General features: G+C 59.0%; 56 protein-coding genes and 2 pseudogenes (1 of these 58 cut by a window edge). 36 read left to right on the forward strand and 22 right to left on the reverse strand.

What is annotated here, in order from left to right:
* Positions 1-319 carry the 5' end (the start) of a type IV toxin-antitoxin system AbiEi family antitoxin domain-containing protein gene (locus YUU_RS0108795; protein WP_027522044.1) on the reverse strand. It extends 329 nt beyond the left edge of the window, so only the first 319 of its 648 coding nucleotides appear in the window; its start codon is at positions 317-319; the stop codon falls past the left edge of the window.
* A 598-nt stretch (positions 320-917) separates the two neighbouring features.
* Here YUU_RS0108795 and YUU_RS0108805 point away from each other — a divergent pair.
* Positions 918-1,427, forward strand: a complete 510-nt coding sequence (locus tag YUU_RS0108805; RefSeq protein WP_027522045.1) for a hypothetical protein — start codon at positions 918-920, stop codon at positions 1,425-1,427.
* A gap of 424 nt (positions 1,428-1,851) precedes the next feature.
* Here the strand turns inward: YUU_RS0108805 and YUU_RS0108810 are convergent, their stop codons facing one another.
* The 6 genes from YUU_RS0108810 to YUU_RS0108835 all read right to left on the reverse strand — a co-directional run bounded on the left by YUU_RS0108810 (position 1,852) and on the right by YUU_RS0108835 (position 10,516).
* A complete protein-coding gene (locus YUU_RS0108810) occupies positions 1,852-3,219 on the reverse strand; it encodes a condensation domain-containing protein (RefSeq protein WP_035661670.1) in 1,368 nt (455 codons plus the stop codon).
* A 28-nt stretch (positions 3,220-3,247) separates the two neighbouring features.
* On the reverse strand, positions 3,248-4,495 hold the full coding sequence (locus YUU_RS0108815) for an MFS transporter (protein ID WP_084801376.1): 1,248 nt from the start codon (positions 4,493-4,495) through the stop codon (positions 3,248-3,250).
* Positions 4,492-5,433 carry a sulfotransferase gene (locus tag YUU_RS0108820; protein WP_027522048.1) on the reverse strand — a complete coding sequence of 314 codons (942 nt, stop codon included), beginning with the start codon at positions 5,431-5,433 and terminating at the stop codon, positions 4,492-4,494. The genes YUU_RS0108815 and YUU_RS0108820 overlap by 4 nt, the downstream gene beginning before the upstream one ends.
* Positions 5,434-5,462: 29 nt before the next feature.
* Entirely contained in the window at positions 5,463-6,773 is a 1,311-nt protein-coding gene (locus YUU_RS54995; RefSeq protein ID WP_051389670.1) for an aminotransferase class III-fold pyridoxal phosphate-dependent enzyme, read from the reverse strand.
* Positions 6,774-6,800: 27 nt separating this feature from the next.
* Positions 6,801-8,315 carry a GMC oxidoreductase gene (locus YUU_RS0108830; RefSeq protein ID WP_035661674.1) on the reverse strand — a complete coding sequence of 505 codons (1,515 nt, stop codon included), beginning with the start codon at positions 8,313-8,315 and terminating at the stop codon, positions 6,801-6,803.
* A 1,334-nt stretch (positions 8,316-9,649) separates the two neighbouring features.
* The gene (locus tag YUU_RS0108835) at positions 9,650-10,516 is read right to left on the reverse strand and encodes a radical SAM/SPASM domain-containing protein (protein WP_027522050.1); all 867 of its coding nucleotides are present in this window, start codon (positions 10,514-10,516) and stop codon (positions 9,650-9,652) included.
* Positions 10,517-11,947: 1,431 nt separating this feature from the next.
* Here YUU_RS0108835 and YUU_RS50430 point away from each other — a divergent pair.
* Positions 11,948-12,562 (forward strand): YopT-type cysteine protease domain-containing protein, encoded by a 615-nt coding sequence (locus YUU_RS50430; protein ID WP_051389676.1) that lies wholly within the window; start codon positions 11,948-11,950, stop codon positions 12,560-12,562.
* 496 nt (positions 12,563-13,058) lie between these two features.
* Here the strand turns inward: YUU_RS50430 and YUU_RS0108845 are convergent, their stop codons facing one another.
* The 3 genes from YUU_RS0108845 to YUU_RS50435 all read right to left on the reverse strand — a co-directional run bounded on the left by YUU_RS0108845 (position 13,059) and on the right by YUU_RS50435 (position 15,589).
* Positions 13,059-13,274 (reverse strand): hypothetical protein, encoded by a 216-nt coding sequence (locus tag YUU_RS0108845; protein ID WP_027522052.1) that lies wholly within the window; start codon positions 13,272-13,274, stop codon positions 13,059-13,061.
* Positions 13,275-13,639: 365 nt separating this feature from the next.
* Complete coding sequence (locus YUU_RS0108850; protein WP_245287975.1) at positions 13,640-14,497, reverse strand: host specificity protein; 858 nt, start codon at positions 14,495-14,497, stop codon at positions 13,640-13,642.
* 729 nt (positions 14,498-15,226) lie between these two features.
* Positions 15,227-15,589 (reverse strand): GNAT family N-acetyltransferase, encoded by a 363-nt coding sequence (locus YUU_RS50435; protein WP_371260477.1) that lies wholly within the window; start codon positions 15,587-15,589, stop codon positions 15,227-15,229.
* Positions 15,590-16,242: 653 nt separating this feature from the next.
* On the opposite strand from YUU_RS50435, the gene YUU_RS56205 reads away from it, so the two are divergent.
* Both YUU_RS56205 and YUU_RS0108860 read left to right on the forward strand, forming a co-directional pair.
* Positions 16,243-16,362, forward strand: coding sequence for a hypothetical protein (locus YUU_RS56205; protein ID WP_245287981.1), 120 nt, complete (start codon positions 16,243-16,245; stop codon positions 16,360-16,362).
* A gap of 447 nt (positions 16,363-16,809) precedes the next feature.
* Complete coding sequence (locus YUU_RS0108860) at positions 16,810-19,431, forward strand: PAS domain S-box protein (protein WP_371260478.1); 2,622 nt, start codon at positions 16,810-16,812, stop codon at positions 19,429-19,431.
* Between the two features lie 171 nt (positions 19,432-19,602).
* Here the strand turns inward: YUU_RS0108860 and YUU_RS0108865 are convergent, their stop codons facing one another.
* On the reverse strand, positions 19,603-21,390 hold the full coding sequence (locus YUU_RS0108865; RefSeq protein WP_027522055.1) for an HrpF/NolX family T3SS translocon protein: 1,788 nt from the start codon (positions 21,388-21,390) through the stop codon (positions 19,603-19,605).
* Between the two features lie 248 nt (positions 21,391-21,638).
* On the opposite strand from YUU_RS0108865, the gene YUU_RS62310 reads away from it, so the two are divergent.
* The 10 genes from YUU_RS62310 to YUU_RS0108920 all read left to right on the forward strand — a co-directional run bounded on the left by YUU_RS62310 (position 21,639) and on the right by YUU_RS0108920 (position 32,193).
* Positions 21,639-21,770, forward strand: a complete 132-nt coding sequence (locus tag YUU_RS62310) for a hypothetical protein (protein ID WP_256375271.1) — start codon at positions 21,639-21,641, stop codon at positions 21,768-21,770.
* Between the two features lie 276 nt (positions 21,771-22,046).
* Entirely contained in the window at positions 22,047-22,238 is a 192-nt protein-coding gene (locus tag YUU_RS58480) for a hypothetical protein (RefSeq protein ID WP_156944175.1), read from the forward strand.
* Positions 22,239-22,308: 70 nt separating this feature from the next.
* Complete coding sequence (locus YUU_RS58485; protein ID WP_156944176.1) at positions 22,309-22,605, forward strand: hypothetical protein; 297 nt, start codon at positions 22,309-22,311, stop codon at positions 22,603-22,605.
* A 125-nt stretch (positions 22,606-22,730) separates the two neighbouring features.
* Entirely contained in the window at positions 22,731-23,624 is an 894-nt protein-coding gene (locus YUU_RS0108880) for a hypothetical protein (RefSeq protein WP_027522056.1), read from the forward strand.
* 37 nt (positions 23,625-23,661) lie between these two features.
* Positions 23,662-24,201: a hypothetical protein gene (locus tag YUU_RS0108885; protein ID WP_027522057.1), complete on the forward strand. Its 540-nt coding sequence runs from the start codon at positions 23,662-23,664 to the stop codon at positions 24,199-24,201.
* A 2-nt stretch (positions 24,202-24,203) separates the two neighbouring features.
* Positions 24,204-24,647, forward strand: a complete 444-nt coding sequence (locus YUU_RS56210) for a M48 family metallopeptidase (protein WP_084801380.1) — start codon at positions 24,204-24,206, stop codon at positions 24,645-24,647.
* On the forward strand, positions 24,628-26,748 hold the full coding sequence (gene sctV / locus YUU_RS50445) for a type III secretion system export apparatus subunit SctV (RefSeq protein ID WP_035661682.1): 2,121 nt from the start codon (positions 24,628-24,630) through the stop codon (positions 26,746-26,748). Before YUU_RS56210 ends, sctV begins: the two co-directional genes overlap by 20 nt.
* A gap of 1,992 nt (positions 26,749-28,740) precedes the next feature.
* The gene (locus tag YUU_RS0108905; protein WP_245287976.1) at positions 28,741-29,493 is read left to right on the forward strand and encodes a glycosyl hydrolase; all 753 of its coding nucleotides are present in this window, start codon (positions 28,741-28,743) and stop codon (positions 29,491-29,493) included.
* A 92-nt stretch (positions 29,494-29,585) separates the two neighbouring features.
* Positions 29,586-29,834 carry a recombinase family protein gene (locus YUU_RS62650; RefSeq protein ID WP_084801381.1) on the forward strand — a complete coding sequence of 83 codons (249 nt, stop codon included), beginning with the start codon at positions 29,586-29,588 and terminating at the stop codon, positions 29,832-29,834.
* A gap of 799 nt (positions 29,835-30,633) precedes the next feature.
* Entirely contained in the window at positions 30,634-32,193 is a 1,560-nt protein-coding gene (locus tag YUU_RS0108920; protein WP_027522061.1) for a S10 family peptidase, read from the forward strand.
* Between the two features lie 410 nt (positions 32,194-32,603).
* Here the strand turns inward: YUU_RS0108920 and YUU_RS0108925 are convergent, their stop codons facing one another.
* The 4 genes from YUU_RS0108925 to YUU_RS0108945 form a co-directional block, all read right to left on the reverse strand.
* The gene (locus YUU_RS0108925; protein ID WP_027522062.1) at positions 32,604-34,754 is read right to left on the reverse strand and encodes a prolyl oligopeptidase family protein; all 2,151 of its coding nucleotides are present in this window, start codon (positions 34,752-34,754) and stop codon (positions 32,604-32,606) included.
* A 1,301-nt stretch (positions 34,755-36,055) separates the two neighbouring features.
* Entirely contained in the window at positions 36,056-36,379 is a 324-nt protein-coding gene (locus YUU_RS58490) for a hypothetical protein (protein ID WP_156944177.1), read from the reverse strand.
* Positions 36,380-36,502: 123 nt separating this feature from the next.
* Entirely contained in the window at positions 36,503-36,886 is a 384-nt protein-coding gene (locus tag YUU_RS58495) for a hypothetical protein (RefSeq protein ID WP_156944178.1), read from the reverse strand.
* A gap of 29 nt (positions 36,887-36,915) precedes the next feature.
* On the reverse strand, positions 36,916-39,369 hold the full coding sequence (locus YUU_RS0108945; RefSeq protein WP_027522064.1) for an NEL-type E3 ubiquitin ligase domain-containing protein: 2,454 nt from the start codon (positions 39,367-39,369) through the stop codon (positions 36,916-36,918).
* 640 nt (positions 39,370-40,009) lie between these two features.
* Between YUU_RS0108945 and YUU_RS0108955 the strand changes: the two genes are divergently transcribed.
* On the forward strand, positions 40,010-40,834 hold the full coding sequence (locus tag YUU_RS0108955; protein WP_027522065.1) for a hypothetical protein: 825 nt from the start codon (positions 40,010-40,012) through the stop codon (positions 40,832-40,834).
* 863 nt (positions 40,835-41,697) lie between these two features.
* Here YUU_RS0108955 and YUU_RS0108960 read toward each other — a convergent pair.
* Positions 41,698-42,393, reverse strand: coding sequence for a secretin N-terminal domain-containing protein (locus YUU_RS0108960; protein WP_198031722.1), 696 nt, complete (start codon positions 42,391-42,393; stop codon positions 41,698-41,700).
* A 206-nt stretch (positions 42,394-42,599) separates the two neighbouring features.
* On the opposite strand from YUU_RS0108960, the gene YUU_RS56220 reads away from it, so the two are divergent.
* The 11 genes from YUU_RS56220 (at position 42,600) to YUU_RS0109015 (ending at position 51,030) form a co-directional block, all read left to right on the forward strand.
* On the forward strand, positions 42,600-43,097 hold the full coding sequence (locus YUU_RS56220) for a nodulation protein NolB (protein WP_245287977.1): 498 nt from the start codon (positions 42,600-42,602) through the stop codon (positions 43,095-43,097).
* A gap of 9 nt (positions 43,098-43,106) precedes the next feature.
* Positions 43,107-43,976 (forward strand): type III secretion system inner membrane ring lipoprotein SctJ, encoded by an 870-nt coding sequence (sctJ, locus tag YUU_RS0108970; RefSeq protein ID WP_027522068.1) that lies wholly within the window; start codon positions 43,107-43,109, stop codon positions 43,974-43,976.
* Positions 43,966-44,622, forward strand: a complete 657-nt coding sequence (locus tag YUU_RS56225; protein ID WP_084801382.1) for a nodulation protein NolU — start codon at positions 43,966-43,968, stop codon at positions 44,620-44,622. Before sctJ ends, YUU_RS56225 begins: the two co-directional genes overlap by 11 nt.
* A complete protein-coding gene (sctL, locus tag YUU_RS0108980; RefSeq protein ID WP_027522069.1) occupies positions 44,619-45,242 on the forward strand; it encodes a type III secretion system stator protein SctL in 624 nt (207 codons plus the stop codon). Before YUU_RS56225 ends, sctL begins: the two co-directional genes overlap by 4 nt.
* A gap of 65 nt (positions 45,243-45,307) precedes the next feature.
* A complete protein-coding gene (gene sctN, locus YUU_RS0108985; protein ID WP_198031723.1) occupies positions 45,308-46,597 on the forward strand; it encodes a type III secretion system ATPase SctN in 1,290 nt (429 codons plus the stop codon).
* Complete coding sequence (locus YUU_RS0108990; RefSeq protein ID WP_027522094.1) at positions 46,573-47,106, forward strand: hypothetical protein; 534 nt, start codon at positions 46,573-46,575, stop codon at positions 47,104-47,106. The genes sctN and YUU_RS0108990 overlap by 25 nt, the downstream gene beginning before the upstream one ends.
* Before the next feature lie 236 nt (positions 47,107-47,342).
* The gene (gene sctQ, locus YUU_RS0108995; RefSeq protein ID WP_371260479.1) at positions 47,343-48,227 is read left to right on the forward strand and encodes a type III secretion system cytoplasmic ring protein SctQ; all 885 of its coding nucleotides are present in this window, start codon (positions 47,343-47,345) and stop codon (positions 48,225-48,227) included.
* Positions 48,220-48,885 (forward strand): type III secretion system export apparatus subunit SctR, encoded by a 666-nt coding sequence (sctR, locus tag YUU_RS0109000; protein ID WP_027522072.1) that lies wholly within the window; start codon positions 48,220-48,222, stop codon positions 48,883-48,885. Before sctQ ends, sctR begins: the two co-directional genes overlap by 8 nt.
* Before the next feature lie 2 nt (positions 48,886-48,887).
* A complete protein-coding gene (locus tag YUU_RS0109005; RefSeq protein ID WP_027522073.1) occupies positions 48,888-49,163 on the forward strand; it encodes an EscS/YscS/HrcS family type III secretion system export apparatus protein in 276 nt (91 codons plus the stop codon).
* A gap of 11 nt (positions 49,164-49,174) precedes the next feature.
* Positions 49,175-49,996 carry a type III secretion system export apparatus subunit SctT gene (gene sctT / locus YUU_RS0109010; protein WP_027522074.1) on the forward strand — a complete coding sequence of 274 codons (822 nt, stop codon included), beginning with the start codon at positions 49,175-49,177 and terminating at the stop codon, positions 49,994-49,996.
* Positions 49,993-51,030 carry an EscU/YscU/HrcU family type III secretion system export apparatus switch protein gene (locus tag YUU_RS0109015; RefSeq protein WP_027522075.1) on the forward strand — a complete coding sequence of 346 codons (1,038 nt, stop codon included), beginning with the start codon at positions 49,993-49,995 and terminating at the stop codon, positions 51,028-51,030. Before sctT ends, YUU_RS0109015 begins: the two co-directional genes overlap by 4 nt.
* 45 nt (positions 51,031-51,075) lie before the next feature.
* Here the strand turns inward: YUU_RS0109015 and YUU_RS0109020 are convergent, their stop codons facing one another.
* Genes YUU_RS0109020 through YUU_RS0109030 form a run of 3 tightly spaced genes read right to left on the reverse strand, consistent with a single transcriptional unit; the run spans position 51,076 to position 53,933 of the window.
* Positions 51,076-51,738, reverse strand: coding sequence for a CpaD family pilus assembly lipoprotein (locus tag YUU_RS0109020; protein WP_027522076.1), 663 nt, complete (start codon positions 51,736-51,738; stop codon positions 51,076-51,078).
* Between the two features lie 10 nt (positions 51,739-51,748).
* On the reverse strand, positions 51,749-53,215 hold the full coding sequence (locus tag YUU_RS0109025; protein WP_027522077.1) for a pilus assembly protein N-terminal domain-containing protein: 1,467 nt from the start codon (positions 53,213-53,215) through the stop codon (positions 51,749-51,751).
* A 28-nt stretch (positions 53,216-53,243) separates the two neighbouring features.
* Positions 53,244-53,933 carry a response regulator transcription factor gene (locus YUU_RS0109030; protein ID WP_027522078.1) on the reverse strand — a complete coding sequence of 230 codons (690 nt, stop codon included), beginning with the start codon at positions 53,931-53,933 and terminating at the stop codon, positions 53,244-53,246.
* 3,571 nt (positions 53,934-57,504) lie between these two features.
* Between YUU_RS0109030 and xopAD the strand changes: the two genes are divergently transcribed.
* The 5 genes and pseudogenes from xopAD to YUU_RS62320 all read left to right on the forward strand — a co-directional run bounded on the left by xopAD (position 57,505) and on the right by YUU_RS62320 (position 70,933).
* Positions 57,505-64,626 carry a XopAD/skwp family type III secretion system effector gene (gene xopAD, locus YUU_RS50465; protein ID WP_245287978.1) on the forward strand — a complete coding sequence of 2,374 codons (7,122 nt, stop codon included), beginning with the start codon at positions 57,505-57,507 and terminating at the stop codon, positions 64,624-64,626.
* Between the two features lie 2,158 nt (positions 64,627-66,784).
* Complete coding sequence (locus tag YUU_RS0109050; RefSeq protein ID WP_027522080.1) at positions 66,785-68,269, forward strand: coproporphyrinogen-III oxidase family protein; 1,485 nt, start codon at positions 66,785-66,787, stop codon at positions 68,267-68,269.
* Positions 68,270-68,683: 414 nt separating this feature from the next.
* The gene (locus YUU_RS62315) at positions 68,684-69,106 is read left to right on the forward strand and encodes a transposase (RefSeq protein ID WP_051389671.1); all 423 of its coding nucleotides are present in this window, start codon (positions 68,684-68,686) and stop codon (positions 69,104-69,106) included.
* Positions 69,103-69,456, forward strand: a pseudogene (gene tnpB / locus YUU_RS50470) (IS66 family insertion sequence element accessory protein TnpB). Before YUU_RS62315 ends, tnpB begins: the two are co-directional and overlap by 4 nt.
* A gap of 247 nt (positions 69,457-69,703) precedes the next feature.
* A complete protein-coding gene (locus tag YUU_RS62320; RefSeq protein ID WP_084801384.1) occupies positions 69,704-70,933 on the forward strand; it encodes a Ulp1 family isopeptidase in 1,230 nt (409 codons plus the stop codon).
* 865 nt (positions 70,934-71,798) lie between these two features.
* Here the strand turns inward: YUU_RS62320 and YUU_RS0109085 are convergent.
* Positions 71,799-73,181 carry an FAD/NAD(P)-binding protein gene (locus YUU_RS0109085; RefSeq protein ID WP_027522086.1) on the reverse strand — a complete coding sequence of 461 codons (1,383 nt, stop codon included), beginning with the start codon at positions 73,179-73,181 and terminating at the stop codon, positions 71,799-71,801.
* Positions 73,182-74,035: 854 nt separating this feature from the next.
* On the opposite strand from YUU_RS0109085, the gene YUU_RS0109090 reads away from it, so the two are divergent.
* Positions 74,036-74,683 (forward strand): DUF938 domain-containing protein, encoded by a 648-nt coding sequence (locus tag YUU_RS0109090; RefSeq protein ID WP_027522087.1) that lies wholly within the window; start codon positions 74,036-74,038, stop codon positions 74,681-74,683.
* 59 nt (positions 74,684-74,742) lie between these two features.
* On the opposite strand, the gene cysN is transcribed toward YUU_RS0109090, so the two are convergent.
* Both cysN and cysD read right to left on the reverse strand, forming a co-directional pair.
* Positions 74,743-76,632, reverse strand: a complete 1,890-nt coding sequence (gene cysN, locus YUU_RS0109095; RefSeq protein ID WP_035661696.1) for a sulfate adenylyltransferase subunit CysN — start codon at positions 76,630-76,632, stop codon at positions 74,743-74,745.
* Positions 76,632-77,567 carry a sulfate adenylyltransferase subunit CysD gene (gene cysD, locus YUU_RS0109100; protein ID WP_051389679.1) on the reverse strand — a complete coding sequence of 312 codons (936 nt, stop codon included), beginning with the start codon at positions 77,565-77,567 and terminating at the stop codon, positions 76,632-76,634. Before cysD ends, cysN begins: the two co-directional genes overlap by 1 nt.
* 1,544 nt (positions 77,568-79,111) lie before the next feature.
* On the opposite strand from cysD, the gene YUU_RS0109105 reads away from it, so the two are divergent.
* The 4 genes and pseudogenes from YUU_RS0109105 to YUU_RS0109125 all read left to right on the forward strand — a co-directional run.
* Complete coding sequence (locus YUU_RS0109105) at positions 79,112-80,914, forward strand: ABC transporter ATP-binding protein (protein WP_027522090.1); 1,803 nt, start codon at positions 79,112-79,114, stop codon at positions 80,912-80,914.
* 929 nt (positions 80,915-81,843) lie between these two features.
* Positions 81,844-83,214 carry a hypothetical protein gene (locus tag YUU_RS0109110; protein WP_027522091.1) on the forward strand — a complete coding sequence of 457 codons (1,371 nt, stop codon included), beginning with the start codon at positions 81,844-81,846 and terminating at the stop codon, positions 83,212-83,214.
* Entirely contained in the window at positions 83,214-84,170 is a 957-nt protein-coding gene (locus YUU_RS50480) for a DNA adenine methylase (protein ID WP_051389672.1), read from the forward strand. The genes YUU_RS0109110 and YUU_RS50480 overlap by 1 nt, the downstream gene beginning before the upstream one ends.
* 237 nt (positions 84,171-84,407) lie before the next feature.
* A pseudogene (locus YUU_RS0109125) lies at positions 84,408-85,318 on the forward strand (IS3 family transposase); the annotation flags it as partial.

Consider the following 85,318-nt stretch of genomic DNA (forward strand, 5'->3'; position numbering starts at 1 on the left):
ATTCGCGCGGGCCGATTGCGACCCAGACATAGGGAGAAATACGGTCCGTGAGTTCGTAAAAGGCGAGGGCGGAATCGTAGCAAATGACTCCGTTTGGCACGAGCTTGGCGGCCACCGCCAGCGAATGATGGACATCGAGCGGAGCATCGGGAAGCTGGTAGAGGCCGCGGCTCAGTTGATTGAGGAGGCCCTTCTGCTCCATTCGCGAGATCGTGGTGGCGGTGATGCCTTCTTTGATGAATTCGGACAGGCGCATCATCCCCCGTTCCTGAAGGAGCGAGGCCGCGCGATCTTCCTGCCGCGTGGGTACCGTTTCCATAAGAGGAGCTGATAGAAACCCTTGCAATTGTCAATATATTTCGCGATGAAATGTATCTAGCAAATAGATTAAGCCATTGAAATGTATCGTAAATTAGTGGATTGGCCGAGGATCGAATAGCTCCGCAATCATCGCCGTAATCGTCGCAAGGGGCGCCCACTCAATCTCGCCGGAGATCAGTCCCTGTGCTTTGGCCGCCTCGAGCAATTCAGGAAGCATGACCGGCGGTCTCGGTTTTCCCTTTCGATCGACGCGCCCTATAAATTGATGACCAATACGGACACGCAGCGCGAATTCCAGGCAGGGAAAGGTCTGGCTGTATGATTTCCTCATAAGCCCGCCAACCCAAGGTAAATGCACCGCTTTTATAAATCGCGACGCAACCGCAAGAGATCCTCGTTCTTCCAGTGCGACGCGGGATGCGGGAGGCGTATCGGCGGCTTCGACCGCGAACCCGAGAACGAAGGGACTCGATATTCTTACGCTTCCACAAATGCAGCTCTGGGTCGCCCTAACGTATCCCACCCGAGAGCTTGAATCGGTCGTAGCGTCAAGTTGTACGTATCGAGCGAAGGGTATCCCACGAAGGCATAAGCGGATGAAGACATCCTTTCTCGCGATCGTGCTATGTTCCGCTTTGGGTTTGCTCGGGCTGAGCGGGGGAGCGCGTGCGGACACGATCCGGCGCTATGACTGCTCGACAGACGGGGTTGATCGAGAGCCAATGGGCGATCGGGATGAGCACGTCATCATCAGCCTTCAATATACCTGTCACTTGGCCGACGGGCCATTGAGAGATGCCACGATCACGGCGATTTCGGTCAGCGAGTTGGATGGTCAGAAAGGGACGTCTTTAGCGTCTCTCGATATTCACCACGCGATCGACGGATTTGCAGTTGGACAGCTTCTGGAGGGGATCGCCTTCCTAGTCATGCGGGATAAGAGACCTCTTGGCATAGCAGCATCCGGTAAGATGGTCTTTAAGTTCGCATCCGGCTCATTAGCGGCGCTGTCAGGAAAGGCAGTCAACTTTACGACCAAGCCGGCTGGATTTGGTCGGTTCGAGATGGAGTTCTCAGATTGGCCTGAAGCCGCTCAACCGAAGTGAGCCAGCCTCGCGCGCCCGGCTGGCTATCTGGAATCAGTCAAACTGCATGTGGATTGGCGGGTCGAACGTCTCTTTTGCTGTCGACTGTGGGAATCTGGGCAACGTTTTGATGAGCCCGCGACAGAATGGTCGCTAGAAAAAAGAAGACATCAATCTGGGCTGCATCGCTAAGCGCGGTGGCCGCGCTGCATGCCTAACCTTTACGCCGAGGGAGGCGCGGACCGGACACCGGCCAATGTCATAGGAGCGGCACCGTGACATCGCCGCTCACAAGGCTTCCATGATCGTGGATGTCTCGCTGAGCGATCGTGCTGAACGGTCTCTTCGCGACGGCGCACATCACTCCAACGCAGCTACGGTTGGACGTCCCTGGGACACCTTTCGATCGGCAAACGTGAGAGTTTTTTGTACGCCGGTAGCCAAGTCAGTCGTCCATCACGATTGGCCGCGATAATGCACCGCTGATCTCGTTGGCTAGCCTCGCGACTTCGGCGAAATAGCGGTCCACTGCGGTGCGGGCGGTTGGCGTGCCGGGGTGACGGAAATTCAAGCAGATTCCATCGTGCGACCGGCTGACCCACACATAGACCTCCTGCGGGTCGATGCTGCGGCTTATCAGAAATCTCGTTCGCCGGCGCGCCCAGCAATCCGATCCGGGAACCACCCGATCGTCCATATAGGAGACCATAAAGCGATCCCGCAATGCAGCGCCTAGTACGTCCATCGCCTTGGAAAAAGGCACCTGCGCGGTTTCATTGGCCCGCTTCAGTTCGAGCCTAACGGAGCGCAGTAGATCTGGGAACGTGTCGGACACCGGGAAGCTTACCGGGCTCATCCCGACATACCACCCAACCGAGTTCTTCCATCGCGTTGCGTTTCGCGTGTGAAAGGGAGCGACGGAGTGGAATTTCTTTTGGTTGCCCAGCGCTTTCCCCGCCAAGGCCAGGCACGCAAACATGCCTGCCATTGTATGTCCGCCTTGGGCGCGGCACGCCCGATCGAACCTCACTGCGCTTTCCGCGTCAAATAGCCAGATCCGTCTGGTTTGCTGCAAGGCGGCGCCGCCGCCCAGTGCACCGAGTGACACCGGAAAATCGGGCAGTTGACCGCCGGTGGCCGCAATCAGCTCGCGCCAGTGTCCGATCACCGGATCCCCGTCGGTCAGATCGCTCACACGGGCGCGCTCGGAGACGGCGTACTCCAGATAGCTGTGCGCCGGAGCCAGTCGCGGGGCCACGCCCTGAATCGCCGCGGAGTAGAGTTCCCTGATCTCGTAGGGTACCGAGGCCATGGAGTAGGCGTCCGTCACCGAGTGGTCGGAGGCGATGACGAGAGTGGTGCATTCGGGCCGGCTGATTGTTGCGAAGACATACGGTGGCCAGCTCAGCGGTTTCGTCTCGGTGTCGAACACTTCTTCTAGCGTCCGGGCCAATTCGTCCGGATCGGCATAGTCACCGAGTTCGACCAGATCGAGTGCTGCCGCCCCTGGGCCGACCGTCGCAAGGTGGATCGCGGTGCCGTCCTTGTCGAAGCGGCAGCGTAGTGCCTCGTGCCGGTCGACCCAGCCAAGGATCGCGCAGCTCAGTGCTGCCGTATCGACCTCGCCCGACCATTCAAACGCGACGCCCAGCCAGGCTGGCCGGCCATTCTCGAAACAGCGAAGGTGTTCCTCCTGAACATAGGACGGGCGACGCGGGTCCGGGCGCCATCTGGCCGTGCCGGGCACGCTGATGCGCCACAAGGTCAGCCGGCCCGGCCACAACTCGAGGTCCCCGAGCTCGTTGATCTCCATGCGCAGTCCTGCCAGCCAGTCCGTGGTATCAGAGATGCAAGCTGTGGGTGCGGCGCAGGGGCGATCGCCAGATCCACAGCATGGAGGCCGCACCCAGCGCGCTGCTGGCCACTAGCGCAGTCCGTAGACCTGGTCCGGCGCCGACCGCACCGCCAAGCAGCGCGCCTAGCGGCGCAAGCCCCCACACCAGGCTGCGGATGCTCGCGTTGACGCGGCCCAGCACCCGAGGCGGAGACAGCGCGTATCGAACGGAGACCTGGTGTACGTTGTAGATCTCTTGACCAAACGACAGCACGAACTGGGACAGCGCAACGCAAATGACTGCCGCCGGCCGCGGCTGCGTGAGCAGTGCTGCCAGGGTCATGCCGGCGCCGCTAAGCGCCAAGGTAACCATTAACACAGGCCCAACGCCGATCGCGCGGCCGGCCCATGCTGCGGTGGCCGCGCCCCCAATACCACCCAGTGCGCCGATGCTGAGAACCACGCCCGTGGTCCAACCGTCCAAACCAAGATGTTGGGTCAGATAAAGCAGAAAGACCGCAGAGTAAGCGTTGTAGCAGAAGATGAAACTGCCGGTCGCAAACGTAACCGCCCGCAGAATCGGGTTGCCAAACACGGTCGTCAGTCCTTCCGCGATCTGACTGATGACCGAGCTCGATCCAGTTGCCAGCGGTTCGGCCGTGCGTGTCGGCACCAGCGGCAGCAAGACGGTGGCCAGCACGAACGAGGCCGAGTCGGCGAGAATCGCGGTTGGCGCGGAGAACGCGCTGACCAGCCAGCCTGCCAGAAACGGACCGACGGTCACCACGCAAGATCTGCTAAGTTGCCAGGAGCTCTGCGCTCTGACGAGTCGAGCACGATCAACGACGGTTGGCACGCACGCCAAATAGGCGACTTCACCGATCACCGCAGCCGTCCCGACAAGCGTGGTTGCCGCACACAGTTGGACCATTCCGAGCCAGCCAAGACTGGCGAGCAGCGGAATGGTTGCGAGCGTTACTGCCATCACTAAATTGGCAGTCAACAGGATGCATCGGTGTGGCAGGCGGTCCACGATCACCCCGGCAAGCAGGCCAATGACGAGGTTCGGCGCCCGGCCGCAGGCAAGCAACAACCCGGTCTGCGCCGGGCCCGCTCCCAGCAGAGTGATCGCCGTCAGCGGTAGCGCCAGCACCGTCACTTCGGATCCCAATTCCGACACAGTGCGCCCGACGAGCAGCCCTAAGTAGCCGCGCGGTAATCCGCGAGATGAGGGGGAGATCTCGGTGGGATTCATGCGTCGATGGCCGGGCTCGAGGTCGACAGATAACCCAACCGGGCCAATTCGCCGCCGGCGATCCGCTCGAATTCCGCGACTTCCGTGAGTGTCAGATCCTGCCTGTACCGACCAAGGCGGCCTGCGTGCAGCGGTTTGCCCGCGGACTCGGCTGCCGGATGGCCGTGCGGCCTTTCGAACAGCGCGTGCTTATGTTCGGCGTGCCGCAGCACGGCTTCATCCCAGGGTAGCTGCAGGTGATCCAAGATCTGCATGAGGCTGGGACGAGGGCGAGTCACCAAATCCTCATAGCGCACCTCGAGATAGCGTGCCGGCGGCGCGAGGAGATGCGGCCGAGATACGACTTCAAGCCAGCCGTGCGCGGCCTCTGCCACAGTTCGGTATCCCCAGTCTGGCACGGTTTTCAAATGCGAGGCGGCAAGGTCCCGACCATCCCGGACGATGTGCACGAAGTGCGCATCGGGCCATAGCTGTGCGAAGACGTCGATTTGGGTGATCTTGCGTTGGAGCTTCAGTCCCCAGCGCCTTGCCCCTGTTCGTACCTTACGGAACTCACCGATCTCGTTGATCAGCCTGCATCTGTCGGCGAACGAAATGATATCGCCCGCCGTATCGTCCATCACCTTGGTAACAAGCTTGCGCACATCATCGAAGTTCAGGCCGAACCGCTGGCATTGCACCACGAAATGCGCGCCGTCATACCAGAACGCGTCGATCGCGCTCTTGGTGGTGCCGCTGACCCGGGAATCGTTAGCTGCGAGCATGTCGGTCGCTCCTAGAATGTGCGGCCCGAGGTTCGGCGGTTCTAGGAAGTCGATCTCCGGCCCGACCACCAGATCGGCATGGGAGTCCAGCACGACGCTCAACAAGGTGGTGCCGGATCGATTCTCGCCACCGAGCAGCACCGGCGAGGTGGAGAACAGGTCGGTCTTGGGCATGGGAGTGTCCGCTGCTCGACTGCTGGTATTCATGGATGGCTCGCAGCGGTGACCCACCGCCGGACGGTGTCCGGCGTTGCGATGAAGTGATCACCGGCAAACCGCACCGCAGCGGCGATCGGATCCGGATTGTCGCCAGTAGCGTCTACCCGGGCCAGTGCCGCCGTCAGAGCCTGTCCGGCGGCATCAATCGCACCTTGCACGTCGGCATCGGAGAGCGCGGCGGACGGCATGAAACGGCCGCCGTACTGCATGAGGAAGCCGCGCGACCACATCTCCTGAAAGAATGTGTGACCGAGCTCGGCATTGGCAAACACGACGTCGAACATGGTCGGCCATGCGAACGCGCTCGCCTGAACCTGATGGCGGGCGAAGACCTCGTTGAGGCCATTGATGAGGTCCTCGCCAACCTGGTGCATCCGGGCGAGCGCGGTGCCGTCGCTCAGCGCGTCGAGGGTGCTCAGGGCGGCAGCGAACGGGGTGATCTCGCGTTGATAGGTGTTGCCCATGTATGTCTTTTCGGCGGCGCCAATCACGTCTGCCCGACCAGCTACCGCCGATAGCGCCATGCCGTTGGCCAGTCCCTTGCTGAGTGTGATCAGGTCGGGCGCAAGCCCGATCGCGGTGTGATAGCCGCCGAGGCCATAGCGGAATCCCGTCATCACCTCGTCCAGGATGAGCAGGGCACCGTATTGGTGCACGAGATTTTGCAATTCCCGGTGATATTCGAGCGGAAAGAAGTTGACCTCGGGAGTGATGATCACAGCAGCGACGCGCTGCGCTCTGGTCAGTCTCTTGAGCAGGTCAAGGTCGTAATGGAAGTCGATACTGTCCAGGTCCCGGTCAGGTAAACCCATCTCCGGACGGTCCTGCAAGTGCCAGTCGTGCCAACCGTGATATCCGCTGGTAAGCACCAGGTTCACACCGGTATGTGAACGAGCAAGGCGGACTGCGGCGGTCGTGGCGCAGGAGCCAGTGCGGAAAAATATCGAGCGCTGCGCGAGCGGGAATATCTCCGCTAGCCGCTCGGCCACCTCGATCCGATGCACGGACAACGTCCCGGGCAGGATGCCGCCGGTGCGGCGCAATTCTGCAGTCACATGATCGACGACCGGTTGATATCCAGCTCCAAGTGGCGCAGCTCCGCTACAGGAGGTGAGATCCACGTATTGCCTTCCATCGACATCAAAGACATGCGCACCGCAGGCATGGCTCATGACGAGGGGAAAACGCCGATTGAGATCCCATTTCTCCGACGCAGTGATCCGCAACGCGCGGCGCAGTGCGGATTTGTGCGTATCCGTTGCGGCCAACGTGCCGTGGGGTGTGCTGGTGAACATCAACAATTCTCCGGTCGTCGCGGCCTGTCAGGCCAGCTGCCTGAGGATTCGCCGAGCGATCCGCAGCGCGTTGGCCTGAATGGTGAAGGTCGGGTTGACGCCGCCGGGATATGGGAAGAACCCGCCGTCCGCGACATAGAGATTGTCGATATCGTGCACGCGACCCCAGCGGTCGACTACGGATTCCTTTGGATCAACCCCCGCTCGACAGCCGCCATGCAGATGGCCGCTACCGAACTGATAGTTGGAATCCTCGTAATCGATCTCTTTCACGCCTGCCTCGGTCAGCACGTCCGATGCGCGTTGGGACAAATAGCCGAGACGGCGCTTGTCGAGCGGATGGGTGCGGTATTCAAGAATGATGTTGGGCAGACCGAGCCGATCGCGACTGTTGGCCAGTCGAACGGCGTTGCTGCGCATGGGCTGATCGGCCGCCAGGAAATGCACTCTTAGCGGCACCTGTCGCTCGCCGGCCGCCCGATCTGCTGGACTGGCTTCGTAAATAAGTCCGCCGAGGCCAGAGGGCGCATCACTGTCGAGATAGTGATCGGTCATCGCAACAGTGGAGAGCGGTCCGCCGGACGAATGTAAAGGCAGCCGATTCATTGTGATGGTCCCAGAGACGTAGCCGCTGATCTTGAAACAGATGCCCCTGCCGACCATGCCCGTGGTGTTGCCGATGCCGTTGGGGGCCGCTCGCTGCACTGAGCGTAGCAGCAAGGCGGCAGATTGAATCGCGTTGCCAGCGAGCACCATGCAGCGGGCATGGATCCGTGCGCGTTGCCGGGTGACGGTGTCCAACCATTCGACCGTATCGGCGCGGCTGACGCTGCCAAGTTCGATATGCACAGCTTTGCTGCCCGAGCTGACCGACAGGGCGCCGGGTGGCAGGCAAACGTCGGTGAATGGTGCGTGCGCATCGGCACGCGCGCCGCTTGGACACGGGTGTTCGTTGCACGGGCCGCAGCGGTCACAGGCCGGCCGGCCGCGGTAGGGGACCGAGTTGATCGCCAGCGGGGTCGGGAACGGCTGCCGGCCCAGGCGTCCGCCCGCCGTAGCGATCAATCCGCCCTGCAAGCTATATCTGTGCGGTGGCAGCACGGCGGGATCACTGGGCGGTTCGAGTGGATCCGCGCCAGCCAACCTAGCGACCCCCATCCGATGTTCGAGCTCCTCGTAATAGGGGCGCAGTTCGCCGTAGTCGATGGGCCAGACCGGGTCGAGCGCGTCGGGGGCGACATGCGTTCGTGCGTCGAAATCAACCTTGCGATATCGGAAAGCGATGCCGGCGTAGAGTGTCATTCCACCACCGAGCGTCGACACGGTCCACGGCCAGCCGATCGGCCTCAATGTACCGGTCGGGGAGCGCACCAGGGCGGCGTCAATACCATTTTGGACCGTCGCCAGTGAGGCGCCAGTGGGAAGCTTCAAGCCCGCTTCGAGGACGTGTACCCGGAATCCGTTTCTGGCGATCTCGTGGGCGACGATCGAGCCGCTGGCACCACTGCCGACTACACAAACGTCAACGGCGTTGGACGTCATTGCCCCACCTATGGCAAGGGACATCGGCCATGCCTCATGGCAACGTGCCCATAAAGGACAGGTCAAGACGGCTAATGAGAGCTGTCAGCGCCAGCGTCGAACGTACGCCTAGTCAGACCGTCGCGACCTACTTTGAAAATCCTACAATATGACGTTCCGTGCGATTCAAGTCCCTTGAGCGCGCGCCCGCGTGAGCATGTTCAAATCCACCGAAGCAGCGAGCTAAGAACTTTGAATTTGAAAAAGAACGGTACCGCCAACCCTAAAGCACTTGGTCAATAGGGCGGGCGGCCAGCGGCGCTGAACGGCATCTCATTGTCGCTGGAATGGAAGCTCAACGAGAGTTGAGCACGGCCTTTGACACCTTCAGTACGGACGATCACGCAAGAGGTAGGCGGTAGGCGGTAGGCGGGGATATTGCACTGATTTGGGGCCGGTCCCCCGATCGCGGCTTATGTCAATCGATGAGGCTCAGCGCCTCAGCGCGATGTGTCCGGTCGCGATTGCCGTTGGCGCAAGCCCCGTCGCGAGGTGCCATCATAACCCTTATTCGTCCTTGCCAATGCTGGTTCGTCCTTGCCAATGCTGGCCACGTATGACCCCGGCAAGCCGACCTTCCGCGCGATCGCCCGCAGGTCAGCTACGTAGCCCGGATCGGTCGTCCTGTCGTCCGGGATCGTTGGAAGATTGAAGCAAAGCGCCAGCTCTGCCGTGCCGTCGGCAAGTCGGGCGAGGACAGGCCCGGGTCGATAGGCTGCGACGCTCGGCTCTGAATAGAGCCGATCTAGTTCGGCATGGGTAAGAGTAGCGATTGTGCCGTAAAACCCGCCCCTTATGATAGGCCACCAACGTTGCACGGTTTGATAGCCTCAGCGCAAACCGCTCGAGATAGGCCCTTCTGAAATCGGCCGGACGAAGACCTTTTGCCATCAAGCCTTCCGGGTCCATGAACAGGCCATAGAAGAAAACCGTCACTCGCTTTGCCATCGAGAGATTCTACCCGTTCCGAAAACCGATCGGCGCATTTGGCTCGTCCCGGACGCCCTTGTGGAAACTCGGTCATTGCCTGGCTGTTAGAGTGCCCGTGCTGAAAAGTCCGCATGCCGAATGCATGCGCGTCGATTAGCCTCAAAAGATTGGGTGAGCGCTTGCAGAGTAAAAATCTTTCGCCCACGAACGTCGTGACCGATGACCTGATGAATTTGGCCTCAGCTGTTGACACGCACGAGCCAGAACGGTCCAAACAGAGCAGCTTCGTCGGGCGGAATCTCGCCTTGAGCGACGCGCTTTCGCGGCAGTTGTGCGCCAGGGCAGGGCGTCGATCCCCTCACAAATCAGCATGCCGATGCCGTTGGCTTAGCGAATTCACATATCCGGCAGAGAAGAAAACCGTCCTCCCCGTTCATGCGATCGACAATCTTGCGAAAAGTCGGTCCTTTGAAGAGATCTTGATATTCATCGCGGAGGAGATTGCCCAGGATGTGGCGTCGCTCAAAATCCATGCAGCAGAGGGTGACGTCGCCGTTTGGGAGAAGAACATTACGATGTTCTCGTTCGTCGACACATGTTAGTGCCCCGGCGATCGGCTGTCGTGCCTCAACGATCTTTGGATCGACGCTTCCGCCCCTGCTGCTCAGCGGACGCGAACGAACCAGCGCTTCCTCGGGGATTATGTCGACAAGCTCGGGATGAACCTCACCCATGACTATGAACAGCATCGATGGAATGTCTGCGTCGACCAGTTGACGCATCAAATCGACATACTTGCGCCTGACCAGGCGACTGTTCATGTAGGTGCCGTCATCAAACACGTGCACCAGGAAAACTCGGAATTGCAGCGCTTGCAAGCGTCGTAGATTCCGTTCGTTCATTCCTGCGAGTGTCGTGAAAATCCGGATGCCATGGCCAGCTGCGTAGGCATGCTCAACCATTTCGGTGCAAGCCGGATTGAGCCAGGGCTCTGAGTACCCGGCAAAGCTGATGTCGACAGCTGCCGGTACGTGCGAAAGGCACCTCTTGAAATCTTCGAGACGAAGATGCTTTGCGCGGGACACGGCTCTTTGCCGTTCGGCGAACTTGTCCTGAGGACAATAAGAACATCCGACGACGCAGCCCGTTGTCGTCGTTATCTCCAAGACCCTGCCGCCAAGAGGGATTGCAGCGCGCAGGTCCTGTATATTCTCCGGGTATGATTCAACCATTTGCAGGGTTCTCCGGAATGGCCGGAACAAAGAGCGTTCCGACGCAGGACCGCCGATTTGCGTTCTTCATGTTTACTCATGCATGTTCTCGGTCGTGCATGTTCTCGGATGACTGGGCGATAAAGGCGACACAGCTCACGACGAAATGATGGTTGGATCGAGATATCCCACCTCGTGCGGCTTTCCTCCCGCCCATCCAGTTGAAGTCCCGGCAGGGGCACGGATCTGCCGGAGCAAGCGCGCCGAGCCCGGGACCAACTCAATGTCGATATTTCTGCGAGTTCGGTAACCGCCGGCGCAAAATCCACCCCCCAATACGCCGGCATTGGTCATTGTTCTCTCAGGTCTCTCACCTCTTGCGAAAGAAGTTGGCCATACCATTGAAGCTCGCACCAGTGGGCAGTCAATCGGCTGAATTGTCACAACCAGTGTTGGTCCGGGTTCATGCGATTAAGATCGTACAATGTAACGTCACGTACGATTCAAGCTCTCTCGAAAGGAGCGGAATCGAACGAGCACTCGATCCATTAAACCTGACTACTTAGCCGTTGGTATGGCGCTCGACAACGATGAATGGACCCTGGTGGGCCTGATTGCATCTTCTGGACTGAACCTTAATCCGGTGATGAGACGACCCTTGCAGGTGTGAGACTTCATGCACCTATCAGCGTGCGCAATTGCGAGACTTCGCGCGCATCAACAGGCCCTTCGTCATTCTTCCGGCTCCCGCTAGCTTGCTCGCCGAAGAAACAGCGGACGATCCGCTTCAAATCGACACGAAAAGACAGTGCTTTCTTTCTATCTACGATCCATCGCGAACCTGTTTTGCCATCGCTTGACTGCAAGCACCTATCGAGATCCCAGGGATCGTCTGCCTGACATGGACCGCCATCACCGCGGGTCGCGCTCGCCGCCTGAATACGCTGCTGTCCCCGTCCAAGCTCCGTCGGATGCCCGGTCGCGCGACGATACCCTGCTTCATGCTCTGTCTTCGTCATGCTCTGTTAAGCTGAGCAACGCCTGCCCGTCAGCTTGGGATCAGCTTGTCTGAGTATCATCCGCAGCCGGACCTAAGCAGCCTGAGTTCTCTGCAAAGAGACTTGACGCCGAAGGGAAGCGAAAATCGCCATGCACAATCGAATCAGTGGCCCATCCACATTCCTCAACCATGCTCACGAGCTGGCTCCGTCGATGGACAGCGACCGCTTTCGGCAAACATTGGCGGGCATGTCGTCCCGATCGGTGCCAGATCCCCATGCAACTTTGTCTTCGGCGCCAACACGGCCGTATTCGCTCGTTTCCCAACCTCCTGTCATGGAATTCGAAAGGCTACCATTTGGCAGAAACAGGCAAAATCTCACCTCGCGGAGGAGGCTGCCACCTGGGGAGTTGCCCGACAAAATGGGGTGCTGCGTCAGCACGCCACAGGCCATGGATCCACATGATCCCGGTTCATCCTCTACGGCGAGGCCGATCACCCCCCTGTTTGACTACAGAACGGCCGAATTGCACGAGGCAAATGTAGACGGCATCTGCGTCGGGTTGACTGCGGAGTGGTTCCGCAATCTCCACAACAGCCCATCAACTCGAATGAGTGCGCTAGCACCCGGATCGCAAACGCACTATTCAGCGGCTGAGCGGCAGGAGGAGTATCAAGACGGCAAGGACCAGTTGCGACTCGAGGGATTAGGAGAGTCTCAGGCAGACTTAGAGGCACAAAACAGCATGTTTCGGCGAGCAGGTCTGAAACCATCCGGAAAGGAGAAGGTCTACCAATTCGGCGAGCATTCGAGCGTCTCGCGCATGCTTGGGAAGATCACCAACGACGGATCGGAGTATTTGCTCACTTTGTATTTCGCCGAAGGAGGTTCACACACAGTTGCAACAGCGGCGCAGGGTGGAAGAACCACACTCTTTGATCCTAACTATGGAGAATTTACTGTTCAGTCAGAGGAGATGGAGGATTTGTTCCAAAGCCTCGCCAATCGTTACAGGGACCCCAACGGGCGGCATTTGTCGTCAATCACCACACAGAAGATGGAGTGAGTCTGGCCTGCAAGCTTGTGGCATGTTCCGCGCGGTGGCAACCACGGCACAGCCTCGTTCCGCCAAAAATGCGGCAGTCGACTACGTGCGTACATCACGGCTGCCGGTTGCGGAAGGCCGAAGCCTAGGCGTTGGGTGAGAGGCGGCGCTGGCTGCGAGCTTGAGCGGTGCGATTGGGGATAGCCGGTACGGGCGATTATGAGTGTGCGCGGGTGACCTCGTGGCAGAGGACACGTCGGCTGTCATTGTTGCCCGGCGCCTTTGTGCCCTGCCGAGCTGAGGCGCCCACGCGTGGGGTCCTTTCCACGCGTGGGTTCCTTTTGGGCGTCGTTACTTTCCATTGGGCAGTGAAGTGCTCAGCTGGCTCGGCCTAGAAAGCGATCAACATCTCGTCGTCGCGCAGCCCGGAGGTTGTAAGCGTATTGCGGCTATGCGTCGGCTACCCTTCTGTTGCGGATGTCCGGACTGCAATTCCATGGCGGGGTCATGTGGCCGATCACGGCTCGATGGGCTGAGCGGCGCCTGAGCTCGCGCTTGCCCTCGTCGGACAAGTGGAGAGGTGCTTGAGCAGCAGCCCGATGACGAACCGTCTCTCGATCCCCCGGCCGGCCCTTCTGGCCGTAGACGGTGCGATCTCGCGATCGACCCAGTCCCAGTCGGTCTTGCCGCCAAGCTGCGCCGGCACACGCTTGATATCGATAGTCTGATGCAACCTGCCCCGACCGCCTTCCAATCGTCTTCGGTTGCTTCGGTCGCATCACTTCCGTTGCGACGACGGAATCACGATTGCTGATTCGAGGCTATCTTGAGAATGGACTCGCAGGCTTTCGAGGCGTCAACTCTCGAAAGCCCGCAATCTCAAACCCACCAGCGTGCCAAAAACCGAATCCCGCTCAGCGGTTTGCGCACTTTTCCACGGACGACACATTATGCGAAGCCAAATCGATGCGCGGGATCTTGCATCGTCACGAGTGATAGTACCTGCCACTCGCCGGGGGCTCGCACCACCGCCGCTTAAACGACGAGATAGTAATCACGTTCAGGTGCGACCTCGTCGTTGCGACCCACGGGCAATACTCAGCCCAAAGTAAGAGCGCGCTCAAGATACCAAGAAGGGTCATCGCCAGACGAGTCTGTCTCTATGCTTGCTTCACTCGAATTCGCCTCGACACCCGCTTCAGTATCGCTATCACCGCCTTCAGCCTTTGAAAGATACAGTGCAGGTTTGTCTGACCGCTGCCATTCATCGTCAGCGTTCTTCGTCCACTTTTCGGGATGCTGGGTCGGATCAAGCACCCAGTGATTGCCACCCATATGAACAAACCCCATCTCCGCTAGACGGGGTTCCACGCCTGGCAAGGCAGGACGTGACATGACCAACGGCTGATCGCCGTCTTGCCGAAGTTGATGTTCCAGCAAAATATCACCTGCGTTCTCGACAAGCGGATGGCTAAGCCGAAGATCTACAACGGACGTGAACTCATTGCGTCCGAATTGTCGCTGAAGCCGGTCCCCTCTAACGCGAACCCGGCCTCCTGCTCTTAGAAGCCCAACAGTTGTGTCCCCCAATCGATAGCGGAAAAAGTGCGCCTCCCTCTTAGGATTCTCTTGCGTGCTGGCGTAACCTCTCGCGACCATTGCCGCGCGCTCAGCTTTTGTGGATACAAAATCCGAGTACTCTTGTGGATTATCGGCGATGTGTTTGATGTCGTCGCTGAAAAATTCCCTCACTTCTCTGTCGAAGGTATCTCTTTCGATCTCCTCAATGGGTGGGGTGGAAACGAGAGAGTATGGCCGCGTGTTAGCCGACGACGAGCTGCCTGGCTCCATGCCTGCAAGGGTTCCCTCAAAGCGCTGGCTATCGCCTGACTCCTCTGATTCATCAGTCCGGCTAGCGCCTGCGGATTGGCTGGTTGAAATGCTGTGGCCATACATCAGATTCTCGCTCCTATTGGCAGATTTGTTACTACGGAGCTCTTGGGAGCTCATGCCGTTCAAGCTTCGTGGACCACATACAACCTCCAGCTGACTGTAATCTGACACACGCAGACGTCACGCATCTGTCCCCGCAGTTGGCGGACCAGGCTATCGCGATCGTGGCAACACGCCCGACTCGAGCATCTCCCGTCATCAGCGAGTGTAAGATCGCCAAGAACGCGATGATGATATCATCACCGGCAATACGAGTAGGCTTGGACGCAATCGAGTTTTTGACGTCACGCCCGTCCCAATCACGCAAGCGTACCGTTGCTTGTTCGTTACGCTCGAGTCTGAGCGGAGGGTGTGTCGCATGGCAGCCGATGAACCAGCCCGACCGACCGCCCAACGACGTAGATCTGCTCCATCAGATCTGCGTTACTTATTGAGCCGTCGTTCCGAACCGCCCCGTTGACCAAGACAGCACATGTCCAGGTTGACGTTTGGCGAACCTCAGGGGCCATCCGCTGCATGACAGAGCTGAACAGTTGGCCGCCTGGTCCAGCAGGATTGCGCATCCATCCATGCCCTCAGGGCTCTCGGCTCTGGATTCTGAGATGTTCGACGTTCCAAGCCGATCAATGCCGGTCAATCTGCGCGCCGGCTCGAAACCTCTGACGGAGTGACAGGTGCATCAACTGGCGATTGCCGCGCACGATCGGCGGCTTGAACAGTACCCGCTGCAGATCATGTTAGTTCAAGGACCATATACTTTGCCCGTGCATCATAGCTTGCGAGCTTCTGGTTCAAATCCGCGTCATCGAGCGTCCGGAACCCGTGCCTCTCCCAGAACTTCGCTGAATTGCTGACAGCGACCAGCGAGAGGTTGGGAAAGCCGGCCTTTGTCGCGTATCTGACCAGCTTAAGCACGACCTCGGACGCCGCACCGTTGCCGCGCGCTTCCGGCAACAACGCGATGTCGTGAATATAATAGGTCGATGCAGGCTCGGGCACGGCGCCCACAAGCACATTCAGCGCGGGAGGCTTCTTGAAGTGCCAAGGATGGCTGACGATATAGCCGGCCAGGCCGCCCCGCGGGCGCTCAAGCACAAAACATCCCTCAGCGTACAGCTCCAGCCGCTCGGAGAAAACGACCTCATCCTCGAGAAAACGACCTCATCCTCTGGGTAGTTTAGGTGGACGCGATCTGCGATGGCGCGAACTTCAGGAAGATGGTCGGGCTCCATCGCTCGCCACGGCATGCAAAAGTACTTTCAATGAACCTTCCAATCTTTAGACAACCACTAGCACCAAATTCCTGTCCAGGACAGACCGGGTCCGGCGCTAAGCTACTCAAACCGTGTAGCAACTGTGTTCTCTTCTCGCGCGATTGGGGCCGCGTCGAACTGGCCGTGGCGGAATTGGTAGAGGCATCGGACTTAGCCAATGAGTGCCCTAGGGCAAGCCCCAGGTGCAGAACTGCTCAACGTCGGGGAAACCTTCACGGGCAATCCCGAGCCAAGCCCTCCCAGGGGCAAGGTGTAGAGACTAGCTACATTCGCAGTAGATTCGCGTCGCTGTGCCAAGGATGGAGGCAAGCAGCGACGGAGTCCCCAATGGCGGTCCAGCAACTTGCCCTCTGGTATTGAGCGACGACGAGCGCGCCGGACTGACGTCGTTGACGATGCGGCGGAACGGCGCAGGTGCGGGCTCTAAGAGTCCGGATCGTGCTGACCTGTGCGGAAGGTGGTCAGAACACGGAAGTGGCGGCCAAGCTGGGGCTGGACCGGCTGACCGTAGGCAAGTGGCGGCGGCGTTTTATGGAGCAGCGCGTGGCCGGTACTGCACGACGAGCCGCGCTCCGGCGCGCCGCGCACGATTGATGATGCCCGCATCGAGGCCGTGATCGTGAGAACGTTGGAGAGTTGGCCTGAGAGCGCTACTCATTGGAGCTCTCGCGACATGGCGAAGACCAGCGGCCATCCATCGGATCAACCGCGATTGGATTCGACCCTTCTGCCGGCTCCGAGGCAATCCGGCTGCAGCATGGGGCTTTTACCATCGAGGAGAAAGGCGAACAGCGTGAATACCAAGACTTAATGTCCTATGAGAGCGTTCGATATTAATAGGTTTAAGAGAACTATACGAAGGTTTGTAATACGCCTTCCTTCGGCTGTGCTGTTCAGTCGCCGATCTCGAAACTGCTCAGGAGCACCTATCGGGGTCGAAATGAATTGCTGTATTTTTGCTCAATTGTTAACCTCTCCCGCTCGAAAGGCCGGACCGCTACAAGCATGTGTAACCAGCTCACCACGTTCGGACGTTCAGCGATGCAGCTGGTTTTCGGAAGCGTTACGCTAGCGGCGGTGACGCTCATGTCCTTGTATATTCACAGCCCTTTCGCAGCGACGGCGTTCGCCTATCTCGTTGTGATATTGCTGTTTTCGCTGATGGGCGGCTTCATCGCATCGTCAGTGCTTTCTGTCGGCGCCGTCGCTGCGTTAGCCTACTTGTTTAATTCCCCAACGTTCAGTCTCCGGATCGATGACCCTCAGGACCTTTTGGTGATTGTCACCTTCCTCACCGCCTCAATTGTCGGAACGCACCTGATTGGAAAAGTCCGCCACGAAAGGGAGGCCGCGCGTGAGGCCCTAGCCAAGCTACGGCACAGAGCGGCCGATCTGCATGACCGCGAGAAACGCTGGCGCGCAATCTTTGAACATAATCCAGTCATGTACTTCATGGTCGATGAAGCCGGAACGGTCCTCAACGTCAATACTTTCGGCGCGACTCAACTCGGCTATGCTCCTGCGCAGCTAGTCGGCCTATCCGTGCTGAATGTCTTTCTGAAAGAAGATCGTGAGGTCGTTCGCAAACGTATCGGGCAGTGTCTTACAAATATCGGCCAATCGCACACCTGGGACATCCAGAAGATCAGGAAGGACGGTTCGGTGCTGTGGGTGCGCGAGAACGCCAAAGCCATGCTGTGGGCCGATGACAAGCCCATCGTCCTCATTGCCTGCGAAGATATCACCGAGCAGAAGCGGACTGAACTTGCTCTGCAGCGGAGTGAAGCCTATTTGGCCCAGGCGCAGGAATTGAGCCATACTGGCAGCTTCGGCTGGAACGTCGCCACCGGCGAGGTCTTTTGGTCTAAGGAGGTTTTTCGGATTTTCCAATACGATCCGGAGACGAAAGTGACATCGCAACACGTCCTTAACCGCGTCCACCCAGAAGATAAGGGTGCCGTCCAAGAGACGCTAGATCGAGCGTTTCAAGGCCAGGATTTCGAGCATGAATACCGACTGCAGATGCCCGACGGGTCGGTAAAGCACATTCACACGCTGGCACGGGCCACGAGAACCGCGTCTGGCGATATCGAGTTCGTCGGGGCGGCGACGGACATCACGGCAGCCAAGCAGACGGAACAGCAGCTGCGCCGTAGCGAGGCCTATCTGGCCGACGCGCAGCAGCTCAGTCGCACGGGCACTTGGTCCTGGGACTGCCGTCGTCACTGTTTTGCGTATCGCTCCGCCGAAGTCAGTCGTCTGTTTGGCTTCGATCCGGACGAGCCTGTATCGCTTGAGGCCATCCGGTCGCGTATTCATCCAGATGACTTGGCGCCGCAGCAGGAAGTGCAACGTCGGGCTATCGAACAGAAGGCAGGTAACTTCGAGTATGATTTCCGAATCCGTCTTCCCGATGGCACGATAAGGCACATACACTCTGTTGCGCACGCTGTGTTGGGAAGCGATGGCGACACCGTCGAACTCATCGGAACGCATATGGATGTCACCGAGCAACACGCAGCCAGGGAACGGTTGGAAAACACCCTTGCCGCGCTGCGTGAGAGCGAGCAGCGCTTTCGTGACTACGCCGAAACTGCTTCCGACTGGCTCTGGGAGACCGGGCCGGACCACTTGGTCACCCACTTATCGGAGCACGCCAGCGCTACGGGCATCATGGCCACACGGCTCATCGGCTTGCCTCGCTGGGAAATTGCGTGCGACGTCGAAGAAGACCCCGAGAAGTGGCGGCAGCATCGGGCGACGCTAGACGCACATCTGCCATTTCGCGATCTGGTCTATCGCGCGGTCAATAGGACCGGGACTCCGATCTACGTCCGGACCAGCGGCAAGCCGTTTTTTGATGTAAGCGGCAACTTTCTCGGCTACCGAGGCGTCAGCACCGACATCACCGCGAAGATCCGCGCAGATCAGGCCGAACAAGAGCTGCGGAAGGCACAGGCGGATCTTGCTCATGTATCGCGCGTGACGACGCTGGGGGAACTAACAGCCTCCATCGCCCACGAAGTAAACCAGCCGCTCTCCGCCATTGTCAGCAACGCCGATGCGTGCCTCGCTTGGATGGGGCACGAAATTCCTGAGCTTTCCGCCGCGCGCAGATCGGTGGAGTGGATCGTCAAGGACGCGATCCGGGCAAGCGAGGTGATCCGCAGGGTCCGTGCACTTGCGAAGAAAGGTGAGATCGAGATGGTATCGCTCGATATCAATGACGTCGTCAAGGAGGCCATCACGTTGGTGACACGTGAGCTGGTCAATCAACAAGTGACCTTGCGAACCGAGTTGACCCCAATGCTTCCCACGATTCTTGGTGACCGGATTCAGCTGCAACAGGTGATCATCAATCTGGTGACGAACGGGATCGAGGCCATGCAAGCGGTTGACGATCGAGCGCGCGGACTGGTGATCAGATCATCCAGGGACGGTGAGGGGCGCGTGCAGCTCTCCGTGACTGACTGCGGCGCCGGGATCGCTGAGGAAGATAGGGATCGCATCTTAGATCCGTTCTTCACCACCAAAACGAGCGGCCTTGGAATGGGTCTCTCGATCTGCCGTTCGATCGTGGAAGCTCACGGAGGGCGCCTGTCAATCGTCCGCAACCAAGGGCCGGGCGCGACCTTCCAATTTGCCCTGCCGATCGTGTCGTGACGCTTTGACGCGCTCGCGAAAGCAGGAAGGCCGATGGGTCGACAAGTGCGATCTTCTTCATGGTCGGGGAGACGCCTCGATGCGTCATTCGAATGTTGGAGGAGTTGATGCAAGGTCATGGCTGGTTTCGGTGTGTTGGCGACGATGTGGTCATTCAAGGCCGACAGTGGCTTACGTCGGCTCGGTTTCAAGCCTCGTCTTCAGGTCGTCCAAATAGTTGTCCGCATAGGATTGCGCTTGCGAGACCGTCAGGTCGATTCCGGTCGTTGCGGCCCCTTCCATCACTGTCTTCATTAGCCCTTCGCGCATCGCGAATTTGACCTCGGGCCCAGAGATGCAGCCAACGGCCTGCGCCGCGACGTTGAGGCCAGCTTCTTCGAGCGCTTGCTTCATATTGCCCCCGCTAATGGCGGTGTGCAAAAGGTTCGCTGCTTGCGACTCGCACTCGATCACCATTGATGCTGCATCGGCCAGTTCGCCCAGCCCCGGAATGAAACCGAGCAAACCGACCGCCGTGGCGGTCCAATCAAGCACCTTCGAGCCCACTTTGGCCACGCCGTCGAGCGCATGCATGAAGGCCCCGCCGTTCTTCTTCTGAGACTTGATGTCGGGCTGGTCGGCCACGCCTGCCATCATGTCCGCGACAGCGCTCTGATCGGCAACGGTCTTGGGGAGGTGGGTCTTTGTCTGCTGGACGGTGTGGTTCGCAGCCGACATGTTGCTGTAGAAGTGCGTAAAGTCGTTGCTGCTGATATTACCGGAATCGACCGTATGCCCGCCGCCGAAGTCGAAGAACTTGTGATGGGTCTTGTAGCCCGTAATCGAATTGTTTAGCAGGCCGAACAGCACGGGATCCGAGAGCAGCTGTGACGCCGCTTGTCGTACCTTCGGGTCGAGAGTTTTGTCGCCCACCATGCTCGCCAACTTCTCTCGTGTCAGGACGCCGCCCCCGAAGAAGGCATCCTGATTCTTGTTGATCGTGCCGAGCGTGTCCAGCTCGCTTTGCGAGAGGTTCATCGACGACGAGGCGACTTGCAGGAAGTCTTCCTTGTGGACCTTATCAATCGCGCCACCGTACAACTGCTTCCAGCTGTCCGGATGGTCGAGGAAGTATTGGGCCGCCGCGATCACCTGGGGCGGACACTTGCCGGTTTTGGCGTTGCCGTCGACGATCCCCTTGAAATCGTCCAGGCTCAAATTCTTGGGCAGATAGTCAGAATACTTGTACAGCTCGCGCAATGCATCACACAAGGTCATGACCGACGGTTGTCCATTCCCGGTGCCGTCGGATGGAATATAGTTCTGCTCGTAGCTGTGCGCCTGCTGCTCCTGGAATGTAGCAACCTGCGAGTGGCTGTCGGAAAACTCTGACAGATCCTTGTCCTTGATCTTGCCTCCGCAGCGGCCGTCGCCTTGGGAGCCAATCGCGTAGAAGAGCTCTGGGTCGCGCCGCAATCCGTTGATCGCCTCCTTCAGATCCGGGGGCGTCGACGGATCGTTGACCTTGTCTGCCAGCGAGTCCCAGCTGAGGGGGCATTGGTCCTTGTGCCGGTTCAGCACTGCCACGATCTGCAACTCGGCATTGGTCAGCGTGCCGCCATTCCACGTGATCCTCGAGCTTGGCACAGGAGCGGTCGGAAGATCAGCTGCAGGCTCAGCCGTTGCCGATGTGCCGCTTGAGGAGGGAAGGGGCTCGCCCCGCTCCATTGCCTCGATCGCCGCCCTCACATGCGCGGGCAGATGGTCCAGCGGATCCTCCGGCATAGGCAGCTTTGGGTTCAGTAGGTCCGGTGACGGGGGGGGCGCGTCGGCTTGGTCGTCCCGCGCGCAAACGGACACCATTGCCTCGAATGTCGAAGGTTCCCCTTGCCGAATTTGGTCGGGCGTGTGCGCGGAAGGTCCCAACGCCGACAGAGCTGGATTCGCACTGGCTGGTAGCAAAGAGTTATTGAGCTGCATCTGAGTTTATTTCCATTGCGGTCAACCGGCGGGATCGGCGGTTAGAGATCGAGGCTACGTGATAGGCACACAAGCTTTCGACAAGCTGACGAGTCTCAGAATCAAAGAAGGCTTGCACAGAGCCGCCCGACCATCTTGATTTCTCCAGGCGGCGCTGAGTGTTCGTCTCCGGCCCAGCACATGCGGCACGACGCTCGCCTGATGTGGCATGCTGGAAGAATAAGGCCGCTCCGGTCGTCCAGTTGCGAATGACCATCGTCGAGGAGCCGCAAACAACATCACCACAGAGCCTCGCGTCGGCATTTCCGACTGCGCGTGGCTGCGTCTGCGCCTCGCCATTCACCATCGAGCGCGCGATTCGCAAATATGACGATGTGTGAGCATGGCAATGTGTGAGTGGATCGAGCGAAGTCTGTCGGGCGCTCGTCGGAGATGTTGTAGAGCCTAAAAGGCGCGGCCGAGAACGCGTGCGGTGGCGGATCCCGCATGTACCCGCGAATCCGTCCTCTCATCTCGGCGGTGAGGTTGAATGAGATAGTTTCCCGATCCGTCCTTCGACGTCAGCTTCTCGACAGCTAATCCCGTTAGCGTAAGCAACGTGGATCGCTCGGTAGGTGATACCACCTTTCTGATGGAACTAAATTGAGAGGCACCAGATGGCCGGCGCAATCGAAAGCGTGACTCATGCCAATTCTGATAGCGACAGCTCGCTGTCTGCAGCTGATCGTCAAAACTTAGAATCGGCTTTTGGTTCGGTTCTTAACATGGTCGCGATCCAGTCTGTGGAGCGAAACATGTCAAAGTTTCACGAGACTGTGGCTGAAACAGAAGAGGAAGAGGATTCTTGATGTCGAAGTGTCCGACGTCAAGGGTGCGTCGCCATTCGTGGCGGCAGATTCAAACAGAAGGTGAAACGATATGACGAAAGTAACTGCTCCTAGCTCTGGAGCTAGCCACGACATCAACAATGAGAGCAAGGTCGCAAACAAGCCCGGAGGTTCCGGTAGCAATGTCAACGCGCCTGGCATCGGATCGGCTGCATCGGGTGCCGGGGCTGTGCTTGATAGTGTTGGTAGCGCGGCAACCTTCGAAGCGCTGATCGCGCAGTTGAAGGCTGTCAATCAGCAAGCCATGGTCCAGGACATGCGGTTGCGTGCGCTGTCGACTGAGCTATCGAGCGAGAAGAAAGCGGCGAGCGAGCGGGCCAGCGGGTGAGCCTGGAAAGCGGGGCGAGTGCTCGCTCCGCTTTTTCCGCCGTGGCGACGATGTTAAGTCGTGCGGCCTGGAAATGAGTCGTGCCGTAATCGCCTGCACGTGCTCCTTGTTTCGGAGGATTGTCTGTGAATGAGGCTGCTGCCTCCCTGCATTTCGAGGTGCTATCGGGGCTTTATGCCGGACTAAGTGGGAAGGCGGCTGCTGGAACGAGCCTAATCGGTAGTGGCCTCGACGCAGATATGGTCTTCGTCGAACAAGGGCTTGAGCCGCATCACCTTCGCTTCACGCTTGTTGGGAATTCAATCGAGATTGAGGCTCTCGCAGCCATAGGCGCCCCGGAGGGCGAAGAGGATATCGCCGCAGGTGGGCGCGTTGTCCTTTCTCTTCCCGCCGTCGTTCGCGCGGGTGCGATGTCTATTCGCTGGTCGATCCAGAACACGGTCGAGGCGCGTTCGATCAGCCTATCGCGTGCTTCGATCTTAGCGCTCGCCATCGCGCTGCTCGCCTTTCTTGGTCTAGGCGCTCTCTCGACCATATTCTTCAAGGCCAACGGAAGTGCACCGAGCACCATTGCGTCGCCTGCCGCCGAGGTTGTACCCAAAGTGGGCTTGAACAGACCTGATGATCGGCGAGCTCAGGCCGCAGCCGAAGTGCTGAAACAGGAAGTTGATAAGGCCGGCTTGCTCGATATCAGGGTCGGTTCTGGGCCGGGTTTTGTGAGCGCTGAGGGAACAGTAACGCCTGCAGCGGTTGCGAAATGGCAGGAGCTCCAGCAATGGTTTGATGGTCGTACAAACGGCGCGGTGGCACTGGTGAACGGAGTCGTGGTCAAGGAGGACAAGCAGCCATCCTCAATCGCTGTCGAAGCTGTTTGGCACGGAACCCAGCCCTATCTCCTTATCGGTGGACAGAAGTATTTCGTCGGCGCTCTGTTGGCCGACGGATGGGCGGTCAATCGAATCGAGGAGGGGCGTGTGCTGCTAAGCCGCAATGGCCGTTTTGCTGCCATCCCCTATTAGACTTTCCGGACTCAAAGGAAAGATTAAGGAGAGCGTCATGTCAAAGCTGTCCCACTACGATGTCGGGCCTAGCAGTGTTTCGCAGCGGCCAAACGAGGACCATCATGCGCCGGTCATCGGGCCGACCATTTTCCAACCCAACAAGATTGAGATCGACGGTGCTTGCACTGGTGGTGAGAAGGAGCCGGCGCCGATCTGGCGCGAGCTGAACGCATCGTATAAACCGCCGGATGTAGCAATAAAAGCCATAGGGGAGGCCAAAGATATTGATGCAGTCGGGCGCGTCAGTCTCAACGAGATACGCACTCGCAATTATGAGATCGAGCCGCCCGCGGTGGCGGCGTCGCTCTATGGGCGCGATATCGCGCATGATCTGCTCTCCTTCGTCACGCCAAGGCTGCGTCATCCGGACATGCTGCGGGCAGAGCGGTATGGCATTCTTCTGGAACGTCTCGCCCATAAGCTGGCGGCCGCGCCTGCGGATTCGATGGCGCACGAAGGTGTCGTCGTCCTGCAGCAGGGACTGCAGTGGTTGGCGCTGCTTCGGCAAAACCGGAACAGCTTGATCGAAGTCTAATAATGTCCAACTCCGATGGAGCGCAACGGACGACAGACGTTTCCAAATCCGATAACGTCTCGCTGAGTGCCGGACAGGAACGCGATTTGCTTTGTGCCCTTTCCTATCTGTATCTTGCATGTGGGCAGAGCGCAGAATGCCTGGCTCTCTTGCGGCTCATCGTCCGCGACGACTCTCAAGATGTCGATCTGCTGCGGATTCTCGCCTACGCCCTCATCTCGGAAGGCCTCGGCGATGAAGCGCTGCCGATCCTGGATAGGCTGGACGCACTTGATGATGAATCGTCTTCGCGCGCCTCTTTGATGCTCTTGCGTAGCCATGCGCTGCGGCGGGCCGGCCTCATAGACGAGGCACGCGCGGTTTTCAAAAACTATGTTTCGTTGCGTGACAGCAACGGCCCTATCAACCAACGATCGGAAGGTCCCCATGGCCAGCGTCCTGCGTAACATCATTGCGGGCGCGTCGGCCAGCTCCGATTTGATGGTTGCGTTGGCGCTGCTTCTGACGGTCAGCATGATGATCATGCCGATCCCGATAGTGGCGATCGATACTCTTATCGGCTTCAATCTGGGCTTCGCCATATTGCTGCTGATGGTTGCTCTCTATATCAGCACTCCGCTTGATTTCTCGTCCTTGCCGGGCGTCATCCTGATTTCCACGGTATTCCGCCTGGCGCTCACCATCTCGACGACGCGGCTGATCTTGGCTGAGGGGGATGCCGGCAGCATCATTCACACGTTCGGTGATTTCGTCATATCGGGAAATATCGTCGTCGGCATTGTCATATTTTTAGTCGTGACCATGGTGCAGTTCATCGTCGTCGCCAAGGGCGCTGAGCGCGTGGCGGAGGTGGCGGCGCGCTTCACGCTCGATGCTCTGCCAGGCAAGCAGATGGGGATCGATGCGGAGCTGCGCAACGGCCATATCGATCAGAACGAAGCCCGCAGCCGGCGCGCAACGTTGGAGAAAGAAAGCCAGCTTTATGGGGCTATGGATGGCGCCATGAAGTTCGTAAAGGGCGATGCCATCGCAGGGTTGGTGGTCATCTGCATCAACATGCTGGGCGGGATCACCATCGGCCTGCTCTCCAAGGGCATGTCTTTTGAGGCGGCGCTGCATCAATATACCCTGCTGACGATAGGCGATGCGTTAATCTCACAGATTCCCTCGCTGCTGCTCTCGATTACAGCCGGGACGATCATCACTCGTGTCAATGGGGTTGTAAGGCTCAACCTTGGTACCGACATCGTTAACCAGCTCACGGCCAATCCGCACGCATTGCGGCTATCTGCCTGCGTCCTGGTCGTAATGGGGGCCATTCCGGGTTTCCCGCTCCCTGTCTTTCTCCTCTTGGCCGCAGTCTTTGCGGCAGCGAGCTTTGCCGACGGCGTGATCCAAAGCGCCAAGAAAAGCGCCGATGTCTCTCGCCCGGCTCCCGAACAGTCTAACAAGCAAACCGTGCCTGCGGGAGCACTTCCGGTCGCGGTGTTCCTTGCGCCCAGTCTGACACGGGCGATCGACAAGGACGAATTGCAACAGCATATTGAGCGCGTTTCGGGACTTGTCTCAGCTGATCTTGGCATCACGATTCCGCGCATCCCCATCGAGGTCGACGAGCGCTTGCCGGAGTTGCAGTTCAGGGTGGATGTCGAGGGCGTCCCGGTCGATCAGGGTTTAATTGATCCAACACAGCTCGCACTCCGCGACGATCCGGCGAACATTGAATTGAGCGGGATCCCGTTTCGGCGCGAGGCGGAGACGGATCAAATCTGGATTGAACAGAGCAACGCACCAGCTCTCAAGGCAGCCGGCATCGGCCATCACCGTCCCATCGAAATCCTGGCCTTGCGCGTCCATTCGGCGTTGACCCGCCATGCACAGTGCTTGGTGGGTATCCAGGAGACGCGCCAATTGCTGGCCCGGATGGAGACGGAATATTCGGATCTTGTGAAGGAGGTATTACGGACGACGCCGATCCCTAAGGTCGCCGACGTCTTACGGCGCCTCCTGGAAGAGGGTATTCCGATCCGGAACACGCGGCTGGTCTTGGAAGCATTGGCCGAATGGAGCGGACGTGAACAAAACGTCGTCTTGCTGACGGAATACGTTCGCTCCGGCCTGAGACGGCAGATCTGCCACCGCTATGCCAACGCACACCGTGTCGTGCCGGTCTTCATCATCGAACGTCAAACCGAGGATATTGTTCGCAGCGCGGTGCGTGACACTCCCAAAGGGCCCTACCTGGTTTTGACGGACGGGCAAAGCGAGGCGCTGCTGTCAAAAATGCGTCAGATCCATTCGAACGCAGTCCGAGGTCAGATCCAGCCCGTTATCCTTGCTTCGATGGATATAAGGCGCTTTGTCCGCGGTTTTCTCACCCGCAATGGGATCGATCTTGCTGTTCTATCCTATCAAGACCTTGCCTCGGACTTCACAATTCAGCCGGTTGGATCCATCACACTCGCAGCTGCGAAGGACAAGGCTCCGTCGGAGGAGCTTAGCAACATGCTCGTTGCGGACGATTCACAGGCGCAGCAGTCGATATAAGATGGACCGAATGAATTCACGTCAGAAAGCAGTCCGGTGGCGCTTGGGCTCATTTTGTCTGCTCTCATTCTCAGCTCTCCTTTCCATTCTAGGACTCGGCGGTTGCGCTAGCTGGGATAGACCAGCTCTTCAGGTGCAGGAGACGTCGCCGCCAAAATTGCTTGGCGCAAAAGATATCGATCAAGCCATGCGCGAACGCATTGAGTGCGCCGTCGGCCAGAATCCAGACCAGGAGCTTTGCGCGACGCGCTGAAGCAGAAAAAGCGCGGGTCTGTTGGACTGCTGGAACATCCCTTCAAGTTGATCTAATTGTCGCGGTGTCGCGCTTCGGCGTTACCGTTAGGGTGATGGCGGCCGGACGACATCTCGCTTCAATGATAAGGAGCGCTTCAGACGATCAGACATCGACGGCCGCCCCATCGCCGATACAGCAACGCCATGAAATAGGAAGTTGCCTATCTCTCACCTTGCCCAAGAGCCTAATCTAAATCCTGCCGAGATATGGGGCGAACGGAAGAGCGCCCGGCGAGCGTGTGTGTGTAGGTATTGGGCCGCGTGTCACAGCGAGGGCCCGCCATCGTGCCAGCAGCATAGCGGCGGCTGAAACAGGCCTTTTCTTCGATGTGATGAAAATAATAGGCAGCATTGCCCGAAATACGATGCTGCTGTCTCGGTATCCGCTGGAACTGGACCCCCCAGGTCGAACTTGATGCTACCGACGAAATCGGGCGACGACGAAGGTTGACTTTCGATCAGCACGTGGGCGTGTTTCCGTTCAATGCCAATCGCGATGGCACGCGTAGTTGCTCTAAGTCGCTACGCCGCGAGCAAGGTATGGCAGCTGTCTAAACAGGACCGGCTCAGGTCTTTTCGGTAAGCGTGGCGGATTAATTGCAGACATCACTGTGGCGCAAGCGCTCGTCACGGTAGCTGATCAACGCGCCTTGCCCGTGTTCGACGCGGACGAGATGATGGAATGATGACCGCCGACCGGTAGGGCGCCCGAGTTGTACGAAATCGCCCGCCAGCGTCTGCAATCTGACACGACACGCGATTACCAGTGCCGGCAGACACTGCACTTTTCGAGCCGGCACGCCGTTTGCTCTGTTCGCGGCACCATCACCAAACCAACGCTCCAGCGGTGATGTTAGGGGGCGGGCGCCAAGGCCATCGGCGTCCCGCCCCTGACTTAGCCGTAAGTCGCACCTCGAGCAAACTTTCGATGCCATTTCGGAGCAGTCCAGCTCCAACCTCCGAAAGAGCCGCGACTACCCGAGAGGAACCGATTTAGCACGTGACGGTGTCGATCTCGGTCTCGGTCATTGGCATTTTTCACCCGCCTTGCGCGATTCTGGCCGCGGGTTTGCCAACGGAAGTAGGTCAGCAGCGCAACTGCAATTTCATGAACCACAGACGTGAGGCTTTTTTTTTTTGTCGGGCCGACGACACGTGATCGAAAATCGCCGGGAACGCGCCTTCGGACTGCTGGCATCGAATTCTGCACGTCACAAACTGTCAATCGACGTGCAAGACTTATAGCACCCCCCGTCTGGATCGCGCCTTCCAGCCGCGCTTCGTATGCTGCAAAGCTCTCATTGTGCATTATTGTTCGTTCCTGCGGAGAGAGCGCTGCTGGGGCACGAGGGCACAACAACCCAATGATGTGCCAGGTGCCAGCGGAGGAGGCCGGGCGCTCCGAAACCCCGGCCATCTCCGCACCCGGCCTCCTCCTCAACCCAAGCCGGGAGCAAATAAATGAGGCAACCGATCGCACTCGGGAGCATCGATCTGTGAGGCAATACGCAGTCCACCTTTCTCCTTGCACGGGTCAGCTTCTCGAAAGCCAAGCTTCGTAGAATTCGAACCTGCCTTCAGATGAGGCCACCTAAGACTGAACTGCTCACCCATTCCAGGATACCCCGCTGGCAGAAAGAGGAAGAGAGCACTATGGATTTTAATCGGATAAACGGTGCCGGCTCGCCAGAGTCCCCAATGGGCTACGTTTACTCACAGGAGGAACATGATCTTTTTAGCCAGGCTGTGAATAATGTCAGGTCATCGGCGACCGCCCCGATGCCGGCACAGAATCTGATTTGGAGGTCGAGCGATCCATACGGGCACTTTTCACGCGATGGCAATACCTGGAACAACGACGTGTGGGGCAGTGGTGCAGGGCCTCAGACCATTTCGGTGCATGAAGCGAACCGATGGAGCGTGTGGTCGAACCAGCCTGGAACTGGTGGCATCAAGAGCTATCCGCACGAGGCTGTCCATATCGGAAAGCCGCTCAGTGCAATCAACACTTTGACCTCGACCTTCAATCAGCACGTTCCTAAAAGCGGGGCTTGGGACACTGCCTATGATATTTGGGACAGCTCAAACCAGCAAGAGATCATGATCTGGACAAACTACACCGGAAACTCGGACGGTAGCGGCAACGTTAAGCCCATTTCGTATAAATACGCCCCTTCCGGGGCGTCGATCCCGGTCTATCGCAATGTCGCTGTAGGAGGGACGACCTGGAACGTGTTTGAAGGGAATAATGGTCACAACGTCATCTCGCTCGTGCCCATTTCGAAGAGCAATAGCGGGACAGTGGATATCAAAGGCATCCTAGAGTGGATCAAGTCGAAGGGTTACTTCGGCGACATAAACGTCGGTAGCGTCCAATACGGCGTCGAGATCACCTCATCGCCAGGCGGAATGAACTTCAACTTCGACAATATGACCGTGACCTCGAAGTGAAGATTCGTGGGACGGGGCGATCTGTGCTCATTGTAAGCCACGCCGGCTAACGGTCTCAGCCTGCGGCTTACGACGTCTGAGACCGGCGTGTCATTCGGCCTGCAAATGATTGCCCCCTAAGCCAGAAGACCGGCGTCCCCCTCCGATGGGGCGCCCCCACTTACACAAAGATCCACCAGGTCCTCACCAACCCGTTCTATGCCGGCGTTTATGTGTATGGCCGCACCCAGCAGAGCTATCTCGATACGGGCGTCGAATCCGAAAGCGCATCAAACGACGCGGCCGCGAGCAGTGACCGGTCTTTAAGAGGGCGGATTCAATCGGTCGTCGCAACGCTCTGAAGTTGGAGGTTGCGATGAGCATTCGAACGCGGCGATCGGCACGATCTGGACGAGCTCCATTGCCATCGCCAGGACATGCCGCCTGTGGCGGGGCGTGATGAACAGAGCGGATTCTGGCGGGGGATTGCCGCGGTGACGGTGTCGATCTCGGTCTCGGCCATTGGCATGTTTTAACCCGCCTCGCGCTATTCTGGCCGCGGTTTTGCCAACGGAAGCAGGTCAGCAGCGCAACTGCAATTTGATGAACTACAGACGTGAGGCCTATTGTCGGGTCGACGACACGTGATCGAAAATCGCCGGGAACGCGCCTCGGGACTGCTCGAATTCTGCACGTCAAAACAGTCAATCGACGTTCAAAACTTATAACCCCCCGTCTGGATCGCGCCTTCTAGCCGCGCTTCGTATGCTGCAAAGTTCTCAATGTACGTTTCTCTCATGAGCGCGCGTAGCCGCGCCGGCGGGTCTATACATGTTGACTCGCTCCAGGTTTGTCCCACAAGCCGGCGCCCAAGGGCTATGAGGCCATCCATGAACCACATCTGGGCGGCGAGATGCGGGTTTTCTCGATGCAATTCGTGCGCCAGGAGCTCCTAATCCGTGTGGATGTGCTCGTCGGCAAGCGATCGCCATCTGCAAGCACAGGCCCGCTGCTCTGGCGCTGCCGCCGACAGGCGGGACCCAAGGATAGCGAATACTACCGAACTTAGTAGGCCTGTAATTTCTCGACTATCAGCTAAGTGAGTAGGGCTGGGAGACACGCCTCGTGCACGCAAAGAGCGGCCGGAAGCGGAGAAACTCGATGCAGTTTGATTTGACCGCGCTGCGCCGCGCCTGTCTTGTGCTGGCCATGTTTGCCTGCGGCGTGATGGGGAGCGCTTGGGCCGACGATCCGCCGCAGCGTTCCGATGCCGCGACGCCTGCCGGCCAGAAAGGCGGTCCCGGCGCACCGGCCGGCCAAACGCAGTCTATGGCCGAGCCGCATCGTCTGCCGCCGGACTCCACCACCCGCCAGACGCTCGAGTTGCCTGGACGGACGCTCACCTTCACCGCGACCGCAGGCTCCATCCGCCTGTTCGACGACAAGGGCGAGCCGCAGGCCGAGATCGCCTATACCTCTTATCAGCTCGACGGCACCGACCGCGCCACGCGCCCGGTGACGTTCTTCTTCAATGGCGGGCCGGGCGCATCGTCGGCCTGGCTGCAACTTGGTAACGCCGGTCCGTGGCGGCTGCCGATCAACGCCGACGAGGTCACGCCATCGACTTCCTCTGAGGTGAAGCCCAATGCGGAGACCTGGCTCGATTTCACCGACCTCGTCTTCATCGACCCCGTCGGGACCGGCTATAGTCGTTTCGTTGCGACCGGTGAGGATGTCCGCAGGCGGTTCTATTCCGTGGACGGCGATGTCAGTGCGCTCGCGCTGGTGATCCGCCGCTGGCTCGAGAAGCACGACCGGCTGCTATCGCCAAAATATGTCGCGGGCGAAAGCTATGGCGGCATTCGCGGGCCGAAGGTCGTAGCCCAGTTGCAGATGCAGCAGGGCGTCGGCGTCAAGGGGCTGATCATGATCTCGCCCTTGTTCGACTACCGCGAGTTCTCAGGTACGAGCCTTCTGCGATATGTCGCAACGCTGCCGAGCTATGTCGCGACCGTGCGCGAAGCCAAGGGACCGGTGAAGCGGGCCGATCTCGCCGACGTGGAAGCTTATGCGCGCGGCGAGTTCCTGGCCGACCTCGTCAAAGGCGAGGCGGACAGGGAGGCGGCCACGCGTCTGGCCGACAAGGTCGCCACGCTGACCGGCATCGACCAGGCGGTGAGCCGCAGGCTCTCGGGCCGCTTCGACATCGGTGAATTCCGCCGCGAGCTCGACCGCAAGAATGGCAAGGTGACCGGCCGCTACGATGCCTCTGTGCGCGGCTTCGACCCCTATCCGGATTCCAGCGCCTCCCGTTTCGGCGATCCCTCGGGCGACACGCTTCAGGCGCCGCTGACCAGTGCCGCCGTCGATCTGCTCACGCGCAAGCTGAACTGGCGGCCGGACGGCTCCTATGAGGTGCTGAACGGCGCGGTTTGGCGGGGGTGGGATTTTGGCGGCAGACCTCCCGAGTCGCTGTCGGAGCTGCGCCAGATGCTTGCGACGGACGCGAAGATGAACGTGCTGGTCGGGCACGGCCTGTTCGATCTTGCCACGCCTTATTTTGCCTCGAAGATGTTGCTCGACCAGTTGCCGGCCTTTGCCTCAGTGCCGCGGGTCAAGCTCGTGGTCTTTCCGGGCGGCCACATGTTCTACTCGCGCGAAGGCTCACGGCAGGCGTTTCGCGCAGAGGTCGAAGCGATGATCAGGCCGGCAGCGAACTAGGTCACAAGCAAGTTCGGGTTCGCGCGCGTATCGTAGATCAGCGCTTCTTAGCGCGAAACCGCAATGATTGCTTCTGAGAGTCCCGGCTACGACCGATCTTGCTCGCGGCCCGCAGGCTTGCGGAGAACGCCAACTCCGCGCGCTCCGGGAACAGCCAGCTGCACCTCACCTACGAATTCCTGCGCGCCGTTGGTCGTATTCCGGCCGGTGCCGTGATGCTGAGGGCTCGACCTATGTCGCGAAATGCGCAATCGCCGCTTGAGGGAACAAGATGCGGTCACGGGCAAGCTTTCGAGAAGCTGACGAGGCCCACCTTCCCCGAAGGCGTAGGCGTGGCGTCGCTCGCGCGAAAGCGCCAGTGCACTGGAGCGGTCTCAGCGGTTCAGGCAATTGCCGCATGCACTTGTCGCTTAACGACCTTTCTTTTCGACCTCACTCAATCCAAGCCGCCCAGATGCATATGTATATTCCAGGGCCGCCCGCCGTGCGTCTTCGATGAGATTGGCGGCGGCACTATGTCCCCCGTCAAGATTCTCATAGTAGAAATAGGGCTGGCCTAGCTCAGCGAGCCTTGCGGCTGCCTTGCGGCCATGTGCCGGATGAACGCGGTCGTCCTTGGTGGAGGTGAGAATGAAGGGGGCCGGGTAGGTCTGGCCCGGCACTAACTTCTGATAGGGCGAGTAGGCCTGGATCCATTCGCGCTGCTCAGGCAAGGCGGGATCGCCATACTCGGCGGTCCAGGAGGCGCCGGCGGCCAGCTTGGTGAACCGAAGCATGTCGAACAGCGGCACCTGCACGATGGCGGCATTGAAGAGGTCAGGTCGTTGGGTGATTGCGGTCCCCACCAGCAGGCCTCCTTGGCTGCCGCCGACTACGCCCAGCCGGCGCGGAGACGTGATCTTGCGGCGGATCAGGTCCTCAGCAACGGCTATAAAATCATCCCATGTGCGCTGCTTCGTTGCCCCTTGGGCAGCCTCGTGCCATCGCGGCCCGAATTCGCCGCCGCCGCGCAGGTTCGCGACGACATATGCATAGCCCTGCTCGAGCCAGAGCCGTCCCATAAGCCCCGCATAAGACGGCAGGAGCGGAATCTGAAATCCCCCATAGCCATAAAGAAGGGTTGGAGTCGATCCGTCACACCTTGCGCTCTTGGGTTGCACCAGAAAGTAGGGAATGCCGGCGCCGTCGCGCGACGTCGCCTCGAACTGCTCCACGACATATTTAGACGCATTGAACCTAGAAGGTGTCGTCTTCAGTGTCTCGAGGCGTTCGGTTGCAGCGTCGAAGTACCAGAGCGACGTCGGCCGGAGAAAACTGGAGACGGTGAACATCACCTCGTCCGTTTCATTTGATGCGGCAGAAAGACCGACACTCGCATTCTCTGGAAGTGGGATCGGCGTGACTAGCCAGGTGCCCTGATCGTACTTGTAGACGAACGCCTTGCTCTGAACATTGTCGAGGATCGTCAGGATCAATAGGTTCCTGGTGGCTTTGAACCCGCTGAGAGCCTGCCGAGGCCCTGACTGGAAGACGAGCGTGGGTCTGGCGCGCAGCGGATCCTGCTTCCATTCGGCCAGGTCATACGAGATGATCGAGCCGGCTGCGAACCGGGCGTCGCCGGACGGCGGCGTCCAGTCTTCGTTTAGCGTCACGAGCAGGCGGCCACTGGCAATGCCGCCGATGTTCGCCTTTCTCGGCAGATTGAGCTTGATCGGCCGCTCAGGCCCGAAGAGGACATGCTCATTCTCGAACGAGCTGATGGCGCGCACGGCGCCGGTCGCATGGACGGTGCCGTCACTGTCGCGCAGCACGAATGGCGTGGTCCCGACATCGGTCAGCTCGCCGCGAAAGACCTCGCGCGCTTGAGCGAGCGGCTGAGCACGCTTGAGCTCCTTCACGACGAACGGGTAGCCGGCCTTCGTCATGGTCCCGTCGCCCCAATCTCGTGCAACCAGGATCGTATTGTTATCTACCCAGCTGACGTTCTGCTTTCCCTCCGGAAGATCAAAGCCGGTCATGACGAAAGTCTCGGCGTCGCCGTCGAACTCGCGCACGAACACGGCGTCCTTGCCGCCATTGGAAAGTCTGAGCAGGCACAGGCGCTCTTCCGGCGGCAGGCAGCTGCCGCCTTTAAAGACCCAGTTCTTCTTCTCCGCGACAGCCAGCGCGTCCATGTCGAGGATGGTGTCCCAGCGCGGGTCTTGGGCGCGATAGCTCTCAAACGTTGTACGCCGCCAGATGCCGCGCACGTGGTTCTCGTCCTGCCAGAAATTGTCGAGACCGCGCCGTCCGAAAGAAACGTACGGAATTCGGTCCTTGGCCTGGAGAATGTTGAGCGCCTCCTCGTAGAAGCGTTGATAGCGGAAATCTGATTGGAGCACACGGAGCGTCTTGTCGTTTTCGGCGCGAGCCCATGCCAATGCGCGCGGCCCTTCGATCTCCTCGAGCCAAAGAAAAGGATCGTTCGCCTCCGTCGCGGCCGGCAGCGTCTGGGGGAGTGCCGCAGACATCAAACAGATCATGGATAGCGACGCTGCGAGGAGGCGGAGCGACTTTTTCATGGGAAATGTCCCGAACAGGGGCGCTAGCCTCACTCGCGTGTGTTGCGAGGTGGGCGGAAGCAGACGGAAGATGTGCATTCGGTTTCGAAGAGCGGACATGCAGAGAGAACCGCGTCCGCCGGCGCCCGAACGATGCAATCAACGTGCCGCTTGAAATTGGAGGTTCTGACCGGTCGCTTCGCACTGCATGCCGGCGTCAAGTTCTGGACAATGGTTCCAAAGCTGACGATCACGCTGTTCGGCCGAAGGAGCAGAGGTCGAATGACGACGATTTCGCAAACACGAATCACCTGCTCCCTCTTCCGCACCCCGATGGATCTGCAGCGCGCACGATTTATCTGCCGAGCCGCGTTACCTTCATGGGCGCTCGGCCTCCGCCGGCATGGGATACGCTGCAGCCGTAGGTGTGCTCATGACCGAGATGCATTTTGAGAACCTTGCGCGGCATACGAGGCGCGGTCGGGAAGGCGCGATGCAGACGGACGGCGCGCGACCGCGCATTGCGTTACCTCGGCTAGATGCGTGCTCAGGACGCAGATTGAAAACCTGCCGCGATCCCTCCCGCCGGATGATTTCGAAGTGGCTTGGGCGAGGAGTTCGATCCCCTTTCGTGCTGCTGGCGGGCACCAATTCCTGTGTCCCTGACGAGTGGCGTGTCAATCAGCCCTGGAACGAATCCTTGCGGGATCCAAAAGCTCCATGCCCGACAACCTACAGGAGGCGCTCGCAGAGCATGCCAAACTCAAGCAACCTAGCGTTCAAGATCGCGATCTATATCGTTCCGCATCAAAGGCGAATGCTGAATCTGGCACACGCGAGCTCAATGCTCGAACTGATGGGCAAGAAAAAAGGGCCGCTTGATTGACAAGCGGCCCAAGTCTAGGGAGGAAACGCCCAAGGAGGGCAGCGGCAGCGCGAGACGCTACCGCACCGCAATAATACGCGACCGCACTGCACACGCAAGTCTTTTTCGCCAAGTGTTTTTCGCCAAGTATTTTTCGCGAAGCCTGTGCGAGGCACCATCCACGCCGGTCGCCTCGATCACCTGCGCTCGATGACTAACGCCATGTCGAAAAACCGATCCGTTCAGCGTCTCGCCGGCAAGTGTTTTGCAACTCTGAGCTCGCGTCCGAGCCGTTCAAGTCCGAGCGACCCATAGAGGGCTTTCCTACCGGCACGCTTGTGATGGGGCATGTGGTGCTCACTGTCGAGGACGTCGAAGCATTGCTGGCATCGCGACCTGCTGGGCGTCAAGGTGCGGGACATCGGCTTGAGTCCGTATGGACTGTACCTGTCCCACGTCAATGTCCGCAAATCATAGCTTTGCAATCGTCGGCTCGGAAAAGAAGGCCCTTCATCATTTCATGGTCGAGGGCGATAGCCTTGACGACGTCGGCTAAGGCTGCAGATTTCGCCAGATCGAGCAACGATGCATGACAACACTCTAAGGCACCAGCGCGATCCTCGCGCGAATGACGCCGCACCGAGGCTTGATCTGGAGCTGCGCAGTCCTGGCCTTCGGTTTTGGAGCGCTTGCGATTATTGATGGCTATGTTGACGTTCGTGTGAGCGCCGTCGCGAGCGTTGGGATCGTGTTCGCGGCACTTGCAGTCCAGCATATTCACGAACTGGTTTCTGGCTCGCCCGGCCGGGCAACGCGGCACAGATGTCGCGTTCCTGACTTCGGTGATGTCGGCGTTCGCGTTGGTGGGCTTCGCAGCGAGTGGGTTTATCGCAGCGAGATTCGGCTACGGGGTCACGCTGATATTGCCGGGCCTCGGCCATGCTTTCTCGGCCTTGCTCGCTGCGGCATTGCTTCGCCAATCTGACACCGCGGTGCCTGGCGAGGGACTGATGCTCGGGCGCACGCAGTAGAGCGGATTTGCGACCAGAAGCGTTTTGGATTCCCCAATCAGGCCGGTTCTGATCCAAGCTTCCTGCTGGCGAAGGAAGCCCGCAGGCATAGCCGACATCACGTCTCTGCCGACCATGGCAGGTTCGATGCGGGTCCACCCCATTTGCGCCGGGCCGAGATCCGCGGCCATGACAAGGGGGCCGCACATGGCGGCCACGACATCCTGAGAGCCTTCGTGGAGCGGTAGAAATCGGTCCAATCGGCAAAAAAACAGCATGGACAGCCCCTCGCAATTGGACGGCCGCTTCACAGCTCAAGCCCGTGGTCCGCGAGCACCTGACGCGTCAGCGTGCCCTTGATCTCGCGGGCGATCTCGTCACGGATCTGCGCTCCGAACTGACGCTCGGCATCTCTGTTGCCGATCAGGTCATGATCGGCAAGCCGTTGCTGGAGGCGGCTGTCGAACTCCTCGCCCATTGCCTCGACGAGCCGATCCTGCATCTGTGCATGGGCTTCGGGGGCGATCCGGCTCACCACCGTCTCCCAGGGCTGCCACCGGGTTGCCAGATAGTCGGCGAACCCCGTCGCCTCCTCGTCGCGCACCCGCGTCTCGGCCGTGCTGAGATCGTCGTCGGTAACCCATGAGACGCCGAAGAAGCGCATGTCCGGGGCGATGTGCCGTAGCTCCAGCTTCTCGCGCAGCTTGACCTGATAGGCGAGATAGACCTCGATCTCGTCGACGAAGCGGAGCGAGTTGACCTTCTCCCGGGCGATTCCCTCGAGCGCGCCTAGGCGGAACAGAACGCGGCCCTGTTCGACGAGATCACCGAGCCGATGGTCATAGGCGCCGCCCTCGACGTCAGCGCTCAGACGTGCGCTCTGCATGCCGTTCCAGGTCAAAGTGATGCGATCCTCGCAGCTCTCGCTCGCCCCGAAGGCCTGCTGAAAGTACTGCTGGCGCAATTGCGGCCTCGTCGCCGCCTGCTGCAGATCTTCGATCACGGCCTGCCGGAACTGGGGATTGCCAGAATTCACGGTGTCCCGCAGCCTATCGAGAAAGCTTGCGTATTCGGGAGCACCCGCCTCGTCGGCGAAGTTCTGCCAGGCGGCCAATGACTCGGGCGCCTCGTCGAGCCAGTCCGCCACCACTTCGGGCAGCGGCCGCGCCTGAGTTTCCGCGATTGCCTCGTCCATCGAAAAGAAGACCCGAGGACCGACATAGCCTGGCGCATTCAGGGCTGCTGCCAGATTCGTCCGCACCCGCTCGGATAGCGGATTATTCTCCAGATAAGCCATACACCCAGAGCCCAGCTGCGTTAGCAGGGACTCCGGCAGGCTAGCCAGCCGGTTGTCGCGCGCCTCGAGCACCTGGAGCTCGGCCGGGAGGGTCTCGGGCAGACTCGTCAGCCTATTGCCGCTGGCATGAAGCCTCTGGAGCTCAGGCGGGAGAGTATCGGGCAGGCTAGGCAACTGGTTGTCGCGGACGAAAAGCAACTGGAGCTCGGAGGGGAGGCTCTCGGGCAGGCTGGTCAGCCGGTTGCCGTCGGCTTCGAGCTCCTGAAGTTCGACCGGGAGGGTATCGGGCAGGCTAGTCAGCCGGTTGCCGCCGACGGCAAGTAACTGAAGTCCAGCCGGGAGAGTCTCAGGCAGGCTGGTCAGCCGATTGCCGCGGACATCGAGGTCCTGGAGCTCGGCCGGCAGGGTTTCTGGTAGGCTGGTCAGGTGGTTGCTGCCGACGGCGAGTGTCTGAAGACCCTCCGGAAGTGTTACGGGCAGGCTGGTCAGCTGGTTGCCAGCGATGGCGAGTGACTGAAGTGCCGCCGGCAGGATGTCAGGCAGACTGATCAGACGATTGTTGCCGACCTCGAGCGTGCGGAGTTCGGTCGGAAGGGTGTCGGGCAGGTGCATCAACTCGTTGTCGCTGACGTTGAGCATCTGCAGATCGGAAGGGAAAGCGGCGGGCAAGGTCGTCAGGCGTAGATATGATAGCTCCAGCCGCGCATAGACGTCGCCAGCCTCTCCCCAGGCTTTGATTCGTCTTACCGCTTCTTGCCGGTCCTCGTCTTCTGTCTGCCCCTCCTCGCCAGCCCAACTGTTCAGGATATGGTCAAGCTGCGATTGCCGGAGGATGGGGTTATCAACGTTCTTCGGTTCGCCGATCGCACCGGCGGGAGAGGCCCGCCCGTCGCTCAAGGCTTCGACCCGCTGCGCCGTTGCCGGGGTGAGCCAGTGCCCTTCATCTGAAGTATTGCCATCGCCCGACCGAGGCTGTCGGTCGAGGCTCGATGCCTCGAGATTATGGTCCCAAGGAGCTTTGGGGGTCGTTGGCCACTCATCATCGGCCTGCGCCCACGAATACTCCTCCTGATCGATACTATGCATGGGCAAGTGGACCGCTGAATCCATGCCGTGCCAATATTCGGTCAGACTGAAACTGCTGGCTGGCAACTGGCCACCGCGATTGGCGGCCACAAAAACCACATGCTGATTGCCCCCCTGTTCAGAGGAGGCGGGCGGATTCGAGGGCAACCGCGAGGTGCCTTCCCCAACGTGGTCTAGCCAGTCCGCATCTCGGTTCGACACAACATAAGGATGCTCGCCGCGACGATTTGGATTGCGCGGCGGGCGCTCGCGCAGGTGCAACTCGTTCACGTGCTGCTGAAACCCCGTTTGGTCCACTCGAGACTGTTGCAGCTCGTCGTGGTCCGTCCCGGCGAAATCCGGGGCCTCGAATGGGTTGACATTGTTGAGCGGATCCATCCCATTCTCCACTGGCAGATCCGAACAGTTAACGCTGGACCCAGATCGACACCTTCTCGCTAAGAGGCTTAGCTTTCGAGAAGCTGACGAGGAATCAGAATGACAGCTACTGTCCTTTCGGCGTCCCCGCCGGACCGTTACCGCTTAACTGCCCGCGCTGCAGCTCGACATACCTTTGCAGGACAGTGGCGGCGTTTCGAGAAGCCGATTTCTATAGCCTCTCTCAAGAACGTCCGCGCTTGTGTGCGCCGGCGACGTTCATGTTGGGAAATCGCGATTTCGGTAACATCAGCCAACCGGACATCGCCGGCTAAATCGAGCGCCACTCCCGCGAGGTGATGGTATGACGAGGTGCAGGTGCAAGTAAGCCTCTCGCGGCAGCGCCAGGGAATCAGAGATTGCGCAAAGTTGCAATCTGTCACTCCCGTTCGATAGCCAGCACCGTGAACCCTGTCCTGCAACCCATGACACGCGAGCCGCGTGCATCGCCGTGGTCGAATGCCCGCCACCTAGAAGCCGATGCAGATGCTCACCTAGCGCGTCAGCTAGGCGTCAGCTGGCGCGACTATCAATCTCCGCCCACCTGAGCTGCAGCCTGAACGCGCTGCCACGCAACTTCACCGACACGAGGCAAATTTCCATGTATGGCCGAATCCATGGCTCATCCAGCCAGTTCAGCAACGATAGCCACGCTGATGAGGCGGGATATTCGGCAGATAGCCACAGCTTCTTGCAAGCGCTTGAAAACATCCACTTGGAATCGAACTCACACGCTGGTTCGTCTTCGTCGCGGGCGTACTCCCTGCTCGACCGCCCCCCTGTCGTGGAGCTCTCAAAGCGCTCATTTGCTGAACAGGCAAAGGCTTACCATGGCGATGAGATCAAGCATATTGCCGCGAACCCACAAGAGTACTCGCCTCACATATCCGACAAGGCCAAGCGCACAAAAAAGGTCGCTAAGAAATACGGAACCACGCAGTACGATACCGCGAACGCGCGCTATTTCAGCTATCAGCTCGGCAACAAGAGTGTCGGTCTTCTGAGAACGGAGGGCGGATTTGCGATGCGCGACGTGTTCGCAGGAGAACAGTGGCGGAAATCGTTCCCCGGACGAAACGAAGTCACGTCCACTGTAGATCTTCAGATTGTTCATCCGCTCGTCGATAACGCGGGCGATATCCTGCTGGAACATCAGCTTCGGCTCGACGGCGATAACGCGCTGCTCCATTCTCGTCCTGCTAATCGAGAAGCGAGAGCCCGCTCGCTGCAGTTGGGCTTTGTTGATGTGGATGACGATAACATGGTGCTTGATCCCACCCAGCATCCCGAAAAGTGGATCAAAAATCGGGACGATGAATGGCAGCGGGCGGACAAGCCGGGCCTATACTTATCCAAAGCCGAGGACAGTGTTAGCCAGAGCGAAGCACCGCGCGTCCAGTCCGAGGATGAGCATGACTTTATGTAGGGATCGCTTTAGGATTCCTGGTAGACCAGTCGCGATGGCGAGGACCGGACCGTCAAACTTGCCGGTTGCTGCTTGAAGGCGGCTTGTTAAACGGTCGTTCGACGGTATCGGCACCATTCGGCGCTCGGTTGCCGTCGCCCGGTTTTGCCCACCATGGCGGCGAGGCGTGAGCCTCTCTTTTCGGTAGAAGAGATCAGATAGCTCTTCCGCTTGAGCAGAACGTGCAGGCCTCGCTAGCCAAACCGGCGCCTGCGCGATCATCCTTAGATGTTCGCGCGGGCCACATCATCTGGGACCCCGCGAAATTCCACTTCTGCTTGTCTCACGCGGCTTTGGAAGGCTTGAGTGCGGTCGGCCTTGGGAAATATTGGTCGAGTTCGCTGTTCCGGTGGCGTGTGACGATCCTCATCGAAAATAGGCTGATTTGGCGATGAGAAAAATCTTAAGGTGCCAATCTCACTGCATCACCTCGTGGATTGTGAGCGGTTGCGGCGAGGCCTGTCATCCAAAGGGCGCAACGGGTCGGTCGGCGCCGACGGCGTGACGTGACGAACGTCCCGGCGAACTTGCAAGGCCGATCCTGACAATTTCTTGGCTTGGACCAAATCCGGCCGGAGCATCGCGCCGCCGGTGCAACGGCACTTCAGCCCTGGCGGATGGTGCCGAACGGCGACCGGCCATCCCGAGAATGCAAGACAAGGTGGCGCAGCGGCAATTCGCCTGTCTAGAGCCGGTTTATGAGACGCAACGCCTTGCCATCCTTGTACGGTGTCTGACCGGGACGATCGGTCCAAGCTCCCCCAGCGTAACGGGCTCATTGAGGGGGCGGCTGACAGGAATTCGGCAACAAGCGCGCCTCAATATCATCTTTGGCCCGCCGTGTGCGCGGGCAAGGCGCCGTCCTGGCGCGGGGTATCTGAAGAAGAGGGGCTTTCAGCTCGCCCATCTCGAACAACCGTCGCTGAGGAGCCGCGATATAGCATCAGCACAGAGTCCCGCGACGGCATCTGGGCGGAGCGTGGTCGCGCCTGCGCCTCCGCCACAAGACCATTGAGCGTCTGTTCCACGAGTGCGATGAAGCGTGGCGGACCGGAGGCAAGGACGAGGCCATTTCCCGGTGCCGGTCTCAAGATGTAGCGCTCGTCAGAAATGTTGAGCGTATCCAGGGTCGCCTTGAGCGCGTCAAAGCTGATTGAAGTTAGAAGAAGCAGACGAGTTTGCGCTTCCTTCGCGGTAGACACGTAAAGCATGAGCCCATCGTAATACCATTGAAGATTGTAGAGCTGCGTCAGATGATCGAGGAACTCGCGCGGTGGCAGATCCGGCATGTGCCCGCGAATCCGTCCCTTCACCTCGGCGCTGATGGTGACTCTGATATTGAGGTTGTTGCCGAACTCCTGCAGCGCGGCAGAAAGCTCCTGATCCAGAACCGTATAGCGATAAGCGGTCGAGGGTAGCGACAGGGAAGCGCCGAGCGCCATCTGTGTTCCGGTTGAAACGAAAACGCCGAAACAGAGGACTCCGTTCAAAACGTAACGGATTATGAATCGAACGAGCATTCACGGTTCTCTTTGACTTAAACCAACAGGAGTAACGTTGCGTAAACGTGAACGCGAAACGTGATCTTTAGATGACCATGAACGGGCGAGCTCGTCAGCTTGTCGTCAGCTGGCCTCTCTAGGACGTTGAGCCGCTAATGGGCTTGAGCGGCTGGTCGCATCACATCTCGAAGAGAGCGAGGTCGAAAAGAGAGCGAGGTCTTTCCATGATGATGTTAGGTGCTGCGCCGATGTCTCACACTCTAACCGAAGGCCTGTCCAAGACCTGTTCGGCAACAGCGGTCGACGAACAGGCCCAATTTCAACAGAGTCTTTTGCAAGCGGCTTCAGTTCAAGGCACTGCGCCTCCAGTGGCAGGGCCTCCAGTGACAGAAGTGGCGACAGTTCCGCCGACATCCGAGGTATCACGTACAGCAACGCAGGCGAGCCCGCTCGGCGATCGCATCCTCCAGAATCTTTCGTCGATGTATCGGATCAACGCAGTTCCAAAGGGTGTGGAGCCTGGGCCGGCGTCGGAGCCCCTTTTGCTGAAGCCGGGCGCGCCAGAAGCACGTGAGCCGGTCGCCCCCCATGGCGCAGGTGATTTCGAGGCGATGATGGCGAATCTGAAGGATGTCTCTGACGGCGTCATTCAGGTTACGCTCATTTCAAATGGTATCGGCAGCCTCGGTTCATCTCTGAACAAGCTGATGTCGGCCGGCTGAGTGGGGCGAATGATTGGTTCAATCCGTTGTCGCCAAAGCGGCCAGGCTCGTCCATCCAGCAAGCGATTGCGCGTTGTGGCCCTGCTACCGCTCCTGCTTCTCCTTATCGGTTGCAAGGCCGATCTCTACACCAAGGTTCAGGAGCGTGAGGCGAACGAGATGCTTGCGGTCCTCCTCAAGAACGGGATCGATGCGGTCCGCGTTGCTGCTAAGGACGGGACCAGCACGATCCAGGTCGAGCAGAATCAGATTGCCTCCTCAATCGACCTGCTGAATGGAGAAGGGTTGCCGCGCCATGCTTTCAAGAGTCTGGGCGAAGTGTTCAACGCGGCGGGCCTGATTGCTTCGCCGACCGAGGAACGCGCCCGTTACGTCTACGCGCTGAGCGAGGAATTGTCGCGCACGATCAGCGATATCGATGGTGTCCTCTCGGCACGCGTCCATGTTGTTCTACCGAAGAATGACCTGCTCCGACGTGACACCACGCCATCTTCGGCGTCGGTTTTCATCCGGCATGACTCGAGGGCAAATCTCTCAATTCTGCTGCCGCAGATCAAGATGCTCGTCGCCAACAGCATCGAGGGCCTATCCTATGACAAGGTGGCTGTGGTTTTCGTGTCGGTCGAACGGCCTGCACTGGAACCGCGGCCGGCGCCTGCAGCCGGTTTCGCCCAAGCATCAGGATTGATTTCAACGCCATTGCTTGCGGTCGGCATGGGTCTCGGCGGCTCTGCATTCGGTGTACTATCCTACGTCTTGCTGAGCGCTCGTATGCGTCAGCGCAGGCAATCATCTCACAAAGTGGGCACGGGTGGAGGGCGTTCGGGTGTGTCCGCCATCGAGGCCGTGCGCAAAGCGATCAACCCTAATGCAGCGTAGTGTGGTTTCCGATAAGGCGAGACCGAAGCCATCCGCCGAGCGGCATCGTCCGCTCAAATTGCCCTCTGTAGGTGTTCGTGAGCTTGCCGCCTCGATTCATCCGACCCGCCTTGCCGCACGTCTTGACGCGAACCTCTCGGCTGCGACGTTGCTACGGCTGCAGAAGAGTCCCAGGCTGCAAATAAGATTGCCAGGGTTGCTGCTCGACAATGAAATGGACTTGAACGGAAGTGACTTCGGGCCAGACCTTCTCTTCGGACGTGATCCGAGCAGGGCTGCTCGGCTCGCTGGCGGTATCTGGCATGCCCGTTCGCTGACAAGGCTGATTTCAAAGCACGATGTCACTATTCTGATCGGGCGCGTCGGCACCGAGGTGCAAGCTTTCGGAATCCGACATGCAGCGCATGCGGTTTCTACCGGAGTTATTGCCGATCCAGAGCAACTTGCGCAAGAGATTGAGGACGATGGACATGCCTGTCTCGGCGCTTGGCTCGATGAAGTTTCAGCGCTTGATCGCCGCCGCGTGCTTCTACGCCTGGCTGTCGGAACGGCTGCGGACAATCCTGCCACTGAACACCGCGATGCCGCAGGCCGATTGTTTTCCCTGGTGTTGGCCCAATTGGCGACGGAGGCCCCAGCAGGATGACGGCCGACGACTCCGCGCCGCCCACCACTCCGCACATCCGCCCGCTTGGGCCACTGGTAGCGGCAAGCGATCTTGAGATCTGGCAGAACGCCGTCGAGGCGTGTGCCGCAGCAGAGCGGCATCTAGCGCGGGTTCGCACCTGGGCGCGCAGAGCTTATCAGAAGGAGCGAGCGCGCGGTCATGCAGAGGGGGTGAAGGCCGGCACCGAGGAAATGGCACAACTGATCGCTCAGGCCGCCTCGGAACTGGCACGACGAAAAGCCGTTCTGGAGGAGGAATTGTCAGCGCTCGTGATGGACATCGTAACCGACCTATTGGGCTCGTTCGACCCCGGCGAGATGCTGGTGAGGACGGTTCGTCACACGATCTTGCAAAAATATGGAGGGGCGGAACTTTCTCTTCATGTGTCACCCATGGATGCAGATGCGCTTACGCGCGAATTTGCTGCGTGCGACGGCCGGGAAGGCCGGCCGGCGGTTCGAATCGTTCGGGACCCGGCGCTGCTTCCGCGCGAATGCGTGCTCTGGAGCGAATTTGGCAATATCAATCTCGGACTTGACGCGCAGCTGCGCGCCCTGCGCTCGGGCTTTGGGTTAGATCATGAGGCAGGCGAACAGTGACGGCGCCGGGAAGAAACCATGCCGGCCCTGATGGAGAGGAGACTCTCCAAGCGGCGCTTGCGCGTCTGCGATCTGCAGCAGGGCATGTGGACACGCGTGCCGTGCGCGGACGGATCACGCGGGCGATCGGCACGCTCATCCATGCGGTCTTGCCGGATGCTCGTATTGGAGAGCTGTGTGTCCTTAAGGATCCGCGCACCGGATCCTCGCTTCAGGCCGAGGTGATCGGTCTGTTGCACGATGGCGTGTTGCTGACGCCCATTGGTGACCTGCAAGGCATGTCCAGCCGCGCAGAAGTCGTTGCCACTGGACGGATGCACGAAGTGCCTGTCGGCCCCGACTTGCTTGGCCGGGTGATCGACAGCTTCGGCCGTCCGCTCGATGGCAAGGGCGCAGTCAAAGCCACGGAAACTCGTCCCCTGCGCGGCAAAGCGCCAAACCCGATGACGAGACGTATCATCGAGCACCCCCTGCCACTCGGCGTTCGCGCCATGGATGGTCTTCTGACATGCGGCGAGGGCCAGCGGATCGGCATTTATGGAGAGCCTGGTGGCGGCAAGTCGACGTTATTGTCGCAGATCGTAAAAGGCGCGGCCGCTGACGTCACCGTGGTTGCGTTGATAGGCGAGCGTGGACGCGAAGTGCGTGAGTTCATCGAGCGGCATCTTGGGGAGGCGGCGCTTCGCCGCACGGTCGTCGTCGTTGAGACCTCCGATCGCTCGGCGATGGAGCGGGCGCAATGTGCTTATACCGCAACCGCGCTCGCCGAATATTTTCGCGAACAAGGCCTGCGCGTCGTTCTGATGATGGATTCATTGACGCGATTTAGCCGCGCCATGCGCGAAATTGGTCTGGCTGCCGGAGAGCCACCGACCCGCCGGGGCTTTCCTCCCTCTGTCTTTGCCATGCTGCCAGGCTTGCTGGAACGCGCTGGCATGGGGGAGCACGGCTCAATTACGGCTTTCTATACCGTGCTTGTAGAAGGTGACGGCGCGGGCGATCCAATCGCCGAGGAAACGCGCGGCATTCTCGATGGTCATATCGTTCTCTCACGATCTCTCGCGGCACGGGGGCATTTCCCCGCCATCGATGTGCTGTCGAGCCGCAGCCGCATCATGGATGCCGTCGTATCTGCGCCGCATCGCCAGGCAGCATCCTTGTTCCGTGATCTGCTCTCCCGCCATGCAGAGGCGGAATTCTTGATCAAGGTTGGCGAATACAAGCAAGGCAGCGATTTGCTGACGGACCGAGCTATCGCCTCGATCGATGATCTGCGCGATTTTTTGCGCCAGGGTGAAGACGATGCGTCCACTTTTGAGGAAACCGTTACATGGATGTGCCGTCTGACCGCATGAGTTGCATTCACGCTTCGAGATTGCGGCACGTGAAGGATATGCGTGAGCGTAGCGCTCGCAATGAGTTGTCCAATATGGAAGCCAAACGTCATATCGCGACCTTGGCCGCGGAGCACGCATGGCAGGAACTTGCAATTGCCGAACAGCACCACACACAGGCGGAGGCCGAAGTTTATCAGCAGTTGACATCGCTCGGTACCTTGTCCGTCGTTGAGCTGGATCGTTGCGAGCTCACCCTTGAGAGGCTCGCAATTGAGATCACGTCGAAACGCCAGGCGCTTGAAGAGGCGCGTATCGCTCAAGAGCAGGCCGAGACAGCGGCATCGGAGAAGCGGGCGCACTGGGCCAAACGTTCCGCCGCGACTCATAAATGGCGACAAATCGAGACCGACGTCCGGCGTGCGGCCGATACCCATTCGGAAGCGACAGCTGAGCTAGAGGCCGATGATGAAGTCTTGCTTCGCTATGGGAGCGGCTTGCTCACGGCGGTGGCGGAAAGTTCAATTTGATGACAACAGCTAGTCCTGTTGGGCTGCAAGGGTGCTGTCCTGTAGACCCAGCTCCTGCAAGTCGTGCGGACGAGTACGCCAAGTACGAGCCGTCTCAGAGTCTGCCCCATACTCTCGTCTCGTGGCTCAATAGAATCGCGGGGCTGCGCACGTCTTTGCGGAGTAACCTTGGCGATAAGCCGCTATCGCTGCGCGTGGGGCGACTTGTGTGGCAGCAGGAGCCTTCGGCTACCTCGATGCTCGACTGCGTTTGGGGCGTCGGAGATGATGCGATCGTCTGGTCGATACCATATGCGCTAGCCGAGGCGTTGATCTCGACAGTGCAGAGTGGCGGTAGCCTAGCTCAATTTTCCGAGCCAAGTCGTTCGCTCGTTCTTGAACTTGCACTCGAACCGTTACTCGCTCGTCTGGAGACTGAGACACAGCAGAAACTGCAACTTCTCCATGTCGGAAAGGCCGAGACGAAAGGGCCTTATATCGAATTTGACATCGTCTACGGCCCGGTCAAGGGCAAAGGTCGCCTGTTTCTTTTCTCCCCTCTTGATGGACCGATACCGCCGGCGTTCCGCGCCTTAGGTGAGCTGCTCGCCAAGTTGCCGCCAGAGATGCGCAAGCTTTCCACAGAGCTACCCATCATCGTTGCAGGAGAGATCGGCGCGCTCCGCGCTTCAGCCTCGCTTCTTCGCAAGACAAGTGCAGGCGATGCCTTGTTGCCAGAGGTCATGCCATTCGCTCATGGCCAGATCATCCTCACCGCGGGCCGGTTATGGACCGCGGCAGATGTCGCCGGCAACCGCCTGATCCTGTGCGGACCATTTCATTCGCGACCGCGCCCCCTGGAGTATGCGCATATGACGACACAACCCGGTCAACTGCAGCCGCCCTCGGAAGCCGATCTCGAGGATATCGAGATCTCGCTTGTCTTCGAATGCGGCCGCTGGCCGATCACGCTGGGAGCACTGAGGAGCATCGGCGAAGGACATGTGTTCGAACTTGGCCGGCCGGTCGACGGCCCGGTCGATATCCTTGCAAACGGGGTGCGCATCGGACGTGGCGACATAGTACGTATTGGGGAAGAGCTCGGCATCAGACTGCGTGGCGGGTTGGCGGGCAATGACTGACATTCAACCAGCAATCCTGGCGCTTCTTGCGATCACGGCCGGGCTCGGCCTCCTGGTCTTCGCGGTCGTCACGACCACGGCGTTCATAAAGGTATCTGTCGTTCTCTTCCTCGTTCGCAATGCACTTGGGACCCAATCAATACCTCCGAACATCGTGCTATACGGCGCCGCATTGATCCTCACCGCCTTCACGAGCGCCCCCATCTTTGAGCAGAGCTACAATAAAATCGCCGATCTGCAGCTGCGCTATCAGACGCTCGAGGATTTTGTAACCGCTGCGAAGGAGGGGCAGGAGCCGCTGCGAGGCTATCTCAAGAAGTTCACCAATGAAGAACAGCGAGAGTTTTTCCTGTCCTCGACCGAACGTGTCTGGCCAGAGGAGATGCGCGGCAAAGCCACAGCCGATGATTTCGCTATTCTTGTCCCATCTTTTCTAATCTCAGAACTCAAGCGTGCCTTCGAAATCGGATTTCTACTCTATCTTCCCTTTATCACGATCGATCTGATCGTAACGACCATTCTGATGGCCCTGGGCATGTCAATGGTGTCTCCGACAGTGATATCTGTTCCTTTCAAGCTCTTTCTATTCGTGGCCATTGATGGCTGGTCGCGTCTCATGCACGGGCTCGTGCTGAGCTATACAACACCTGGAGGTTGAGCATGGATGAGACCACTATTCTCACTCATATGAGCAGATCTCTGGTGCTTTTCATGATCTGGGTTCTGCCTCCACTCATTGCAGCGGCGGTCGCCGAAACCGTCATCGGCATCATCCAGGCGGCAACGCAGATCCAGGACCAGACATTGCCACTCACCGTGAAGCTTCTGGTCATTGTTGGGATTATCGGTTTGTTTTCTCCGGTCCTGAGCGCCCCGCTTATCGAGCAAGCCAAGCAGATTTTCACTGACTTTCCCGCGCTCACGACGGGCTACTAGCAGCCGTCGCCATGTATGATTTGTCAACCGCCGAGATTCAAAGTCTGATCCAGGCGGCCATTGAACTCGTCGTTGCAGCCGGCCTTGGTGCGGCCCGCCCTGCGGGCATTATGCTGGTGCTGCCCGTATTTACGCGTCCGCAGATCGGCCGGCTGATCCGCGGCTGCCTAGCGGTTGCGATCGAACTACCATATTTGACGCAAGTCGCCGATGGCCTGAAGGCGCTAGATCCGGACACACGTCTGCTCAAGATCACACTACTCGGTCTTAAGGAGGCTTGTGTCGGACTGATGATCGGCGCCCTGCTCAGCATTCCACTCTGGAGCCTTCAGGCCGTCGGCGAGATTATTGACACGCAACGAGGCATCAGCAGCGTGGTCACGCCCGCCGATCCCGCGACGCGCAGTCAAGCTTCGGCGACGGGACTATTTATCGGTATCACCGCGATCACGATCTTCGTCGTATCAGGGGGGCTGCACACCATGATCAGCGGGCTTTACGGCAGCTATCTGATCTGGCCGGTTTATCAGTTAGGACCCACGCTGAGCATGCAGAGAACAATGGAGCTGTGGGGCGTACTCGACAGCATCATACGTACCACCCTCCTGGTCTCTGGGCCTGTGGTGGCTTTCCTGTTGCTGGTCGACATATCAGCGCTCTTGCTCGAGCGCTTTGCGCCGCAATTGAACCCGAAGGATCTGACTTTGACGATCAAGAATATCGGCTTTGCGATCATCATGGTCACTTACGCGGTATATCTCATCGAATACATGCAATCGGAAATCACGCAGTCGGGCCGCGAGCTGAAGAGGCTTGAAAGGCAACTGAAATGAGCGACACGAGCGAAGAGAAAACGCATGCCGCCAGCGACAAGAAGCTAAAAGATGCGCGCAAGAAAGGAACGGTTCCGCACAGTGCCGATCTCGTCAAAGCCGTCAGCGCTTGCGCCGGTCTCGGCTATCTCTGGGTGGAAGCGAGCTCCATCCAGGGCAAGTGCCGTGAAGCGCTCATGCTGACTGACAAGCTGCTGAATCAGCCGTTCAATATTGCGGTCGATCTGGCGCTCGGTGTCTTGCCCGAGCTTGCCTTCCGAATTGTTGGCCCGCTGCTTGGGAGTGTTGTCATCTGCGCAATTCTGACGGCAGTCCTGGCCAATGGTGGACCAGTGTTCTCCACGGAGCCGATGACGCCGAAATTCGAAAATATTGATCCCATCAAAGGGTTGAAGCGCATCGCTTCCTTGCGTTCCCTCGTCGAGCTTGGCAAGAGCTTGTTCAAGCTCGTCTGCCTCGGTGCGATCTTTCTCCTCGTCGTTGTCGGCGCGTGGAAGACACTGGTTTATCTGCCGGTTTGCGGCATGGGCTGCTTCGACTTCCTCTTCATCGAAGTGAAACTGTTGATCGGAATTGCCTGCGGCGCGTTTCTGATCGTCGGATTGATCGATCTCCTCCTCCAGCGCTGGTTATTTTTGCGCAACATGCGCATGACTGAGAGCGAGATGAAGCGCGAGCACAAGGAGCAGCAAGGTAATCCGGAGCTGAAACGGGAACACCGTCGTCTCCGGCGGGAGCAGGCGAATGAGCCCCCGCTCGGCTTGCATCGCGCAACATTGATCTTGACTGGGGGAAAGATGCTGGTCGGGCTGCGCTACGTCCGTGGCGAAACCGGCGTGCCGGTCCTGGTTTGCCGCGGTGAGGGCGAAGCGGCTTCACGGCTCTCGGATGAGGCGCGAGCCCTTCGTCTCAGTATTGTCGATGACCACGGCCTGGTCCGTGAGCTTATCCGCACCACCAAGCTTGGTAGCCCCATTCCCATGCAGTATTTCGAATCTGTCGCAAGAGCACTCCTTGCCACCGGCCAAGTCTAGTTCGTGTTGCGAAAGACGTCGCATGACGAGTGGGGACGTTGATCGCTACCGAGACGGCTGTGCGGCCTGGGTTCCGCTTGAGGTGGGATCTGATGACGCCTTGTTGTTAGCTGTGCCCAAGTTGCTGCTATTGCCTGTCGCGAAGCTTTTGTATGTGGCAACGGGAATGGCCGCACGATTGCCATCACTCGGCATAACGGCCTGATTGTCGAGCAAGTCGTGCGGATCGTTGACCATTCCGGCCAGATTGTTGCGGATCGAGCAGCCAAGCGTCGGGTCGAAAGAATTGTCGTTCACTGAAGGGCCGACGATCGACATCGACGGACAGACCGGAGGGTGTGCCTCATACGTAATCGCCTCGATTCGCGCGGCAGAGCCAACGCGCCGGTCGATGGATGGGCCCAAGAAGCGGATATTGTAAGGGTCGACGCCCATTGCGCGGGCCTCACTGGCTATCTGCGCTCCGAGTCGAGGTGAGCCGGTGATATCGAGATGGAGCGCGTCACGCCGACCGCGACTGGTACTGGCTATGAAATACCGCAGGCGCTGCCGCTCAGTCCCTCGAAGGCTCTGCAACAGCAAAACGTTCGTCTCCGGTTGCACCAGGATCGCTTGCGCAGTCGGCTCGAAATAGGTCGGTGTGGTGCTTGTGCAGCCACCTAGGCTGGCCGTCAGAGCGATCAGGGTGGGCACGATTCGAAATGTCATTGGTCGATCCTCATTCGATGATGTGGCCGCCACCCCGTGTCGTGCTTGGTACGCTGGTCGGGGGAGCACCGCGACCAGGCGGGCGAGTTGCCAACGTGTTCGTCAGACTTCGCCCGAGGTCTGAGGGCGGTGCGATGCGGTCGGTGGGGGCACTCATCGGTCTCGTGTTCGATCGTGGCCGCACGACGTAGGGCGTGACGATAATCACGAGTTCCGTCTCCTCCTGTTGAAATGAGGATGAGCGAAACAGCGCACCAAGAATCGGCACGTCGCCGAGCCAAGGGAAAGTCGTAATATCAGTGTTGAAGTTGCGCCGGATGAGCCCACCGATTGCAAAGCTTTGGCCGCTGGCGAGCTCGACGACCGTGTTGGCGCGCCGGGTGGAGAGAGCCGGCACGGAGATGCCGTTGATGGTGACCGCGCCTTGTGTCGATAGTTCGCTGACTTCGGGCTTCACGCGGATGTTGATCTGATTGTTACTGAGAACGGTCGGCACGAACTCCAGGCTGACGCCGAAGTGACGAAACTCGACGGAGACCTGCCGATTGTCCTGCAAGACTGGAATGGGAAATTCGCCGCCGGCCAGGAAGCTGGCGGATTCGCCGGACATTGCGGTGAGGTTCGGTTCAGCAAGTACGGACGCGAGGTGCTCGTGGGCCATTGCATCGAGTACGGCGCTGACGTTGACGTTGCCAGTATTGACTCCGATCCTTGCCGTACCGCCGCCCTGCGCCGCGCCGTTACCGCCGCCACTGCCACTGACCAAGCCGAGAGTGAAAGGGCCAGCTTGACCGGAAGCGGAGAGGTTGACGCCGAGCTCCTTCATGGCGCTCCGGGAGACCTCCGCCACGCGCACGCTCAGATTGACCTGCAATGACCCAGCCACCTGGATCTTGTTGACGACGAGCGCGCCGGCGCCGAGAAACTGCTCAGTCACTTTCACTGCGCTATCGACGATCTCCGCATTGGGCGCCGTACCGCTAAGGATCGCGCCGCGCGGGGTATAACTGACCTGGATCGGATAGTCGCCGACCTGTGCTTTCAGCGTGGCACGCAGATCCTCGATCGGCTGCGTGACGACAACACGCAGTTCAGCCAGAGCCTCCCCGTTCTCGTTCAGTGCGAACAAGCTGGTCCGTCCCGATTTCTTGCCAAAAACAAAGATGGTATTGTTCGACGGCGCCTGATAGTCCGCGATCGTAGGATCGGCGACAAAGATGCTCGCAGCTGGCGCGGGCAGATGAATTGTCTTACCGAGCGAAGAGGAAAGGGTCAGTGTCCCGCTAATGCCGTCAGGAGCGGTGCGCGGCGGCCCCCCTCCATCATTCCGCTTGATCTGAGCTGCGGCAGCGAGCGGGGATAGCAGAACGACCACGCACAAAAGATGCGAAAGACAAGGAAGAAAGGTGGATAAAAGGGCGTTGGCAGCGATCGATACTCGACTGACGCCCGCATGCTTATCAAAATCGATGTTCAAGACAGTCTTTTCTTTCAAGTTCGATTGACTAGGCGGCCGACGCCGCGCCTTTTAATTCAAGGACGTAGCCGATCCCGCGCGCGGTTTTGATCCGTAGCGTTGCGCCGGACTGACTCAAATGACCGCGTAAACGATAGATTCCGACCTCAAGCGCATTGGTCGAAACCTCGTTGTCAAACGCATAGAGGCCATCCTCCAATGACGCGCGCACCACGGTGCGGCCTGCGCGGCTGAGCAGATGCTCAAGAATGCACACTTCGCGGCGCGCAATCTTCAGCGGCCGACCATTAACGGAGGCCTGCCGACCGATCGGATCGAATCTTAGATTGCCAAAAGTAACGACGGGGGCCGTCATTTGCGTTGATCGGCGCAGAGTGGCGCGCATCCGTGCGATGAGTTCATCAGTAGACACGGGCTTGGGCAGGAAGTCGTCCGCACCTCCATTGAAAATCGCGATCCGCCTGCCGAGCTCGTTAAGGCTGCTCATCATCACGGCAGGCATCGAATACCCGTCGCGCCTCAACTGCTTCAGCCACTCCAAGCCGTCTCCATCCGGTAGAAGTAACTCGAGTAGAAGGATGTCATAGCGGGCACAACCAAAGGCGGCGGCGGCCTCATCGAGCGTGCGCGTTACGTCAACGGCAAAACCGCAGTCCGAGAGCGCTTCGTGTACAACGCGGGCTGGGGCCGTCTCATGATCAACCAGTAGCGTTCGCATGTCATCACCTCTTACCAAGTCATGCCAAAAAACTTAGCACGTCATGTTCGAACATGACTTCGAGCGAAATTGAGCAGTTCGGCTTTCGCGCAAGCGTTTGCAGCCGGAATGGACGAAGAAGAACGGTACTAACCAGTCGCGCACTTGATCCGATCCAGTGTCAGCTCGGCTCGCATTTTCGACGGCCTCATATGGCTCGCATGCATCTTGGTGGACCTCCAGTCTGGCCTTGCCTCAGAGGCATCGACCGCAATCAATCAAACGCATCGACAGGCTTGGCAGAACCCTCGCTCATCGCCGCGACAATTTTGACAATTGTCAACGACATCAGGGGGGCAATATGATTGCGAGAACACGTGATGGTGAAATCGATTGTTTGGATGAAATACATTCACATTCCGGATCGGTGATGGTGTTTCCGGGAGGCTGGATCTAAATCTCCTCATCGCGATCGATGCCTTGAGCGGCGCAGCCTCACGGCAGCAGGTTTGATAGTTGATGAGCGGTAATTTCGGCGTTTTGCATCGTTGCGCTCCCAATTTGGCGCTCCCAATTTGCGAAGCCTCTCGCGCCGGTAGACTTTCCGTGCGGGACCTGTGGACTCACCATTCGGCCACGCGAGCCCGTGAGCGGCTAGCTTCTGCTACATCAAAGTCTCGATCGCCGCGTGGGCGACCTGTCGTCGGGTTTGCAGGCCGCTAGCTTGCTCGGTCTTTATCGCTTCGAGCCAATCTCTCTCGCTGCAAAGGACAGCCCCTCGATGGGGCCGAACCTCGCCAGCCCCGACATTCAGTCACGTCCAATACGCTGGCGGCGATGCACCCGTCGGGCGCCGGACCATTGGCGAGCGCATTTCTTATCTTTCGTTGTGACGCATGCCGCCTAGGCGGTTGAGTTGCCTACGTTCCACTGATTCTGGCCAACGGGTACGAAGGTCAGATATCGGACTTTGATTGACCTGCCTTCCCAATTCGAGACGCAACTTCAAGCCAGTTGGCGCGCCGGCGGACCGCTCGTCCGGTTTGGGCTGCAAGTGGAGCGGAGCTGATACGGCGTCAAGGTCGCATAGGCCATGCCGGCAGTAAGGGCTTGGGTGGCGTGGCCAAGAAGCTTGAGGGATGAGAGGGAGGCGAGCTTGGAACATTTGAGACATTCTATCTGTCGTGAAGTTGCGAGGGCCGGAGACCGCCGCGACCCGGCTGGATACGTACTGTACTTGTTTCGAATCGTACAATCTGACGCTCCGTCCGATTCAAGCCCCTATGAGAGCTCGTAGCTTGGCTCTATCAAACGCGCATGCCTCCAGATGGAGTGACGATACTGGAATCTGAAAATGCGCAGCTGCTCCGAAAGGCGTCTTGTCCGAACCGAGCAATTTTTTCCTGGCTATGAGCATCGTGGTTCCATCGCCTCTCGATGGGAAGACGGTGCTCGTCAAGCACGCAACGTCTTCTGCCCAGGACGGCAAGCTTACCTGAAGACGTAGATTCCGCCTGCTCGTTCGATGCGTCTAAAGCAGCGAATCCTTTGGCCGTCGTCGGTCCGCGGCCGCGCAACCAGTGATATCGTTCACGGGGCGCCTGACCCGCGACGACGAACTAAGTGGTCTTCTTCTCGACAAGATCGGGTTTGAGAGGACGGCCAAAGACTTCGTCGCTTTTTCGCGTCTGCAATAACATGGCATGGTTCAGCCGAGTGGTTGTACAAGAGTTTTCGTCACGAAGGCAGGTCCTCCAGCGCCGCGCATAGAGGCGGGGGGCGAACCGTTAAATCGCATAAAGGAGGATTTCAGAACCGGTCATGTGGCTGGACACGTTGCTCAATGGAAACAAACTAGCTTGAGAGGCTTCCTTTCGGCTTGGTCTTGCCGACAGACGGTCGTTCTGGTGCCATGGCCCGCGGAGTCGCGCTTGGGCCGCTAGCTGGGTGTCCGCAGCGAATTCGTCAGCTTCTCGTCAGCTCGCCCCTTTAGCTGTGCGCCGCCTTCAATAGACAGCTAGGATCATCCATTTTGCAGTGAGAATTCCCCAGCCTATGGCCCTCCAACCGATATGCTCCAACGCGTCGTCGCGGAGGGTATTGGCGGGCATCACCAAACTCAGCAGGGTCTTTCGCGCGAAATTGTTCGAGCCGAGATCATTGAGTGAGAAGTTCTGATCCGTCGTTCGACGTTCATCAGCTGACACCAAAAATCAACTTCACGGAATGCTGCAAGCCCGGCACAGCTAGTCGCGCTGCCGGGCGGCAATGAGCGTCGAATCCAGCTTACCTCGAACATCGAAGCGGGCGAGCAAATGTATCTGTCCTTGCGACAGATGCACCCTTGGCGATGAACGACGGTGCTCGCTTCCGCTGCTCGAAACACCCTTATCCAGCCGTCCGTTGTGTGTGCAGCAGCGTTAGCATCGTCATTTCGCGCTCCTGCCCTCTTGGAGGAGTCGCCACGACGGATCGGTCCAGCACGCAGCTAGGGCGATAAGCATTATCGCCCGCGCATTCGCATCCTCTTGGGAGACACGGCATGAGAGACGTCACCAGACGTAGGAACGCACGGATTTCGGACTTCGAAACGGGCAGCACCGCTCGGGATGATGAATCTCAATTCGCGTCTCGGCGCGGCGATGGGGCTAGCGGAACGTTCGGAGCTGTGCTTGGGCGGATGCGCTCTGAGCCTCAAGATGCTGAGGCTCCCTCAACACGCGCCCCGTCCGTGCCTGGCGATGATCGTTGCGATACTTTTGCCGATCCTAGCCCTGACGCACATAGAACCGGAGCGGGTGCGCCGTACGCAGCCTATGGCGGGCGCGAGCGGTCTGCGGGACACAAGCGTGGCGCCCAAACTCGGAAGCCAGGCTCCTCTCGTTCCGGTATCGACCCCTTCGAAGCCGATCTGCGGCCGGAAAGCTCGCAAACAGGTACGCTGCAACTGCGCCAAGGCGTGTCGGGACGGGACGCGGAATCGGGAACGCATCGTGGCGGCGAAGAAGGAGGTCATAGCGCCCACGATTGGCGTCATACCACTTATCGCGACGCCCAAGACCGGGAAGGCGGCTTAACCCATTCTCGCCTTGCGGTTCGGCAAGATAACCTAGCCACCGAAAGTTCGCGAACGGGCACACTTGCGCCGCACGCGCAATCGGCCTCGCTGCTTCCCTCCAGGGCAGGTAAGCGCCGCTTCGACGAACTGGCTGGGCACCGCCCGCATGCCGCGACATCGGAGCGGTATGGACGTGCAGAGCTCGAGAGTGGAAAAGTCCGCGCAGCGATCGAGACCATTGATCGGGCTTGTCGCGCGCATGACTTCAATCAATTCTCTCGAACCGTGGTCGACCATACACAACAGAATAATCCGAAGCAGTTGAAGATGCCTGGGCTAGCGGCGTTTCTGCAAAGGGCCGCGACTCTTTTCAAGACTGAATTCGTCCCGCTATGGGAAGACAACCTCCGCTACCAGCAATCGTGGGGCTACGCTACGACCTGCAATGCAGTGAGCCGGGAGGCCGGAGGTCAAGAGGGGATAGACGCTTGCAAGGCCATGGCAGCGCGACTGTCAGGACTTGATGACTCCCTCATGAGGAAAGTCGACCTCAAGGCTTTTTCGCTTTTTGCGGCGTCTTTCGGACGGCACACACAATCGAGTAGGTGCCGCAATGGAGCAATCAGGATCGCCGAGTTCTTTCGCGATGATCATGAAGCACTTCAGGAGCTGAACGAACAGAGTCTCTCGTTGCTCGCGAACGGATTAAGCAAGTGGCCGGAACGGGCGGAGTGTCGGCAAGCCACGGTCGCGATTGCGAGCGAAGTCTCTCGCCGCGCCCGCGGTGCGGGGTTCTCCCATGCCACTCAGCAGCAACTGTCCAACCTGGCAAACGCCTTCTGCAAGTGGCCCGACGAGGCGAAGTGCTGCCGGGCGACCGTCCTGATTGCCGATGAGGTGTCTGGTCGCGCACAACTTTCCGATTTCAATCCGCAGGCACTTACGAACCTGGCAAATGCGTTCTGCAAGTGGCCGGACCGAACGAACTGTAAGCGCGCGACGATCGCCATCGCCAGGGAGGTTGCCGGGCGCCGGCTGGGTGATTTTGAGCCGCAGGGCCTAGCGAACCTGGTGAACGGCTTCGACAAGTGGCCGGACGAGCGGCCTACCCGGCGAGCGGCCGTCGCAATTGCCGGTGAAATCTGCCGCCGGGACATCTCTGCGTTTACTCATCAGAACCTGTCCCTCCTTGCAAACGGCTTCAGCAAATGGCCGGACGAGGAGAACTGTCGCGCGGCCATAGTGGCAATTGCCGGGGAGGTCCTTCGCCGCGGGCTCGGCCATTTCACGCCACAGGCATTGGTGAACCTCGTGAGCGGTTTCAGCAAGCGGCCCGAGGAAGCGGATTGTCGCGCGGCCACAGCGGCAATTGCCGGAGCGGTCCTGGGCGGGCGACTGCGTGGTCTCACTCCGCAGGGCCAGACCGTCCTGGTCAACGGCTTCAGCAAATGGCCGGAAGATCCGACCTGTCGTGCGGGCACCGTGGTCATAGCCTCTGAGGTTTTTGAGCTCGCCCGCCGAACCGACGGTCTTTCTGACTTTCCTGTACAAGACCTCGCGCTGGCGGCGAATGGTTTCAGCAAGTGGCCGCATGAGAGGGGCTGTCGTCAGGCAACCGTCGCGATTGCCGACGAGATCCTCAGGCTTCCTGGCCGCCTTTCTAATTGTACGGCGCAGGAACTGGCCAATCTGGCAAACGGTTTCAGCAAGTGGCAGGCAGAGCCGGCCTGCGGCGAAGCCACAGGCGAGGTCGCCCGAGAGATCCTTGGACGTGCCGACCGCGACAGCCGGCTCGCTGGCTTTAGTGAGCAGTCGCTTTCGAACCTGGCGAATGCTTTCAGCAAATGGCCGGACCAGACGATTGTGCGTCAAGCCACGATCGCAATCGCCGGTGAGGTGCTCAGCCGCTCCGATCGGCTTTCGGCTTTTACCCGCCAGCAGTCCGCGAACCTGGTGAACGGCTTTTGCAAGTGGCCGGCAGAGGAGAGCTGTTGCCGCGCAACAGCCGCGATCGCCCGCGAGCTATGCGACCGCAACAGGCTATCCGGCTCTAATAGCCAGGGGCTGTCGAACCTGTTGAACGGCTTTGGCAAGTGGCCTGCAGACGAAGACTGCTCCGAAGCCGCCGCCGCGATCGCTCGGGAGATCCTCAGCCGTCGCCGCCTCTGCGAGTTTAATCCGCAGCAACAGGCTGACCTGATGAACAGCTTCATCAAATGGCGTGGACAGACTTCGTGCACCCAGGTGATGGTACACCTTGCGTGGGACCTTGGTCGGGGAGGTGAGCGGTTCGCTGTGTTCAACACGCCTCAACTCAGCATGATCGCCAATGCTGTTGGACGAAGTTTCATGAGGGCGGAGGAAGGTGGAGAGATTGCTGACGCCACTTTGCTCAAAGACCGGCTACAGCAGCTGGTTCATTACTTGCATTATGCAAATGATCGGCTCGAGCAGGCCGATGTTTTAAGCATAACCAACATCTTCAAGGCGATTGGAAAGGCCCGGCTTTTTGACGAACTCGGTCTGCTCGCAACGACAGGCTTGACTAGGCTCGAGGAATTGCTTCATGCCTCGGGCTTTGCCCGCGAGAACAACCTCGAATCCATGGGCAATGTTTGCATCGCTCTGCTGCCGCTGGCGCGCAGCCCGCAGAAGTCGATGCAGTGGCATCGGAGGCAAGCTCTCAACCTGCTCAACGATCTGCAACCAGTATTGGAGCAGAAAATAGCGGCATACCTAGCGGCAAGCAAAACGGAGCGGCGGACCCAGAGTTCGTTTTCGGCCCGCCGTCCCGCACTCTCGATTTTTCAGGTGCTCAAGGCGCGTAAGGTCCTAGAGACTTTGTACCGTCGGCCGTATGTCGAGGGCAACAAGTCTGATTTGGCGATGAGGCGGCAACAGCTGGAGCATGTGACCAAGAAGATCCTAGCCGACACACGAGCCCTGATCGAAGGCGATCTTTCCAACATGAGCTGGAATCTGATCGCGCAGATCGAGGCGGACGATGTGGTTGATGCGCTCGACTCATTCATGTCGCTCGATGAGGGCGTGATCCAAACTCAACATCCCTCGTCCGTCTTCGATACGCACCAGGTGTTACGAACCATGGATCACGAGCCTAGACCGCCGCAGGGTAAGGCAGGACTGATGCAGTTGCCAGTCGTGGACATGCAGGGGCGCCGACTGCCCACGGCACCCGAGACGCGATACTCGATGTTTCATCGCTTGACCTCGGGAGCGTTACCGGTCGTCGCGGTGCAACTACCGAAAAAGCCGAGCCCCTTCATGTTGCGGCGCGTGTTCTGTGTCGATGATGTGCCCTACCGGATGGACCTGTTCGGCGGGAGTAAGTTAAAGGCACCGAAACCAACCCTGTCGCAGATTGCTGCCGTCGCTCCAGGCGAGCAAAGACCCGCTTCTTCCGGCGGGAAGCTGTTGGCGATTCCGTATGCCGACACCGCACCGGGCACGGCGTTCGAGCAGCTTTCGCGCGCCTGGGCCCCCTTTAAGGAAGCATATTATTATACTCAGCGCAGGGGGTTCGCCGCGCCACCTGTCATCAAAGATCTTGGTCCTCATGACTACGCCCTGGAAGGTGCCTTTAAGTTGTCGCTGCTGCCAGACCGCCCTGCCGGCGAGGAACATCCCTTTAAGCTGATTGGACCAGACGGGCCGATCGCTTTGCGCCCGCACGATGGCTGCGGCTTCATCAGAGCCTCGTTAGCCGAGCGCATGTTAGCTGTTCGCCGGGGTCGTCAGCAGGAAGGTCCTGATCGGCTACTTGCCTACGGTGAGGAAAGGAAGGCGTCGCTGCCCGCCGCGGCGCTGCAATTTTATTCGCGCAGCGAGCAAGTGGCGGAGGAAGTGAGCGAGAAAACCAGGAGCTGGCTTGAGAGGAGAAAAGGGGAGCCACTGAGTTCGGAACAGCTGTATCGTACCGTGACGGCCGGACACATCGAGGGCCCCGGCGCGATCGCCGTGCCCTCCGATGATGGCCATCTGCACGTGCCTAAGCTCAAGAGCGATACGTTGGCTGGGGCGGCTGGTGTGCTGATCGGCCGCTCGCCATATGACAAGGCAAACCTGCGCCCGTTCACCACCGAGCGCGTAAAGACGGCATCTGAAGGCGATCCCACAGCGGCGTTCCTCGATAAATGCGTGGCGATTCAATACAGCTTTAATGTCGCCGAGAAGTCAGGTGATCAACTGGCGGCCGACGATCCGACCTTTTTCGCAAAAGGCATTCTGATCGTGGTGCCTGACGAGGTGTGGCCGGCCAACTATCGAGATCGCGGGCTGGTGATGTCGGCTGAGGACGTGAAATCCCATTCGAGCTGGACCGAGCGCAAGGACCGTGTGACGGCGGACACCTCACTCGATTGTGTCGGCATGCTCCAAGCCACCGAGGTATTCGCTCCCGGGTCCCTGGTTGCCGTTCCGCCCGATGAACAGAAAAAGCTCGACGGCGACTTCGATGGGGATACCGTCATTATTATCGGGGACCGGCCGCAGCTTTATGAGCATGTCCGGCAGTTTGATGCCGAGGAGCAGGCTCGCGGAGTCCGCTCACTCAAGCCGCCAAAGTCGCATACCCCCGCGATCGAGGACGGCAGGTACCAATTCAGTCGTGGCAACCAGATCCTGGCAGCCACGCAAGACACCTTGGAAACCTATAGCACTCTGCAGAGAAACTTTCTGGCTCAATCCGATCAAGCCCGGCGCTGGTTTGCGGAACGGGCAATCTTTGGCATCTACGAGGGCGTTGACCACGAGTTCAGGCAAGAGATCCGTGACTTATTGAACCGGGAGGAGACGAGCGGGCAAGATATTCAGGCGACGCTGGAAAGGGCGATGCGCGAGATCGACGTCGCAGAGCACCCAATCGCTCGCGAGGTCACCGAATTGCTCGTGGCCGACTTAGAGGCGTGGGCTTCGAGCGCGGATGCGCAGGTCCCGGTCGAAACAGAAACTGCCACCGATCTCGACCCTGGGCTGAGCCAAACGGCTTGCGAGCTTTTCCCGGACTTGGCGGACGCCTATCGGACCTCCGCTCACCCGCGAGACCGCGTCCAGGCCTTACTCGATCAATATCCTGCGCGCATCGATCCACGACCGGATGGTTACGAGCCGGACGACGTCGTACAAAGCACAATCAACCTCCTCAGCCTCGGCAACAAGGTCGGGACCGACGCCTATAAATCCGATACAAGTGCCCGCCTTTTCCTTAAAAAAGGCCAACACCTTCAGCGCCTCCTGCACAAGACGCCGGGCCTGAAGGCCGTGCCCTATATCAAAGGTGTAGCTGCCACGCTCATGCATGGCAGGTTCGATGTCGACACGTCCCTGGACGATCTGAAGGACAATCCGACGCTAGCGGCTTCAGTCATGGAAGCCTCAATCAAGCTCGCTGCCGACAAACACATCCTCCCTAAGTCCTCCGCTCGACAGCTCCCCACGGATGATTCCGCTATGGCGATGATTTTGACCAGCGCGGAGGCTGCCGACCGCGCCGGGGCGGAGTCCGCCAGGGCCGTAGAAGAAGAGAACGACATCACCACGGCGACCCTTCGGGTCGCCGAGATACTCAGGCGGGCGGATATCGAGGTGAGCATGCCTCGTTTAAATCGCTGCTTGAGATCAAAGGAGTCAATGACAGACCAACTGACGGGAGCGATCATCAAGTCTGACGGCGACACCCAGCTGATCAGCAACGCCGTGCGTCATCTCTTCGAAATCCCTGACAAGGATTTCACAAATGGTTTCAAGAAGGCCATGTTGGCGTTCGATGAGCGGGGCTACGCTGAGGTCAGCACCAGGAATTGGTTCAGGATGCGAGATCCAACCTTCGTCGGCGTCACTACCGTGCTGACCACGCCGGACGGCTATCGCTTTGAGGTAGAGTTCCATACGCCACAGAGCTTTGAAGCCAAGATTGCCAATCACGATACCTACAAGGAGCGAGGCAGGCTGCGGCTGCGAGCGAATGGGGATGCTCTGGACCAGGCTACGCAACAACTCGCCCAGCGCGCGCGGGAGGTCTGTAAGGACGTGCCGATCCCGGAGGGCGCCAGAGAGATTTCCCACTGGGGAAACGAACTCGACGCTCGATCCGCTGCCGGCGCCATCTTTGGCCCGCGAGCTGCCGAACGGTCAAGAATGCCCGAGAGATCACGGATCGCAAAAGAGGTTGTCTCTGTTCTGGGCTCGCGGCCGGTTGTGCTTGTCGGACTACCGGCCGCCGGAAAATCCCGCATTGGTCCTGCTCTCGCACGACGACTGGGGCTCGCCTTCGTCGACACGGACAAGAAAATTGAAAGGGAGACCGGTATGGCGATTACGCAAATTTTCGCCGCCAAAGACAAAGGCAAGCAGTGGTTCAGGAACCGCGAGGCGAGCTTGATCGCGCAGTTGGTCGAGAAAGGGAACTTGATCCTTGCAACCGGCGGTGGCTCGTTCGAGCGTGAGGAAACGCGGCGCCTCATCCTGGATAGAGCGGTCTCGATCTGGCTCGATACCGACCGCGGCGAGATTTGGAAGCGCCTTGCAAATGACACCAGCCGGCCGTTGTTGCGGATCGACGAGGCGGAGGAGACCTCGGGCGAGGGGAGTGCGAACAAGGTGGCCATCAAGAAGGAGCTCTTCGAGGAAATCGTCAAGGAGCGAATTCCGCAGTATTGTCAGGCAGATATCAACGTCGTTCCGCCCCACAAGAGAAACGACAACAAGAACGCGGATGCGTGTGTGACGGCGCTGCACGGCTATCTCTGTGGCGGCGCCGGGGAAGAAGCTTCGTTGGCCAGCTCGCTTCAGGGGCTTTCCACAGCGTCAAACCCTCCGAGCGCGGAAGCTTCGGTTCGGCTCAAGGGGCAGAGCCAGGGACCCGCGGCACCATCACCTGCGAGCGCTCCGCGGTCAGACGTCTACGGAAGCGTTGGGTCCGTGGTTGATTTGCCGTCGACACAGCAGATGATGCCTGATGATGCTCATTATCCGCGGGTTTCTCGGCGCAAAACATCCGATGGTCAGGTCGCTTCTTTGGATCCGACAGCCTCGCTCCACGCCAGCTTGGTGCCTGGCGCCACGGAATGGCTGGGTGACGAGCATATCGCGGCGGACTACGCGCTCCTTAACGAGCAGTTGCAGAGGGACAATCCGGGTCTGGCGGCGCAGACGCGGTTCGTTCAGCCGGCCCAAGCCCATCTGCTGCGCTTGACCCAGAGCCCGAGCGGCTGGCTGGAAACATTCCAGCGGATCGTACACGACCGGGATGGTAACGATACCGCCAGGTTCCTGCTCGTGCCAGTGAGCGATGGTCATGCTGATGACGAAGGCACGCATTGGTCGCTGTTGTTCGTGGATCGCCACGCGCCGGAGGGAGCGCTTGCGTACCACTACGACTCCGCCGGGGCACACAACACCACAGTTGCAGAACAACTCGCAGCAAGACTCGGCGTCCGTCTGCAGGTCGCTCGAATAACCCGGCAGCAGAATGGTTATGATTGCGGCGTCTTTGTCGTGGACGCCACGCGGGCGCTGGTTATACGATTGGCGCAAGGAGAGCGGCCAGGGCGCGAGCCGCTGCACCTTGACCACCTCGTCGCCGATCGGCCGGCGCTCCAGGACCGACTTGGAGCTGATGCCGGCCGAGGCTTATGAAGTTGGCTCGAACAGCTCTCGCCGACACGAGGATGGCAGGCTCGCCTGAACGAGCCGGTCAAGGCGGGTCCCCTCGCTTTGCGATTTGAGGATCTGCCGATACGTGGGCCAAGATGCGCCCTCTTTTCAAGTCGTAGGCAGGCTGGCGAACAACACGTCGATCGGCAGGTCGCCGCAGGAGTTGATCGGCCGCCGGCCGTACTGCCGGCGGTCTTTAAGGTGCCGTCGGGGTGCGTCATTGACGGACCTTTCTCCCGCACAGACGACTTCGCTGCCGGCTAGCTGGAGCATGATCCGGACCCGAAGGGCCGCGTTAGCGCAAAGTGTGGAGCGATTTTCCCTCGCGACAAACGCGGAAACGCGTTTGCGCGGAGATCATGCTCAAACAACAACGTAAAGCGCGATGACGATTCATCCTGATCTCATCGCGCTTCAGCTTACCTTACCGGGGGTGTCGATCAGCTTCCAACTTTCGGACGTCGACCCCCCTAAAGCTCGGGGCGGCAATATTTTGCTCTGACGCAATCTTGGAGCAACTCCCCTCGTTTCTGCGCCGACTATTTTTTTTGCATCAGTTCAATTTTGCCAGGGCCGTACATTTGCCTGCCTGACGAGCGCGAGGCGGGTGATCTGCCCCCTTCGTCTGTCCGTTGGACCAAGGTGAGGTCATCGCGGCCGATCCGCCGCTTCATCATTCGAACCGCCATGGGCCGAATGAGACAACGAGATTGGCGCGCCGAACGCGCTCAATCCACACGACATTGTTCGACGTCGCGCGCGACGGTGACCTCAAAATCGCAGCTTTCGACCCCAGGAATAGCCGGACAAGCGCGAGCCTTGCAGTCCAATAGGAAAGGGGCTTGGAGGGTTGTCATGCTCGTCGGGAGTTGCAAATCGTGTCGGTCGCTGAGCGCATTTTTCGTTAGCGTCAAGCATTCGACCACGCGTGCAAAGCCAAGAAGAGACATGGGCCGCATTGCGGTTCAATGATAGCGCATCCTTGCTCTGGTCGAAAGAGGATGTCAGTAGCCATGAGAACTTTGAAGCCATCCACGCGCTCTCTTCAACGCTGCGTCATCATTAGACAAGCGGAAGCGAGAGTTCGTTTGGCGTGGAATGGTGAGTGTTCTACTTGCGGTCTTCTGGCTGAAGAGTTCTTCTACGTTCTGAACACCTCAAAAAAGATCTCCGCTGTGTGGCCTTGGGACTAGATTTCGGTAGATTGCGAATATATGCAACCAGCAGAGTTGGAGCCGCTGCTGCTCTTTGCAAGATACGAGTTCACCTGCATCGAGCGCAGCCATTCCACCAAGTCTTCCTGCAAATCCTCTTTGCTGACGCCGCATCATAAGCGTGATCGCCGTGAGGCGGCTCGAGCTGATCACGCGCTGCGCACGCACCCGCTCGGCATGCCCGCCAGCGCCAGACGGGTGTCAACAGGCGGGCTTCGGCGGTTCTCCATTAGCTGATCCTGGATGAAACGCAACGTCGCCTGCCTGCCATAGAGCGGAGCGAAAGAAACTCGGCCGACAAGAGAAACACTGAGGTCGTCGTAACCTCGCCGTTCTGGACACTTCGCGGGGCGGATGTCCGTGTCCGCGCTTGAGAGAGACCGACATCCCACGATGTTTCCCAGCTGTCGTGTTTCAGTCGTGTTCGGCTCTAGACGCTGATGTCCAGAATCGAACGTCGCACGCAAGTCTATGCCGATGCGGTGCGAAGCCGATAGTTTTCGTTCTACTTCACGCAAGCCTCGTAGGACGTTTTTGATGGCATGCCAATTGCTGGACACGGAGAAGGATGAGCAGCACGTTGTGCCCTCACTGTCCAGGATTTGAAATGAGCGTGCTCGACTGGTCCAAATCAAAGACGGACGTTGCGTCCGTGAGTGCGGTCCCGCGGGAGGTTCGCTGCGGCATGCTGGTGCCGCTGTCGTTATCCGTGCCGAATTATGACCGTCGGTGTCGCGGAGTGGACGGCAACGTCGCGGAGTGGATGGCAACGCAGGATATGATCTGGCTGGAGCCGAGGCAGCCACTCTGTGTGCTCGCGCGAATTGCACCGCGCCTGTATCGACACCGAACCGAAGGTCGCCCCTCTGACGCCTGTGTATCGTCGCGCCCTGCCTTCGTACGATAGCTAAAGGAGACAAAAAGATATGCGCGCGCCAAGCTATTGCGAGGCTCTAGAGTTCGCGATCGACCGCTCGTACGACATCAACCTCGACATGCTGAGGGCTCGAAAACTACACCTTGACACCTACAATGATTACCTTGTCGGTACCTATCCACCTCTCAAAGCAATGGGTGAGCTGAATGCCGAAAGGCTGTTGAGTGAGATTACCTCGTCGATCGATCTCTACTTTCACATCCCCTTCTGCAATCAGTATTGCACCTTTTGTCACTTCGCCAAGGAAATCAACCCACGTCCCGGGCGAGTGGAACGTTACCTGGCGGCTCTCGATAAAGAGATGAGTTGGTCGGACGCGGCGCTTGCCGGCAGATCTATCGAGACAGCGTTCTTTGGCGGCGGCACCCCGTCAATGCTGACAAACCCACAACTCAAAACGCTATTCGACATGATCAAGCAGCGCTTTGATCTGTCGAAGTCCGAAGTCAGCTTCGAATTGCATCCCTCTCTTGCAAAGCAGGTGGATGCCGCAGAGCGCATATCCACTCTGCTCAGTAATGGCGTAAACCGCTTCGTGCTGGGCGTTCAAAGTCTTGATCAAGACATCTTGCGTATCTTAAACCGCGGCCACGGTGTGGGTGAGGTGAGTAAGCTCGTCAAATTGCTGAATAAGATGGGGGTTCAGAATCTATCGCTGGACCTCATCTATGGATTGCCGCAGCAAACGCTGCGGAGCTGGTACGACTCGCTCATCGGTCTATTGAATATGGGAGTGGAGAAATTCAACATATTTCCATTGTTGTTCAAATCGACGGACCCCATAGCTCGCCATTTGAGCAGAGGGCGATATCAATTCGCCGGGGCGAAGGAGCGCATCATCATGCATTTCATGGCGGAGCACATCCTCACGAGACTTGGCTATCGCCATGGTCCGATCTTCTTCTGGACCAAGAAGTCGCAGCCGCACTCCATTCAGCAGTGCCGCAAATACGATTCATGGAACGACAATAATCTGATCCCGTTTGGCGTTGGCGGATTTGGCTACGTGAGTCAGTGCCAGTTCTACAACGAGGCAGATTTAGGTCGCTACTTGTTTAGGGTCGAGCGTGGCGAGAAACCAGTGTGGAAGGGCGTCGTCCTGTCGCAAGACGACCTGATGCGCAGAACGGTGATGCTGGCGTTGCGAAGTAGCGGAGTGTCGCTCTTTCGTTTCGAGAGGGAATTTGGCGTGTCCATGGAGCAATACTTTCGTCGCGAGCTCAAAAGGTTAAATGAAGCGGGGCTCATCAGTGTTTCAAACGAAGGCGTGCTCTCGCTAACCACTGCCGGCATCATCAATTCGGGCGCGGTATCGTTGCAATTTTTCTCCAACCATGTGCTCGAGCGAGCCGCACGCACTGACAGCAAGATCTTAGACAAACGAAGTGATCTTATCGAGAAGCACGACTACTCGCCGGCCGCCCGATACGGGGCGACCGCCGAAATGCAAGCTGTTTTTAGCCAAGGCCGGTGAGTGCGCGGTGGTCTTAAGGTCCAAAATAGTGCTGATCTCAGCACTGGCGCACCGAGCGCGTAGCCGAATGACCGAATGTTGAGGCCGTCGTCGCTCGTTTGGGGACGATACGCGACGTGGTATCACGCGCCGTTGCTTCGCAACGCGGCTCCGCCGGTGGCTATGGCATGGCCGCGAATGACCGGATCCGCGAACGCATAGGCGACGAATTCATCCGGCAAAAGCCCTGGTGCTCGCGGCCGATCGCGCCCATCGCGCGTGCATCGCAGGCGCTGCTCAAGTAGCGTTTCGGGAGAAAGCGTCAATATCTTCTCTTCGATAGACTGTAAACGGTGCGACGGTCCCACCTGGTATACGACGACGGGATGAGTGAGACTCGCGCGGGGACAGACAACGCGAGGGACGCTCATTTCAATGGATCAAGACAGACATCAAGACAGGCATGATGCCGACTCCTATCAGCGGATCGAAGTGATTACAGGGGAGAGGCGACGACGCAGTTGGAGCGATGCGGAGAAGGCGCGGATCGTGGCCGAGAGCGCCGATCCGGAGACGAGCATTTCCGAGGTGGCGCGGCGCAACGGGGTCAACCGGGGACTGCTCGGTGTGTGGCGGCGCAATGCGCGGCTTGCGTCAAGCGAAGCGCCGCAGTTCGTACAGGTCAGGCTCGAGGACGCAGTCGAGGCGCGGGCGAACGCGATCGGCAAGCCTCACGTTCAGACGGGTCCGGCCGAGCGGATCGGGGTGATGATCGCGGGCGCGGCGGTGCGCGTGCCCGTCGGCGTCGACGCCGCGACGCTGGAGCGCGTGCTGGTGGCGGTGAGGTCGACGCGATGATCTCGTTCGGTCCAATGGTCCGTGTGTTCGTCGCGACGCAGCCGATTGACTTTCGCAAAGGAGTGCATGGCGGTCGCGCTGGTGGCGGAGGGGTTGAGCGGCAAGCCCTACAGCGGCGACGTTTATGTCTTCCGATCGAAGCGATCGGATCGTTTGAAGCTTCTGGTTTTTGACGGCTCGGGAACAGTTCTAGCGACGAAGTGGCTCGAGGATGGGAGCTTCGCGTGGCCACCTGTTCGCGAGGGTACGATGCAGGTGACGGGGCGCAACTGGCGATGCGGATAGAAGGTCTTGCGGAGTGGTCGCGTGTGGTCCCGAAGGTGACGAAGCGGCCGACGAAAGTTGCCTGAATCGTTTTGTTTTGCTGGCGATTGCGAGTTTGTTCGTGTAGCTCTGCGATATGGCGCTTCGCCGTGAAGATCTCCCCTCTGACCCTGCGGCTCTCGCCGAGATGGTGCTTGCGTTCGAAGGCGAAGAACGACGATCTGCGCGCAGAGATCGTCACGTTGAAGAGCTTGATCTTCGGCGCGCGAGCGGAGACTATGCGCCTTCAATTTCACCCAATCCCGCGACGGGACCTTTACGAGGACGTTGCCAATGTCACCATCGCGGTCGGTAAGCGCAGAGCCATCCGTGGCCTTCGGCGATCCTGAGCGACCTTCGCCTCCCGGGTTAAGGGGCGCTTCGAGCCACTTGGAATTGCCATTCCAATCGCACCCCGCGGTCGACATACAGGCTACCGTGCCAGTGGAAGACTTCACACATATCGTCGGCTTGGGATGGGATCATGGTTGCCAATCGGCGCCCGATGCCCTGATCGGTTCACTCCACAGAAAGGGCGTCTTGCCGGCGACGCCGCTCCGGCCGCAGACACATTTTTACATCCATGGTCGGCCTTACACGACGAAGCTCGGGCAAGGGACAAAGGAGGCGACTCTAAACAATCCGCGTGGACTTGGCGTTACGCTCATTCCTGGACACGGACTTCGATCTCACGAACCCGTAGGGGCGTCCATCGAAGGCTTCCCGAAAAATGCGGAAAAAACATCGTCATCGACCGGGGCGGAGAGGTCTGCGACACGGACGTCGGATGGCAAATGCTTCGGACGGTGGTGGTGTCTTAAGTTAGGGCTTGGCAAAGCCTTCGAGGGGAGTCGTCGCAAAAAGTCGTCCGTACGTCTGGGCCAACCGGATAGACAGGCGTCCGGATCTCGCATCCCGCCGCAGCGTCGGCTGAAGCTCCGCGACAGGGAATGGCTGGGTGACCAGCATATCACGGCGGATTACATGCTCCTGGAGCAAGAATGGCAGACCGACAATCCGGATCTGGCCGCGCGGACGCGGTTCGTGCGGCCTGCCATGGCCCACCTGCTGCGCTGGACCGAGTGCGAGATCGAACTTCTGACAGCCCTCCAGGCGGTCGTCGAAGACGAGCACGAGAATGATACAGCCGACTTCCTGTTCCTGCCAGTGAGCAATGCCAGCGCTGCGGACCCCGCCCGCCGCGGCACCCATTGGTCGCTGCTGCTCATTGATCGCCGCGCACCGGAAGGGATGATTGCCTATCACTACGACTCCTTCGGAGGATCTAACAGCTCCATTGCAGAACATCTCTCAGGAAGGTTAGGTGCCAGACTACAGCCAGCGCGCATAGCTCAGCAGCAGAACAATTATGATTGCGGCGTCTTTGTGCTCGAGGCCACGCGGGTGCTGGTTGGACGATTGGCGCAGAGACAGCGACCTGATGATGAGCTGCTGTTGCACCTCGACAACCTCGTCGTCCGTCGGAAGGCATTGCAAGATCGACTCAGCGCTCGTGCACCTTAGCGTTGCGACGCCGAGCTTGATGACGCTCAGGCTGATGGAGCGGCTCGTGCCGGCACCAAGACCGGCAGTCGCCAGCCGCTGATCGTGCGGCTTCACCGATCCGCGTTCGGACCACTGACCGGTACGGGGACATGAACGATATGGATCGGTCGCGTACGATCCCGCCCCGCGCTGGATCGCGGTTTCCCGGGCAGTGGCTCACGCACCGAGAGGGCTTCCATCGCGTTTAAACATGCTCCTTCACGAGTGAATGAGGATCGCGCGGCTTCCGCGTCGGCGTAAGCGTGACGTGAGCTCGCAAAAAAGCTTCGTCCATCCCATGATTAGCGATCAGCGCCGCGATTCGGGCTACGAGGCCCAGGTCGTCCCCGACCGCATCATTCACTTGACCTACCGCTGCGTATTTCCTCCAGATGGAGTTAGAGTCCGGCCCGCAGAAGGACGATAGACTTGGCCCCATGGGCGATGCGAGGCAGGCGAGAAGGATCAGGTAGACTGATAGGTGTCGCCTCATGATTCAACTTTGTTATGGCGGTTGGCGGCGGTCGCATCAGTGGAACGGCGTGCTGCCGCAGAAATTCGTGCCACGGTCACGAATCTCCGTGTCGGCCCCATCTTTGATGGCTCGGCAACATTACGGCTGTTCCTGACGGCTTGACCATCTAGGCAATATCCGGGAGCTAAGCGCTCCCTTCTGAAAGGAGCCGTTCAAGCTGAGCAGTTCAGGTAACGGTCAGAGGAGTCGGGCAGCTCTCGAGCGGCTCACGCTGACGCCCCCAGAGCAGGTTCGAACTAACCGTTCCCGCTTTTTTGATCAAGGTAGATGGCCGCATTCATTCGGCGAGCGTCAGCAGTCAGAATGCTTTCATGATGCGGTTCGCCTTGATGCCTCGCCGCCGGTATCGGCGAGGAGGGCAGCAAGTGCCGCACATTGGTTGCGAATATCGGGTATCGCGTTGATCTCCCAAAAGGCCGCGCGCGTGAGCGGACCCACCGCGAAGAGGTGGCGCGAGGTAGCGCCAGCGCGGCTGATGACCGCACAGTTTCGATCGGTCTCGATGCCAATGCAGAGCGGATCGACACGGCAAAGGCCACGGTCGAATAGACTGCGCACTGCCGGATTGAGCGTCGCGCGCGGATCTTTGACGATGCCGGTGCAATCGACGACCGCGCCAACCTGGATGTCGAGAGGATCCGAATGCCCCCGCAGGCGGTACTTGACCCTCGCGCCGGTATTGTTGGGCTCTATGCTGATCACCTTTCCTGCCATCAGGGCAAGCTGACCTCTGTCAAGCACCTCGGCAATGCGTGCTTCGACTTCCGGAGCCATCCGATGCCGATGCACGTCCCACCAAGCGCGTGCGTGTTCGAGAAAGCGGCGTTTCGATGTCTGCGAAAGCTCATGCCACAGCCGCTGGGTGTAGGGGCGAAGGCCGTCGATGACGCTGCGCCAGTCGCCGCCTTGCGCCGCATTCCGGTCTATGTAGCCGCGAAGCCAGCGCAGCAGGCGACTAATGCTAGCGCCAAAGGGAACGTCCGCCTCCTCAATTCGCAAAGCATCGATGTGGCGGTGGGGTTTTGCGAGCAGACCGCGCCGTGACATCGCGATGATCGGTCCACGACGGCCGTCGCGCAGCAACGATAGGACGTAGTCGACCATGGTAAGCCCCGTGCCGAGGATCAGTACGGTTGCCTCGGTGTCGATGTGAGCGGCCGACGGTGGCGCCCAGGGATTTGCATGAGCCGGCAGGTTGGCTCTCGTATCATGTCCGGTTGCGAGAACGACGTTGTCGGCCATGAGCGATCGGCCATCATCCAGTGTGACCGACCCGCCGGCCGGACCCTCGTTAATATCGACGCAAGTCGCGTGCAGGATCGACAGACGCCGTGCGCCCGTCGGATCGGATGTCTGTTGCTCAAACAAACTGGCCATATAGTCGCCATAGATGCGTCGTGGCACGAAACAATAGGGATCGGGACACAGCGACGCGTCCGCGTTATGCGAGTTCAGCCAACGCCAGAAGTGATCTGGTTGGTCGGGTAGCGCGCTCATATTCGAGACGCGCACGTTGAGCAGGTGATCGGGGTTGCCCGTGTGATAGGCAATACCGCGTCCAATATCGGGACGCTGCTCGATCAGCGTGACGCGTAGATCGCTAGTCGGCCGATGCAACAATTGATAGGTCAGCAGGACGCCGCTGGCGCCGCCGCCGATGATGATTACGTGCCGCCTACTGGGGCTCGTCATGTTATCACTCTACCGATCAACAGCTGGCACCAATGTGCGGTGCCAGGGCGGCTATTTTCTGAAATCTCATGATACGAGGCATCACCATCGATGTGGGGGGCGCTGGTGCCGCGTGCTGCTCAAAATCGCGCGCCTTTGACCTAGATATAGCCGACAGATGCGAGCAACGCGGTTCAAGTAGGAAATTGTCTTGTAATTGTCATGTTGGTCGGTAGCTGCAGTGTTCAACTAGCCGAGATTATTTCCGCAATCGTTGAGTCATTCGACCGAGCTGGCAAAGCCAAAAATATATGCATATGGGTAACATAGAGCCCCCTTTTTTCCAGTTCTCTCGATGATAGCAGGTCCTTGCTCTGGTCCAGAGAGAAAGTCGGCGGTTGGCGTAACTTTGAAATCATCAACACGCCCTAATCTCTTTTGTAGGAAGTCGTTATCTAGGCGAGCTCGGAGAGAAAAATTCATTTTGCGTGAACGTGTAGCCTAAGACTTCTACCATCGACCTAGCGAAAAGTGTTTTGAATGCTCAATGGGCGTCTGCGCTGCCGCGACCGTTGCGGTTTCACGATCACGTCACCGGCGCGAACACGAATGACCCGAACAGTCGGTCAAGCCGATCATACGCGTCCCCGTCCAGCGCCTCGGTCAGATGATAGCCTTCCCCTCATTACAGGGTCCACGCGATGATTTGGGCCGAAAGTGGAAAAGTGAGCTTGTCGCCGGCCGAGCGACTTAGGTCGCCACGTCGACCGCGCCGTGACTAGCCGCAGGTCTCCGGGTGGCTTAACTTGCTCGATCTTTATCTCGCTGCTACCGAAGACCTCTTGCAAGAGTTACGGAAAGCGAGGAATACGCGAATGTCCGGACCAAGACCTGATATCGATCCGCATCCGCTCAGCTCTTATGTTGCCTGGGCGGGCAACCGCAACAAGGATCCGATCCTGAAGACGTTCGAAGAATTCTTTCCCACGCAAGGTGACGTGCTTGAGCTGGCGACAGGGGCTGGATTGCATATCAACTACTTCGCGCCTCATTTTCCGAACGTGCGATTTCAGCCCTCCGACTACGATCGAGACGTCTTTGCGTCCATCAAAAGATGCCGCGCCGGAGCCGGCAACAAGAACGTTGCCGATCCCATTTTCATTGATCTCACTGTCCCTGCGACTTGGCCAGGCGCCGATGAGCGGCTTTATGACGTCATCTTCGTCATCAACATCTTCCAGGTTGCGCCGGTCTCGATCGCCGATGGCGTCGCTACGCTTGGCGCAAAACTCCTGAAGCCATCTGGTCTCGTCGCCATCTATGGTCCTTTCAAACTTGACGGGAAATACACCACGCCATCGAACCTGGCCTTCGACAGGGAGATTCGGGCGGCCGGTGTGCCCGGATGGAGTCTCAAAGAGGTGCGGGACCTTCAGAGAGCGAGCGAGAAGTATGGATTGACGCTCGATCAGACGCTTGACCTACCAGCCAACAATTTCGTTCTGCTCTTCAGCAGATCCTGAAGGGATGGCGCGGTCAGTCCTGGAACTTTCTACGCTGGCGCGTTGCGGAGCCAATTCGGCTATGTCAGAGCGATGATCCCGCGTGCCTGCAGGCAATTTAGCACCGTATCAGCCAACTGCTCTGGTTGCAGGCCTAGGGTCTTCAATTGGACCTCCGGCTCACTTGGCGCTTCGTATGGCGCATCGATGCCGGTAAAGTTCGTGATCTTGCCGGATGTTGCCTGGGAATAGAGGCCCTTTGGATCGCGCCGAACGCATTCATCTATTGGCGTATCCACGAAGACCTCGACGAATTCGTGCTTCCCGACGAGCTTGCGCACCATGTCTCGGTCGGCCTTGTAAGGTGAGATGAAAGAGCAGATGACGATCAGGCCGCTTTCGAGCATCAATTTGGCCACCTCGCCGGCACGTCGGATGTTCTCGACGCGATCTGCTTCAGTGAACCCTAGATCGCAATTGAGGCCGTGACGAAGATTGTCGCCGTCCAGGAGCATCGTGTGATGCGACATCGCATACAGCTTCTGATCGATGATATTAGCAATCGTAGACTTGCCGGCGCCAGAAAGCCCAGTGAACCAGATGATGCACGGCTTCTGATGCTTGAGCGCGGAACGCTCCCTCTTGCCGATCGACAATGGCTGCCAGATCGTGTTGGTCGCCCGCCGGAGCGGAAAATCGATCATTCCCGCCCCAACGGTACGGTTGGTATAGCGGTCGATCACGATGAAGGATCCCGTGCGCCGGTTGACGTGGTACGGATCGAAACTAGCAGGCACGACGGTCGCCACGTTGCAACGGCCGATCTCATTGAGACCCAATGTGGTCGCGGTGAGACGCTCGCGCTTGTTGACGTCTATCTTGTACTTGATGCACGTGACCCTGCCGGAGGCAATCGTTTGCGTGCCAATCCGAAATGCATAGGAGCGGCCAGGCACCATTGGCTCTTCGTCCATCCAGATCAGATGAGCGGCAAACTGGTCGGCGATCTCGGGGCGCTGCGTGGGGCTTGCAAGGACATCGCCGCGGCTGACATCGATCTCATCTTCGAGCGTGATCGTGACCGCATCGCCAGCCTCTGCAACCGCAAGATCACCATCATAGGTCACAATCCGCTTCACGCGTGAGCTGCGGCCGGAGGCCGCCACGACGATTTCATCGCCAACCGCGATGCCTCCCGAGGCGATCGTGCCCGAATATCCTCGGAAATCCAGATTGGGTCGGTTCACCCACTGGACCGGAAATCGGAAGGGCAGGTCGGTCGTCTCGGACTGAATGTCGATAGTCTCGAGGTAATCCAGCAGGGACTGGCCGTGATACCAATCGGTGTTGCCGGATCGGTAGGTAATGTTGTCACCGTATCTGGCGGAGATCGGCAATGGGACGATCGACTTGAAGCCGAGCGCCGAAGCAAAGGCGACATAGTCGCGCACGATGCTGTCGAAGACTTCTTTCCGGTAGTCCACGAGGTCGATTTTGTTGACGGCCACGAGGACGTGCCGGATGCCCAATAGCGAGCAGATGAACGAGTGGCGTCTGGTCTGCACCAGAACACCCTTGCGCGCGTCGATCAGGATGATGGCGAACTGCGCGTTGGAGGCGCCGGTCGCCATGTTGCGGGTATATTGTTCGTGGCCCGGCGTATCGGCGACCATGAAGGATCGGCGCGGCGTGGAGAAGAACCGATAGGCGACGTCGATGGTAATACCTTGTTCGCGCTCGGCTTCGAGGCCGTCGACCAGCAGAGCAAGGTCGATGTCCTCGCCCGTCGTGCCATGCTTGGCGCTGTCGCGCGCGAGCGCCTGTAGCTGGTCCTCATAGATCATCTTGCTGTCATGCAGGAGGCGCCCGATCAGCGTCGATTTGCCGTCGTCGACCGAGCCGCAGGTGATGAACCGCAGTTGATCTTTGCGAACGGCCTCGCCGAGGTGGCACACCGCGTCCGTGTCCATCAAAAGTATCCTTCCCGCTTCTTCTTCTCCATCGACGCCACCTCATCCGTGTCGATCAGACGCCCCTGGCGTTCCGAGACTTTCGCAAGGCGCATTTCGGCTACGATGTCCTCGATGGTCGTGGCCTCCGACTCGATGGCGCCGCTCAGGGGGTAGCATCCGAGGGTACGGAAGCGGATCGTGCGCATCTCGGGAGCTTCGTTCGGCTGGAGCGGGAGCCGCTCGTCGTCCATCATGATCAAAGCGCCGTTCCGATGGACCACAGGTCGCGGTTTGGCAAAGTAGAGAGCGACGACAGGGATTCTTTCGAACATGATGTATTCCCAGATGTCGAGCTCCGTCCAATTCGACATCGCGAACACCCTCATCGTTTCACCTTGCCGGATGCGGGTGTTGAACAGATTCCAAAGTTCGGGCCGCTGGTTGCGCGGATCCCAAGCATGTCCTGCCGATCGGAACGAAAATATACGCTCCTTGGCACGGCTTTTCTCTTCGTCCCGCCGCGCCCCGCCAAATGCCGCATCGAATCCGTAGAGGTCGAGCGCCTGCTTAAGCGCCTCGGTCTTCATGACCTGTGTATGCAACGTGGAACCGGAGTCGATCGGATTGATGCCGCGCGCGATGCCTTCCTTATTCACATGGACGATGAGATCGCTCCCGACGCGCCTGGCCGTCTCGTCACGAAAGGTGATCATTTCGCGGAATTTCCAGGTCGTATCGACATGCATCAGCGGGAAGGGCAGCTTCGCCGGATAGAACGCTTTTACCGCAAGGTGCAGCATGACGCTGGAATCCTTGCCGATCGAATAGAGCATCACCGGCTTTTTGAATTCGGCGACAACTTCGCGCATGATTTCGATCGACTCGGCCTCGAGCCGGCGCAAATGCCGGGGCAGCGCGTGTGTTTTGAGTCCGGTCATGTCCTGCGCGTTCATTTTGAACATCCTCGAGAAATGCCCCTCGGTACGAAGCTGCGTTGCGGTATTCATGCCGTCTCTGAAGGCCCGACTATGAGATCAGGGATCGCGCTGCCGGCTAGCGAGAAAGATCGCGTGGCCCGCCGCCCTGTCCAATCCATGGTCGGTCCAAGCAGGATAGACGTTGGCTTCACCCTGGCCTCGGGCATAGAATTCTGGAAGTGAGGCCGCGGCTATAGATGGGCGACTGACTGACGGTCAATCCATTCCTTGGTTGCTGCCTCAACATACGCTGGTTTATCGTGTCGCAAAACCGTTGCGGGTTGGGACCGGCGCAGCGCAATCGGTCTGTCTTGCTGAAGGAAGGGACATGATCATCCACACACCTTTCGAGCTTGCGGGCGCCCTTGCCACCAAAATAGAGCTGGCGCAGAGCCGCTGAAGACCGCGCCTACAAACGGGGTGCCGTCTCCATGATGACATACTCCTCGTAGCTTTCCCGATCGGAAACCTACCATGCTGCTCAACGGCTGGCGTTTTTCCTACCCGGCGGCAGGTGGGTTGGTGAAATCGTTTTTTTGGATGGAACGCATTCAGATCGCGGATAGTGACAGCTCCTGAGGTCTTGGTCTCAATCTCACTGACCCACTCGATACTCTGATGGTCGAAGACAGGTCTTACGGCGGCAGCTCTGGAAGCCGGCAGCGTAGGTGAGTTGCATCGCGCGCCATTTTACGCGGCTCACCTTACCAGCAGACGTTTTCTACTGGACTAGCGAACCCACCTGATGGTCACTCGACCCGCTATCGGGAGCAATTGGCTCTTGGAAATCAAAGTCTCGATCGCCGTGTGGGCGATTTCTTTTCAGGTCTGCAGACCGCCAAGTTGGTCGATCTCTATCGCGCTGGCGCCCGGTCTCTTCGCCGCGAAGCAATGTCCGGCGGAGGCCCAATTTTTATGCCTTTCCAGTCAGCTTTGCTCAACCGGCTAACCACGCATCGGCCTGGCTACGTCTTGCGCCCAAGTCAACTACTAGCCTTGGGAATTGATTGAGAAGACCGACACTGGCACTGCATGAGCGTCCCGCGTGTCTTCGGGATTCAACATAAATCTGGCCACGCTCCACCTGATGGGCGTGCTGTCTTCTCGCCTGCACTCACGACATGCGATCTTTTCTTTTCCTGAAACACCATGATGGACTCGTTTTGCGCCCGCCGACCGCTCACATGCAGGGAAGGTTAAAGCGAATGGGGCGTCATTGTCGTGCGAGGCCTGTTCTTGCGGCGACTGTTTCGAAGAAGAGAGGTCTTCCTCCGGCAAGATGCTAGCATGAGCGAATTCTTAAAGCGCCTGATACTGAATGAGGGGAGGCCTTCGCATAAGACTGCCAGGCTTCCACGAGAAGCTATTGAGTGGAGTTCGAGCGGCTTAGAGAGTTGGCATCGAGTGCTTCGCTTAGCCAAGGAATGCCGACGGAGCGTCGGTGTTCGATCGCGCCTTTGTAGCGCGAAGCTCAGTTCAGATCGCGCCGATTTGTACGCTGGCAACGGCGGGATTGCGGCATGACCGTTCTAGCTGACAAACGTCCCATCGCGATCCGAGCGGTGCTTCCGTTCGTTTTCCGCCACTGGCTGCACCAGCCCTACCGCGCCGCCTTTGTACTGGTGGGCTTCCTCGGGTCAACGGTGGCCGACCTGTTCATGCCGGTCTATTCTGGTCATCTGGTCGACGCATTGACGTCAGGCCCTTACGACCAGGCGGCGCGAGATGCGGCGCTGGCCGCCTTCGGCGGCATCGTCGCGCTCGGCCTGGTTTCGGTGATCCTTCGCCTCATGGGTCTGCAGGCAATCGTTCCGTTCACGCTTCAGACAATGTCGGACGTGGCACGTGAGGCGTTCATGCGCGTGCAGCGGTTCTCAACCGACTGGCACGCCAACTCTTTCGCGGGTTCGAGCGTAAGAAAGATCACGCGCGGCATGTGGGCCCTCGATCTGCTCAACAGTACCATCCTGATGTCCCTGTTGCCGTCTCTGACGGTACTGGTAGGTTCGATGATCCTGCTCGGGCTGCATTGGTCTGCGCTGGGCGGCGTGATCGCGATTGGTACGGTAATATCTGTCGCGGTGACGCTGACATTCACGGTCCGCTATATCGCGCCTGCCGCACGTGTCTCAAATGCCTGGGACACCAAGGTGGGCGGCACGCTGGCCGATGCGCTGACTTGCAATGCGGTGGTAAAATCGTTCGGCGCTGAAGCGCGCGAGGATGTTCGGCTCGCCCGCGTCATCAACCGCTGGCGCATGCGGCTGCGGCGAACCTGGCTGCGCTACAACTACGCCGCCATGGCTCAGCACTGGCTTCTGTTGTGCCTGCGGGCGTCGGTAATCGGCGGCTCGGTGCTGCTGTGGATGGCGGGGCTAGCCTCGCCGGGCGACGTCACCTACGTGCTGACCAGCTACTACGTTATCCACGGGTATCTGCGCGAGGTCGGCATATACATCAACAACCTCCAGCGCTCGGTCGACGACATGGAGGAGCTGGTCGCGATCTATGACGAGCCGATCGGGATCGCGGACGCGCCGGATGCAAGGCCGATCGCCATCGACGGCGGCGAGATCGTATTCGACGATGTCACCTTCCGATATGGCGGCGAGGGCGCGCTGCTCTATGGCGGGCTATCGGTTGATATCAGCGCCGGCGAGCGGGTTGGTCTGGTCGGCCGCTCCGGCTCGGGAAAGACGACCTTCGTCAAGCTGGTGCAACGGCTCTATGACGTCTCGGGTGGCCGCATTCTGATCGACGGTCAGGACATCGCTTCTGCCACGCAGCAATCGCTCCGCAGCCAGATAGCCATCGTGCAGCAGGAACCGATTCTGTTCCACCGTTCGCTCGCCGAGAACATCGCCTATGGCCGGCCCGGAGCCGGTATGGCGGCGATCGAGCGGGCGGCACGACTTGCCAATGCGCACGAGTTCATTCTGCGCCTCCGCAGGGGGTACGGCACGCTGGTCGGTGAGCGCGGTGTCAAGCTCTCAGGCGGTGAGCGGCAGCGGGTCGCGCTGGCGCGCGCCTTCTTAGCGGATGCGCCGGTGCTGATCCTGGACGAGGCAACCTCAAGCCTCGACTCGGAATCGGAAGCCCTCATCCAAGAAGCGATGGAGCGGCTGATGAAGGGCCGCACCTCGATTGTGATTGCACATCGGTTGTCGACGGTGCGCAGCCTTGACCGCATCTTGGTGTTTGATGACGGCGTCATCGCCGAGCAGGGCACGCATGCAGCCCTGACCAAGCGACCCGGCGGAATCTATCGCAGGCTGTTGGAAAGCCAAGCCATCGACTTCGGCCGGATCTCTGCGGCAGGCTAGCGAGTAGGGAAGGTTCAGAAGGGGTAGAGGCACAACGGCCAGGAGAGGCGCAACGCGGCCGAAGTTCAAACAGAATCGGTCACGTTGGATAGGGAACAGATCGCGCGCTGGCGAATAGCAAAGTGCAACCTCTGCGAGCGTTGTCAAGCCTAGAGGGCGTGAAGGGTCGTGATGCCGAGATCGACACTTCGTACAGCGGTATTGCAACAAAGTTCAACTTCATCAAGTGATTTCGCGTGTGAGCCGATGACCGATTGGCGACACAGAGTAGTGGCCGAACATCGGCAACAAGCGCAGGGGTTGGCTTCAAATGAGTGGCTTCCGCGACTGTCATCATGCGCACCGCCCGTCTGGCGCTTCGGCGAGTTGCCGCTGCGCGGCACGGGTAGAAATCCTTTCAAAATACGTTTTACGCGCCGAATTACAGCGTCAATCAGCGAACCATTGCACCAATCAATATCGACAAGTAGCTACTGTGCAGCGGCAAAGGGGCGCGCGTTGATTTTGAGGCGCGCACTTCTGGGTAATACAGAAGGCGATGCGCCGCTGTGGCCTTCTGATTCCAGAAGGTCGCAGCTGCGGTCGGCCTGACTCGGTTGGGTAAGACGCTGATGCTATGTGCTGAACTCGTTCGTCGTATTTTTCCTCCCGCGACGAACACTCACTGGCCGCCCCGTTTGGGGCGGCCTTTTTTCCTCGACTGGGCCTTTCGATCCATCGGACCGCTGAGCATGTTCGAGTTTTTTGAATGATTTCAATCCGCACTGACTCTTACGCAGTCTTGCGTCCGCTCTGCCGCCGTTGGCGGCTGCTGCAAGCAAGCTAATTTATCCCAGTGGATGAGACGCCACTGACCGTAGCCGCGCGTCAACCCAAAGTGGCGTGCGCATTGAATCGTGTTTTGTCACTGGACGGGGAGGGCACCCATCATGTATGCCGGCTTTAAGCTTGTTGATCTTCAACTCGACGACATTGACTTGGATGACAAGAATCCGCGAATTGTCTCGCAAGCTCCATTGACCACGCAAGCAGCTATTCTGGCTTATCTCTACGAGAACGAGGAGCTGGAGGCCTTCATCAAGAGGATTGCATCGGAAGGCCATAACATTGGGGCAGAGCGGCCTTACGTCATCAAGAAGGGTTCCCGCTACATCGCCATCGAGGGCAATACACGCATAGCTGCGTACAAGGTCCTCACCGGCCTGATCAAGCCGCCGAAAGACTACGCAGATTCAGTGCCGCATGTCTCCGAAGCTCTAAAGAACGTCCTTCAAACCGTCGCGTGCACGCTTGCCCCCGACCGAGATTCATTGATGCCCGTCATGGCAGGCGCCCATTTCGGTCGCGGCGACAAATCGCAATGGGGCTATCTCGGGAGCAGGCAGGTAATCTACAACGAGTGGAAGTCCGATAAGTCTCTTGCGAAGATCGCTAAAGTTTTTAGACTTACTCAGGGTGAAGTTAAAGACCTGATTCTTGAGTATCAGTTGTATCTCAAGGCGCTGTCGCTTAATTGGACACCGAAGGAAAAAGACGTTCTCCTCAGAGCGAAGGTTGCCTTTAATCCTCCCGTCCGCTTCCTGCAGACTAGTGGCCACAAGACCAAGATGGGCATCACGTACGACTCAGCCAATCTAAAGGTCGTGTTCGCGCCGAGGGCAGACAAGAAATTCAAACATCTCATCAAGAAGCTTGTCATCAATCCTGAGCGTGGACTGGGCGCGACCGCGTCGTACGATAGCGTATTTTCGGACTATGATGAGTCCGGCTTCGGTTCGAAAGCGTCCTTAAAAAGGGGCGGAGACAAGAAGACCGGAAGCACAGGTAGTGCTGGCGGAGGCTCGTTCGGCGGGAGCTCGTCCGGAAGAGGCAAGGGCGGAGAGGCGACCAGCGGAACTGCTACGCTCAAGCCTGGCTCTCTCTTCGGGTATCAACCCAAGAAGATGAATAGTGGCCTGATCACACAACTGCTCAAAGAAGCCAAGGACATCAATTCGAACAAATTTCCCGCTGCCGCGACCTTCTTGCTGCGTAATATCGTCGAGTCCATTCTGAAGCACATCATTGATGACCTGGGCGGCAACCAGGTCGGAAAATCGCACGATTTAGAAAGCGCGCTCAATTACATTGCCAGTAATGCAATCACACTTCCATCTGGCGATAAGAAAATATTAGCGGAATTCAAGAAAGATCATCTCGCTTACTTAAATCTCGGAGCGCACGGAAACGTAATTCCGAACGATACCCGTCTAGCCTCCGCGCGAGACTCGATCGATCAGTTTGTAAAGAAGTATGTCTGATGATTAGCTCGCCCCTTCGATATCCTGGCGGCAAGGCGAAGCTCTTTCCGTTTTTCATTGAATTGATCCGGGAAAACAAGCTATTCAGCCGCGACTACTGCGAGCCATATGCGGGCGGCGCGGGCTTGGCGCTTCGGCTTCTTACGACTGGCTACGTCGATAGGATCTCAATCAACGACATCGATCCTTCGATTTACGCCTTTTGGAGGTCGGCGCTATTCGACACCGAGAAATTCTGCCGTCTGATCGCCAAGACGCCCATCAGTATTGACCAGTGGTATCGACAGCAGGAGGTCTGGCAGAATGGTGACCTCGACAACAAGCTCGCGCTTGGCTTTTCAGCCTACTTCCTGAACCGGACGAATCGCTCGGGCATCATTGAAGGCGCCGGTCCGATTGGTGGGTTCGCCCAAAAGGGAAAGTGGAAGCTCGACGTTCGATTAGTGAAAGACTGGCAGATACAGAACTTAAGAGCTCTCGCTCGCTATTCAAATCAGATCGAGGTCACAAACTTGGATGCGATGGACTTTCTGCAGAAGGCTCTGAGTAATCCAAACGCCCTGACCTACCTTGACCCACCGTATTACGTCAAAGGTCACAAGCTCTACAAAAACTTCTATCAACCGAAGGATCACGAAGAAATTGCAGAGATGCTCCTGAAGAAGCGCCGCGTCAATTGGGTCGTTTCATATGACGATGTGCCCCAAATTCGTTCCGCATATTCGGCATTCGACTCGATAACGTATCTGTTGAATTACAGTGCGGGTGAAAAATCTGAAGGGCCTGAAGTTATTTTCCTTAGCGATAGTCTCATCCCCCCCACTGTAACCGGCTTTGACGTTAATCATGCCCGACGGCCTGTCGCGAAGAAGCGGGTTGCCGTTACCAAAAAAACTACTGCATCGAACACACGGAAAGGGGCCTCTCGCTTACCCATCAGGCGCTCGCGGTCTTGATCTATTGAGCCGACCATGGCGTTCAGGCCGTCTCTAAGGGCGAGGAGGCTAAGCTCGGTGAAGAGGGGGCCAATCCGATCCACCTACTGACCTCAAGGGTCACACCCGACCCAAAGCGTATGGCTATGGTCGGGCCGACATGCACGTTTCGTTTCTCTGGCTCCTACACCGTGCGCCCTGAACCTCCTCCGAATTGATGGACACCTGTAGTAGGCTCGAAGAGCCAGGAGGTGTCGGATGGAAGGACGTCAACGTCGGTCGTTTACGGATGACTACAAGCGGCAAGCGGTTGATCTCGTAGCGTCGAGCGGGCGCTCGATCGGATCTGTTGCCAGGGAGCTCGGCCTGCGCGATTCCGTGCTGCGGCGATGGGTGGAGCAGCGAGGGGCCCGGCTGGAGCCGACGGCGGCGACGCGGCGCCCCACAACGCAGGCGACGCTGCCGTCGGCGGACCACGCGGCGGAGATCGCGCGTTTGCAGCGGGAGAACGAGCGGCTGCGCATGGAGCGCGATATCTTAAAAAAGTCCATTGCGATCTTTGCTGGAGGTCCGAAATGAGATTTCGCTTCATCGAAGATCGCCGCGCCGACTACCCGGTGACAATCATGTGCGGCGTGCTCGGTGTCTCGCCGGCCGGCTATTATGCCTGGCGCTCGCGCCCGGAGAGCCAGCGATCCGCCGCCAATCGTGAGCTCGTCGACGACATCAGGCGGGTTCACCGCGACACCAATGGCCGCTATGGCAGCCCGCGCGTCCATGCCGAGTTGAGGGCTCAGGGCCGCGGGGCCAGCCGCGGTCGCATCGAGCGATTGATGCGCCGCCACGGCATCAGGGCCATCATGGCGAAGCCACGCCGGGTGCGGACCACCGACAGCCGTCACGATTTCCCGATCGCCCCGAATCTTCTCGAGCGCAACTTCGTCGCCGCCGCGCCGAACCAGATCTGGCTCGCCGACATCACCTACGTCGAGACCGATCAGGGCTGGCTCTATCTGGCCACGCTGATGGATCTCTACAGCCGCAAAATCGTCGGCTGGGCGATGGCGGATCATTTGCGCGCCGAACTGCCAATGGCGGCCCTAGCGATGGCCATTGCGACACAGCGGCCTGGCGCCGGCTTGATCCACCATTCAGATCGTGGCGTTCAA

It is taken from the genome of Bradyrhizobium sp. Ec3.3 (genome assembly GCF_000472925.1).
Classification (GTDB): Bacteria; Pseudomonadota; Alphaproteobacteria; order Rhizobiales; family Xanthobacteraceae; genus Bradyrhizobium.

Excerpts from the sequence above, each read along its gene's own strand:
- YUU_RS0108805 (WP_027522045.1), top strand. The coding sequence starts at position 918 with ATGAAGACATCCTTTCTCGCGATCGTGCTATGTTCCGCTTTGGGTTTG.
- YUU_RS0108810 (WP_035661670.1), bottom strand. The coding sequence starts at position 3,219 with ATGGAGATCAACGAGCTCGGGGACCTCGAGTTGTGGCCGGGCCGGCTG.
- YUU_RS0108815 (WP_084801376.1), bottom strand. The coding sequence starts at position 4,495 with ATGAATCCCACCGAGATCTCCCCCTCATCTCGCGGATTACCGCGCGGC.
- YUU_RS0108820 (WP_027522048.1), bottom strand. The coding sequence starts at position 5,433 with ATGCCCAAGACCGACCTGTTCTCCACCTCGCCGGTGCTGCTCGGTGGC.
- YUU_RS54995 (WP_051389670.1), bottom strand. The coding sequence starts at position 6,773 with ATGTTCACCAGCACACCCCACGGCACGTTGGCCGCAACGGATACGCAC.
- YUU_RS0108830 (WP_035661674.1), bottom strand. The coding sequence starts at position 8,315 with ATGACGTCCAACGCCGTTGACGTTTGTGTAGTCGGCAGTGGTGCCAGC.
- YUU_RS0108835 (WP_027522050.1), bottom strand. The coding sequence starts at position 10,516 with ATGGTTGAATCATACCCGGAGAATATACAGGACCTGCGCGCTGCAATC.
- YUU_RS50430 (WP_051389676.1), top strand. The coding sequence starts at position 11,948 with ATGGATCCACATGATCCCGGTTCATCCTCTACGGCGAGGCCGATCACC.
- YUU_RS0108850 (WP_245287975.1), bottom strand. The coding sequence starts at position 14,497 with ATGTATGGCCACAGCATTTCAACCAGCCAATCCGCAGGCGCTAGCCGG.
- YUU_RS0108860 (WP_371260478.1), top strand. The coding sequence starts at position 16,810 with ATGCAGCTGGTTTTCGGAAGCGTTACGCTAGCGGCGGTGACGCTCATG.
- YUU_RS0108865 (WP_027522055.1), bottom strand. The coding sequence starts at position 21,390 with ATGCAGCTCAATAACTCTTTGCTACCAGCCAGTGCGAATCCAGCTCTG.
- YUU_RS62310 (WP_256375271.1), top strand. The coding sequence starts at position 21,639 with ATGACCATCGTCGAGGAGCCGCAAACAACATCACCACAGAGCCTCGCG.
- YUU_RS58480 (WP_156944175.1), top strand. The coding sequence starts at position 22,047 with ATGGCCGGCGCAATCGAAAGCGTGACTCATGCCAATTCTGATAGCGAC.
- YUU_RS58485 (WP_156944176.1), top strand. The coding sequence starts at position 22,309 with ATGACGAAAGTAACTGCTCCTAGCTCTGGAGCTAGCCACGACATCAAC.
- YUU_RS0108885 (WP_027522057.1), top strand. The coding sequence starts at position 23,662 with ATGTCAAAGCTGTCCCACTACGATGTCGGGCCTAGCAGTGTTTCGCAG.
- YUU_RS56210 (WP_084801380.1), top strand. The coding sequence starts at position 24,204 with ATGTCCAACTCCGATGGAGCGCAACGGACGACAGACGTTTCCAAATCC.
- sctV (WP_035661682.1), top strand. The coding sequence starts at position 24,628 with ATGGCCAGCGTCCTGCGTAACATCATTGCGGGCGCGTCGGCCAGCTCC.
- YUU_RS0108905 (WP_245287976.1), top strand. The coding sequence starts at position 28,741 with ATGGGCTACGTTTACTCACAGGAGGAACATGATCTTTTTAGCCAGGCT.
- YUU_RS0108920 (WP_027522061.1), top strand. The coding sequence starts at position 30,634 with ATGCAGTTTGATTTGACCGCGCTGCGCCGCGCCTGTCTTGTGCTGGCC.
- YUU_RS0108925 (WP_027522062.1), bottom strand. The coding sequence starts at position 34,754 with ATGAAAAAGTCGCTCCGCCTCCTCGCAGCGTCGCTATCCATGATCTGT.
- YUU_RS58495 (WP_156944178.1), bottom strand. The coding sequence starts at position 36,886 with ATGCTGTTTTTTTGCCGATTGGACCGATTTCTACCGCTCCACGAAGGC.
- YUU_RS0108945 (WP_027522064.1), bottom strand. The coding sequence starts at position 39,369 with ATGGATCCGCTCAACAATGTCAACCCATTCGAGGCCCCGGATTTCGCC.
- YUU_RS0108955 (WP_027522065.1), top strand. The coding sequence starts at position 40,010 with ATGTATGGCCGAATCCATGGCTCATCCAGCCAGTTCAGCAACGATAGC.
- YUU_RS0108960 (WP_198031722.1), bottom strand. The coding sequence starts at position 42,393 with ATGCTCGTTCGATTCATAATCCGTTACGTTTTGAACGGAGTCCTCTGT.
- YUU_RS56220 (WP_245287977.1), top strand. The coding sequence starts at position 42,600 with ATGATGATGTTAGGTGCTGCGCCGATGTCTCACACTCTAACCGAAGGC.
- sctJ (WP_027522068.1), top strand. The coding sequence starts at position 43,107 with ATGATTGGTTCAATCCGTTGTCGCCAAAGCGGCCAGGCTCGTCCATCC.
- YUU_RS56225 (WP_084801382.1), top strand. The coding sequence starts at position 43,966 with ATGCAGCGTAGTGTGGTTTCCGATAAGGCGAGACCGAAGCCATCCGCC.
- sctL (WP_027522069.1), top strand. The coding sequence starts at position 44,619 with ATGACGGCCGACGACTCCGCGCCGCCCACCACTCCGCACATCCGCCCG.
- YUU_RS0108990 (WP_027522094.1), top strand. The coding sequence starts at position 46,573 with ATGGATGTGCCGTCTGACCGCATGAGTTGCATTCACGCTTCGAGATTG.
- sctQ (WP_371260479.1), top strand. The coding sequence starts at position 47,343 with ATGCTCGACTGCGTTTGGGGCGTCGGAGATGATGCGATCGTCTGGTCG.
- sctR (WP_027522072.1), top strand. The coding sequence starts at position 48,220 with ATGACTGACATTCAACCAGCAATCCTGGCGCTTCTTGCGATCACGGCC.
- YUU_RS0109005 (WP_027522073.1), top strand. The coding sequence starts at position 48,888 with ATGGATGAGACCACTATTCTCACTCATATGAGCAGATCTCTGGTGCTT.
- sctT (WP_027522074.1), top strand. The coding sequence starts at position 49,175 with ATGTATGATTTGTCAACCGCCGAGATTCAAAGTCTGATCCAGGCGGCC.
- YUU_RS0109015 (WP_027522075.1), top strand. The coding sequence starts at position 49,993 with ATGAGCGACACGAGCGAAGAGAAAACGCATGCCGCCAGCGACAAGAAG.
- YUU_RS0109020 (WP_027522076.1), bottom strand. The coding sequence starts at position 51,738 with ATGACATTTCGAATCGTGCCCACCCTGATCGCTCTGACGGCCAGCCTA.
- YUU_RS0109030 (WP_027522078.1), bottom strand. The coding sequence starts at position 53,933 with ATGCGAACGCTACTGGTTGATCATGAGACGGCCCCAGCCCGCGTTGTA.
- xopAD (WP_245287978.1), top strand. The coding sequence starts at position 57,505 with ATGAGGAAAGTCGACCTCAAGGCTTTTTCGCTTTTTGCGGCGTCTTTC.
- YUU_RS0109050 (WP_027522080.1), top strand. The coding sequence starts at position 66,785 with ATGCGCGCGCCAAGCTATTGCGAGGCTCTAGAGTTCGCGATCGACCGC.
- YUU_RS62315 (WP_051389671.1), top strand. The coding sequence starts at position 68,684 with ATGGATCAAGACAGACATCAAGACAGGCATGATGCCGACTCCTATCAG.
- YUU_RS62320 (WP_084801384.1), top strand. The coding sequence starts at position 69,704 with ATGTCACCATCGCGGTCGGTAAGCGCAGAGCCATCCGTGGCCTTCGGC.
- YUU_RS0109085 (WP_027522086.1), bottom strand. The coding sequence starts at position 73,181 with ATGACGAGCCCCAGTAGGCGGCACGTAATCATCATCGGCGGCGGCGCC.
- YUU_RS0109090 (WP_027522087.1), top strand. The coding sequence starts at position 74,036 with ATGTCCGGACCAAGACCTGATATCGATCCGCATCCGCTCAGCTCTTAT.
- cysN (WP_035661696.1), bottom strand. The coding sequence starts at position 76,632 with ATGGACACGGACGCGGTGTGCCACCTCGGCGAGGCCGTTCGCAAAGAT.
- cysD (WP_051389679.1), bottom strand. The coding sequence starts at position 77,567 with ATGAACGCGCAGGACATGACCGGACTCAAAACACACGCGCTGCCCCGG.
- YUU_RS0109105 (WP_027522090.1), top strand. The coding sequence starts at position 79,112 with ATGACCGTTCTAGCTGACAAACGTCCCATCGCGATCCGAGCGGTGCTT.
- YUU_RS0109110 (WP_027522091.1), top strand. The coding sequence starts at position 81,844 with ATGTATGCCGGCTTTAAGCTTGTTGATCTTCAACTCGACGACATTGAC.
- YUU_RS50480 (WP_051389672.1), top strand. The coding sequence starts at position 83,214 with ATGATTAGCTCGCCCCTTCGATATCCTGGCGGCAAGGCGAAGCTCTTT.